Here is a 115,343-nt window from a genome sequence, read left to right on the forward strand (position 1 = left end):
AAACCCTCTTCGCTTACGCGTTGAGGGTTTTTGTTTGTCTGGGGTTCGAGAAATCTCTGCATTCTCTGTCTATTGCAATGCAGCCACATAGGCGCCGGAGACCCCCAAGGCTTAGTGAAACGCCCCCATCCCTGCCAGTCTGCTGCCAGGTCGAAGGTGGAAGCTGCGCAGCACTGGCAGGCTTCCGTCCGGCTGACGTGGCGCATCCCACCCCGTCTCCGAAACATCCTCAAAGTCTGCGTCGGTTACCGGCGTTGGCAATGTCCAGGAGTTGTGTGCCATATCCAGTCCCTCGGTGTTAACGGTCAACCGTCCCTTGTAGGCGATGTTGTTGAGCAGGTTACCGAGAGGGATCAGCGAACCATCCGGGGCGATACCTGCCATGTTGTAGTTCACGCCATTTGCAAAAGCCGTGTTGTTGATGAAGTCCAGTGCCAGGGTGTGGTGATTGGCATAGAAACCAGCGGACTTGTTGTCGAAGGCAACTGAATTACGGACGATGTGTTTCACACCGTCAGGCACATACTTGCCACCGTATCCGCCGGCCTTGATGCCATTACCATTGCCTGCTTCAAGTTTTGTTCGCGTGCCAGGCAGGTAACCCTGCTGCCATGCCCATGAGCTTTCGATGGTGACTGGCGAAAAGGCATTGATCAGGTCAAAGCCGTCGTCGGAATTGGCCCACGCTCTGCAGCCGCGGAATACATTACCTGGATGGCCCGCCTTGATATGTGCGCCGAAGCCGTCTGCACTCTGACCTGCGCCGTTTGAGGTGTAAGGATCGTAGTTGTGGTGAGAGTCGGAATTCAGCACCAGGTTATAGCCGCCGTTCTGAATGAACAGGCCGGGTCCCATGTTGTGATGCAGATTGAGTTGCTCGAAGGTATTGTGGCTGCCGCTGTTCCAGATGCCCCATGACTCGTGGTTGAGATGGTTTTCCGGCTGCTGCGGTACGCCGGTCACCTCCAGCCCCTTCAGGTGTAGCCAGCTACCGGTAACGTTGAAGCCTTTCACCCTACAATCGTCTTTCATGGCCGAGAAATCGAAAACCGGTGTTTCGCCCGGATAGGCCCAGTAGCGTATGGGTTCGTTTTCGCTGCCGCTGTTGTTCAGGGTGATGGCATTCACGGTGTCTGTGCGGGTAGCGCAGCGGTTGATGCCGGCTGTGTAGGCATAGGTGCCGCCGCGAAAGTACACCGTGTCGCCGGCCTTTGCGGCTTGCTGTGCGCGCATGATGGTGCGCAGCGGTGCGCCTTTGGTACCGGCAGCGTGATCATCGCCATTGGGGGCCACGTAGTAGTCAGTTGCATGCGCTGTTGCAGCGACGACCAGCAAGACCGTCAGCAGTATCGTTCTCATGGGATCACTCCAAGCCTGCCTGGTGTAATCGTATGCGTGTTTGCTGCACCTCATGATGAATTCGATGAATAAAGAGTCTGCTCGCCTGAGGCCCGCAACACGGCCTCACTCAATTCAAAGACGATAAAAAAGGCCGCATTTTCATGCGGCCTTCTGTTCACAGCAATCAGCCTTTAAGAGGCCAGTTCCGGAACCTCTGGTTTCACATCGTCACGACGCTGAATGTATTTCCAGTCCGCTTCATCAATGTAGATGCCATTGGGTCCGCTGCCGCCTTCCAGGTCGATGGCAACGTGAGCCGAGACCTGTGGCTTCACACTGGCCAGAATTGGAACGAAGCCCAATTGCAGGCTCGTTTCCAGCAGTGCTGCCTGATTCTTCTCGTCGATGTCTGCGGCTTCGTCGAGGTAGTAAGGCAAACGCACCCGCCCGGCCTGATCGCGATCCATCAAGTGCAACAGCAGGTACATGTTGGTCAATGCCTTGATGGTCATCGTGGTGCCGTTGGAGGCAGCCCCATCGATATCGGTGTGGATAACCGGCTGACCATTGACCTTGGTGATTTCGAATGCCAGTTCGAACAGGTCTTTCAAGCCCAATTGGTTGTGGTTGGCAGCCACAAGCCGGGCCAGATATTCCTTGGCTTCTTCGTTCTTGTTGTCCTGCTCTGCGCTCTGGCTCAGGTCGAAGACCGACAACGTCTCGCCTTCCTCGTACTGCCCGGCGCTGTGGATGATCTGGTCGATGTGCTTGAGCGCTTCCTTGTTAGGAGCGAGCACGATACGGAAGCTTGCCAGGTTCGAGACCTGACGCTTGTTGATCTCGCGGTTGAACAGCGCCAGTTGATGCTCAAGGCTGTCGTAGTCGCTACGGATGTTGCGCAGGGTACGTGCGATATCCGTGACCGCAGCGCGACGCGCTTTGCCCAGCGTAAGCGCTTCGTCGGTACGGTGCGCGTAGGCATTGATCAGTAGCTGCAGGCGACGCTCCATGTCGTCCTCGCTGTCGAACTTGGCCACACCCTTGAGGCGAACCTGTGCGTACAGCGCCTCGATCTGCCCATCGCTGCGCAACAGACCCTGCCAGCTGTCCTGATAGTCGTTGAGCAGCGGCAACAGGTTATCCATGGAGTCGTCGATCGGGTCCATGAACTGTGTGCCGAAAGGCAGGTCTGCTGGCAGTAACTGACGGCGACGTAGCGCGTCGTCCAGCGTGCGTTGCTTGGATTCCATATCGCCGATCTGACGTGCGATCAATTGCAGCTTGGCTGACAGTTGCTGCACGCGCTCGGTGAACGCGTCGCTGGAGCGTTTCAGTTCATCCTGAGCGGCTTCCATCTGCGCAAGTTCTTCCAGCTTGGTGGATTCCTCTGCGCTCAAGGTCTGGCAACGGCGGAAGTCTTCAAGCGCCTTTTGCGCATCCAGCACCTGCTGGTACAGCGCTTCGGTCTGGGTCTTGCTCGCCGAACGGTCGGCAGCGACAGCCTGCTGGGTTTTCAGTTGTTTGAGTTCTTTCTCCAGCCGCTCTTTCTGATCGCGCAACGCGGCACGATCGGCCAGCGCCTGCAGGGCAGGCGGCTCAATGCTCGACAGGTTGATGGTCAGCCCCGGTACTGCAAACTGATCGCCCTTGAAGCCATCCAGAATGGTCTCCAGCGACTTGACCCACGCATCGCCATCATCCAGCGCAATACCTTGCTCACCCAACGGCAAGCTGAACAGTGCGCTGTTGAACAGACGCATCAGACGTTCGACGTCCGGCTGGGAAAACTCTTCGCGCAGGCGGGCGTAGCTGTTGTTGTCCGCATGATCGAGCTGCTGTTTGACCGACTTGAGGCGTTTTTCCAGATCGCGCAGGCGTTCGTCCAGGTCTTCGGCGCTGAACTGCCGGGACTGGGCCAGCGCACCGGCCAGCTCATCGTGAGCATCCTTGGCGGCGAGCAGCTGTTGCTCCAGCACCTTGACGTCATCGACCAGCGCAAAACGATTCTTCAGCACCGACAGCTCGCCGACCCAGCGCTGGATGCTACTGATCTCGCGCTCCAGGCGCATCAGTTCCTGGGTGCTGCTGCGCTGATCGTTTTGCATCTCATCCTGCTGAGCACGGTAATGCTCAGCCTGGATCACCAGCTCTTCTTTGCGCGCACCGGAGTAATCCGACCAAGTGCCGAGCAGTGAATCGAGGATCGGTGACAGACGATGCAGTTTGCCGCGCAACACATCGCGCTGTTTGACGCCAGCGGCCAGCGCCTCGACCAGAGGGCCGGCCAGCACCAGCGAGTTGTAGTCCTGTTCCATACGCCGCACATCGCGGAAGGCTTCTTCACAGGCGGCAATGTAGTCGACGCTGCCCGAACGCAGGCTGTGCTCGAAGGCATCCAGAAACAGCTGCTTGAGTTTGGCAGCGGTGATTTCGCGCATGTGCAGCAGGTTGATGAACAGTGCGCGGAAGGTCTTGAGGCTCTGCTCGCTGGTGGAGCGCAGCGGGATCAAGGTCAGGTCCAGCGGAATCGACGTGTGCCCGCCGACCAGCAGACGGCGCAGTTCGTCAGGCTTCAGCTCGTAGGCTTTCAGGCCCTGGCTTTCCAGGTTGCTGAACAGCTCTTTCTGACGCAGGCAGGTGTCGTTCTTCTGGTAATGACCCAGATCCAGCTCGCCGGCATAGGCGAAGAACTGATGGCCGAAGCCGCCACCCGGACCGCGACCCACGACGCCGATGACATGCGGGCCATGAGGCAGGGAAACTTCCACCAGAATGTAGCTGGTGTCGGAGGCGAAGTAGAAGCGCCGCGATTGTTCCAGGCTGTACTTGCCGAAGCTCATGTCCGACATGCGCGCCAGAATAGGGAATTGCAGGGCGTTGATCGAGGCGCTTTTGCCGAGGTTGTTCGCACCATATACCGACAGCGGATTTTCCAGCGGGAACAGGCCGAGGCTGTAACCGGCAGTGTTCAACAGGGCAAAGCGGCGGATGCCATAACGTTCCTGGCTCATGTGTCCATCTCCTGTCGTTGCTCATCGGCGATTGCCCGGGCCAGTGCCTCTTCCTCTGTCTCTTCACCGAATTCAGCCAGGTCCAGCGGGTCATCGGTTTCCAGCAGTTTCTCGTCGCTGTCGTCATCGATGAGCACAGGCGTCGGCAGGGGCAGGGCGCTATGCAGGCTGGCGGCCAGATCACGATCCTGTTGCACCGACAGGCACACATCGAGAAAACGGTGCATCGGCGGTAGGAAGCGGTAGATACCCACTTCCTCACTGGCAAAGCCCAACTGCGTCATGCGGCGCATGATCTTTTCTTCGAGCTCTTCGGGGGTCTGCACTTCAGCCTGGAGAAACAGGTCGCGGTACTTTTCCAGCATCGAAGGCAGCTCGTCGCGGCCCAGGCTGCCACCGTCGAGCACCGACATGGGGTCACGGCCCTGATCTGCCAGATGTTCAACGAGGATGAAGGTGAACAGTGCCAGGCGCTGGGCGGTCTTGTTGACCTGCGCGGCAGCCAGTTCAGGCACGAAGTAATAAAAGCCACGCGTGTCGCAGACCAGTTCGAAGCCCAGTGCCTTGAACAGCGTGCGGTACTGGTCCTGACAATTGGAGAGCTGGGTGTACAGCTCCGGGTCGCGGCGGCTGATGTGATAGCCCTTGAACAGCTCGCGAAAGATCGGCGCGAGCTGGGACATTTCGGATAGATCAAGATGCATGAACGGTGCTCTCGGAATGCTCGGCCTGCTCGTCTTTTGCAGCGAGCAGGGCAAAGGAGCGAAGGCTGACGCGGTGCTCCCGGGTGAAATATTCGCGACGCTCGAGGCGTTCACGGGCGAAGCGCTTGTCGCGCGACAGGCGCGAGAACCAGTAGAGCAGCTCGTCGGTCTCCCCGGTCGGCTCCTGCTCCAGCAACCAGACCATCAGGTCAGGCATCGGCAAGGCGTCTTCGCAGCGTTCGAGCATCTCCTTGACCGTACGCGGTGCGCGTGGCGCCTGGCCCTTGCGGGTACCGCTGGCCTTGGGGAATCTCGCGGGTTTCGGCTCAAAACGCGCCAGGGCATACACGTAGGCCTCGACCTGACTGGCACTGCCCAGGAACGTGCTTTGCGGACGGGTGAACATCGGCATGGCAGCCTGCGGCACCGCATCCAGCCCCTTGCGGCGAATGGCGGACAAGGCCAGCGCTGCGCCACGGGTCACCGCATTATGGCGACGCGCTTCTTCGCGCAACGGCAGCAGCAGTTCGCGCGCATGGCGCAAGGTCAGCTGGGCGCTGGTCTGCATTTCCAGAATGCGCGCGTGGGTGCGCAGCAGCATGTCGTCGTCGACCAGGTGACCGAGACGTTGTTGCTCGGTCAGCAGGCGCAGCAGGACGTTCTCGACCTTGCGCACGCCCTGTTCGAACGCACCGTCTGCGTTGACCAGTTGAATCATCGGCTCGACGTATTCGTCCCACGTCGCCAAGACTTCGGCATAGCGCTGACGCAACGGGATCTGCCGGTCACTGGTCTTGGCCCGGTCGGCCACGGCGACCAGCGCCTGTTCGTCGTTGGCGAGCTTCTTGAGTACGTCGCGCACGCGCATGTCCAGCAGCCGCAGTTGTCTGGCCAAATCATTGGCGTCGCGAACCTCGAATGCATCCTGAATGTAACCGGCCAGTCGCTCCAGGTGGCGCAGGTAGGCCTCGATTTCCAGGCACAGGCCCAGACGGTGCTCGCGGCGCAGGTACGACAGGAAGTCATGGATCTGTGCGTTGAGCTCGAAACGGTTCGGGCTTTTCGCGACGGGCACCAGAATGTCCAGACGGATCCACACGTCCAGCAGGTTGGTGATGTCTTGCGGAGTGCTGTCCTGCTGCTGAGCGCCCAGTTGCAGGCGCAGCTCGCTCAGGCTCAACGTACCCTGGTCGAAATGTTCGCATAAGGGCTCAAGGAGCGCCCAGTGCTCGGCAAGGGCGCGCAGAACGCGCTTGGGTTCGATCATCGTTAGGCCGACTGTTGGCAAGTGAAAAGCGGCAATTGTACTGCATCAGCCGACTGATATTTCACCTGCGGGCGATATGCTGCAGCGCAAAAAGGCGAACAACGCTAGAATTGCGCGCTTAACTTATCCACAGGTGGCTGACCCTTGCTCAACGAGTCCCGTCGCCGCGCTTATTTGACTGCCATGCAGGTGGTCAACTGGCTGCCGCGCACAGAACTGCCATTCGCCGCGCCGTCGCGCCCGCTGCTGCTTGTGCCGTTGCCGCTGCCGGTCGAGGTGCAACGTGTCGCGCCTGCTGCTTCGCCAGCGGAGCACGCTGCACCTGCCGAAACGTCGAACGTCGAGCCGATGGCACGGCAGCCCGAACGCCCGAGGGTCGAGGTGCCGCGCCCTTCACTGGCCAGCACGCGCGCAGCCACCCCGGCCGCCGAAGAGGCCGAGCCGGCGCCGCCCAAGGCGCCGGTGGTACCGCCACCGCGCTTTGCCCTGCAATTGTTGCGCGCCGGACGCTGCCTGTTACTGGTCGAACTCACCACCGGTCAGCCGTTTCAGAGCCGTGATCCTTCCTACCTGCTGCTCAAGGACATGCTGCGCGCCGCCGGTCTGCCCGACAGCCCACAGATCATCGGCGAGCCCGTGCGCTGGCCATTGCTGGTCCGCGGCCAGATGGACCAGGGCCCGGAGGCCGCGCGTGATTTCGTGCAGGGCTTCGTCGGCGCGCGGCTCGAGGACGAGCCTTGCGCCTGCCTGTGGCTGATCGGGCTGCCGTCGATGAAGTACGCCGGTGAAGCCGATGCCGAGTCTTACCACCGTGAGCTGCAGATTGAAGGCCTGGGCACGGCCTGGGCGCTGCCAGGTCTTGAATTACTGATGGACGAGCCTGAGCGCAAGGCGGATGTCTGGAAAGCCATGCGTCGGCTGATGACGCGCTGGAAATCGATCGATGAGTGATGCCGTAACCTTCCGCCGCATGACCGAAGCCGACATGGACGCGGTGCTGAAAATCGAATACGCGGCGTTCAGTCATCCTTGGACACGCGGCATCTTTCTCGACGGGCTCAAGTCCTACGAGATCTGGCTGATGTTCGAGGGCGCGCAGCAGGTCGGGCACGGCGTCATTCAGGTCATCATCGACGAAGCGCACCTGCTTAACATCACGGTCAAACCTGAAAACCAGGGGCGGGGTCTTGGCTTGTTACTGCTCGACCATCTGATGAAACGCGCTTATCAGCTCAATGCACGGGAATGCTTTCTGGAGCTGCGTGACAGCAACCGTCCAGCCTATCGTCTGTATGAAAACTACGGTTTCAACGAGATAGGCCGGCGTCGCGATTACTACCCGGCAGTGGGCGGCCGTGAAGACGCAGTGGTCATGGCCTGCACGCTTTTCGAGTAATACTGGCTGTCAGCGCTGGGTGTTGCCGTCCAGCGGGTCGATGATTGCCAGTTCTTCTTCGTCCAGGCCGTTGCCACCGCCGATGTCGTCTTCGTCGACTACGGTCAGGTCCAGATCAGCCGGGTCGCCATCGCCCTGCTCGGACGGTGAACGAGCACCGTCTTCACGAATCAGGGTTTCCGGAGACAGATCATCGTCAGTCGAGTGATGATCATCCGTGGAAGCACCCGTGAGACCTGCCTCACGCACGCGCTGATCCGGAATTTCATGTTGTAGCTCGCCTTCAGGGATAAGATCGCCAATACGGCCCGGTTCTTCCTCGTCGAAATCGAGTGTTTCCATGGAGCCCATACGGTCTTCGTTATCGTCGATGGGTTCCGGTTCGGTAGCACCGAACGGACGGCGTGAATCGTTCATGGGAAATCCTCATGTCAGGTGGTCGTAAAAAGTGGACCGGCCATGACTTTGAAGATTCCTTTTTGTTGACCGACGAGCGTTGGTGAATTTTGCCAGTAGTGGCAAACAGGCGTGACTTGAAGGATTCGACTCCAGTCCAAGGCTGGGCATCATTATCGAGGCGTCAAAGCATGAACGAGCTACAAGACCTGATTGATAACAATGCACGCTGGGCCGATGCGATAAAGCAGGAAGACCCTGAGTTTTTCGCCAAACTGGCCCGCCAGCAAACCCCTGAGTTCCTGTGGATCGGTTGCTCCGATGCACGCGTGCCGGCCAACGAAATCGTCGGCATGCTGCCGGGTGATCTGTTCGTTCACCGCAACGTGGCCAACGTCGTGCTGCACACCGACCTGAACTGTCTGTCAGTGATTCAATACGCAGTGGACGTGTTGAAGGTCAAACACATTCTGGTCACAGGCCACTACGGTTGCGGCGGCGTGCGGGCGTCCATGCAGGACCGCCAGTTCGGCCTGATCGACGGCTGGCTGCGCACGATTCGTGATCTGTATTACGAAAACCGCGAGTTGCTGGCCAAGCTGCCGACCGAGGAAGAGCGCGTCGACCGCCTGTGTGAATTGAACGTGATCCAGCAAGTGGCCAACGTCGGTCACACCAGCATTGTGCAGAACGCCTGGCACCGTGGGCAGAGCCTGTCTGTGCATGGCTGCATCTACGGCATCAAGGATGGCCGCTGGAAAAGCCTCGACGTGACCATCAGCGGTTTCGAGCAACTGCCGCCGCAGTACCGTCTGCGTCCGCAGGACTGACAGCCGATCGTCGCCAGCCAGCCTGTTGTTGCAGGCTGGCTGGCGACGTTCAACTCATCACAGCACGAAACGCTGCACCATCAGGTTCAGGTCATTGGCCAGCATCGACAGTGCGTTACTCGCGACGGTGGTCTGCTGCGCGCCTGATGCGGTCTGGCTGGACAGGTCGCGAATACTGCTCAGGTTGCGGTCCACTTCAGTCGCCACCTGGGCCTGCTGCTCTGCGGCACTGGCAATCAGCAGGTTGCGGTCGTTGATGGTGGCGGTTGACTGGATGATCACTTGCAAGGCTTCGCCGGTCGAGGCGGCCTGTTCCATCGTCAGGTTGGCCTGCGTCGCCGTGTGGCGCAGCGAGCTGGCGGTTTGCTGGGTGCTTTGCTGCACGCCGCTGATCAGCCCCTCGATTTCCGCGGTGGAGGCACTGGTGCGCTGCGCCAGTGAGCGGACCTCATCGGCCACCACGGCAAAGCCGCGCCCGGCTTCGCCTGCCCGTGCAGCCTCGATAGCTGCGTTCAGGGCCAGCAGATTGGTCTGATTGGCAATTGCACGAATCACATCGAGGATGCTGCTGATGCTCTGGGTGCGTTCGGCCAGCCCTTCAGCCTGATGCGACGAATCCAGCACATTCCTGGTCAGTTCCTTGATCGAAAGAATGGTTGCCGACAGCTTTTCCTGCCCCTGTGCTGCCGCCTGGGTCGACGCCTCTGATTCGGTCACGGTATTGCTGGCGTTGCCTGCCACTTCGATGGCCGCCTGACTCATCTGATTGACTGCGACAGCAGCCTGCTCGATTTCAGTGTTCTGCAGCTGCAGATTGAGCGCACTGGCTTCGGCGATGCTGCCCATTTCCTGAACCGATTGCGACAACTGTGCCGCCGCCGCGTAGATCTGGTCGATCGTGCTGTGCAGGTTGGTGCGCATGCGCCCCAGGGTGATCAGCAATTGCGCGGTCTCGTCCTTGCCGTCCGGTATCGGGTGTTCGCTCAGGTCACCATCGGCAATGGTGCTGGCGATGTGTAAAGCCTGCCGCACCGGGTGGATGATGCTGACGCTCAGGCGCCAGGCCAGCAACAGGGTCAGTGCCAGAACCAGGCCGATGGCGCTCAGCGCGATGATCCGCGTTTGCTCGTAGCTGGCGCTTGCGGCCTCTACAGCGGTGGCCGCACTCTGCTTGTTCAGTTCGCGCAACAGCTGCACTTGCATGTCCATCAGGTCGCCTTGCAGCGAGAGCATGGTGTTGGCCAGCATCCTGGCCTCGTCCAGCTTGTTCTGCTCGATCAGCGCGATCTGATCCTGCAAGCCGGGCATGAAGGCCTTGTAGGCATCCTGCAACGCGACAATGGAGTCATGCTCTGTGCCCGACTGAACGCGTGCGAGGTATTCAGAGAAGCCTTTCTCTACCTCATTCCTGAGTTGTTCGACATTGATCTTGCTGTTGATGACGGCACCCGGATCATCGGCGTTGGCGATCAGACGGGTGGTTTCGCTGCGCAGTTTGACCAGGCCGATGGCGATGGCATCTGCAGTGGCGATACTGGGCAGGGCGCCGCTCTCGACCGCCTCGCCCTGGGTGCGGATAGCTTGCATCTGCAACAGGCAGAATGCGCCAAGCGCGACCATCAAGAGGGAGGTGACAGCGAAGCAGATCACCAGGCGCAGCGTGATTTTGAAGCGGCGCAAGAGTGTTGTCGTTGTGGCTTGCCGACGTAGGAAACGAGGCATAAATCTTTTCACGGCACACAACCCCTATAAACACACGGACCTTCTCGGAGAGCCGTTTATAGGGCAATTGTGTGATGTCTTTATGACATCTCTTGAAGGGTTGCCGTGTGACTGACGAATCAAGGCTGAGGAAGTGCAACTTCCTCCATCAGTTCGTTCAGAAAGCGTTTGACCCGGTGGTGCCGGACTTTCGCCATCTGTGCGCCGGTATCGGTCTGAAAACCGTCAGCCAGGTGCAGCAGCTTGGTGTGGAAGTGGTCGACGGCGAAATTCAGGTCGTCATAGGGGCGCCGGCTGGCATGCGGGTCATTCGGGTCGTAGAGCGCTTTGCCGAGCCGCCCTGATACATAGAAGGTGCGTGCCACACCAATCATGCCCAGCGAGTCCAGACGGTCGGCGTCCTGCAGTATTCTCGCCTCGAGGGTCAAGGGCGTGATCGCCGCCGAGAAACTGTGCGCTTCGATGGCGTGGGCGACGGAGGCGATGCTCTGTTCATCCCAACCCATCTCGGTCAACAATTCGCTGGCCCGCGCTGCCGCCAGTCGTGATGCGCCGGCGCGAAACGGCGAGTCTTTCTCGACTGAAACGCAGTCATGCAGCAGTGTCGCCGCAATCAGGACGCGGGCATCGCCGCCTTCACGGTCACGAATGGCGCAGACGTTTTTCCACACACGCAGCAAGTGCGAGACATCGTGCGAGCCGTCGATTTTCTCTGCGTGAGTGTGGGGTATCAGCAGGTTGGCCAGATCCTCGAAGGGGGTGAAGCTGGCGGCGGTCATGCGGTGGTCCTCGGGCGTCTGGTCAGGCATCAGCATTACAGACAATGCCGCCTGATAAAACCCTGTCACTGCTCAAGAATATGGCTGATCTGGCCGGCAAGCAGCCCTGCACCCCGGGCGTTGAGGTGGTTGAAATCCTTGTAGTACGAATGCAGGTCGCCGATCAGGCATTGCCTGTCCTTGCAGAAGGCGTCATCCAGCGTGATCAGGCTGATGTGTTGCGATTGGCTAGCGCGCAGGAACAGCTGGCGGGTGAAACGCTGCAACAGGTCGTGTTTTTCGACCGGCACCGACAGTTCGCTGACCCGCTGTAATGCCTGCGCATCGCTGTCCGAAGCATCCCGCGCCAAGCGGTAATAAAGACTTTCAGGGTTGATCATTTGCTGTGGTACCTGCGCAACGATGAACAGCTCGGCGCCGATACTGCGGTAGGCCTCGATCGTGTGTTCAAGCGCCTGGCTGAATACCCTGCGCGAGGTTTCCCGGCTTTTCTGCGGATCGGCGCGTGAGGTCAGGAAATATTTGCTCATCGTCCTCTCGCTGTAATCGTCGCCGGTATACAGCGTCCAGCGCGCCACCAGCACGACCTTCTTGATCCGCTGCTGTTTCACGTATTCGAACTCCCGATCGGCCAGCGCTTCGCAGACCCCCGCAGCATAGTTGCCGTTGGCCACGTCCACGCCGAGCAAGGGCAGGCAGCCGCCCAGGCCGATATGCGCGAGGGTTCTGCCCTGATCCCGAGCGGCGGCGTCGAACGTGGATAACAGCGCCTCGGAGTGGCTGTCGCCGAACAGCGCCATGTCAGGCACTGCCTGACTGTCAGCGAGCCCGAACAGGCAAAAATCGACGTTACCGCCTTTGCCGGCCAAGGGCGGGTCGCATTTGTCGCGTATCAACGGGTCGGCGAATGCCTGATGCAGCTCCGGGTCGACAGCGAAGCGCTGGGGAAAGCCGTTATTCACATAGCCGACCAGCCCCAGCGCGATAAACAGCGTTGAGGCAGCGCCTGCCGTGGTGAAAATCTGACGGCGAGTGAAGGTGCCCGCCTTGCGAAACGGCTGCTCGACGAAACGCCAGCTCAACCAGGCCAGCATCAGAGACACAAGGGCAAGCGCCAGCATGAGCAGCAGGCCCGGTTCATTCAGCTTGTACTGGCGGGCGAAGGCAAAAACGGGCTGATGCCACAGGTAGGCGCTGTAGCTGAGCATGCCGATCGCGACCGGCACACGTGTACTCAGCGCGCTTCCAACCCAGGTTTTGCCATGCGCGAAGACGATGACCAACACCGCACCCAGCACGGGTACCAGTGCATTAAGGCCGGGGAAGGGCGTGCTGCTGTCGAAACCGACCACGGCATAACCGATCAGCAAAATCCCCAACGCCGCTGCCGTCTGATCGATAACGCTAGAACCCCCGGTGTTGCGCGGTCGCCAGGCAAAGTAGAAGGCTATGAATGAGCCCGCCAGCAATTCCCAGGCGCGTGCCGGCAGCAGATAAAACGCGTTGCTGGTGTCTTGATGGACGCCCTGTTGCGCCAGCGTCAGGCTGGCCAGGGCGACGACCATCAGCAGCCCAATCAGCCTCCTGCGGCCTAAGCCCCAAGTCAGCATCAAGAGAATCGGGAAGAACAGGTAATACTGTTCCTCCACCGCGAGCGTCCAGGTGTGCAGCAACGGTTTGAGTTCTGCCGTGGCGTCGAAATAGCCACTTTCCAGCCAGAACAGCACGTTGGATGAGAAAGTCGGCACCGCCACCAGACTCTTGGCGAAGTATTTCAGGTCAGACGGATCGAGCGTCAACCACGCGACAGGCAGGCAGATCAGCATCATCACGAACAGCGCAGGCAGGATGCGCCGCGCGCGTCGTTCGTAGAAGTAGATCAGCGAGAAACGCCCTTTGATCTTCTCCGCGATGATGATCGACGTGATCAGATAGCCGGAAATCACGAAAAAGATATCGACGCCCACGAACCCGCCGCTGAACAGCGGCAAGCCCGCGTGGAACAGAATGACCGGGACGACCGCGAGCGCGCGCAGACCATCGATCTCGGGCCGATAGCCGAGTGCCGGGTTGTGAGGCATGCCCATGTGATGTGCTCAGTGCAGTAAGTGGCAAGAGACGGTAAGTGCACGCTGCAATAGCTACCGCCAACGCGAGGCGCAGGGGTCGTGTAGGGAGAGGTCGAAGAGGAGTTGCAGGACAGAGCGTGCTGTATTTTTTAGTTCAGGTCTTCGCTTCTGTCCAATGACTGAAGCAGGTTTATGACGACTGATCAGTCTCTTCCCACCTGAAACAGGAAAAGCCCTTTATAATGCATGGTTTTACCCTCCTCGATGCGAGAACCATTGTGAGCTTACCGTCCTGCCCGAAATGCAATTCCGAATACACCTACGAAGACGGCAGCCTGCTGATCTGCCCGGAATGCGCCCATGAATGGTCTGCCGACGCCGCTGGCGCCGATGCATCCGACGACGTGAAAGTCATCAAGGATTCAACGGGCAACGTGCTGCAGGACGGCGACACCGTCACGGTGATCAAGGACTTGAAAGTCAAAGGCTCCTCGCTGGTGGTCAAGGTCGGCACCAAGGTCAAGAACATCCGCCTGGTCGATGGCGACCACGACATCGATTGCAAGATCGACGGCATCGGCGCGATGAAACTGAAGTCGGAGTTCGTCCGCAAGGTTTGATTCTGTCGGGCAATGGCTTTAGCCTGAACGCCTCGCTGGTCCTTCGACTGGCGGGGCGTTCATGTTTCCGGGCGCGCCAGGGCTGTTTTTCCTAAACAGGTGAATACTGTGCCGAGTACCCCCGCCCCGTATCTGAAACCCGATGAATGTGTCGTGTTGTTTGATGGCGTCTGCAAATTGTGCAATGGCGTGGTGAAGTTTTTGATTCGCCATGATCCGCATCAGCGTCTGCGCTTGGCCGCCGTGCAGTCGGAGCAAGGGCAGGCATTGCTGAAGTGGGCCGGGCTGCCGCTCGACGATTTTCATACCATCGCGGTCATCGTCAACAATCGGGTGTTCGTACGCTCGGATGCCTTTCTGCACATCATGGGGCTGTTGCCTGCGCCGTGGCCGCTGCTGAAAGTGCTGGGGATTTTTCCACGCTTTCTAAGGGACTGGGCCTACAACCGTATCGCGCTCAACCGATATCGACTGTTCGGGCGCTATGATCACTGCCTGTTGCCGTTGCCTGAGGACCGGCAGCGCTTCCTCGACGGCTGACGACCGGCGGTCATTTGTAAAGTCTGTTATGAGTGCACGGGTTGTGATCCACTCTGGCGATCCGTAGAATTCGTGTCATCTGGCTTCACTCCCCATATCCACAATAATCCACTTTGCACACTGCGCCCGATTCAGAAGGTCGAGCGGAGCGTTTTTGCGTTGGTTTTTCAGTGGGGCGAGCCGCCGTTTTCCATACAGGTGTCAGGCGTGCGTGTTCACGCGTGGCGATCGGCCTTCGGGTCGGAACATTTTCAGGGCGTTGTGATTCTTGATAACTTCACCTCCAAACGAGCAGGCAGGTAGCTGGCTTGGCGTATTCGCGCTGGCCTTGGCGGCCTTCATTTTCAATACCACCGAGTTCGTGCCGATCGGTCTGCTGAGTAACATCGGCCAGAGCTTCGAAATGACCCCGGCCCAGGTCGGGTTGATGCTCACGATCTATGCCTGGGTCGTGTCGCTGATGTCGTTGCCGATGATGCTGGCGACGCGCAACATCGAGCGCCGCAAGTTGCTGATGTTCGTGTTCGGCCTGTTTGTGGTCAGCCACGTGCTCTCGGCAATCTCCCCCAGCTTCGCGATCCTGCTGGTGAGTCGGGTCGGTATCGCCTTTGCACATGCGGTGTTCTGGTCGGTCACGGCGTCGCTGGCCGTGCGCATCGCGCCGCCTGGCAAGCAGGTCCAGGCGCTGGGCCTGCTGGCGACCGGTACGTCGCTGGCGATGGTGCTGGGTATTCCGCTGGGCCGCGTGCTGGGTGAAGCACTGGGCTGGCGGACTACCTTTCTGGGCATCGCCGGCATCGCTGCGCTGGTAGTCTTCCTGTTGGCTCGCGCGCTGCCTTTGCTGCCCAGCCAGAACTCCGGCTCGTTGCGCAGCCTGCCGATCCTGTTCAAGCGCCCACGGTTGATGGCTATCTACCTGCTGACGGCGATTGTGGTGACCGCTCATTTCACCGCCTACAGCTATATCGAGCCGTTCACCCAGACTGTGTCTCGACTCAGCGGCGAAATGACCACGATCCTGCTGCTGGTCTTTGGCGGTGCCGGGATCATGGGCTCGATCATCTTCAGCCTGTTCAGCGACCGCTTCCCGAACGGACTGTTGATCACCGCCATTGGTACGCTGACCGTTTGCCTGCTGATGCTGTTGCCCCTCTCCGGTGACGCCGTGACGCTCGGTACGCTGACCATTATCTGGGGCATGGCGATCATGTGCTTCGGCCTGACCCTGCAGGCGCGCGTGCTGTCGTTGGCACCCGATGCAACCGATGTGGCGATGGCGCTGTTCTCGGGCATCTTCAATATCGGTATTGGCGGCGGCGCGCTGCTCGGCAGTGTGGTCAGCAGCCATCTCGGGGTTGCCAATGTCGGTATCGTCGGCGGCCTGCTGGCCTTCGGCGGGCTGGGGTTCTGCTGCTATACAACGCATCACTTCGGCAAGGTCCGGCCAGCTGCCGAGATGCAGGCCGAGAGCAAATAGGACGCGCATAAAAAAACTCGCTGACCGCGCAATGCGTTCAGCGAGCTTTTTGGTCTGACTTGAGTGTCAGGCTTTAAGCCGACCCAGCCACTCCAGCGACGTTCTCCAGATACAAATCCCCAGGAAATACGCCGACATCGCCAGCCACAGCCCCATGACCACCGGGCCATTGTGCGGGTGGTTGATGATCAGCAGTGCGCTGGACAGCAACCATACGGTGGTCACAGCGATATTGATCGGCATGAAGCGGCGCACGCGGAACGGGTGCAGGAACTTCATGCGGGTCAGGGTCAGCAGCGCAAGAGCGATGATGGTGATGAACGTCAGCCAGGGTGCAGGTGACAGAATGTAGAGGCACAGTGCAACGACGTTCCAGGCAGCGGGGAAGCCCTGAAAGTAGTTGTCCTTGCTTTTCATGTCGACGTTGCAGAAGCAGAACAGCGACGAAACCAGAATGACCGAGACGCTCAGCAGCAGCGTGTAATCCGGTACCGGTATATAGCGGTAGATGAACAGTGCCGGGATGAACACGTAGGTCAGGTAGTCGATGACCAGATCCAGTACCGAGCCATCGAAGTGCGGCAGAACCGACGTGGTGTTGACCTTGCGAGCCAGTGAGCCGTCGACTCCATCCACGATCAGGGCCGCGCCCAGCCACAACAGGCAGGCTTTGGGTTCATTATTGAACAAGGCAATGGTCGCCAGGAACGCAAGGACTACGCCGGTGGCGGTGAAGCCATGCGCCCCCCATGCGTTGAGTCTGGCTATGCGTTGATTGGTTATCACGGGGGCGCTCTCCAGGAAATAATGCTTGCCAGGGTGTGCCGCAACCTGACCGGTAGCAACTATCGACCCGGCAATTGCCGATAAGTTTAGCGGTGACTCTCCCTTGTTTTCCGGTTGTTTTCCATAAAACCACGCTCTGGGTCAGATCGCTGGTCTCTGTATTCTTCCGGTTCGACGAAACAGGTAGGCGGGTCACCGTTGGCATTGAGTTGGTTGATCAGGGTCGGCTGGCCCTGTTCGTTGAACAGTACCTGCCCGACACCTGCCGAGTTCCATAAGCGTTCACCGGCCTTGCTGTGCTCGGGCGTGCGCGGAACAACCTTCATCAGGCGGCGCTTGGTGAACCAGTTAAGAGGTGAGCGGGGAGAGTATAACCAGCGATTCAGCCGATCAAAAGTGTCCAGCAGACGACGGGGGAATTCATTCTTGATACCACTGCTGGTGATTTGCCAGATATGAGGCCCGCCACTGCGCTGGCGAATCAGGATTTCGTAGACGAACGAGTAATGCACATCGCCCGACAGGATCACGTAATTGCCCGGTGTTCTGGAATGGCGAAAGATGTTCAGAATGACGTTGGCGGCGCCACGGTGCGCCATCCAGTTTTCCGCATCGACCAGCAACGGATAGCCGCACCAACTGAATATCCGTTGTATGGCCTCGATCAACTTGACGCCGAACACGGGGGCAGGTGAGACGATAATCGCTGATTTATGGTCGATCAGCTCCTGTTGCAGTTCACTGAGTGCTTCCCAGTCGAGCAGGCCGGACGGGTGGTTGAAGTTCGACTCGCTGCGCCAGCGCCGGGTGCGGGTATCCAGTACCACCAGTGCCGGGCTGGTGGGTAACACGTAATGCCATTGCTGAAACTTCAACAGCTGATCAATCAGCTGGTCCTGGGCCTGGCTGTCCAGCCAGTTGTCGTTCGACACGGCCTCGGTGCTCAGTGCGTGAGCCTGCCTGACCAGCCCGTTGAGCGCATCCGGGTTATTCCCCCAGCCCTGGCAAAGCAGATAGGCGAGCAGGGCGTTACCGATGATGCGTTTGGAGAATGGGTGGCCGTAAGCCGTTTGCTCCCAGTTCGCCGACAGGTTCCAGTCATCGGTGATGTCGTGGTCGTCGAAAATCATCATGCACGGCAGATGCGCCATCGCCCGCGCTACGCCGCCCAGGCCCTCGGCAAATGCCTCGACCACTTGCTGCTCCCTGGCGTAGCGCTCGACTTCCCCGTCTTCCAGCCGCGGCCTGCCGGGTTCGATCAGGGTCCAGGGCGTGGGTGACCAGACCAGCAGGTACATCGCCATGACTTCCGCCAGGGTAACCAGATGGTTATCCGCTGTGCTGCTGGTGAATACCGGCTTGCTGGTGCCGCCAAAAAAACGCTCGCGCAGCGTGTCGTTGCTTTTCAGGGCCGGCAGCAGGTCGGCACGCTGGTAATAGCTGGCCGGATGCGCATAGAGACGAGGGCTGTCATCGACGATGGCACCGTCGAGTCGCTCGTCGAACAATCCCAGCCGCTCGATCAGCACATGGATGGCGCGCAGCATCGGCCCGGCGACATCGTCGGCGTAGATCTGATCGCCGCTCATCATCAACAGCGCAGGGCGTTGCAGCGGCTCCTTGACGTCGGCCAGCAGGCGGTCCACGCACAGCAGACCCTCGGCCGCGCTGTGGTGCGGCTTGCGGCACGAGCCATGCAAAAGGTGATCAATGCTGCTGCGCACCACGAAGTTCGGGTAGCGGTTGCCCTCGTACAGCAGGTGCGGCGCCCACTCGGCAATGCCGCCTTCGCCTTCCACCAGCAGGTCGTACTCGATCCAGGTGTCGCGGGGCAGTTCGGCTTCCAGTTGCAGATCGATCAGGTGAATGAACGCTTGGCGCCCGAATGCGATGACCTGGCATTGCCGGTCGTCGAGTACGTAATCGTTGAAGCCCGCCGTGGGGGCATCGGTAGCGGCATGGCGCAGGCGCACTGTCAGGCGCAACGGACGAGACCCTGCCAGCCACAACACCAGGCGGCCGGCTTCCTGACGGCGCAACAGCGGGCCGGCAAGGATGGACGGTAACGAAGTGAGTTGTTCGATGGAAGAAGCAGACATCCTGACTCATGACTCTGGCGGGACACAGGCGGGAATGGTAACGCAACGGGCCTGGAAAGTTCTTGTTACACCACGCGAGCGCGTGTTTCCGGACATTGCAGGCATGCGAGACGGCCCGCTCGACCATGTCCGTATGAAGACTTTGTTAACCGCCTGCAGAGTGCGCTGAAAATGCCGATACATGACTATGCAGCAGGCATCTGAATTCCATAAAGTTTTTATGGCGTTGTGCCATATTTGCTCATGAGGGTTTCAGCTATGAAATGGTTCTACAACGCGAGGCTGTCGGCCAAGCTTTTCATGTCTTTTGCGTTATGTGCGCTTTTCACCCTAGGGGTAGGCGTAATAGGCAGCCGAGGCATCAGTGCCTTGTCCGTCAGCCTGGATAACGTGTTTACCAACAGCCTGCTGTCGGTTACAAAAACCGGCGAGGTCAAGGCCTCGGTCATTGCTCAGAACCGTGATCTTTATCGTTTATTGGCCGCCATGGCAGGCAACGCCCCGCAAAGCGTCAAGGACGATATTCTCGCGAGCATGACCGTTAACAGGACTCAGGCTGAAAAAAGCTACGCCACCTACCGGGCTACGCCGCTTGAGGATGACGAGCGCGCCGCCGGTGATCAGATGGACAGAGACTGGCCTGGCTATCAGGCACTCATCGAGCAGGCCAAAGGCACTGCCCTGTCCGGTGACATTGCGGGTGCGAGAGCGATCATCGACGGTGATGTACGCAGCGGTTACCTGAAGGTCATGGATCAGCTGACCACCATCGTCAACTCCAATAATCGTCAGGCGGGGGAGGCCGCTGTCGCTTCCGACCAGACACAGGACGCTGCGCAACGAAACCTGTACATCGGCATTGGTTTGTCATTCTTGGCCGCGTTTGTGATGGGCCTGTTCATAAGTCGCGCCATCAGCACGCCAATCAATACGGCAGTGACCAATGCCCGGCGAATTGCCAGCGGTGATCTGACCCTGCCGATTACCAGCCAATATCACGACGAAGCCGGCATGATGCTGGTTGCCCTGAGCGATATGCAGGACAACCTGAAAAGCACGATCGGGCAAATATCCAGCGCTGCCGACCAGTTGGCCTCGGCCGCTGAAGAGCTGAATGCGGTGACTGAAGAAAGCAGTCGCGGTCTGATCCGTCAGAACGATGAGATTCAGCAGGCCGCTACGGCGGTGAACGAGATGACCGCTGCGGTCGAAGAGGTCGCGCGTAACGCCATGTCGACGTCGGAAGCGTCCCGACAGACCAGCACCGACGCGGCTGCCGGTCGTGATCAGGCCCGTGATGCCGTGAATGCGATCAATACCGTCAGTGCCGAGATCAGCAGTTCGACCACGATGGTCGAAGAACTCGCCGGACGCGTTCGTGAGATCGGGCAGGTGCTGGACGTGATCCGTGGGATCGCCGAGCAGACCAACCTGCTGGCCCTCAACGCCGCCATCGAGGCTGCGCGTGCAGGCGAGCAGGGGCGCGGCTTTGCTGTGGTAGCGGACGAAGTACGGGCGCTGGCCGCTCGAACCCAGGCATCCACTGGCGAAATCGAAACCATGATCGGCAGTGTCCAGGCCAGTGCCGATCAGGCCGTGCGGGCCATGGGCAACAGCCGCACGCTGGCCAGCAACACGCAAACCCTGGCTCAGGCCACGGGGCAGTCGCTGGAGCGCATTGCGCAGAGCATCGCCGAGATCAACGACCGCAACCTGTTGATTGCGACGGCCTCCGAAGAGCAGTCCCACGTTGCGCGCGAAGTGGATCGCAACCTGGTCAACATTCAGGACCTTTCCACCCAGACCGCCGCAGGTGCGCACCAGACCAGTGCTTCAAGCCAGGAGCTGTCACGTCTGGCCATTTCCTTCAACAATCTGGTAGGCAAGTTCAAGGTCTGACGCAAGCATCAGGCCGTTGTGTTCGGCAGGCGCTTCTGGAAAAAGAAGCGCTTGTTGCCAGGCGGATAGTCGTCAATCTGGCCGAACTCGGTGTAACCGTGGCGACGATAGAAGTCGGGGGCCTGGAAGTCGAAGGTGTCCAGCCAGATTCCCGTGCAGCCCTTTTCAACCGCCAGATCCTCGGCCATCTGCATCAGACGCGAGCCCATGCCTTGCCCACGGGCTTGTTCCGGCACGACCAGCAGCTCGATGAACAGCCACTCATAAAGAATACGAGCGTGCAGGCCGCCGAGGACTTCCCGGGTTTGATCATCGCGAATGAACATCGCCACTTTCCCGGACTTGCCGTCGCCCGCCTGCTCGGCGTTGAACCGTTTCAGTGGTTCCAGAATCGCCAGACGATCCTCTTCCGTAGGGTTGGTGTTGACGTCAATGTGAATACTCATGCGATGGCTCCCAGCCTGGGTGTGCGCCGAGATTAAAGTGGCAGGGGCGTGGCGTAAAGCAGGATCCTGCGGTGTTTCATTTCACGCAAAGCACACGCAATTACGTCCGGCGCGCTTGGCCGCGTAGAGGGCATTGTCAGCCGCACCAATCAGGTTCTCGGCGCTGGTCAGGGGCGCTGTCGCACACGCCACGCCGAGGCTGATGGTGACCAGCGCGTTTTCACCCAGCACCGGGTGCGGCAATTTAAGCTCGGCAACAGCGCTCTGCAGGGCCGCGGCCACTTCTCTGGCCTGCACGGCATCGCCGATCATCAGCACCAGAACCTCTTCGCCGCCGAACCGGAACGCCACAGCGCCATGCTCATGCGCGCTTTGCTGGATTTTCTGACAAAGCAATCTGAGGCAAGTATCGCCTTGCGGGTGCCCGTAGTTGTCGTTGTAGGATTTGAAGTGGTCGATGTCCAGCAGGATGATCGCCACGTTCGCCGGCGTATTGCGAGCGTGCTCCCAGACGGAGGTCATCACTTCATCCTGGTAGTGTCGATTGAACAGCCGGGTCAGCCCATCGGTACGCGCGAACTCCATCAATTGCACTTGAAGCAGGCGCCCGCGGAGCGCAAACAGGTAGCTCATGCGGCTTGCCCGCTCCAGAAAGTAGGAGGCCATCAGCAGCAGTGCTACCGTCGAGACGAACAACACGGCGTTGGCCTGCCAGATCACGAAGTCGGCGAAGTCGGCAATGTAGGTAGTCACCAACTGGATGATCAGCATGCATGACATGGCGACAGCGGCATGACGCAACGGCAATTGCTGGATCATGGTGCAGTAGACCATGATCAACAGCATGCCGAGTTGATAAAAGATCTGATAAGGGCTGTCGCTGTGAATCATGACCAGCAATGGCATGAGCGAGCACACGACCGTGGCGAATGCAGCGATGGTTTCCATCGCCCAGCGCGTGGTAACGCGTTGAGCCAGTATCAATAGCGCGATAAACATCGGCGTCATCAGGCACAGACGGCCCACGGCTACATAGAAAAACACATCCCGCAGTATCAACCAGTCACTGATCAGGAACAGGTTGTAGATCAGACTGCCGCCAATCCCTACCGCCGTCAGGAACTCGCGCCGCGGTAGCCGGGTTTCTTCCTGATAGCGTTGCTCAAGAACACGGCTGAAGCGTAACGAGCCAACACCTGAAGTGATCGTCTGCTCGACCTCGGCAAGGAGTTGCGCATCTTCAAGATTGGGACGTTCAAGGGCAGAAACAAGCATGTGACACCGGGACATTAACATCGAGAGACATAGGACATCACGAGTGATGTCTTAGTGCCATCAATGTATCGTGCCGCCAGTCCAAAGTCGACCGATGGTGGCTAACGGCGTGCCTTGGGTGACAAATGGCCGCGGGCTGTCATCGCTGAGAACATCTCGCAGCAATGCGCGAGATGGCCTTGAGACGGTCGTTTCTTCTGTCGCAAACGCCCTGTAATTCATCCTGCCACCATCAGACGAAATGCCTTAATCCCGTCTACGCTTGTGTCGATATATACGTACAACCTCACTATGGGTGCCGTCATGTTCAACGCTCGCTTGAAAAAGGAATTACAGGCACAAAAGGCCGAGTTATCCATGTACCGGCAGATGCAGAAAGGGATGGATGCGCAAATGGTCTGTCTGACTCTGGACGCCAGCCACCACATCGTCCACGCCAATGAAAACTTTCTCAATGCGCTTGGCTATTCGCTGGAGCAACTGCAGGGCAAGGATCTCGATCACTTGGTGCCTACTTACGTCAAACAGCTGGATTGCTACCGCAGTCTCAAAGTGGCGGTGCAGAAGGGCGAGTCGGTCATCGACAGGTACCGTTTTCTGCATGCCGATGGCCGGCTGGTGTGGATTCGCGCCCTCTGGCAGCCAGTGCTGGATGAGCAAGGCAGGCTGATGACGTTGCAATGCTACGGTTCGGACATCACCCAGATCGTCGAAACGGCTGCCGAGAACTCCGCGTTCATCCAGGCGCTGTTACGCTCGACCGCCGTGATCGAGTTCGACCTCAGCGGCCAGGTATTGACCGCCAACGATCAGTTCCTGCGCGGCATGGGTTATAACCTGGCGCAGATCAAGGGCAAGCATCACAGCATCTTCTGTGATCCTGCGGAAACCTCTCAGGCGTCGTACCGGGAATTCTGGGCGATGCTCAACCGTGGCGAGTTCGTGGCCGGGCGCTTCAAGCGTCTCGACAGCAACGGGCGTGAGGTCTGGCTGGAAGCGACCTACAACCCGGTCCACGATGCTCAGGGCAAACTCTACAAGGTGGTCAAGTTCGCCACGATGGTGACCGACCAGGTGGCCCGCGAAGAAGAAGTCAGTCAGGCCGCCAGCGTGGCGTTTGAAATCTCCCAGCAGACCGACGTCAGCGCCCAGCGCGGCGCGGACGTGGTGCAAAACACTGTAAAGACCATGCGCAAGATCTCCGAAGAGATGCAGTCAGCCTCCTCGGGCATCGAAGCGCTGGGCAAACAGTCATTGCTGATCAATTCCATCGTGCAGACCATTGGTGGGATTGCCCAGCAAACCAACCTGCTGGCGCTCAACGCCGCCATCGAGGCCGCACGTGCCGGTGAGCAGGGCCGGGGCTTTGCCGTGGTGGCTGACGAAGTCCGCCAACTGGCAGGCCGCACCAGCGCCGCGACCGAAGAAATCGTCAGCGTCGTGCAGCAAAACCAGTCGCTGGCCGATGAGGCAGTGCGCGGCATGGCCAACAGCCGCACCCAGGCGGAGCAGGGCCTGGTGCTGGCCAACGAGGCCGGTGCCGTGATCGTCGAGATTCAGGAAGGAGCCAAACAGGTCGTGGGCGCCGTGGGGCGGTTTGCCAATCAGTTGAAGTAGTCTTTCTGGTTTCGCGGACTCTGTGGTGTGTTGTGCGGTGTGGAAATGGCCGGTCCTTGCAGTCTGGCCATCCACCTCTACGCCGCGGCGCGCAATCAAGATCGGACGCGCGAAGCATCCTGAACGGCATGCCAACGCATGGGCACGATAGTGTTTCTTACAGACGCCTATCACCCTACTTGTCGACAGCCTCTACCGAGCAGTCAGCGCCGAATAGCTGTTCATCAGGTTGCGGTAGTTCGGGATGCGCTCGGAAAGCAGGTTACCCAGTCCTTCGATATCGTTACGCCAGTCGCCCTGCAGCTCACAGGCCACCGAGAACCAGTTCATCAGTTGCGCACCTGCCTGCGTCATGCGCGACCACGCGGCTTGTTGAACCGTGGTGTTGAAGGTGCCGGAGGCATCGGTGACCACGAATACTTCAAACCCTTCAGCCAATGCCGACAGGGTCGGAAAGGTCACGCACACATCGGTCACTACCCCGGCAATGATCAACTGTTTTCGGCCGGTCGCCTTGATGGCCTTTACAAAGTCTTCGTTATCCCAGGCGTTGATCTGACCCGGCCGGGCAATGTACGGCGCATCGGGAAACATTGCCTTGAGTTCCGGAACCAGCGGGCCGTTGGGGCCTTGTTCAAAACTGGTGGTGAGAATGGTCGGCAGTTCGAAGAAGCGGGCCAGGTCAGCCAGGGCCAGAACATTGTTCTTAAACTCGTTCGGCGAGAAGTCCTGCACCAGCGAGATCAGGCCTGTCTGATGATCAATCAGCAAAACGATGGCGTCATCTTTGTTCAGGCGGTTGTAGGTGGTGTGGGTCATGGTCAAGTCCTTTCGTTTGGGTAGGTGAGGTCTGGCGTGCAACATGGGCTCAGGTTAGTAGCTCACCGGAAAGGGAAAAAGCGTCTGAAGCGGGTTTTACTGTCTCTTCACAGTGGACAATTTTGTCCAAAATATGGCCAATCCAAACGTCACCTACCCGGCAACAGCCCCCGCCTTGCCAGCCTCCACCACAAAACGCTTCAGCGTTGACACGTTCGCCGCAGGATCCAGCACATCCGACACCACTTGAAAGCGGGTCTGCATATGCTGTTCGTTCAGGTCCACTGCCACATAGCCGCGCTGACGGCTGTCGAAGAACTTCACGTGTGGGTTGAGGCCGAGAATGCTGTTGAAGGCGTCGAACGGTGGTCCGCTGGAGGTTACCGAGGTGCCGACGAATTCGGTGGCGACGATGGCTGATTCCGGATTGCCTACGTCGGCGTGCAGGTCGGTGGTCCAGAACGAATGGATATCGCCACCCCAGAACACCGGGTTGCGGGTCTGGTGGCGTTGCAGGGATGCCAGCATGCGCTCGCGGGTCGCCGCGTAGCCGTCCCAGCCATCGGTCCAGTGGCCCAGCGCCTGGGTCTTGAGATTGCGCTGTTCCAGTGGAGCGACCAGCAAGTCCTGGGCAATGACATTCCATTGTCCAGGTGATTCAGCGAAGCTGCGGTCCAGCCAGGCTTCCTGTTCCCAGCCGAGCATGGTGCGTTTGGGGTCACTCAGATCCGGACAGTCGCTGGGCGCTACGTAGCCTCGACGGCTGCCGTTGGCCTGGATGCACGCCTGTTCGGAACGATACTGCCGACCGTCCAGCACATGAAAGCGTGCCAGGCGGCCATAGTCCAGGTTCCGGTAAATACGCATGTCCGGTCCTTTGGGCAGGCTGCTGGCGCGCAAGGGCATGTGCTCGTAAAACGCCTGATAAGCGGCGGCTCTGCGACGTAGAAAACTGTCCACCGGAACGTTCGGGTCCTGGGACCACTGCGCGGCGTAGTCATTCTGTACTTCGTGATCATCCCAGGTGGCCACGCTCGGCGCACAGGCATGCAGCGCTTGCAGGTCGGGGTCGGTCTTGTACTGAGCGTAGCGATTACGATAGCCCTCCAGGTCCATGGGATCAGGTGTAGCGTGGTGACGCGGGAACCGAGGGTTTTCCGGGGATATGTTCATCTCATAAATGTAGTCGCCAAGAAAGAACACCAGATCCGGGCGCTCTGCCGCCAAGTGTCGATAGGCGCTGAAATACCCGGCCTCCCAGTGCGAACACGACACGAAGCCGAACCGCGCCGAGACCATGGCACTTGCCAGCGGAGCAGTACAGGCCTGCCCGACAGCGCTTTGCGCCCCCAGGCTCTCGAACTGATACCAATACGGGCGTCCAGGCTGCAAGCCGCTCACTTCAACATGCACCGAATGGGCAAGGCGCGGGTGGGCGGTGGCCTGTCCTGTGCGGACTACGTGAAGCATGGCCGCATCGCTGGCGATCTTCCAGCGCACCTCGACGGGTTTGTTCAGGCCACCATCGCCCGAGGGCGTCATCACCTTGGGCGCCAGACGTGTCCATATCACGAAGCCATCCGGCAACGGATCACCAGATGCCACGCCGAGCGTGAATGGATAATCGACCCCCGCGCTGCGCGCAAATGGGCTGAGGATCGACAGCAATGTTGCACCGGCGACTCCGGTAATGATGCGTCGACGATCCGGATTGAAATCGGTCATGACGTGGCCTCCGACGATGCGTATTCCGAGCGCAACAGTCCGAACAGCAACATGTTCTTGAACACACCGTTTTTCAGAAATGCCTCTCTGGTACAGCCCTCATACGATAACCCGCACTTCTCCAGGACCCTGGCGCTGGCCTGGTTGTCGCTGAAGCACTGGCCGGCGATGCGGTTGAGGTTCATGTCCGTGAAGCCATGCCTCAGCAAGCCTTGAGCCGCTTCGCAGGCGTAACCCTGATTTTGATAGTGCGTTCCTGTCCAGTAACCCAGATGGCCGCTGCGATGCGGCATCGAAAGGCGTAGCGAGACGATCCCGGTCAGCTCTCCGGTTTCCTGAATGTGAACCCCGAGGCTCAACATCTGACCGGCGGCGTATTGGTCGTGGGTCTGTGCAATGAATGCCCGCGCATGCTCAAGGTTGTAGGGGCTGGGCAGTGTAGAAGTCATGGCCGCAATCGTCGGCTCGTCGGCCAGGCGTGACAAGGTGAGTGCCTGTTCCGGCTGCAACGCGGCGAGCAGCAGACGCGAGGTTCTGATGGTGGGCAGCGGGTGACTCATCCGTATTTTCCGTCGGGTTGAATGCTCAAACGCTGGCGCGTTGTTATGGCATTTCCGTGACGGCCTCAAGAATCATTTAAGTGCCATGAGATGTACAGGTAACAGCCATGTAACAGTCATGTATCGGTCTTGTAAAACCAACCGATCGGTCATGTTCGGTTGCTAGATTCTCGGCCTCTAACAAGAAAGCGAGAGGCTGGCATGAGAACGTGGGACGAACCTAAAAAGCGCAAGGCGCACATCGAACTGATCCCCATGATCGACGTGATGATGTTCCTGCTGGTCTTTTTCGTGTTGGTAAGCCTGAACGTGATTCCGGCGCTGGGGATGAAAACCCAGCTGCCGAGTGCCAGCAGTTCGCAGCAACTGAAACCGCAGAACAAATCGATCCTGACTCTGGGGCTCAACGGCGAATTACAGCTCGACGGCAAGGCGACCACGGTCGACGCCCTGGTGCCTGCCTTGAAAGCGCTGGAAAAGCCCGACACTAAAACCACGATCATCGTTAACAGTGACAAGGGCGTGGAAGTCGCTCGTCTGGTCGAGATCATGGACACCCTGCGTCTGGGTGGTTTCACGTCAGTCTCCATCGCCACGCGCAAATCCTGACCATGTATTTCCTGTTTCGTGTACGTCAGTGGCTTGGTGGCCTGCCTGCGTTGGTGGCGCTCATCGCAATCGTGATTGGTGTACAGACCCGTCCTCTGAAAATGGAGCCGGTCTACGACGAATCTGCCGTCGAGCTGGCGCTGGTCGAGCCCGAGCAGCCCGCCCCTGAGCCATTGACGCAGCCCGAACCGCCTCCGGTACAACCTGACGAGCCGCCACCTCCGCCGCCTGTAGTCGAAAGCGAAGAGGCCGAACCGGCGCCACCTCCACCGCCGCCCAAGCCCGTTCCCAAGCCAAAACCCAAGCCGGAGATCAAGCCAGAACCAAGGCCTAAGCCCTTGCCCAAACCGGCAGTGGCAAAACCCGTCGAGCCGGTTCAGGCACCCAGCAAGCCGACCGCCAGCGCCCCGGTTGCGCCGCCGTCACCGCCTGCGCCACCCGCACCGCCGAAGGTCGACACCCAGGGTATGGAAGGTGGCTACCTCAAAGGGCTACGCAGTGAGCTGGACGGTTACAAACAATACCCGACTGGCCGTCAGGCCTCACTGGAGCGTCCGAGTGGCGAGGTTGTGGTGTGGCTATTGGTCGACCGCCAGGGGCGAGTGCTGGACTCCGGCATTCAGACCCAGGCCTCCAGCATGCTGCTCAACCGCGCAGCCGCCAACAGTCTGCGACGCATCAAGCAGGTCAAGCCGTTTCCCGAGCAAGCCTTTGGTGGACGCAGCGAACAGCGCTTCACCGCCACCTTCAACTACAGCGTGCAATAGCACTGACAAGGAACAGAGTGATGAAGTTTTCCAGAATTCACCTTGCGTTGGTCGCCGCGGGCATGAGTCACGGCATGGTTATGGCCGACTCGAGTGGCAGTGATGTCGGCACCATTGGTGTGCAAGGCAAGGCGACGGTTGGGGGTGGCTACATGGTGCAGGAGGAGAGCATCAAGGCGCGTTCCACTGTCACCAAGGAAGCGCTCGACAAGCAGACGGCGACCGGGAATGCGATCGATAAGCTCAAGTACACACCGGGCCTGAATATCTCCAGCGAAGACGCCACAGGTCTTTCTGGTTTCAAATTCACCATGCGCGGGCTCAACTCCGATCAGGTCGGCATGTCGGTGGACGGTATGCCGATCAACGACTCCGGTAACTACGCGTTGTATTCCAATCTGCTGGGGGATCCGGAAAACATCGATCAGATTTTCGTGACTCAAGGCTCTGCCGAAAGTGACGGCCCGCACATCGGTTCCAGCGGCGGCAACATCGGTATCGTCACCATCCGGCCCACCAAGGAAACCGGCGCATTCGTCAAGCAGGTGGCGGGCAGCAATGGCACTTACAAGACCTTCGCGCGACTCAACACCGGAGAGATCAACGGGCTGAGCAACTGGCTGTCGATGTCTCACACCGAAGGTCAGAAATGGCGCGGCGATGGCGCGGTGCGTGCCGACAAGGTTGAGTGGAACAGTTTCTTCGACATGGGCTCGGGCAATACCGCCAACCTGATCCTCAAGTACCACGAGCAGGACAACAACAGCTACAGCCAGCTCACCAAGAGTCAGTTCCAGCAGAACGGGCGCAAGTTTGACCCTTATCCTTCGACGCCAGCGCTGGGCAGCAACGGTAAATTATCCAGCTACTACGAGTTGGCGCAGAACCCGTTCCAGACGTTCACCGGCGTGCTCAATACCCAATTCAAACTGGCCGACAACCTGTCTCTTTCCGTCATCCCCTATTATTTCTGGGGTAATGGCAGCGGCGTGAACAGTTCTTCCTATGCGCTCAACCGCGGTTCGAACCAGAACGGTGTGTTCGACCTGAGCAACCTGCCGACGGCGGCGGCTTATAACGCAGACGGATCATCGACCACTGGCGTTTATTACCGGCCGTCGCGCACCCAGACGTGGCGTCCGGGGATCACCACCAAGTTGAACTGGGACGTCAACGACGAACACAGCGTACAGGTCGGCTACTGGTATGAACGCGCGCGACAGTCGCAGACTCAGCCTTTCATCCGCCTGAAGAGCAATGGCAAGCCTGAAAGTATCCAGCCGGATTCGGACTACATGGTCGATGCCAACGGTAACGAGATCCAGGGCCGTGACCGTTATACCGTGACGCCTGCCCAAAAAGTCTGGGCTCAGGACACCTGGTATTTCGCCCCGGACTGGACGCTGGTCGGCGGCCTGGCCTACATGAATGTCGAGCGCGAAGGCACCAACCACGGCAGCCTGACCGAGCGGCCGGAAAAACGGGACCAGACCTACAACAAGCTGTTGCCGAACGTCGGCCTCAAATACCAGCTGGATGAGCGCGACCAGTTGTTCTACAGCCTGTCACGCAACATGCGCGTGCCGCAGAACTACGTTCTGTATGACCCGGGCACCGGCTCCATCGACAGCAAGCCAGAAACCAGCTGGAACCACGAACTGGGCTGGCGCTACACCGAACAGGACATGACGCTGGCGGCCACGCTGTTCTACCTGCAGTTCAAGGACCGGCAGGTGTCATCAAAAGATATCAACGGCGACTTTGCCGACATCAACGCCGGTGCAGTCGACAACAGCGGGCTGGAACTGGAGTGGAGTGGCTTGCTGCCGCACCATTTCAATTACTACACCTCGTACACCTACACCCGCGCCAAACAGAAAGATGACCTGACCGTCTTCAATAACGGCACCGCCATTGAGCTGCCCACCAGCGGCAAGCAATTTACCAACGTGCCGAAGAACATGCTGGCCGCCAACATCGGCTACGACGACGGCAGTTATTACGGGACCTTTGGCGCCAAGCTCACCAGCAAGCTGTATGGCGACCTGACCAACGACGAAAGCATTCCGGGGCGCACCATCTTCAATCTGGGCGCGGGGATCTACCTTCCGGTGGACAAGAAAATCGTCAAGGACGCCACTCTGCGTCTGAACGTCGACAACCTGTTCGACAAGGAATACCTGGACGGCGTGTACACCACCAAAACCAACGCGGGCACTTACAGCGGTTTCCGCGACGGCGACCCGGCCTACATCGTCGGGGTCGAGCGTACCGTTACCGTTTCTCTTGAAGCCAATTTCTAATCTTCATTGACCAGAGGTCCGTGCCATGGACATGAATCAGCTTCACTACATCACGTTCTATGTGATGTACGCCGCCATCGCGATAGCGATCTTTGTAGCGATCGAACGAGGCATCTACTTTGCTTACGTGCGTCGCCAGTCGCGGGCGTTGCAAACGGCACTCGGTGCTTCGGTGCACAGTGAAAAGGATCTGCCGGAGACGCTGACACGCCGGACCAGCCTGCCGCTGGAAATGGTCCTGCCGGTGCTGGCGCAAAAAAATGCGCAGGGCTCGCGCAGGGATCTGGATGATGTCATCGAAACCCAGTACCTGAGCACTCGCGCACCGCTGGCCCGCAGCCTCTGGCTGATCGAAACCATTACTACCGCTGCGCCGCTGTTGGGCTTGTTGGGGACGATTCTGGGTATCATCGATACCTTCAAGGCCCTGGCCAGTGCCGGTGTATCCGATCCCGGGCAGATTTCCGCCGGTATCGGTACAGCGCTGTTCGCGACCGGGCTGGGTATTGCCATTGCTTTGTTCTGCGTGGTCTTTCACAACTACTTTCAGGACAGCCTGGAACGCATCAACGACCAACTCAAGATCCTGCTGATCCGCGCTTCCAGCGGAGCACGTGTGCATGACGAAGCCGAGCATCCGGCTGCTTCGGCTCAACCGAAATACCGGACGGCCTGATCTACCTGGCGGCGCGTGCCTATGGCATGCGCCATCTTGTCTGTGTCTGGCGATGAGGTTCGCAATGCTCTATTACCCTTCGTATCGTCGACTGTCCCTGAGCTACCGCGCCGTGATCGCAGCGTTACTGCTGGGCAGTTCGTGCGCGCAGGCAGATTTCGCCATTCCGGGTTTCGAGTTGGTCCACACCGTGCCGGTCGGGTCTGACCTGCAGACGCCTGACCTGCGAGCACCCGACGAGGTCTGGCGGGAGCTGTTTGACGGGGCTCGCGAGCGTATCGACATCGAACAGTTCTATGTCGCAGACCACGCAGGCTCGGTCATGGACAAGGTGCTTGAAAGCCTGACGGCAGCCGGGCAGCGCGGAGTGAAAATCCGTTTTCTGCTGGAAGAAAAAGGCCTGAAACTTTCCGACCCGCAGACCCTTGAGCGACTGCGCGCCATTCCCAATCTCACCCTGCGCGTACTGCCCTACGCAAAGCTCACGGGCAGCGGCATCATTCACGCCAAGTTTCTGGTCGTGGATGGCCGACAGGCGTTCATCGGCAGTCAGAATTTCGATTGGCGCTCACTGGAGCACATCCACGAAACCGGCCTGCGCATTGACGAGCCGATCATCGTGGGCCAGACGCAGGCCATATTCGATCAGGACTGGCTTGCCCAGGCTGCCATTACCGAGGGCAAACCGGCTCCCGTGCCGCACCCGATCGATAGCCCATCGCCCAACGGCAACTACCTGACCGCCAGCCCGCAGCGCTATAACCCGCCAGGGGTCGTCGACTCCCAGGCCGAACTGCCGCGTTTGCTGGCGCAAGCCAAAAGCGAGGTTCGTGTCCAGTTGCTGGATTACGCGCCTCTGTCCTACGGGCCCGACAAAACCCGGCCTTACTATGCGGTCATCGATAATGCCCTGCGCAGCGCGGCCGCCCGCGGCGTGTCGATTAAGCTCATGGTGTCCGACTGGAACACCGGCATGCCCGAAGTCGCCTACCTCAAGAGTCTGGCGCTGGTGCCCAACGTGCAGGTGCGCGTCGTCACATTGCCGATGGCGGCTCAGGGTTTTATCCCCTATGCACGCGTGATCCACAGCAAGACCATGGATATTGATGATCAGGTGGCCTGGGTAGGCACCAGCAACTGGCTGGGCGGCTACCTCGACAACTCGCGCAATCTGGAAGTAGTGATACACGACGGCTCAATGGCCAAACGCATCGGCCAACTGCACGAGCAGCTTTGGGACGGGCCGTACGCCAAGCCCATCGACATCAATCGCGACTATCCGGAGCCGCATCCGGGCCAGTTGAATGCAGCTCCCCACTAGGTCTCAACGCCCGCTTCAGCCACAATGACACCTTTCACCCACCAGCCTGCTGCGGGCTGTAAAAGGATTGGTGCTACTGATGATGCTCTCTTTCAAACCATGGTTGCGGAGCCTGGCGCTGGTTTTGCCACTGGCTGCGTTGCTGACCGCGTGTGACAAGTCCGACAAGCCGGTGACGCCGCCTGCGGCGCCGCACACCACTTATAGCCAGGCCGGCTGGGACGCGTTGCCAGCGGTGTCCGACGCGGATTTGCAGGCCGGTTTTGCCTCTTGGCGCAGCGCCTGTGTTCGTTTGAAAGCCGATGCGGTGTGGGGGCCGACGTGTGCTGCGGCGGTGAGTCTCGCGGCCGCACCGGATGCGGCGCAGATCCGCACCTTTTTGCAGGAGCAGTTGCAGGTCTACAGCCTGCGCGCAGATGGAGGCAGTGCCGATGGTTTGATCACCGGCTATTACGAGCCTGTTTATCCGGGCAGCCTGACCCAGACCACCACCGCCAATGTGCCGGTTTATGGCATCCCGGACGATCTGATCGTGGTCAATCTGGACAGCATTTACCCCGAGCTCAAAGGCAAGCGGCTGCGCGGTCGGCTTGAGGGGAGGGTGCTCAAGCCTTACGACGACGCTGCGACGATCAGCGCGCAAGGCTTGAACGCGCCGGTGATTGCCTGGCTGACCGACCCGATGGATCTGCAGTTCCTGCAAATTCAGGGCTCGGGGCGCGTGAGTCTGGAGGATGGCTCGCAGCTGCGTCTGGGCTACGCCGATCAGAACGGTCGCCCGTATCGCGCGATTGGTCGCTGGCTGGTAGAGCAGGGTCAGTTGAAGAAGGAAGACGTGACCATGGGCAGTATCGCCGCCTGGGCCAAGGCGCATCCGGAGCGTATCAGCGAGCTGCTGGCGAGCAATCCCAGCTACGTGTTTTTCGCCCGTAACCCCGACAGCAACGAAGGCCCGCGCGGCTCGTTAAATGTGCCACTGACCCCCGGCTACAGCGTGGCCATCGATCGCAAGGTGATTCCGCTGGGCAGTCTGCTCTGGCTCTCCACGACGCGGCCGGATGGCAGCAGCGTGGTCCGTCCGGTCGCGGCGCAGGACACGGGCGGTGCGATTGCCGGTGAGGTACGCGCCGACCTGTTCTGGGGGACCGGCGATGAGGCGGGCAAGCTGGCTGGCGACATGAAGCAGAAAGGCAATATCTGGCTGCTGTGGCCCAAGGGCATGCCACTGCCTCAGTCCGCAGAAACAGCTCCTGCAACAACCCCAGCTCCTGCCAGCCACTGACATCCTCTCACCTCGATAGCTACCGTCCTGCTCAATGGACAGGTAGCTATCTTTTCGCACCCCGTTTTCCTTCCAAACGCATTTGAAACAGCCAAATGCACGGTTTTTCAACGCCAGAAATATGTCAAGAAAAGAACAATTTACCGTTCATCGGTAAATTGTGGACGACATATATCGGTTTCTTGACACTGTCATAATGACATTACACATTGGTATTAATGCATTCACACAGGGATCGTGCGTAGCGGCCCCTTTTGAGGTCGTTCCGGATGAATCGAGCTGACGATGTGGCCAATTTGTTTCAGCGTTTTGGCGCGAGCTCCGAGGGTTATCTGGAGATCGACGACAGCCTGGACTACCACGAAACGCCCGTAGACAGTGTCTTTCCTGCTACGCCGCCACGCGTAACCGATCAATCGGTGCCTGAGCAGACCTGTGCGGCGCAACCGGCCGAGACGCCTGACACGGCACCTGACCTTCAGATGACCCCGACAGCCAAAGGTGCAGCCTCCGGCGTCCTGGCAAATCTGCTTGCCGAGGCCGCACAGGCACGCCAGGCTGAAGCGCAGGCACGCAACAACGAAGCACTGGTCCAATCGCTGTTCAAGGGCCAGCCGCCGAGAACATCGGCGCGCGTGATTGCGGTGGTGTCAGCCAAGGGCGGTGTGGGTAAAAGTACGCTCAGCGCGGCAATGGCCAGCCTGGTCAGAGTGCCCGGCGCGCAGACACTGGCGATCGATCTCGACCCCCAAAACGCCTTGATGCACCACCTTAATGCCAGCCCGGATGTGGCCGGCCTCGGCGGTGCCAGCCTGAGCGGCGAAAACTGGCGCACGCTGTTGCTGACCGGCTCCTGCGACACGCAGGTTTTGCCATATGGCGCGCTGCCGCTCGATGAGCGTCGTTCCCTTGAGCATTTTCAGGAAAACGATCCACACTGGCTGGTCCGTCAGATCGCCCGTATGCAGCTCGATGCCCGCGACGTGGTGATTCTCGATGTGCCGTGCGGTGACCTGCGCATGTTGCAACAGGCGCTGACTGCTGCCAGCCAGGTCCTGGTGGTGCTGACCGCCGATGCGGCGTGCTACGTGACACTGGATCAGATGCAGGGCTGGCTCGAGCCGGTTCTGGCGGGGTCGCAGCCGCCGGCCTGTCATTACGTCATCAACCGGTTCGATGCTTCGCGCACCTTCAGTCGCGACATGTACGACGTACTGGCGCGACGTCTTGGCGAGCGCCTGCTGGGCGTCGTTCGCGATGATTACGCGCTCGCAGAAGCGCTGGCCTACGGCCACAACGCGGTCCAGGTTCCGAGTGCCTCTCCCGGCACCCAAGACCTTCGCGTGCTGAGTAATGTGCTGATTGCCCGACTGCTGACTCAGGATGTAGAAGAGAACCGATTGTCATGACCAACCTGTCGCTCGACGCGTCCGTACCCCGGACGCGCTCATCATTGTGGCTGCATGCTTTGCTGGCGTGGTTCGGCGGTCTGTCGACGACCCTGCGACGCACCTTGAAAAGCGTGGCGATTGTCGTCGGCCTGCTGCTGATGGCGCTGGTCGTCACCGTGCCGCTGGACCTCTATGCACAGTGCTTTTTTGCCCTGGCATGCTTCGCTGCGATGCTGGTAATTCGCCGGATACCTGGGCGTATTTCGGTACTGGCGCTGGTGACCCTGTCGTTGCTGGCTTCGTTTCGTTACATGTACTGGCGTCTGACCTCGACCCTGGATTTCGACAACTGGCTGGACAGCCTGTTGGGCTATGGGCTGATCATCGCCGAGTTCTACACGCTGATCGTCATCGTGCTGGGTTACGTGCAGACGGCCTGGCCGTTGCAGCGCAAGCCGGTGATCATGCCGAGCGATTCCAGCCAGTGGCCGACCGTCGATGTGTTTATTCCGTCGTACAACGAGGCGCTGAGCATCGTCAAACTGACCATCTTTGCCGCCCAGTCCATCGACTGGCCGCGCGACAAGCTGCGGGTCTATGTGCTCGATGATGGTCGTCGCGAGGATTTTCGCGAGTTCTGCGAACAGATCGGTGTCGGCTACCTGACCCGCGGCGACAATCGACATGCCAAGGCGGGCAATCTGAACGAAGCGCTCAAGGCCACGAATGGCGAGTACATCGCCATGTTCGACGCCGACCATGTGCCGACCCGCTCCTTTCTGCAGGTCGCCATGGGCTGGTTTCTCAAGGACCCGAAACTGGCGATGCTGCAGACGCCGCACTTTTTCTTCTCGCCCGACCCGTTCGAAAAGAACCTCGATACATTCCGCAGCGTGCCTAACGAGGGCGAGCTGTTTTACGGCTTGCTGCAGGACGGCAACGACCTGTGGAACGCGACTTTCTTCTGCGGCTCCTGTGCGGTGCTGCGGCGCTCGTCGTTGCTGGACATCGGTGGTGTGGCCACTGAAACCGTGACCGAGGATGCGCACACAGCGCTGAAGCTGAACCGGGCCGGCTACAACACGGCGTACCTTGCGATTCCCCAGGCGGCGGGGCTGGCGACGGAAAGTCTGTCACGTCACGTTGCCCAGCGTATTCGCTGGGCGCGGGGCATGGCGCAGATCTTTCGCACTGACAACCCGCTGCTGGGCAAAGGTCTGTCACTGGGCCAGCGGCTGTGCTACGCCAACTCGATGCTGCACTTCTTTTACGGCCTGCCGCGTCTGGTGTTTCTCACCGCGCCACTGGCGTACCTGCTGTTCGGCGCCGAGGTCATGCACGCCTCGGCGCTGATGATCACCGCCTATGTGTTGCCGCACCTGGCCCACGCCAGCCTGACCAATTCGCGGATTCAGGGCCGCTTCCGCCATTCGTTCTGGAACGAGGTCTACGAGGCGGTGCTGGCGTGGTACATCATGGGCCCGGTGCTGATGGCGCTGGTCAATCCGAAATTCGGTGGCTTCAACGTGACCGACAAGGGCGGAGTGGTCGAGGAGAAGTTTTTCGACTGGACGCTGGCGCGGCCTTACATCGTGCTGCTGACGCTGAACGCAGTGGTCTTCGCACTCGGTATCTATAGCCTCTACCAACTGGGCTGGAATAACGATGCGATCACCCTGACCATCGTCATCAACATGGCCTGGACGATCTACAACATCATCATCACCAGCGCTGCGATTGCGGTGGCCAGCGAGATCCGTCAGGTGCGTACCGAGCCCCGGGTCCAGGCCAGACTGCCGATTCGCGTTACCCGCGCCGATGGCGTGGTATTCGATGCCGTGACTCAGGATTTTTCCCAGACCGGCCTCGGACTGGTGATGCCCGCCGATTCGGGCATCGACAGTGGCGACAGCATCACGGTGTCGCTGTATCGCGGTACGCAGACCAGCCATTTCCCTGCCACGGTGATGTTCTGCCGCGACGGTTATCTGGGCACTCGTTTCGATGATCTGTCGCTGCGTCAGCAGAGCGAGCTGGTACGCCTGACCTTTGGCCGTGCCGACACCTGGGCGTCGACCTGGGGCCGCGGCAAGCCGGACACACCGCTGTCTGCGCTGCGCGAAGTCAGCCACATCGGTGTTCGTGGCGTCGTCGAGTTGCTCAAGGCCACTCGCAAGGATTTCAGCCGGTTACTGCCGACCCGTAAAAAAATCTCCCCACCTCCCGCAAATTGATGGATTGAGTAGTCATGACTAAACGGTATTTTCTCGGTGCCGAACGCTTCGCCGTTCGCCGCTCATGGGCCCTGTTGGCTTGTGCGTTGTCCGTGCTCTCCACCGGGATGTGGGCAAGCGCTGCTGAAACGACGGGTGCCAACGAGGGTTACAGCGTGACGCTGCAACAACTGGGGCGCAATTACCCGATGAACCTGCGCGGTGTGGAAGCCACCGACAGCGTCAACTTCAATGTGCGTGCCGATCAGGTGGTGACCGGCGCAAGCCTGTCGCTGAGCTACAGCTATTCGCCGGCGTTGCTGGCGGACCTGTCGCAGATCAACGTCATGATCAACGACGAAGTGGCCGCGACCCTTCCGTTGCCCAAGGAAGGTGCCGGCAAGCCGCAGACGCAGGTGATCGAGATTCCGCCGCAGATGATCACCGAGTTCAACCGCCTGAGCCTGCAGTTCATCGGCCATTACACGATGAGCTGCGAAGACCCGAAGCATTCCAGCCTCTGGGCACGGATCAACAATGACACCCGTCTGGACATCCGTGTCACGCCATTCGCGCTGCCCAACGACCTGGCGATTCTGCCGCTGCCGTTCTTCGACCGCCGCGATGACCGTGACGTGAATCTGCCCGTGGTGATGGGCGCGGCACCCGATAACGCGACGCTCGAAGCGGCAGGCGCGCTGGCTTCATGGATTGGCGCGGCCAAGACCCGCTCGCGCATGGCCAGCTTCCCGGCGCACTTCAATGAGCTGCCGGCCAAGGGCAACGCACTGGTATTGCTCAAGGGCGATGGTCCATTGCAGCTCGGCGCGCTGACGATGCCTGCGCCGAAAGGCCCGACCCTGACGATGGTGACCCATCCCAACGACCCGAACAGCAAGCTGTTGGTGATCACCGGGCGTGATTCGGCGGAACTCAAGCGGGCGGTCAATGCGCTGGTGGTCGGCGGTCAGAGTCTGGTCGGCAGCAGCGCATTGATCGAGCGTGTCGACCTGCTCGCGCCGCGCAAACCGTACGACGCGCCGAACTGGCTGCCCAGTGATCGGCCGATCAAACTGGGCGAGCTGATGCCTGCCAACAAACTCAACGTCTCCGGTTACGACCCGGGTGACATCACCGTGCCGTTGAACCTGCCGCCAGACCTGTTCAGCTGGCGTGAAGACGGCGTGCCGTTGAACCTCAAATACCGCTACACACCGCAGGAACGCTCGAACAATTCGTCGATCATGGTCAGCCTCAACGACACGCTGATCAAGGCCGAGCCGCTGCCGTCGATCGAGAACCTGAACAACTCGATCGTCTCGCGACTGACGGGCGGCGATGACACGATCAGCCGTGAAGCGCATGTGTACCTGCCGCTCAACTCCGTGGCCCTGCAATCGCGCCTGCAACTGCGCTACATGTTCGATTACCTCAAGCAGGGCGAATGTGGCGACATCATCATCGATAACATGCGCGGCAGCATCGATCCGGAATCGACGCTGGATTTCAGCGGTTACGACCACTTCATGGCCATGCCGAACCTGGGTGTGTTCAAGGATTCCGGGTTTCCGTTCACACGCCTGGCGGACCTGTCGCAGACCGCTGTGGTGCTGGCCGATCAGCCGAGTACTGAAGATGTCAGCGCTTACTTGAGCGTATTGGGCCGTTTCGGCGAATCGACCGGTTACCCGGCGACCGGTGTGTCGGTTATTCACGCTGCACAGATCGCCAGTGCCGCCGACAAGGACATTCTGGTCATGTCCTCGGGCAGCGATCAGCCGTTGCTCAAACAGTGGGCCGACCGTTTGCCGATTTCCGGCAATGCTCAGCAACAGGGCTTCGAGCTTTCCGATCTGGCCTTCCGTCTGCGCGACTGGATGAGCCCGGACCCGGATGAAAACCAGCGTCGGGCGCGGGTGGCCATGGCGTTTTCCAGTGACGCGCGCAGCACCTTCCTGACCGGTTTCGAATCGCCGCTGCACAAGGGGCGCAGTGTCGTGTTGATCTCCAGCGGTCAGCCCGGCGGCATGAGCGACGTTGCCCGTGCGCTGAGCAGCAGCGACAAGGTACAGGGCAGCCTGGTAGTGGTACGCGGCGATTCGGTCGAGGCGCTGGTTGCCGAGCAGAAGTACTACGTCGGTGACCTTGGGCCGATCAAATACGTGCAGTGGCTGATGTCGCGCAACGTGCTGTGGCTGCTGCTGGTGGTTGCCGTGGGTGTGGTGCTGGTGACCGGAGTTGCCTACCTGACCCTGCGCTCGCTCGCCAAGCGCCGTCTGGAGCAGGAATAAGCCATGCCGCTCCGTGCACTGAAACTGCGCCGCGCCTCGGGCTGGCTGGTCGGCCTGCTGGCGTCGGCGACCCTGACGCCGGTGTTGGCGAACAGCGCGTGCGATGCTGTGGCCTGGCCGTTCTGGCAGGACTATGCCACGCGCTATGTGCAGGCCGACGGCCGAATGCTGGAGTCGAGCCTGAAGGTCAACCACAGCACCTCCGAAGGTCAGTCCTACGGCATGCTCTTTGCGCTGGTGGCCAATGACCGCGCGCGCTTCGACGCGCTGTGGACGTGGACCGCCGCGAACATGATGGGGGCTGATGTCAAAACGCGTCTGCCGGGCTGGTTGTGGGGGCAGGGCGAGGATGGCAACTGGACGCTTCAGGACGCCAACTCCGCGTCCGATGCCGACCTGTGGATCATCTACGCGCTGCTCGAAGCGGCGCGCGTCTGGCAGCACCCGGCTTATCGAGACGATGCGCTGGCCTTGCTCAAGAACGTGGAGTCGCGGCTGGTGGTCAATCTGCCGGGGCTCGGCAAAATGCTCCTGCCCGGCCCCGAAGGTTTCGCGCAGCCCGACCATCTATGGCGCTTGAACGCCAGCTACCTGCCCATTCCGCTGCTACGGCGCCTGGCGAAAGAAGCACCCGGCGGCCCATGGAAGGAAATTGCCGACAACACCGCGAAGCTGATCGAAGCATCGAGCCCCAAGGGCTTTATCGCCGATTGGGTTGGCTACCGCGGGACCTCCCCGAAAAGCGGTCTGTTCGTGGTCGATCCGAGCACAGGCGAACTGGGCAGCTATGACGCGATTCGCGTTTACCTCTGGGTGGGCATGACACCTGCGTCCGATCCGTTGGCAGCACGCCTGCTGGCCCGTCTCGACGGGATGTCGAGCAGCACTGCCTCGAGCGGTACGCCGCCGGAAAAGGTCCAGGTGGTCAGCGGTACACGCGAGGGGCAGGGGCCTTTCGGTTATTCGGCTGCGCTATTGCCGTACTTCCACGCCAAGGGTCAGACCTGGCTGGCCGAGCAGCAACAGCGCAGGGTCGAAGCCGGGGTCAGCCAGGCGCTGGCCCGTGACCCGAAAGACCGCACTGAACCGGCCTATTACAACCTCATGCTCAGCCTGTTTGCCTTGGGCTGGGTCGAAAAACGCTATCAGTTCCGTGAAGACGGAACCCTCAAATTATCCTGGGAGACGTCATGCCCGCGCGCCGCCACACGTTAGTCATCGGGTTGGTTGCCGCGATCGCAGCCAGCGTTTCTCAGGCTCAGGCCGCCACCGCCGAGGCGCAGTTGATCGAGCAGGGCCAGTACTGGCAGGCTCGCTCGAACCCGGTGCGGGCTGCCGAGGTCTGGCAGAAGGTGCTGCAGATCGACCCCAATCAGATCGACGCGTTGTATGGCATGGGGCTGATCGGCGTCAAACAGAACAAGCCGCAGCAGGCGCAGACTTACCTGGCTCGTCTGCAGGCCCTGTCGCCAGTGCCGTGGCAGTCGGTGCAACTGGAGCAGGACATCGCCCTCGCTCAGCCGCAGAATCAGGCCTTGCTGGATGAGGCCCGACGCCTCGCCGATGCCGGTGAGCGCGACAAGGCGACCGGGGTCTTTCGCCAACTGTTCAACGGCCGTTTGCCCGAGGGCACGATCGGGCGCGAGTACTACACCAACCTGGGGTTCAACAGCGCGGACTGGCCTGAAGCGCGCAAAGGCTTCGAACGCCTGATCCGGCAGAATCCGGACGACTCGATTCTGGCGTTGTTTTTCGCCAAGCATCTGGCCCGCCGCGAAGACACCCGGGCCGAAGGGATCGCTGCGCTGGCGCGCCTGAGTACGCACACGGACATCGCCGGGGACGCCGATCAGAGCTGGCGCATGGCGCTGGTCTGGATCGGTCCGCCTACGGCGGCGCAAGTGCCGCTGTTCGAGGCGTTCCTCAAGGTCCATCCCGATGATCAGGACATTCGTGATCAACTCAACAAGGGACGTCAGCAGCACGCCGGTGGCGGCGCCTCAGGCTGGCAGCAGGATCCGCTGGTGGCGCGTGGGCTGAAGGCGCTGGAGCAAAATGATCATGCCGCTGCTGAACAAGCATTTGCCGCGCGACTGAAAATCAAGGCCGACGATGCCGATGCGCTGGGTGGGCTGGGCGTGGTCCGCCAGCAACAGAATCGACTGGCCGAAGCGGAGCAGTTGCTGACCCGCGCGACTCGCCAGCCTGGTGGCACACGCTGGAAAAGCGCCCTCGAGAGTGTTCAGCTCTGGAAATCCTTGCAACAGGCCCGCGACCTGCAGGCCAAGGGGCAGACCGGCAAGGCTCAAGAGTTGCTGGCTCAGGTGCAGCGGCAGAACCCCAGCAGTATCGATGTACGTTTGACTCAGGCCGATTTGCAGGCCCAGGCCGGTCAACTCGACGCGGCCCAGGCGGGCTATCGTCAAGTGCTGGCGACCCAGCGCGGCAATCCGCAAGCCGTGCGCGGGCTGATCAACGTATTGGCGCAAAGCGGCCAGGCCGATGAAGCGCTGCGCCTGCTCGATACCCTGTCGCCTGCCGAACAGGCAGCGCTGGGCGAAAGCGGTCGCTTCAAGGCCTTGCGCGCCACGCAGACGGCACGGCTGGCCGAGCAACGTGGCGATCTGCGTGCCGCTCAGGCGGCCCTGAAGGATGCGGTAAAAAATGATCCAGACAGTGTCTGGACGCGTTTCGACCTGGCGCGTCTGTACCTCAAGACTGACGAGGCGCCCAAGGCCCGCGTGCTGATCGACGAGTTGCTCAAGTCTCGGCCCAACGATATCGACGCGCTCTACACCAGTGCGTTGCTGTCGGTGGAAATGGGCCAGTGGCAGGACGCGCAGGCTACCTTTGCGCGCATTCCTGTCGACCAGCGCACCCCGGACATGAAGGCGCTTGCCGACGAAGTCAACATGACCGTGCAGATCAACCTGGCCATCGGTATCGCCCGGCGCGGTCAGCGTCAGGAAGCGCTGGCGCTGCTCGATCGCCTGCAACCGGTCGCCAGCGGCAGCCCGGAGCGTCAGCTCACGCTGGCCAGTGCCTACATCGACGCCGGCGAGCCGGAGCGTGGCCGGGAAATGGCCCGCGCAGCCATCGCTCAGGCACCTGCGCAGTCACCTGATCTGCTGCTGCAATACGCCAGCCTGTTGCTCGCGGCGGGGGATGACGTGCAGGTCAATGCGATCCTGCGCACAGTGCAGGGCCAGCCCATGGGTGTGCAGACCCGTAAACGCTTCGATGACTTGCTGTATCGCTACCGCATTCGTCAGGCCGATTTGCTGCGTGAGGGCGGCGATCTGGCTGGCGCGTATGACACGTTGGCCCCGGCCCTGGCCCAGCGTCCGGACGACATTCAGGCGGTGTCGGCCTTCGCCCGGATGTACACCGCCAACGGTGACAGCGCCAAGGCCTTCGAACTCTACAAGCCGTTGTTGCAGCGTAAGCCCAACGATCCGCAAGTACTCCTGGGGGCTGCTGACGCGGCCGTGAAGGCTCATGATTATGCCTTTGCCGAAAAGGCCTTGAGCCAGTTCCGCGCGTTGCAGCGCAACGACCCGCAGACCCTCACCGAGGCCGCGCGCATCTACCAGAGCATGGGCCAGACCGGCGCGGCCACCGAGTTGCTGCGCAAGGCTGTGGCCATCGAACAAAGCGAAAAACAGCGTCTGATGGCTACGCAGGGCGGGTCGGGTGTGACGTCGTCCAATCCGTTCGCGGCGGGCGGTTCACGCAGCGTGGCCGCAGCGTCTGCCATCCCGGCACCGGCACAGGTGTCGCTCAGCGGCGGGGCGGCGACGAGCTTGCCGGCCACGCGTGAAACGGCCTACCCCGGCCAGAGCGCTGCGCAGCAACCGTTGTCAGCCGGACGTGCGCAAAGCGTGCGTGGCAATCCGTTTCTGGCTGCTGGCGACCGCGATCAGGCCAGCAGCGCACAGCAGGCGCTCAATCGTATTCTCGAACAGCGCAGCGGCTTCGTCAGTCAGGGCCTCGCCGTGCGCAGCAATAACAGCGAGTCCGGCCTGAGCAAGCTCACTGTGGTCGAGACGCCGCTGGAGATCAACGTGCCGGCCGGCGATAACCGCGTGGCCGTGCGCGTCACGCCAGTGTCGCTGAATGCCGGCAGTGTGAAATCCGATGCGGGCGCTCGTTTTGGCGGTGGAACGGCCGGCGCAGCAGGTTCGCAGAGCGACAAGGGCGTCGGTCTGGCGGTCGCCTTCGAACGCCCCGAAGAGGGCCTCAAGGCTGATATCGGCACCACCCCCGTGGGTTTCAAATACAGCACGGTCGCAGGCGGCGTGAGCGTCGACCGGCCGTTGGGCAATAACCCTGATCTGCGTTACGGCCTCAACGTGTCACGGCGTCCGGTGACAGACAGCGTGACTTCGTTTGCCGGTTCCACCGACGAGCGCAGCGGTCTGTCCTGGGGCGGGGTGACCGCCAACGGCGGCCGCGGGCAGATCAGCTATGACGATCAGACCATTGGCGGCTATGGCTACGGTTCCTGGCACAAGCTGGTCGGCACCAACGTCAAATCCAACACCCGTGGCGAAGTCGGTGGTGGTGTCTACTGGTACTTGCGCAATACCGAGGACAGCAAGCTGACCGCGGGCCTGAGTCTGATGGGCATGAGTTACGCCAACGACCAGAGTTACTTCACTTACGGTCATGGTGGCTATTTCAGTCCGCAGAACTTCTACGCCATCGGCGTGCCGGTGATGTGGGCGCAGCGCACCGAGCGCTTCAGCTATCAGGTCAAGAGTTCGGTCGGCGTGCAGCACTTCAAGCAGGATGGCGCCGCATTCTTCCCCGACGACAGCACTCTGCAAGCCGCTTCCGGCCAGCGTTACTCAGGGCAGAGCAAGACCGGTGTGGGCTACAACCTGAGCGCGGCGGGTGAATACAAGCTCGATTCCAGCCTGTTCCTGGGCGCCAACCTGGGCCTGGACAATGCCCGCGACTATCGCCAGTTCAGCGGAGCGCTTTACCTGCGCTACATGTTCGAGGACATGACTGGCCCCATGGAGCTGCCGGTCAGCCCTTACCGTTCACCTTATTCCAACTGATTTCTGGAGAAATTCGATGCCTTCCGTTCTTGCCGGTATGACCCTTCTGGTCCTGGGAGAAAGCCACATGAGTCTGGCCGACCACCTGATGGAGCCGCTGCATGACAACCTGACCCGTCAGGGTGCGATCGTGCATTCGATTGGCGCCTGCGGGGCCAGTGCCGGTGACTGGCTGATCAGCAAGAAGGTCGATTGCGGTGCCGAACAGAAAGGCAACGGCAAGATCGTCATCAAGGGTCGTGACGCGACTACTACGCCGATTGGCGAACTGATCGCTGCCGACAAGCCCGACCTGGTGGTCATCGTGATCGGTGACACCATGGCTTCGTATGACAAGCCTTCGTTTCCCAAAGCCTGGGCGTGGCAGAGCGTAACCGGCCTGACCAAGGCCATTGCCGCCACCGGCACCAAATGCGCATGGGTCGGCCCGGCGTGGGGCAAGGCGGGCGGCATGTACCAGAAGAACGACGCACGGACCCAGTTGATGTCGCAGTTCCTGGCCAGCAACGTGGCACCCTGCACCTATATCGACTCGCTGAGTTTTTCCAAGCCAGGCCAGTGGATTACCACCGACGGCCAGCACTTTACCGTGGCCGGTTACAAATCCTGGGGCACTGCGATCGGTGATGCACTGGGCAAACTACCGGTCAGCAGTGTCAGCGCAGCAGGAGCCAGACAATGATCGCCTTGCGCCTGATCGCCGCCAGTGCGGTTGCCGTATTGCTGGGCGTGCAAGCGCAGGCGGCCGACATCGCCCTGTATCCCACCGGCCCTGCGCAGGATTCGGCGTTCATTCGCTTCGTCAATGCGGCCACCGCGCCGCTGCAAGTGATCGCTCGTGAAGGCCAGGCGCCGCTGCAACTGGACAGCGCAAAACCGGTTTCACTATTTTTCCCGGTGCAGGCCAGCAGTTCGATAAAGGGCACACTGGTCAGCGGCGATAAAAAACTGCCGATGGACGTCAGCGTCGAGCCCGGCGAGTTCGCCACCGTCGTACTCACCGCACAGTCCGACGGTAGCCTCCAGCCGGTGACTGTCCGTGAACAGCCCGATGACTTCAACGGTTTGAAAGCCTCGCTGGCGTTCTTCAGCCTGGATGCCGGGTGCAGTGAGGCGAGCCTGCGTCCTGCCGGTCGCAGCGCCGACCTGTTCAAGTCGGTTGCCACGGGCACCCTGCAACGCCGTTCGATCAACCCGGTCAGCCTTTCCGTGCAACTGGTCTGCGCCAACGCCACTGTCGGCGCGCCGCTGGACCTGGGCGAGCTCAAGGCCGGCGAGCGCTACAGCGTGCTGCTGGTGCCGTCCGCCACAGGCCCGCGTCTGTTGTCGGCCACGGACACATTGTCCAACTGATCAGGCTCTTTCGTCGTCATGGTATTTGCCTCGCTCGAGTTTCTGATGGTGTTCCTGCCCGCTTTTCTGCTGGCCTACACGGCGAGCCCTGCGGCGTGGCGCAATGTCGTGCTGTTGATCGGCAGCTGGTTGTTCTACGGCTGGCTGAGCCCGTTGTTTCTGGCGCTGCACATGCTGCTGACCGTGGTGGCCTGGGTCGGCGGTCTGCTGGTCGACCGGGCGCGGCAAGGCTCGAAAGGGCGAGTGCGGCTGTTGGTGGCGTTGATCGTGTTCAACACCGCCGTGCTGTGTTGGTACAAGTACGCCAACATCGTCGCCGGCACCTGGAATGCGCTGATCACCTGGTATGGCGCGATGCCGCTCGATTGGCAGCGGGTGGCGCTGCCGGCCGGGCTGTCGTTCATCGTCCTGCAGGCGATTTCCTATCTGGTGGACGTACACCGGCATACCGTGCCGGTCGAGCGCAGCTTCATCAATTATGCGACCTACATTTCGATGTTCGGCCACTCCATCGCCGGGCCGATCATTCGCTACGACTGGGTGCGCCGTGAACTGGTGCAGCGTTACTTCACCCGGCAGAACTTCGCCCTGGGCGCGCGGCGCTTCATGATCGGCATGAGCATGAAGGTGCTGGTGGCCGATACCCTGTCGCCGCTGGTCGATGTGGCCTTTCACCTGCCGGCCCCGTCGCTGATCGATGCGTGGCTTGGCTGCCTGGCGTATTCGCTGCAACTGTTCTTCGATTTCGCCGGTTACAGCGCCATGGCCATCGGCCTGGGACTGATGCTCGGCTTTCACTTTCCGGAAAACTTCAACCGGCCTTATCTGGCCCGCAGTATTCAGGACTTCTGGCGACGCTGGCACCTGTCGCTGTCCAGTTGGCTGCGCGACTACCTGTACATCGCGCTGGGCGGTAATCGGCACGGCGTCTGGAACACCTACCGCAACCTGTTCCTGACCATGGCTATCGCCGGTCTGTGGCACGGCGGTGACAGCTGGAATTACCTGCTCTGGGGCGCGGCGCATGGCGTGGCGTTGTGCGTCGATCGCGCCTGGTCGCGCTCGAATCTGCCTGCTGTTCCAAGGCCGCTGGCGCACCTGCTGACGTTGCTGTTTGTGTGCCTGGCGTGGACGCTGTTTCGCGCCCCGGACTTTGCCACCGCGATGAACATGTATGCCGGGCAGTTCGGCCTGCACGGCCTGGGCCTGGGCGATGCGCTGGCCGTGACCCTGCGCCCGGCACACGGCATGGCCGCCTTGTTGGGCGTGGCCTGCGTGCTCGCGCCGTTGCTGCAGGCTCGCTGTGAGCAGCGTTTTGGCAACCGGACGCTATTCGTCTATGGCGCCGCGCTGTGGCCGGTGGCCGGATTTCTGCTGTCGTTCGCGCTGATTGCCAGCCGCGAAACGGTTCCGTTTCTGTACTTCCAGTTCTGAGGCCGGTGCCCATGACTACTCCGTCTGCTGTACCGCCTCCACCCAGTGAACTGGCCGTGCGCACCTGTGGTGTGGCGGGCATTACCCTGGCGCTGTTCCTCGGCGTTGGCTTGCTGGCCTCGGGCATGTTGCTGGTCAGCGGCAAGGTCGAGCTGCTACCCAGGCCGCTGACCCTCGACGCAGCGCTGCACGGCGAAGTGACTCACCAACTGGCGAAACAACTGTCCGGGAGCTTTCTGAGCCAGCATGCGGCCAATATCGAGCGCGGTGCGAGCTGGCTGCTGTTCCACGACACCGGCCCGCGTGTGCGCCAGGGGTGTCCGGGTTGGTTGTTCCTGACCGATGAGTTCAGGCTCAACCGCGACGCACAGGCCAATGCGCAGCGCAAAGCCCAGGCGGTGATCGCTGTGCAGCGCAGCCTCAAAAAACGCGGTATCGAATTGTTGGTCGCCGTGGTGCCGGACAAAAGCCGCATTGCCGCAACCCGATTGTGCGGTCTCTACCGGCCTGACGTATTGCAGGCGCGTGTCGAGCAATGGACGCATGATTTGCAAGCGGCTGGCGTCGATGCTCTGGACCTGACCGCAACCCTGCAACCGCTGGGCGAAACAGCTTACCTGCGTACTGATACGCACTGGAGCGAGAGTGGCGCCAACAGCGCCGCCAGAGCCATCGGCTTGCAAGTGCAAAAAGCCGGCATTCAGGCCACTCCGCAGCGTCAATTCCAGATTCAGACGTTACCCATTGCCGAACGCCCCGGCGATCTGGTGCGCCTCGCCGGACTCGACTGGTTGCCGTCGTCATTACAACCTGCGCCGCAAAGCGTAGCCGCCACGCAGATCACCGAGCTTGCCAGCGAATCAGCGACTGGCAGCGACAACCTGGACGACCTGTTCGGCGACAGTAACCTGCCCAACGTCGCGCTGATCGGCACGTCGTTCTCGCGTAATTCGGGTTTTGTCGGGTTTCTACAGCGCGAACTCGGCGCCCCGATTGGCAACTTCGCCAGGGACGGCGGCGAGTTCTCGGGCGCTGCCAACGTCTACTTCGACAACCCGGCCTTCCGCCAGACGCCGCCCAAACTGCTCATATGGGAAATCCCCGAACGGGATCTGCAGACGCCTTATGTGGCGATCGAAAAGTTAGATATACCTGTAAAATAAACGTCGGGCATACCCTGTTAGAGCTGCTGTTACGAATATCGAACTTTAGATGGAAGAACACCCGGCCGAAGCCGGGCGCTCTTTAGGCAGGGTGGTGTTTATTCAACAGTATATTTTTTCTCAGCGATGAAAGCGGGTTCCTTCCAGTGGGGGCCTTTAGCCGTGCGACCTTTTTCATCTAAAGCCAGAATGCCTTCACGAAAAAGTCTGGTATAAGTGCCCCAGAGCTCACCGGACTGGAGAGCCTCAAATTTATAAGCGGTGTAGAGTCTGTCTATTCGTGGTTGGGACAAATTTAGAGCAAAGACTGCCAATACATCTGCCACGGTTTCATTAATGATAATGTCTTTGATATTGGTCATTTTATTGGCCTCTCAATGCGTCTGCATGATCTTGTTTGTCTCCAGCCGATAGAGCCGCTTCGGTGTAAAGAAAATCACGATTTTCGTTAATTCTATAATCCTCAAGGGCTGCCGTATGAGCGTTATTCCATACGTTACCTTGCACGCCATCAGCCACCCCCAGTGCCCTGTAACGTTATAATTCCCTGAGCTCGTGGGTGTAAAATCTTTTATCAGTATCCGTCACGGCTAACTCGCCGCGCAAAATTTTTTCCAGACGATTGATCATTATAGTATTTGCATCTGATGAGCCGAATCGGCTTGTGTGCAGCTTAACGAGATCAATGCCGTCCTGAGTGACTGAGGCGGTTGTCCAGTCGAGGTTCTGGGTGGGGCCGCCCGCTTTTTCAGGATCGTACATTCGACCGCTATGCTCTCCTTTGGTTGTTGCCCCTTCATAGGGGCTGTTGAACACCACATAGACCGGAGGCAGACCCGAATTTAGCGGGTAAACATAAATGGCATCCCGAATGTCCATCTGACTGGTGCCGGGTAAAGGTTCGGCCTTCACCTCGATAGGCTCCAGTGTAATTCCAGCGTACGCCGGAGTTTCGACTGGTTGCGCCACCGTCGTCGTTGAGCTGTTTCCAGGTGCTGCGATTGGATACGTCAAGGTGATGGGCGGGGTGTCCGAAGTGGTAAAGGTGTAGGCGTTAGCCACTGGGTCCAGTATCAGAGCCCTCACAGGCACCTTGGGAGAAAATCCGCCTTCGGCTTGTGTTGCCACGACTGAATACTTCGACTGATCGCCGTAAATTCTATAGGGCATATCGACCGTTCCACCCGTTGCCGCCACGTCATTCAAGGCGTCGGACAGATCAGGCATCAGAACTCTGGCCGGAAGGTCCAGCATTCTTTCCGGTAACTCTCCATTGCCAAGCGAAGGGGAGTACAGCAACGTGCCGATGCCTACGGCTGTGGTAGAGCTGACAGCCGTGCCTGCGAGAGCAGTTAATAGTTCGATAGCGGCTTGAATGGTAGCGTCCAGAAAGAGACCGGATCCTGCCGTAACGGAAATGACTCCTGCAACTGCACCCAACTGCGGTGTACCAGCTTCCGGGAGCCTGAGCGTCTTGCCCGCTTCTAGCGCTTGAGCTTCTGCCGTCACGCGCGCGTGCTCGTCAGCGTCACGCTGGGCCTGCGTCTCTGCCTCCATACGAGCTTGTTCAGCCGCTTCGGCAGCTACTCGGCGAGCTTCTGCTTCGGCAGCAAGAAGAGCCTGCTCATCCGCTACTCGCTTGGCTTCAGCCTCCGCTGCAACTCGGGCTTGTTCAGCGGTTTCGGCAGCAAGTCGAGCGTGCTCTGCAGCTTCAACGGCAAGCCTCGTCGACTCGGTTTCTGCCGCGATACGTGCGTCCTCCCTGGCCTGCGCTGCAGCAATAGTATGGCTCAGTGATACAGACCTCTCTGTGAGAATCCTGATTTTCTCTTCAAGAATTTTTGCTCTGTAGGCTGCTGTAACTGAGGCTTCCCAGCTTTTATAAACGTCAAGGGGAGAGCCCAGGTCTCTTCTTGTTTGAAAGATATTTAAAAAATCCACAGCGTTTTTTTTAATATCTACCGCCAATGCATGCCTGCCAAAGAAAGCATGAGCGCCTTCTTTGCTTTTGGCTAACTCAGCAGCGCGCTGTGAAATCAGGCTGTCCACCACGTTTTTTTCAATCGTAGACTTTTCTAACTCAGAGAAGGGGTAATCTCCTACACCGGCAGAAATTTCCGCGTCAACGTCAGCCGGAAGGAGGGGCAAAAAGTCTATGTAAGACTGATGGATATTTTGCTGTGTTGAAGAGGCCGTCACGATAATGGATATCGTGTACTGTTCGTTTCTTATACCCCTTTTACTGAAGAATGCATCCATCTCATGGTTTGCAGGAATACTGCCGTCCCATCGCAGCGGTCTGGCGATTACTCCGGCTCCCGATAGCGGGCCTAATGGCCTGGGCAACGGCTGGCCAGGTGTTACGATTGTGGGTGGAAGAGTAATGACGTTTTGCGGCATGTGCTTATCCTTAAGGTTTAAATCGCCGAATAATATCTCCTTGATATTAGCTAGTATTAATAGTCACGAAGTGCGGTACATAGGTATAGGTAGTTGTTTTTTTGTTCAGGCTTTCAGGCACGCAATTGAAACGCATGCTGGTGTAGGACTGGTCAGCGGCCGCACGTAGTGTTGCCGGTTTTGTAATCCATCGCAGTGTTAAGGCGTTACTTCTGGTGCTGAATGCATTGGTCGCGGCGTACGTTGCTTTGAACCCATGGGACAGCAAGAGCCCCCCATAACCGAGCTAACCGTTCGGCCAGTTCACCCCAAACGCGGATCGACCACAAACTCCAGTTCTTTGGCCGTTGCCACTACCGCCCTGAACTCCGGGTGCTGGACGTTGAGCAGGTAGTTGGACTCGCGCGGGATGATCACGCTGGGCACCGCCAGTGCCAGGCTCTGAGCGGAGGCCAGCCAGTCTTCGCCGAACGAGGCGGTTGCCGGTGGCGCGGGTTCTTCACGCCAGTCGCGGGGCAGGGTGTCCGGGCGCGCATTGAGGACGTGCTCCTCGGCAATCTGCAGCTCAAGCATCGTGTAGTGCTGAGCCACAGTGGCGTTGTTCAGGTGCACCAGCACTTCCAGCAGCGCCAGTGACTCGCTGCCCGCGCAGTACACGCAGGCGTTGCCCTTGCTGTTCCAGCGTCCGCCGTAGAGCTTGGCGCCCTCGCCATCGAATGCCTGTGCCAGCCATTTGCGCTTGACCAGTCGATAGACCGCTATCACGCCACGACCCCGTGTTCCAGGCGGCCGATCAGGTCGAGCACTGCCTGAGCCTCTGCCGAGGTCGCGAGCATTTCCAGTGGCCTGCGATTGCCCAGCCCGTAGACCGGGTTGGCCAGCCAGAGGCGAGTCGCTTCGGCGTCGTTTTCGAACAGGTCCAGTGCCGCCTTGTACACCGCTGCCAGGCGGAACAGCCGATCGCTTTCTTCGGCGTTGAAGCGGCGCACCTTCAGGCGTCGCTGCAAGGTTGCCGGCGCTATGCCCAGATGCTCGGCCAGGGTCGAGCGGTTCAGGTCGGTGTAATGCGCCAGACGTTCGAAGACTTCATACGGCAAGCCGTCATGCAGCGCCGAGTACAGCCGCGCGCCTCGTGCGGGGATACCCAGGTGTTGCCAGAAATCGTCCTGCCGGGGCAGGGCCGGATGGTAGTCGCTTATGGGCAAAGACATGGCACACCTGTCTATCGAGTGATTGCAATTGAATCTATCAATTGATAATAGGCACGTTTCAGACGTAGTGATAGTGATTCGCAGCAACTAATTGCGAATAAAACTACAGAAACTTCAAAAATCACCGACTTAGGCTATAGGTTTAGTTTGAATGTTGCTGATCTCGCGTTATAGGCTCGATGTCAGTCGCTTCCGATGGTGCCGTCTAACGAATATGTGCTGTCCGCCGTGGTCAGCCTGATTTTCCTGCAGTGAGAACCACACGATGTCCACGCTTGCGCTATTGATATGCGATGACTCGAACATGGCGCGAAAGCAGCTGTTGCGCGCGCTACCTGAAGACTGGGATGTGTCGGTCACGCTGGCCACCCAGGGGCAGGAAGGCCTGGAAGCGATTCGTAAAGGTCAGGGCCAGGTGGTCCTGCTCGACCTGACCATGCCGGTGATGGACGGTTACCAGACGCTGACGGCGATTCGTGCCGAAAACCTCGACGCCAAGGTGATTGTGGTGTCGGGCGACGTGCAGGACGAGGCCGTTCGTCGGGTCATGGAGCTGGGCGCGCTGGCGTTTTTGAAAAAACCCGCCGACCCGGACGAACTCAAAAGCACACTGGAGCGCCTTGGCCTGCTGGGCAAGCCTGCCGCGTCACCGGTTGCACTGCCGGCCCTCAACAACAAGGGCGGGGTGATCAGCTTTCAGGATGCCTTCCGCGAAACCATCAACGTCGCCATGGGCCGTGCAGCGGCGTTGTTGGCCAAAGTGCTGGGCGTGTTCGTGCAACTGCCGGTGCCCAACGTCAACATGCTTGAAGTTGGCGAGTTGCACATGGCGCTGGCCGACGCTCACAGCGACCAGCGTCTGACCGCGGTGTGTCAGGGCTACATCGGTGGCGGTATCTCTGGTGAAGCGCTGCTGATTTTTCATGATTCGGAAATCTCCGGAATTTCGCAACTGATGGGCGGCGATCACTCGGACAGTTCCGACATGGAGATGCTGCTCGATCTGTCCACGATCCTGATCGGCGCCTGCCTGAGCGGCATTGCCGAACAGATCGACATTGCCTTTTCGCAGGGCCATCCCCAGTTGCTGGGTGCACAGGGCGGCATCGACGAGCTTATCCGCATCAATCAACAGCGCTGGAAAAAGACCCTGGCGGTCGAAATCAGTTACAGCGTGGAAGGCCACAATCTGCATTTCGATCTGCTGATGCTGTTCACCGAAGATTCGGTCGAGCTGCTTACCAAAAAACTTGCCTACATGATGAGCTGACCCATGAGCAACGCTATTGAAATCAACGAGCTTCATTGGTTGCTGGCCGTTACGCAGAACATTGACGTAGGCATCGTGGTGCTGGACCTGAACTACCGCGTGACGGTCTGGAATACCTTCATGGAAAACCGCTCGGGTGTGGTGCCCTACGTGGCAGTCGACAAGACCTTTTTCGAGATTTTTCCGGAGGTCAACGCGAAGTGGTTCAGCAAGAAAATCGATAACGTCGTGACCCTCGGCACGCCGGCGTTCACCATCTGGGAGCAGCGGCCGTATCTGGTGCGTTTCAAGAATTATCAGCCGATCACCGGGCAGGAGGAGTTCATGTATCAGAACACCACACTGTTCCCGCTGCGGTCGACCACCGGGGCGATCAGCCATGTGTGTCTGGTGATCTATGACGTTACCGACGTCGCGGCCAACCGCAATCAGTTGCTGGCGGCCAACAACAAGCTGCAGCAACTGTCGGGCTCAGCGAAAAGCTGAGCCGCGCCCGGGCTTGGCGATGAATGAAACCGGCACTGCGGGCTTGATCCCGCTCGTGCTAGGATCGCGATTTTTCCGCTGACGCTCAGGGACATCATGCGACCTCAAGCCACCCTCACTGTTTTGCCTGTCGAGCGCCCGCTGGTCGGGCGTGTCAGCCCGCCGGGCTCCAAGTCGATCACCAACCGCGCATTGTTGCTGGCCGGGCTGGCCAAAGGCACCAGCCGCCTGACCGGCGCGCTGAAGAGTGACGACACGCGCGTGATGTCCGAAGCCCTGCGTCTGATGGGCGTGCAGGTCGACGAGCCGGATGACAGCACCTTCGTGGTCACCAGCAGCGGGCATTGGCAGGCGCCGCAGCAGGCGCTGTTCCTCGGCAACGCCGGGACGGCGACACGCTTTCTGACCGCGGCACTGGCCAACTTCGAAGGCGACTTCGTGGTGGATGGTGACGAATACATGCGCAAGCGTCCGATCGGGCCGCTGGTCGATGCCTTGCAGCGCATGGGCGTGGAAGTCAGCGCACCCAGCGGTTGCCCGCCGGTGGCCATCAAGGGCAAGGGCGGTCTTGAGGCCGGTCGTATCGAAATCGACGGCAACCTGTCCAGCCAGTACGTGTCGGCACTGCTGATGGCCGGTGCCTGTGGCAAGGGGCCTGTGGAAGTTGCACTGACAGGCAGCGAGATCGGTGCGCGTGGTTACCTTGACCTCACGCTAGCGGCCATGCACGCGTTCGGTGCCGAGGTTCAGGCCATCGGCGACGCCGCTTGGAAAGTCTCGGCTACCGGTTATCGCGCTACGGATTTCCACATCGAGCCGGATGCCTCGGCGGCCACTTACCTGTGGGCTGCGCAGGCCCTGACCGAGGGCGCTATCGACCTGGGCGTGGCCAGCGACGCGTTCACGCAACCCGATGCGCTGGCCAGCCAGATCATCGCCAGCTTCCCGAGCATGCCGGCCGTGATCGACGGCTCGCAGATGCAGGACGCGATTCCGACGCTGGCCGTACTGGCCGCCTTCAATCGTCAGCCGGTGCGCTTTGTCGGTATCGCCAACCTGCGGGTCAAGGAGTGCGACCGCATATCGGCACTGTCCCACGGCCTGTGCGCCATCGCACCTGGCCTGGCGGTCGAAGAGGGTGACGATCTGATCGTCAACGCCAACCCGGCGCTGGCAGGCACTACGGTCGATGCCTTGATCGACACCCACTCCGACCATCGTATCGCCATGTGCTTTGCGCTGGCGGGCCTGAAGATCGCCGGCATCCGCATTCTCGACCCTGATTGCGTCGGCAAGACCTACCCGGGCTACTGGGATGCGCTGGCCTCATTGGGCGTCACCGTCCAGCGCTGACCGCGGGCGCAGCGGCCGTTTTTCAAATCCCGAAAAACGGCTGCATCATCCGCGCCAGCAACCCGTGAAAACGCAGCTTCGATTCAGTGGCCAGTACGCAAATGCATTCCCGGTCGGGGTAGGCGATGGGCTGGTGATGGATATGGCTGTCCAGGTCGGCCACATCGTTGAGTCCGAACTCCCCCTGCACGTCGTAATACGCGCCCTTGAGGACCATGGTCATCTCGCCGCTTTCGTGGCTGTGGACCGGCATGCTCACGCCGGGGGCGATTTTCAGCAGCATCAGGTTGCCCTGTTCGATGCCTTCGGCGCGTACTCGTTGTACGCCGGGGATCAGGGTCTTCCACTTCAATGTGCTCAGGTGTCGACCAAAATGCGCCTGCATGCAGACCGGCATCAGGTCCGGGTCCTGATTGGCCGCCGGCATCGAGTGCAGGGCGGGTAAAAGCCCCGCTTGCTGCTCGTCAAGCCGCGCCAGCATGGCCGATCTGCCCTTGAGCGGCACCACACTGCTGGTGTGCTGCTGCATCAACACACCGCCAATCGCCTCGGCCTGCCTAAGCCGCGCCCTGCACTCGGCACAGCGCTCCAGGTGCGCGGCAGTGACTAACGAGATGACCTGCGACAGCGCCCCTGCGGCATAACTGACCAGCGTGGCGTCGTCCGGATGATGTTGTGGACCCATCATGATTCCTCTATCCGCGAGCGCAATTTTTGAAACGCCAGGCGCAGGCAGGACTTTACTGTGCCGAGCGGCATACCCAGGCGTTCGGAAATCTCCCGGTGGCTGAGCGCTTCGAAATACGACATTCGCAACACTCGGGCCTGATCGGCAGGCAGGTTCTGGATGGCGATGTTGAGTTGTTGTTCCTGGCGCTGGCTGTAATCGAGTGTTCGATCTACCGGAGCTTCCAGACGCTCGAGTTGTTCCAGCGAGTTTTGCACCTGCACCCAGCCACGGTCCTTGCGCACACTGTCGATGTAAAGATTGCGTGCGATGCGAAACAACCATGTCCCCAGGCTGGCCTTGGCCGGGTCGAACGAGTCAGCCTTGTGCCACAGTTTGAGCAGCACTTCCTGCACCAACTCTTCGGCCTGACCTTCCGGCACATTCAGCCCGGTGAGGTAGCGCAACAGGCGCGGAGCGAAGTGATCGTAAATGCGCATGAAGCTGTCGCGGTCCCTCTGGCGGGCCACGGCGGTGACTTCATCGATCCAAAGTCGGGTGATTGTCGATTCGCTGTGAGAGGGGGACAAGTGACAGAAGGTCCTGAGACTGGCAGTTATGCGCATGATCCACCTTCTGATCACCATTGTGTGGGTTTGGTTCGCTATGCAGAGGTGTTACGTAACGGGGTGGGGAGTGGATCACAGGATGTGATGAGTGGCGGTTTGACTTGCAGATCCGGCCATGGCAGTGGCCGCGGGCCAGATCTTGCCGTCTTTGGCCACTGTCATTTCTGACAGTAGAGTCATTAACGTTAAATGATTACTTTGTGTTCTGGATGTCATCAATGTCATGGAGACAAACATGGATACTCGCGTTGCACGCGTTTCATCTTCGCTGGCCACCCTGTTGTTGATCATCGTTTGCATGGGGCTTATTTTTGCGCCTGAGCGATCACAGGCTCAGGTTGCGAACCTGGCGACCTGTCTGACAGGGACTCACACTGCCGACTGGTCGCCGGGACTGACCAACACCGATCAGTTGGTCAATGTATCGACGACAAGCAACTGGGGGCCCTGTGTTTCTCCTTCATTTCCTCTGGCAGTCAGCGCTTCGTCCAGTCAAAACTTTCAGGCGAATTTTTCCTGTCAGTCGTTGCTGCTGCAAACGCCGACCATTACATGGGTCATCAACTGGAGCGATGGCGCCACCAGTACTTACGAGTTCAGTGCGACGCTCAATAATATCGGTAATCTGAATACGACCATTGTGGGTGTCGGAAAAATCGTCGATGGCCGGTACAAGAATGCCAAGGCGATGAGTACATTTGTACTTGGCGATATCGAGTCCACATTGAGCAACGATTGCGCCAAGACGACCGGCGTAACCAGCGTCAGGGGTCTTTCAACACTGGTGATTGCCCAATAACAGATGGCCAGGGAAGGCATGAAACAGCCTGCTACAAGGGCTTGTGATGCAGACTGACCCCTAGCCCCATCGACTCCCCCTGCCGTAACAGCTTCAACCCCGGATGCCCAGGCAAATGATGGGCATTCACCGGGTGGCTGACGGGCTCGAAACAGAAGAAATTCAGTCCCGGAGGGCAGAACACCAGAAAGTACTCGCTGCCGGTGGCGTGGCAGTGCAGTTCATAGCCCAGGTCCAGCTGGCTGATGACGCTGTGGCCGTCCCAGCCGGTGAAGCCGTTGTCCAGCCGTGCTTCGGGCAGCCTGTTGCTGTGCTGGAAGTCCCATTCGGTGGGCAGATCCTGCAACTCATTCGGCAAACCTGCCTCGTCGCACAGCCAGACCTGCGCAGCTTTGGCCTGCAAGCGTGTGTGAGGCGTGCGTGGCAGGTAAGGGTGCAAGCCCAGGCCGTGCCACATGGCGCGGCTGTCCAGATGAGTGGTGGTCAGTTCGATACTCAGTTTGCCGTCGTGCAGGGTGTAGCGCAGGTGCGCGCGGTAGGCGAATGGCGTCTGGCTGTCTAGTTGCAGAAAGACCTGATCTAAAGTGTGCTCAATGACCGTCCATGACTGCTGCCAGGCGCTGCCATGAATCGGCAGCGGGTCGTTGGCGCTGTTCGGCTCCAGGGCCAGCCAGCCGTCTGGTGTCTCGAAACCGCCGTTGCCGATCCGGTTCGACCACGGTGCCAGCGGGTAGCAGGCCAGCCGACGAGGCGTCCCGGCCGCCAGAGCCTGTTCGTCGCTGGGGCGCAGCAGGGGTTGCCCACTGGCCAGGACGATCCAGTTGACGATACTGCCGCCGATGTCGGGGGCCAGGGTCAGACGGGTCAGGCCATCTTCAAGGGTCAGTACGTTCGTGGACATGCTTCAAAGCCTTTCTGGATGATTGAGAGTCAGGCGATTGGGCGCGACGCCAGGTCAGCAGCACGATGCCGCTGACGACGATCAGCCCGCCGACCACCTGACCGCTGCTGAGCAATTGATCGAGAATCAGCCAGCCAAACAGCAGGCTGGCCACCGGTTCGATGTTCATCACTGGCGCGTTGCGGGCGATGTCCAGCCGTGCCATGCAGATGAACAGCAGCGAGAAACCCAGCCCGTACAAAACCACCAGACTGGCCAGTGCGGTCCAGCCGACAGAACTCTTTGGCAGACCCACGCCGCCGGGCAGCACGCCGCTGCTGCCGGCGATGGCTGCGACGACAAACACCACGGCCATGGTCAGCATGCTGCGTACGCTGCCGCGCATGCCCGCCAGTTTGTTATCGGTAATCCACAGCGCAAAGGCGAACACCACCGCCGCGGTCGACGCGTAGGCGACACCCTCCAGCCATCGCGGCTCGCTGCTGCCGGGGTTCGACAGGCGCTGTGGCACATCCAGCGCCAGCGTCAGGCCAAACAGAATCAGGCCCATCAGGCCGGCTGCGCGCCGCGTTGGCCGGGCACCGCCCAATGCCCAGGTCAGCAACGCCAGCAGGATCGGCGAGACATTGACCACCAGCAAGGCCAGGGCCACCGGAATACGCGCTACCGCCGAGTAGATGCAAAAGCTCTGCGTGGCGATCAGCAGCCCCAGAAGCAGCTGCCAGCGCCAGGTGCTGGCGGGCAGACTGAGCCTTTCGCGCTGCCAGAGCACCAGACTGGTCAATACCAGCAAGGTCACGCCGGAGCGACAGAGAATGGCCAGCAGTAGGCCGGTGTCATGATCGAAGGCAATGCGCGCCGCGATGTGGTTGCCGGCAAACGAGCAGGCCAGCAGCGCCAGGATCAGCACGGCAATGTGGCGCGGAAACAGGGCAGGGGCAGACATACGCAAACCAGCCTCCTTGGCTGGACAACAGAGGTGCATGCCGGAGCGCTTTCAAGCGCTCCGGCAGCCTTGCAACTGGAGACGTCAGAGCACGACGCTCGGCAGCCACAACGAGATGGCAGGAACATAGGTCACCAGCATCAGCACCAGGAACAGCGCAACATAGAACGGCACCAGTGCTTTTACCGTCGCTTCGATGGTGACTTTACCCACAGCGGCACCGACAAACAGCACCGCGCCCACCGGCGGGGTAATCAGCCCGATACCCAGATTGACCAGCATGATCATGCCGAAGTGCACCGGATCGATACCAACGCCGACGATGACCGGCAACAGAATCGGGGTCAGGATCAGAATCAGCGGCGCCATGTCCATGACCGTACCGAGCAGCAGCAACATCACGTTGATGCACATCAGGATCACATAGCGGTTGTCCGACAGGGTCAGGAACGCGGTGGTGATCTTCATCGGGATTTCCATCAGCGTCAGGATGTAACCGAAGCTGGCGGCAAAACCGATCAGGATCATCACGATGGAAATGGTGCGTGCCGCCCGGTGCATCAGTTTGGGCAGGTCGCGCCATTTGTAGTCGCGGTAGATGAACATGGTAACGAAGAACGACCAGAGCACGGCAATGGCTGCCGACTCGGTGGCCGTGAAAATCCCCGACAGAATGCCGCCGAGAATAATGACCATGGCCATCATGCCCCAAAGCGCTTCACCGGCAATTTTCAGTGCCTGGCGCAGCGGGATCACTTCACCCTTGGGGTAGTTGCGCTTGCGCGCGAAGATCATGCACAGGCCCATCATCACTGCGCTGAGCAGTAGACCCGGGAGGATCCCGGCCATGAACAGCGACGCAATCGACACCGTGCCGCCTGCCGCCAGCGAATAGAGCACCGAGTTGTGGCTGGGGGGGGTCAGCAGCGCCTGCACCGAGCCGCTGACGGTCACTGCCGTCGAGAAGTCTCGCGGGTAGCCATTGCGTTCCATTTCCGGGATCAGCACCGAACCCACCGAGGCCGTGTCGGCCACCGAGGAACCCGAGATCGCGCCGAAGAAGGTCGAAGCCACGATATTGACCAGCGACAGGCCGCCGCGCACGAAGCCCACCAGCACTGCGGCAAACGCGACCAGACGTCGCGACATGCCGCCTTCGGCCATGATTGCTCCGGCCAGCACGAAGAACGGAATCGCCAACAGCGAGAATTTGTTCACGCCGCCTGCAATCTGGATCATCAGTGCATCGGCCGGGATGTCGATCCACCAGGCGCCGATCAGGGCTGAAAGGCCCAGGGCGTAGGCCACCGGCATGCCAATCAGGATCAGCGCGATAAAGCTGCCCAACAGTATAAAAGCGTCCATTTATGCGGCACCTTCGCTTTCTTCAACGACGTCGAAATGCATGACCGCGCGATGACTCTGGTCACCCAGCAACAGCCTTTCCAGAACGAAGACCAGCGTCACGAGGCCGCCGAGAGGAATCGGCAGATAAGAGATACCGACGCGCAGAAACGGCAGTTCGCCGACGAATTGATTCCAGGTGGTGGCGCACAGCTTGAAGCCTTTGAAAATCATGAACAGGGCCACGATCCCCATCAGAATCTGCACCACCACGCTGGCGGCTCTGCGCACCTGCTGCGGCATGCGCTCCACAGCCATTGACACGGCCATGTGCGCACCGGCCCGGTAACTGGCGGCGGCGCCGAAGAAGGTAAATACCACCATCAGCAGGATGGCGGTGGGTTCAGGCCAACTGGAACCGCTGCCGAGGATGTAGCGGGCAAAGATGCCCCAGGGGATGATCAGGGTCATGATCAGCACCGACAGGCCGGCAATGCCGATGCAGACCCGATAAAGCGTGTCGTTGATGCGCAAAAGCGTATTTTTCATAAGGCTCACCACTGCGGCGGCGAACGAGCTGGTGCTCGTCCCCGCTGCGTAATCGGACAGGCTTATTGGGCCGCTGGGGTACTGGGTGCAGCCAGTGCCGGATTGGTCTGGACCGCTTCGATGCGGCTGATCAGATCCTTGTAAGGCGCGCCGAATTTGTCGCGGACCGGTTGAGTCGCGTCGTAGAAGGCTTTCTTCTGCTCAGGCGTCAGCGTGATGAATTCCACGCCTGCGGCCTTGAGCTTGGTCTCGGCATCGGCTGACGACTTGTCCCACAGCGCTCGCTCCTCCATCTGCGCTTCACGCGCCAGCTTTTTCACCAGTGCTTGCTGCTCGGGGTTGAGCTTGTTCCATGTGGTTTTCGCCATCACGATGGGCTCGGGCAGGATCAGGTGTTCGGTGATGGTGAAGAACTTGGCGTTCTGGTAGTGGTTGTGCTGGAAATACGTCGGCGGGTTGTTTTCCGCACCGTCAATGACGCCGGTCTGCAGCGCGCTGAAGATTTCGCCGGTGGCCATGGCGATGCCGTTGCCGCCCATGTCGTTGATGGTTTCGATAAACACCGGGTTGCCCTGGACACGGATTTTCATGCCTTTGAGGTCGGAAATCTGCCGTACGGGCTTTTTGGTGTACAGGTTGCGGGTGCCGCCATCCATCCAGGCCAGGGCGACCATGTTGAATTGCGAGTTGGTGATCTTGTCGAGAATTTCCTGGCCGATCTCGCCATCGATGATGGTGCGCATATGCGCCTGGTCACGGAATACGAACGGCAGGTTGAAGACGTTGACGTCCGGCACTACCGGGCCGACGATGCCGAGGCTGACGCGGGTCATCTGCACGGCGCCGCTCTGCACCTGCTCAACGACCTCCTTCTCGGAGCCGAGTACGCCACCCGCGTACATCTTGAAACTGATCTCGCCCTTGGACTGTTCTTCGAGTTTCTTGCCCATGTTCTGTTCTGCCACGACCGGCGCATAGCCAGCAGGGTGAACCTCGGCGAACTTGATTTTGACGTCAGCGTGGGCCATGCCTGACACACAGAAGGCCAGCGGAAGTGCTGCGATGAGAAGCTTGCGTTTGAAGTCCATGGATATCTCCGATTTTGTTATTTTTGGTAGAGCTACGGGATTTTCGGCAGGGCGCTGTCAGCCCTGAAACGTGGGTTCCTCCAAGCCCTGAAACCCAGGTCGCAGGGCGAACAGGCCGCCAGCCAGTGGCTGATCGCTAATATCGCCACCCGGGCGAATGGACGTTACGAACAGCGTGTCCAGATTGGGGCCGCCAAAGGCACACATGGCTGGCTTTTTCACCGGCACGACCAGTGAACGGTCGAGTTTGCCGGTGGGGGTGAAGCGGTGAACCAGGCCTGCGTCGTTGCCACAGATCCAGTAGCAGCCGTCGGTGTCGATCGCCGCACCGTCGGGACGACCCAGGTGATGGTTCATGTCAACGAACAGGCGGCGATTGCGCGGCGTGCCGCTGTCGGTGTCGTAATCGAAGGCCCAGATCTGCTGCACGCCGGGGTGCGAGTCGGACAGGTACATGACCTTGCCGTCGGGGCTGAACGCCAGGCCGTTGGGGACGATGAAGTCCTTGAGTTGTGCATTCAGCGTGGTCTGGCCTGCGCTGTAGCGATACAACGCCCCCACCGTCGCCCCTGCGGCCATGTCCATAAACATGGTGCCTGCCCAGAAACGACCCTGTCGGTCGCAGCGGCCGTCATTGAAGCGCATGCCTGCCTGCGCGTGTTCGACGCTGGCCAGAAGCGTGCTGATCAGGCTGCCGTCTTCGCAGGGCTGCAAATGAAAGATTCCGTTCTCCATCCCCGCCACCCAGCCACCCCGATTGTCGGCGGCGATACAGGCCAGCATCTGCGGCGCTTTCCAGCTGCGCGTGCTGTCCTGATTGAAATCCCAGCGATGCAACTCGCCCTTGGGAATATCCACCCAGTACAACGCTTGATCACGCACGCTCCAGACCGGGCTTTCGCCGGTGGCGTTCTGTGCATCGACAATCAGTTCGGCATCCATGACGGTTCGTGTCTCCAGAGTGCTGCGAGGGGAAAGCGCTGCTTATTGGTCGCCGAACGGTCCTGAAGCCACAAAGGCACCGCCCTGGTAAAGCATTGCCGGGTCATCGGCTGCCGGCAGCGGCTGGGCGTCGACCTTCTCGCGGAACACTTCCGAGCTGTCCTTCGGTTTGTAATCCAGTTTGCTGGCCAGGCGGTTGTCCCACCAGACGGTCTTGTTGTCCGAGACGCCGTAGACCACGGTGTGGCCCACGTCTGGCGTGTACAGCGAGCGTTCGATCAACTGAGTCAGGTCAGCAAAGCTCAGCCAGGTACTCATCATTCGGCGGTTTTGCGGTTCGGAAAACGATGAGCCGATACGGATGCTGACGGTTTCGATGCCGTAGCGATCGAAGTAAAAGCTGGCCATGTCCTCGCCGTAGGACTTGGATAGACCGTAGTAACTGTCCGGGCGGCGAGGGGAGTGCGCGTCGATGGTCTCGGTCTGCTTGTAGAAACCGATCACGTGGTTGGAGCTGGCAAAGATCACGCGTTTCACGCCGTGCCGGCGGGCGGCTTCGTAGATGTGGAACACGCCGCAGATATTGGCGCCGAGGATTTCCTCGAACGGGCGTTCGACCGACACACCGCCGAAATGCACGATCGCGTCGACGCCTTCGACCAGTTGGTGCACGGCGTTCTTGTCGGCCAGATCGCAGACCTGAACTTCCTCACTGCCGTCGACAGCGGGCGCCATCTCGGCAATGTCGGAAAGCCGCAGCACTTTTGTGTAAGGGCGCAGAGTTTCGCGCAATACCTTGCCCAGGCCACCTGCCGCGCCGGTCAGCAGGAGGCGATTGAAGGGAGTTTGAGTGGTATGAGCCGATGCCATGAGAGAAGTCCCGATTGTTATTTTTGTCATCTGTTGTCGTATGACTTGCCGGATTATCGGCACCGCATACGCTGATTGTCAACGCGGCCAAGGTCTAAAAACGGGCTGTGCACGCACTTGGCCGGATACATTTGTAACAAGGCAAAACCTGCCGTGGCCAACAGGCTCTGCCACGCTTTCAGAGCAACGAAATAGGGTAGCTGACGAACACGCGATTTTCGTCGAATTCGTTGGTGCTGAAATCACGACGCAGGCTGGAGTTGCGCCATTTGACGTTCAGATTCTTCAGCGCACCGCTTTGGACGGTGTAGGCCAGTTCAGACTCCCGGCCCCATTCCTTGCCGTCAGTGATGTTGCCGGTGTGCACATTGTCGCCGCTGATATAGCGGTTCATCAGGGTCAGGCCGGGTACGCCCAGCGTCGCGAAGTTGTAGTCATGGCGCAGCTGCCAGGATTTCTCTTTGGCGTTGTCGTAGCTGGAGTTGTAACTGTCGTTGGCCAGGGTGCCGCCGCTGGTGCCGTTGACGCGCATCCACGCGGTATCGCCCGTCAGCTTCTGCAGACCGACATAGAAGGTGCTGCCGCCATAGCGGGCCGAGAGCAGCGCGTAGGCCGTCTTGTTATCCAGGTCGCCGGCCAGTTTGTTGCCGTCTTCCTTGCCGATGAAGTAACCCAGGTTCGCGCCCAGGGTCCAGTCGCCGAGCGGCTGACTGTGCAGCAGGTTGAAGAATTGCTGCTGATAGATGTCCTGCAGTTCCGAGTACCAGACGCCTACCTGGGTGCGCTTGTCGTTGAAGACATACTCGCCGCCGCCGAAGTTGAAGCGGTCCGAGGTGAATGCGCCTCGCCCGTTCAGCGACATGTCTTCCATGCTCGCATCGTTGCGTGGGCTGTTGCCGCGGAACTGGCCGCCATACAGCGTCAGGCCGTCGATCTCCTTGGACGTGACCTGACCACCGCGAAACGTCTGCGGCAACGAACGACCGTCATCGGAGCGCAGGATCGGCAGCACCGGCATCCATTCGCCGACCTTCAGTTCGGTCTTGGAAACCCGCGCCTTGCCCGCCACGCCCAGGCGCCCGAAATCATCGGCCGGACGCCCGTCGCTGTGGATCGGTAGCAGCTGAGTGCCGCCCGTACCCTTGCCGCCATCGAGCTTGAGCGAATACAGGCCCAGCACATCAACCCCGAAACCCACCACACCCTGAGTAAAGCCCGACTTGGCGTCGAGAATGAAGCTTTGTGTCCATTCCTCGGCCTTGCTCTGTGGCGCGGCACTGCTCGGGTATGCAGGATTGGTGAAATTACGGTTGAAGTAGGCGTTACGCAGGGTAAGTGTGGCCTTGGTGTCGTCGACGAAACCTTCGGCCATGCCGAGCATCGGGAAAATCAGCGTCATACCGCCGAAGCCCAGCAGGATGCGTGAGCGGGTAGTGTTAGATGTCATTATTGTTGTGCTCCCTTGTTTAGTGAAACCGTCCCCTTTCCTGGCCGCGCGCAAGCGGCGGCCNTACGTGATGCCTGTCGCCAGGCATGGCCTCGACCTGCAGGCGGCCGAGTACCGTTCGCTGTGTTTCAGCGAATGTTGTGAATCGAGAAGGGTGTCTGGTAGTGCGAGTTTTCAGTAAACAAGGCGTCACTGATCAGGGCTTCAATGATTGAGCCCTTGCTGATCGAGCGAGCAGGCGCGGCGAGAGTGTTCATGATGGACTGGCCTCGGTGTTGTTTTTATTTTTGGCGTTATAGGTTGTCGTACAACTGTGGGGATTATTTGCAGACCGCTGCGGCGTTGTCAACGCACCCATGGTCGAGGTTTAACGATTCACCGGTCATTTACAGAGCCATTGACACCAAAATCAAATGCGAGTGAACGCTGCGGCCGGGTGTGCAGTCCACCCGATAATCCCATTCATTTTTTTGGAGACTGCCGAATGAATCGTTTCACCCAGAAAGTCGTCGTCGTAACAGGTGCCGGTTCCGGAATCGGCGCAGCGACCGCCAAACGTTTTGCCGAGGAAGGCGCAAGCGTCGTGCTGGTCGGCCGCAATCACGACAAGCTGGCCAAAGTAGCCGCCCAACTGAAGGGCGAAGGGCACCTGGTCAGAGCCGCGGACGTGGCCGACCCGAGCGACGTGGAAGCGCTGTTCAAGGAAGTGGCGACGCGCTTCGGGCGCCTGGATGTGCTGGTCAACAATGCTGGTATCGTCAAGTCCGGCAAAGTGACCGAGCTGGGCATAGAGGATTGGAAAGAGTTGATGTCCGTGGACCTGGACGGCGTGTTCTATTGCACCCGCACCGCCATGCCTGCACTGATCGCCAGCAAAGGCAACATCATCAACGTCTCGTCGGTGTCCGGTCTGGGCGGCGACTGGGGCATGAGTTTCTATAACGCGGCCAAGGGCGCGATCACCAACTTCACTCGTTCGCTGGCCATGGACCATGGTGCTGACGGCGTGCGCGTGAATGCCGTCTGCCCCTCACTGACCCGCAGCGAGCTGACCGAAGATATGCTCGGTGACAAAGCGTTGATGGCCAAGTTCATGGAGCGCATCCCACTGGGTCGCCCGGGTGAAGCCGAAGACGTCGGCGATGTGATCGCTTTCCTGGCCAGTGACGACGCGCGCTTCGTGACCGGCGTCAACCTCCCGGTCGATGGCGGCCTGTCGGCGTCCAACGGGCAGCCGCCACAGGCGTGACGGTCAGGAGTGCAGAAACAATCAAGCCCGGTAAAGACCGGGCTTGATGTCAACGCCGGGTGATTAGATCCGGAAGTGGCTGACCATCGTTTGCAACTGCCCGCCCAGGCGCGCCAGTTCGACGCTGGACGCAGCGGTTTCTTCGCTGGCCGAAGCGGTCTGCTCGGAGACATCGCGCACGTTGACGATGCTGCGGCTGATTTCCTCGGCAACCGCGCTTTGCTCTTCAGCGGCGGCGGCAATCTGCTGGTTCATCGCCTGAATGCTCGACACCGTCTGCGTGATGCTGCCCAGCGACGTGCCAGCCTTACGGCTGAGGGTCACGCTGCTGACGGTCAGTTCGCGGCTGTTGAGCATGATGCTGGACACCTGGCGCGTACCACTCTGCAACGCAGCGACCAGTGTTTCGATCTCCACGGTGGATTGCTGCGTACGTTGTGCCAGGCCGCGGACTTCGTCGGCAACCACCGCAAATCCACGTCCGGCTTCACCCGCACGCGCTGCTTCGATAGCAGCGTTGAGCGCCAGCAGGTTGGTCTGTTCGGCCACCGCCTTGATGACGTCCATCACCTTGCCGATCTTGTCGCTTTCCTGCTCCAACTGAGTCATGGCGTCGGCCGAGCGACCCACTTCGTTGGCCAGTCGCTCGATCTGGGCGATCGCCTCACCCACCACCTTGTCACCGTCACGCGCTTCGCGGTCGGCGTTGGAAGCGGCTTGCGAGGCCTGTTCGGCGTTACGCGCCACTTCTGCAACCGTCGCCGACATCTCGTGCATGGCGGTAGCGACCTGGTCGGTTTCGACTTTCTGGCTGTTGACGCCAGCGCTGGTCTGTTCGGTAACCGCCGACAGTTCTTCGGCGGCACTGGCGATCTGTACGACGCTGTCGCGAATACCGCCAATCAGCTCGCGCAGCGTGGTGCCCATGCGCTGGATGCCTTGCTGCAGAACGCCGAGCTCATCGCGACGTGTCACGGCCAAGGTCTGGGTCAGGTCACCGGATGCGATACGGTCGACCACCGCCAGGGTTTCCTGCAGCGGACGGGTAATCTGCCGGGTGATGATCACTGCGGCGATGATGCCCAGAATGATCGCCAGCAGTGTGCAGACAATCTGCGTAGTACGCGCCTGTGCGCTTTCCTGATCGCGGCGATCCAATTGCAGCTTGTACATGTCCTCGCTGATCTTGACGATATCCTGGCCTTGCGTGGTCATTTCCTTGCGCGCCTGGACAATCGTGCCCGTGGCGGCCTTGAAGTTCTGCAAGGTCGCCCGGTACGCCATCAACGAGGCTTCCAGCTGCCTGAGCTGATCGGCCTGAGTGCCGCTGAAGGTTGCCTTGAGCGCATCCAGATCCTTGATGGCCGCATCCAGTTTCGAGACGGCTGCCTGCTCGGTCTCAGGTGTGGCATTGGTGGTGTAACCGCGCACTTCATAGCGTGCGAGTCTCAAGTCATCTTTTGCGTCGGTGACAAGTCGGTACTGCTCGAAGCGGTTGGCGTCAGCCGGGTCCATATTTTTGACTTCAGTCACAAGCTGCTCGAACACCGCGAGGCTTTTGACAGCATGGGTCGTCAGCTCATCACGAGCCGCAGTGCTGGCCTTGTAGCCACTGCGCATGTTGTTGAGGGACTTCTGGTAGTCAGCGATCACGATGCCCAACTGATCGAGCATTTTCACGTTTTCGGGACTTTTGAACGAGGCCCGAAGTTTTTCCTGATACGCCTTGAAGCTGTCCAGCGAAGTCTGCACGGTTTCGGCAACCTTCTCGTCGCCGTCGGCCACCATGTACTGGAGGCGTGTCACGCGCAGTTTGGTCAACTGGGCATTGAGTGAAGTAATGTCACTCATCCAGTTGCTGCGATTGATCAGCCCGCTCATGCTGGTCCAGCCAGTCAATGCAAGAATGGCTGTAAAAACAAGTACTAGACCGAACCCAAGGGCCAGTTTCATATTCACGCTGATGTTTGCAAACCAGCTACTCATTGAATTCTCCAACAACTGCCATTGAAACGGTGTTATCCCTGAAAGGTATGGCATACAGGTCAGGGCAGGGTGAGGTATACAGACGCTATCGGCAGGGACCGGCCAAGCTGAAATAAAAAATAAAGAAAGTTCCAAAACGCGCCGAGTATTTTTTTCAGGCATATCAATTGCGTCGGCACACCGTTATAAAGCACTGCCAACGTCATTGGAGTACAGCGCAGCATTTCACGGGAAAGGCACGCTATTGGCTGTGTTTACGCGATTAAAACCCTATTCGTTGTAGGTTCATTGTGTGTGCAGGGCATGACATTTTTTGTGTCGCAAGTTGCTCTGGCATCTGAGCCTTCTTCTAGCAGTCCTTTTGAGATGCCTTGTCATGAATTTGAAGTTTCGTCATAAGATCCTGTTGGCCGCGGCCGGTGTAGTGGTGCTGGCGTTCGCCTTGTTCACCTTTTACAACGATTACCTGCAACGTAAGACGATCAACCAGAACCTTGAGTCCTCCGTGGGCCAAGCGGGTCAGCTGACTGCCAGCAGCGTCCAGAACTGGCTGAGCGGACGCATTCTGGTGTTGGAAAATCTCACCCAGAACGTAGCCTTTCAGGGGGTCAATTCCGATCTCAGCGGGCTGGTATCGCAGTCTGCGCTGGTATCGACCTTCCAGTTCACCTATGTCGGTGACAGCAAAGGCACGTTCACTCAGCGGCCCAACGTGGACATGCCTGCGGGCTACGACCCTCGCCAGCGGCCCTGGTACAAGTCCACTGTCGACGCGGGCAAAACCATTCTCAGCGCGCCTTATCAGGCTTCCGTGGGTGGCCTGGTGGTAACGATCGCCAGCCCGGTCAAGGCGGCAGGTCAGGTCACCGGTGTCGTCGGTGGCGATCTGAGCCTCGACACGCTGGTCAAGATCATCAACTCGGTCGAATTCGGTGGGCTGGGTTACGCCTTTCTGGTCAGTGGCGACGGGCAGATCATCGTCAGTCCGGACAAGGAACAGGTGATGAAAAACCTCAAGGACATCTACCCCGGACAGACCATCAGCCTGGACGCGCGCCTGCGTGAGGTGACCCTCAATGGTCAGCAACGGCTGCTGTCATTCACCCCGATTACCGGGCTGCCCTCGGCTGACTGGTACATCGGTCTGTCGATCGACAAGGACAAGGCCTATGCGCCCTTGAGCCAGTTTCGCAGCTCGGCGATGGTTGCCGTGCTGATTGCCGTTGCCGTGATTGCGTTGCTGTTGAGCCTGCTCATTCGCGCGCTGATGCGCCCGCTGACCGATATGGGCCGTGCGATGCAGGACATCGCCCAAGGCGAGGGTGACCTGACCCGGCGTCTGAGCATTCAGGGCAAGGACGAGTTCGCCGCACTGGGTGGTTCGTTCAATCAGTTCGTGGAGCGCGTGCATGCGTCCATCGCTGAGGTCTCCTCCGCAACGCTTCAGGTGCATGACCTGTCGCAGCGGGTGGTCAACTCCTCCAACTCGTCCATCGTCGGTTTCGATGAGCAGAGCGCCCGGACCAACAGCGTCGCTGCAGCGATCAACGAGCTGGGGGCTGCAACCCAGGAGATTGCCCGCAACGCATCGGACGCCTCGATCCAGGCCAGTGAGGCCCGCAATCAGGCAGAAGACGGTCAGGTAGTGGTCGAGAAGACCATCCACGCCATGAGCGCGTTGTCGGCCAAGATCAGTGATTCCTGCACGCAGATCGAGCAACTCAACGCCAGCACCGAAAACATCGGCCACATTCTTGATGTCATCAAAGGCATCTCGCAGCAGACCAACCTGCTGGCCCTCAACGCCGCTATCGAAGCTGCCCGCGCGGGTGAAGCCGGACGCGGTTTTGCGGTAGTGGCCGACGAGGTGCGCAACCTTGCGCATCGCACCCAGACATCTGCCGACGAGATCCACAAGATGATTGGCGGCCTGCAGACCGGCTCTCAGCACGCCGTACTCAACATGAATGAAAGTCAGACGTCGAGTCAGGAAAGTGTCGAAGTTGCCAATCAGGCCGGTAGTCGTCTACGCGATGTAACGCGGCGCATTGGCGATATCGACGGCATGAATCAATCCGTCGCTGCGGCGACAGAAGAGCAGACCGCTGTTGTCGAAACACTCAATATCGATATCAATCAGATCAACACGCTCAATCAACAAGGCGTGGCCAACCTTAATGAAACGCTCAAGGATTGTGCTGCGCTTTCGCAACAGGCCGGACGTTTGAAACAACTGGTCGACAGTTTCAAGATTTGACCGTACATCCAGTGACAGAGGCCGGGCCACTTGCCCTGAGTAGATGGCCCGGTCTGTAAGGGTGAGGGCTAGAAGCACCTGTGCGTAGGTGTTTTATCAAACCCGCCGGACGTTACAGCGTCATCCGCCCATAAAAAAGCCTGCTCAATGGCAGGCTTTTTGGTCAGAGATCTTTTTTAACTTCTTTATCGATATGCTTGTCAGCCTTGTGACGCTCTTTGTCGTCATGCCTCGCACCTTTGTCGACCTCGTCGGCGTCGTGCTTCACACCTTTGTCCACTTCCTTGGCGTCATGATCGATACCTTTATCCAGCTCACGGTTATCGTGTCGGACACCCTTTTCGAGCTCACTCTCTGCTAAGGCCACGGGCGCTACAGCACCCGCCAGGAAGAGGGCGGCAGTCATTGAGAGTACGAGTTTACGCATGCTTCGCTCCTTCAAGAGAAATGCTGGCTCGTCTTGAGCCAGCATTTTCGAGCATAGACCAGGCATTCAAAGTGAAAAATGCAGTTCGTCGAAAGGCCGACTTGAGTAACGATCCAGTCCCGGCCTTCAAGCAACTGCTTTAACAAGAATGCTTTCGTCGATCTGCTCAATCGATGTCACCCCGGTCAACGTCGTCGCCACATGCATTTCCCTGGCAAAAATATCCAGCATATTCTCGACGCCACGCTGCCCATCGGCGCCCAGCGCATAGGCCATCGAGCGTCCGAGCAATATGCCTTTGGCGCCAAGAGCGAGCATGCGCACCACATCAAGACCCGAGCGAATGCCGGAGTCGGCCAGCACCGTCAGGTCACTGCCGACCGCCTGAACAATAGGCGGCAAGGCCTTGGCGGTGGACAGCACGCCATCCAGCTGACGTCCGCCGTGGTTGGATACCACAATGCCGTCCGCGCCAAAACTCAGCGCATCCCTGGCATCCTGCGGATCGAGAATACCCTTGATGATCATCGGGCCTTCCCAGAACTCACGAATCCACTCCAGAGCCTTCCAGCTGATGGACGGGTCGAAGTTGTTCGCCAGCCAGCCCACATAATCTTCCAGCGTGGTGGCCTTGCCCAGGTATCTGGAGATATTGCCCAGATCATGAGGGCGACCGAGCAGGCCGACATTCAGCGCCCAGTCCGGCTTGGTCATGGCTTGCAGAATGCGTCGAGGCGCGGCATAAGGCCCGGACATGCCCGAGTGCGCATCGCGATAACGCGCGCCGGGCGTTGGCATGTCGACGGTGAAGACCAGCGTCGTGACGCCCGCCGCCCTGGCACGCTCCAGAGCGTTTTTCATAAAGCCACGGTCTTTGAGCACGTACAGCTGAAACCAGATCGCCTGCTTGCTCTGCGACGCTACCTCTTCAATCGAACACACCGACACCGTCGACAGGCAGAATGGAATCCGCTTGTTCGCCGCGGCCTTGGCTGCCTGCACTTCACCCCGGCGCGCATACATTCCGCTCAAGCCCACGGGGCTGAGGACAATCGGCATGGCCAGGGATTCGCCAAACAGCCTGGTTTCAAGACTCACGTTATCGACATTTTTCAGGACCCGCTGGCGCAGGCTTATATCGGCCAGGTCCGAACCATTGGTACACAGCGTGTGCTCTGCATACGCACCGCCGTCAATGTAATCAAACAGAAAACGCGGGAGTTTGCGTTTGGCCGCTGCACGGTAATCGGATGCCGAAGAAATAATCATGACGTTTTCCTGAGCGAATAAATCTACGAACCAAGGCCGCCAGGGGTGAGCGGCAGATTCAGATTACGGAAAAACCGACTATGATCAAAACAACTAATACAACTTGAATTCAGTCGGAAATCGAATACTTGTGAACCTTCGAACATTACGCACTTTTGTCGAAGTGGTGCGTCAGGGTAGCTTCTCCCAGGCCGCTGACGTGGTATCGCTCACTCAGTCCACCGTCAGCAAGGCCGTCAAGACCCTTGAAGACGAATTGGGCGCGCCGCTGTTGAGCCGCATTGGCCACCGCAGCGAACTGACCGCCGCCGGTGAAATCGTCTACCGCCGCGCCTTGACCCTGTTGGCCGAGCGCAACGATCTGCTGACCGAGCTCAACGACCTGCGTGGTTTGAAGGGCGGCGTGTTGCGCATCGGTCTGCCACCCGTGGGCAGTGGTGCGCTTTTCGCCGCCATGTTCACTCAATACCGCGCCCGCTATCCGGATATCGATATTCAGCTCACCGAACACGGCGCGAGCAAACTGCATGAGTGCCTGGCGTCGGGAGAAGTCGAGCTGGCAGCACTGCTGAAGATGAACTCGTTCAGTGAAGAGTTCGATTACCAGGATGTGCGTATCGAGCCGGTGGTGGTGGTCATGGCAGAGAACCATCCATTGGCCAAGCGCAAACGAGTCGTCATTGAAGACCTGGCCGAAACGCCATTTATCCTCTTCGAGGTGGGGTTTGCACTGAACACCATGATCAAACTGACCTGCGACCGCAAGGGCGTTACGCCCAAAGTGACTGCACGCAGTGGTCAGGTCGACTTTATTGTGGATCTGGTCTCGGCAGGACTGGGTGTCGCATTTTTGCCGAGGATGCTGGCGCAAAAGCACTATCACGACGGGATTCGATTGGTTGCGCTGGACGAGCCGGATACGGATTGGCATATGGTGTTGGCATGGCGCAAGAACGCGCACTTGTCACCTGCGGCCGAGGCCTGGTTGGCGCTCGCTAGGGAAACCCGTCTCCCGACGACGTCCTGAAATCCCGGAGGCGTGCTTTAAGCACACGCAGGGGGGGCTGGGAGGCATAAGAGGTGTGACAAAACGGGAAGTCCAGAAACAAGAAAGCCCGCACGAGGCGGGCTTCTTGTTGATTCACAGTGATCAGAAGAAAACTGTGAATCGGTACTTGGTGGCTACACAGGGACTTGAACCCCGGACCCCAGCATTATGAATGCTATGCTCTAACCAACTGAGCTATGTAGCCAAGTGGCGCGCATTATTCTCGGAGAACGCATATGTGTCAAGCGTTGTTGTGAAAAATAATTGCGTGCGATCAACCGGTTAGGTGGCAGCGCTTGTCGGAACGTCTTTCCGGGCGCTTACCGGAACAGGGTGTCGAGTATCTTCAGGTCATCGAATAGCACTCGGCCATCTCCCTTCGCTCCCTGAGCCAGGCCTTGGCGCCGTTGTCCGTTCGCGCTCATCGGCATCCTGTTCACGGTCCGGGTGCAGCGCGCTGGCCAGCTTGCGGCTTTTTTTGGCTTCTGTGAGCCTTGCGCCTGCTAGGCCTGCTTACCGAGCATCGGAATCAACTCTTCGATCCACATCTTTTCGCGGCTTGCTGAAATCGCGAGCCACTGCTGCAAAAGCTTGCACCTGGTTTCGAGCTTTTACGGGATAAGAAAATGGCTGCCGTAAAGCGCTTTTCCCGTCGGCTGGGCGGTCCGGTTCTTGCTTGGTTGTGCCTGATAGCTCGTTTGAGAAGCTTTTTGACGCCAAGAACAACGAATGGCGACACTTTGCGTACCAATCTGAGGCGACGCGTATCGTCATTGAAACAATAACATGGCATTTTGCTGCTAGTGTTTTTCCAACAAAAGGCATCGCCTCTGTTTGTGCAGATCTGGCAGGTGTTCACGGGGAGTCGCAGGACATGAACAGTCTTTTGTCACCAGGCATGCGCCTGATGGGACATTTTGGTTTTGCTCGCAAGTTTCAGGTCTTGTTCCTGCTGTTCATGTTGCCGCTGGCGGGCAGCGCGTGGGTCATCACCAAGGAGTACAGCAACAAGCTCGATGTCATTTCCGGGGAGCAATCCGGCGTGCGTCAGTTGCTGGCGCTCGACGATCTGAACATCGAGCTGTCCGCCCAGCGCGATCATGCCGCACGCTGGAAAGCCGCCGATATCCTGCGCGAGCCGACCCCGGCAGCGAAGGCGGCGATGGCCAACGTCGATGCGGGGATCCCTCGCATTGCCAAGGCGCTGGAAGGCGTTCAGGCCGCATTGGTCGAGGAAAAGGCGCCTGTCGATACCATGAACCGGTTCAAGACGCTTCAAGCCGCTGTCACCGGTCTGGACACGGCATCATTGCGCACAGTGGGCTGGTGGCCTGATGGCTATGACCGATTCACTACGGTGCTGAATCTGGTCCAGGCGCTGCGCGAGCAGATCGCGATGGACAGCGGTTTGATTCTCGACCCCTGGCTTGAAACCTACATGCTCATGCAGCTCTCCACCCAGCAAGTGCCGGACCTGATCGAGCGTATCGGCCGTCTGTCGAGTGTCGGGCAGACGTCGGTGGCATCGGGTCAGTTCAGTCTGCAGAGCCGTCTGCAAATGCGCGATCTGCGCGGTCGCATCGATGACTCCAGGGATCAGATGCAAAAGGCTGCCGGCCTGCTGCTGTCCAAGCTTCCCGAGCAGTTGCAGCCTTGGGCGGACAAGTACGCTGCAGTAATACAAGTGCTGGAGACACAGCTTAAGGTCATTGATGACGGTGTTTTCGGCGGCAGCATCAAGCTCAAGCCTGAAGAGTTCGAAAAGAGCATCGACACCCTGACCGGCAGCACGGCAGATTTGCGCAGGCAATCGCTTGACGCGCTCAATGGACGTCTCGATTACTACCACGAGAGCTCCAACACCGAGTTCATCCCGATGGCAGTGATCTTCTGTGTCCTGGTGATCATGGCAATCTATCTGTTCGCCTGTCTGCAATCCTCGATCCGCAATAGCGCCAAAGGCATCACCACGCTGGCTGAGTCCCTGCGTGACGGTAATCTGTGTGTGGAAGTGGCTGTGCAGGGCCGTGACGAGCTTGCTGCCATCAGTCGCGCGCTGAACGTCGCGGTGGTGCAACTGCGTACCAGCCTGCTGGGCGTCAATCAGGAAACGGTTCGCGTCGGCGATGCGGTGCTGACGCTGAATGCCCAGTCCAGCGGAACGCTGAGCGAGGTCGAAGACCAGCAGCAACAGATCAGTCAGATCGCCGCAGCAGCCACCGAGCTGGCCGCCACCTCCCAGGGCGTGGCCAGAAGCTGTGAACAGGCATCGGAAAGCGCTCGGCAGACGCGTCAGATTGCTCAGCAAAGCAGTCAGGACAGCCAGCGCACCACTGACAGTATCCAGCAGCTCAATCAGCGTCTGACCGAGACTGCCGCCGCGCTGGGTCGGGTCAGCGAGCAGGGGCAGCAGATTCAATCGGTGGTGGATGCCATTCGCGGCATCGCCGAACAGACTAACCTGCTGGCCCTCAACGCAGCCATCGAGGCGGCACGCGCCGGTGAACAAGGGCGCGGGTTCGCGGTGGTTGCCGATGAAGTGCGCAGCCTGTCCCAGCGTACCCAGGCCTCGACCGCCCAGATCGCCGGCACGGTCGACAGCTTGCGCTCCACCGTGACGCAGGCGGTCAACCTGATGGAAGCGGCCTGCGGGCAAGCCGTCAACGATGCGCAGTCGGTGACCGGGCTGGGCGTCCGCCTGGGCGAAATCGCCACGGCAGTGCAGGGTGTGACCGATACGCTGGCGCAGATATCGACCGCCGTGGAAGAACAGGCGTCGACCGCTGATGAAGTGAGCAGCAACATCCAGCAGGTCGATCAGGCCGCAGGGCGTTTGCTGCAAGGTGCCCGCGCAGTCAATCAGGCGGCGGATACCTTGAGTCAGGGCAGTCGGGCGTTGAATGATAATACGGCGCGGTTTCGGTTGGGGTGATACGCCAAATAGTCAGTAAAAAGCCCCAGTGATGGGGCTTTTTTATTCATCGAGAGATGACATTCATTTCAGCAGGCTTTGATAGGCCTGCACAGTCGACGCGCACATCTTTTCGGCGGTGAACACCTCATGGAAGCGTGCCAGCGCGTTCTCGCCGAAGCGGGCCGCTTGCTGCGGGTCTTCCCACAAGCGGCGCATCGCTTCGCGCAACGCCAGCGGATTTTCCGGTGGTACTGCCAGGCCGGTTTCTTCGTCGATATTCACGTAGGTCGTGCCGGTGCCGATCTCGCAGGAGATCATCGGCTTGCCGTACATCGAGGCTTCAAGCAGCGAGATGCCGAATGCTTCCGAGCGTAGGTGGGAAGGAAAGACCAGGGCGTAACACATCTGCAGCAGGCACGCCTTGTCTTCATCGTCCAGTCGACCGAGAAACAGCACGTTGCGCAGTTGCAGTTTCTCGGCCTGTTCCTTGAGCTCGGCCTCCTGAGGTCCGCCACCGAGGATCACCACCGGGTAATCAACGCCCTCCAAGGCACTGAGTAGTGTGTGCAGGCCCTTGTAATAGCGCAGCACGCCGACGAACAGAAAGAACTTGCCCGGCACGCGCTGTTGCCATTCTGAACGTTTCTGCGCCGGGACCACCGGATAGGCCGACTGATCCAGCCCGTAGGGCACGACCACGGTCCTGTCGGCGAAGGGTTTCAGGGTATCGCTGGTCTGCAGGTAATTAGGCGAGGCCACCAGAATGCGGTCCATGCGTTTGAGAAACTGGTTCATCAACGGGCTGTACAGCTTCAGCAGTGTGCGCTGCTTGATGATGTCCGAGTGATAACTGAGCACCGTTGGCCGGCCATGGCGGGTGGCGAAATGCACCAGATCCATCAGCGGCCAGGGGAAATGAAAATGAACCAGATCGGCTTCCGCGGCCATTTCCCTGAACTGACTGAAGACGCTTGCAGAAAAGCCCGTGGACGCCAGATTGAAGTTTTCCTTCACGCGCGTGACCTGGTGGTCTGCGACCTGCAGGCGAGCGGGGGAGGGGGATGGGCTCAGCGTCAGCACCTGGCTTTCTACATCCAACACACGGCAGCCCTGAGCGAGCTGGAAAATGACCTGCTCTATCCCGCCGGTGGTGTCCGGGTAGTAGGTTTTGAAGAAGTGAAGAACCTTGATCATCGTCTGCCTGATTCAGCCATGCGTGCTGAGTCGTTCACCACGGGCTTTAAGGGTGTTTAAAAAGGAAAGGCCTGTCTACCAGGTAGACAGGCCTTATTTTGTAACTGCCCACCAATCAAGCGGAGGGCAACATCCAGCTCAGGGTTTCCCGAAGCGGCGGGGTCTCCCAGTCGTGGACCAACGCGCGCAGGCGAGCGTTGCTGCCGCACAAGGTCTTGACCTCATTGGCCCGGACAAACGCAGGGTTGACCTGAACGTCGATATCCTGGCCAGTGATTTCCCGGCACATGTCGATCACTTCGCGCAGCGAGTGCGTCACGCCGGAGCTGACGTTGATCGTCTGTCCGACCGGGCAGGCTTCCAGCAGACCACGGTAGGCGCTGACAACAGCGCGCACATCACTGAAATCACGCCACACATCAAGGTTGCCCAGTTCGATGGTGCTGGCCTTGCGTGCGAAGTGCGAAACGATCTTGGGCAGCAGAAAGTTCTCTGCCTGCCCGACGCCGGTGTAGTTGAACGGCCTGGCGATGACAATGGGCAACCTGGCGTGCCAGAGGCTCGCCATGTATTCCATCGCCAGTTTGCTCACGGCATAGTCGTTGGCCGGTGCGGGCGGAGTCGTTTCATCCAGCATGCCGGATGAAGCATTGCCGTAGACATTGGCGCTGCTCGCCAGCAACACACAGTCAGGCACCTTGCCGCAGGCATCGATCGCTTCGAGCAGGTTGCGGGTGCCGATCAGGTTGACCTGATAGAAAGCATCCGCTGCCCCATGCCCGACGAACGCCAATGCTGCGAGGTGCACGACGATATCCGGCTGAGTGTCTGCCAGCAGCTTGCGAAGACCTGCCACGTCTGCCAGATCCACCTGGTAGTAGCCTGGACTGTCCGAAGGCTGACTGCCGACGCCAAGGACTTCACAGCCCTGGGCGGCAAGCTCGTTCGCCATGAAACGGCCTGTAAAGCCGTTGATTCCGGTGATCAGTGCGCGCTTGCCGGCAATACTCATCAGAACGAAAAGCCTTTTTCATTACGACGCAGATCCGCTTCGACCATCATGCGGCACAGCTCTTCCAGATTGGTCTTCGGTTCCCAGCCCAGGACTTCCTTGGCTTTTGCAGGGTTACCGATCAGCAGCTCGACTTCGGTTGGGCGGTAGAACTTCGGATTGACCGAAACCAGTACCTTGCCAGTGTCTGCGCAAATGCCTTTTTCCGACTCGGCTTCGCCTTCCCACTTGATGGTCACGCCAGTGGCCTTGAATGCCATGCTCACGAAGTCGCGTACGGTTTCAGTGCGGTTTGTGGCCAGGACAAAGGTGTCCGGCTCATCAGCCTGCAGCATGCGCCACATGCCTTCGACGTATTCCTTGGCAAAACCCCAGTCGCGCTTGGCGTCCATGTTGCCCAGTTCGAACGACTCGATCAGGCCCAGTTTGATCTTGGCAACCGAATCGGTGATTTTGCGGGTTACGAACTCACGGCCACGCAGCGGCGACTCGTGGTTGAACAGGATGCCGCTGGTGGCGAAGATGTCGTACGACTCACGGTAGTTGATGGTCATCCAGTGAGCGTAGAGCTTGGCGACGCCATACGGGCTGCGCGGGTAGAACGGAGTGCTTTCTACTTGCGGGATGGCCTGGACCTTGCCGAACATCTCGGAAGTCGATGCCTGGTAGAAACGGATCTTGGTGTTGACGATGCGAATGGCTTCCAGCAGGTTGACTGCGCCGATGCCGGTGATTTCGGCAGTGGTCAACGGCTGTTCGAACGACACGCCCACGAAGCTTTGTGCCGCGAGGTTGTAGACCTCGGTAGCGCCCGTGGTTTGCAGCAAGCGAATGCTGGCAGACAGGTCAGTCAGGTCATACTCGACGAGATGCAGATTAGGGTTGTTCTGGATCCCGAGCTCTTCTATACGCCAGAAATTGACGGAGCTGGTACGGCGATAGGTGCCGTAAACGGTATAGCCTTTTTCGAGCAGCAGCTCAGCCAGGTAAGCGCCGTCTTGACCAGTAATGCCGGTAATGATTGCTTTCATGCTAGATTTTTTAACTCCATCAAAGATCGGGTGCCCCAGCTTGCTCACGGGGGGGCTTGTGCTGTATTCGAGGCGGGTCATGATACAGGTTAGCAAGCGTGTAGACGACTGTTGCACCTTGTTGTGTGGCATTTATTATGCCCGTTCAGCGACTCGCCGGCTCTGTTCTTGAGTGACTACCGTGATAGCAGAGGTGGCGAAAGGGTATCATTGCACGTGAGCCGTTCGTAGACATCCATGACATAGCCATTGATCACAGGTTCTGCAATTGCCTGATTTTCAGAAGAATTCCATGATTTTCCGTCTGCTGGACTCATGAATAATTCGTTTTGAACGTGCCGATTTAAAGACTAAACGGTGACTATTCCAGCGAAGGCGATATAGTGCGCCCCCAGAAACCTTTTTCTGTTTTTTTGCGTTTCGTCGCTCGGTGAAACCAGCCTTACGCGCACTGCGGTCGGGGCTTGTGTACTAACTGCACGAAACAGGAACACTCAGGGTAAGCACGACTTCACCCTCTTCAGGAGTCACCAATGTTGGAGCTGTTCAGAAGCCTTTGGGGTTACCGGGGATTCGTTTTTTCATCTATACGCAATGAGTTTTCCGCACGATTCGCCCGCAGCCGCCTGGGTGGCCTGTGGATGATCATCAACCCGCTGGCACAGGTTGCGATCTACGCGCTGGTTCTCTCCAACGTTCTGGCTGCCAAACTACCAGGCATCGACAACAAGTATGCGTATGCGGTCTACCTGATGGCCGGTATGCTGGCCTGGAGCTACTTTTCAGAGATCATCGGTCGCTGTCTGACGCTGTTCATTGATCAGGGCAACCTGATGAAAAAGATGCGTTTTCCACGCATCACTTTGCCCGTGATTGTCACAGGTTCATGCCTGCTCAATTATGTTCTGCTGTTTGCCGCGATACTGCTTGTCTTCGCTGCACTGGGCCTTTGGCCGCACTGGCAAATGCTCTGGCTGATTCCTCTGACCCTCGTAGTGACCGCGTTGGCCGTCGGTCTGGGTCTCATTCTGGGTGTATTGAACGTATTTGTGCGCGATGTCGGTCAGGTCATTCCGATTCTGCTGCAGGTGTGGTTCTGGTTCACGCCGATCGTGTACCCGGTCAATATCATTCCCGAGCAATTCAAAAGCGTCATGGGCATCAACCCCATGTTTCCGATCGTCAGTGCTTACCACGACGTTCTGGTTTATGGGCGAGCGCCTGATCTGCAAAGTATGGCCATCACCGCCGCTGTCGCTGCAGGTCTGATGCTGCTGGGCCTATTCATGTTTCGCCGGGCGGCGCCGGAGATGGTGGACGTACTATGAGTCTGTTGAGCGTTAGTAATCTGGGCAAGGCCTATCGTGTCTATGCTTCCGAGTTTCAGCGTATTGGTCGGTGGTTCGGCATACCTACCAAGCCAAGCGAAGAGCACTGGGTCCTTAAACACATCAGTTTTTCAATCGAGCCAGGTGAGGCGATAGGAATTGTTGGGCAGAACGGGGCGGGTAAGTCGACGCTGCTCAAGATGATAACCGGGACTTTGCAGCCTACTGAAGGGCATGTTCAGGTCAACGGCCGTATCGCCGCTATTCTCGAGCTGGGGATGGGCTTTACTCCCGACTTGACCGGGCGTCAGAATGTCTATCACGCCGCCGGCCTGATGGGGTTCAGTGCTGATCAGATCAACGGTGTTATTGATGAAATCGAGGCATTCGCAGAGATCGGCGAGTATTTCGACGAACCGGTGAGAATGTATTCGAGTGGCATGCAGATGCGTGTTGCGTTTGCGGTTGCCACAGCGATCAGGCCTGAAATACTTATTGTTGATGAAGCGTTATCTGTCGGCGACAGCTACTTCCAGCATAAAAGCTTCGAGCGCATACGTCAGTTCCAGGCTCAGGGAACAACATTACTCATCGTGTCTCACGACCGAGGTTCCATTCAGGCGCTTTGCAGCCGAGCGATATTGCTTGAAAAAGGCACGGTGATAAAAGATGGCAAGCCTGAAGAAGTCATGGATTTCTATAATGCGTTGATTGCCGAAAAGGAAAACGCAACGGTACAGCTCCGAGAGCTCGAGGATGGTTCGGTACAGACTCGCTCAGGAAGCGGAGAAGCCACCATCGGCGCTGTCAGTCTGCACAATGCTGCCGGTGAGCGTATTGAGTACGTTTCCGTCGGCGAGCCAGTGTCCTTGCGCATCAATGCTCAGGTCAACAGTGCAATTCCCGAGCTGGTAGTGGGGTATCTCATCAAGGATCGCCTGGGACAGCCTGTTTACGGCACCAACACGCATCATATGGGCTGCAAGGTCGTTGATCTGCAGGCAGGAGAGTCTCTGGATTACTCCTTCAACTTTCCAGCCAACCTGGGGGTGGGCTCGTATTCAGTTGCGGTGGCACTCCACACAACAGATAGTCATTTATCACGCAATTATGAATGGGTGGATTTAACGCTCGTGTTCAATGTAGTCAATATTTCGCAAAGCGAGTTTGTTGGGTTGGCATGGCTGCCGCCTGTTGTGGAGTTCAGTCGATGACCGTTCCCTTCTACCGTGCCTTTGAAGATCGTTATCGCGGCTCACGTGAGTTGATCCATGAGCGTCAGCAGGTTTACATTCCTTTCCTGGAACCTTTAAAGCAGATTTATCCGGAATCTCAGGCACTGGACTTGGGGTGTGGCCGCGGTGAGTGGCTGGAAATTCTTATTCAAAAGGGCTTTCAGGCGCTTGGTATCGATCTTGATGTGGGTATGCTTGAGGCCTGTACGGCATTGGGATTGCCGGTCGAAAACGTTGATGCGCTGGAAAAGTTGAGAAGCTTGCCAGATGAAAGCATGACGGTCATCTCAGGTTTTCACATCGCCGAGCATATTCCGTTTGGCGATCTCAAAGTGCTGGTTGCCGAGGCGCTAAGAGTACTAAAACCTGCCGGTCTGCTTATTCTGGAAACGCCCAACTCGGAAAATCTTGTGGTGGGCACGCAGACATTTTATCTGGACCCTACCCATACTTGCCCCATACCGCATTTGCTGTTGAGCTTTCTGACTGAATACTCTCGGTTTAGTCGCTCTCAGCTGCTGCGTCTTCAAGAGCCCATCGCGCTTTCCGAAGGCGGGCCTGTCGATTTATTCAGCGTGCTGCACGGCGTCAGTCCGGATTACGCGATCGTCGCGCAAAAAGCGGCTGCTCCCGAACAACTGGAGATATTCGACGCCGTTTTCGGTAAAGAGTACGGCATGTCGCTGGAATCACTTTCGCGTCGCTATGACTCCCAGGTGGCAGGCTGGGTTGAAAAGAGTGACGCTACATGCGCTGAGCTGCGTGAGCAGTTGAGTCAGGTTCAGCAACGCGGTCAGGAACTTGACCAAATTGTGCGTGCGCTTGAAGAGTCAGGTATTGCGACTGAGACTGAACTGCGTGAGCAGTTGAATCAGGTTCAGCAACGCGGCCAGGAAATTGAGCAAATTGCGCGTACGCTGGAAGAATCGGGTGCTGCGACCCATGCGGAACTGCGTGATCAGCTCTCTCATGTTCAGGAACAAGGCAAGCGCCTCGAGAGCAGTGTGCACGCGCTGCAAAATAACGACGAAGTTGAAGCCAGGATACGTGAGGTGACACTGCGTGCCGAACTTGCTGAGTCGCGTGTTCATAGTGTTCAGCTGGGTCAAGAAGCTGCACAGTTGCGTATGAATGAATCGGAATCGCGCTTGAATGAAGCGTTTTCTCACCTGAAAGAGCTTCAGGCGCAGGTTACGCAACTGCAGCAGGATACCGGCGTTACTAAAGTGACAGACGCAGTCTCTGCGCAGGCACGGGTCGATGAGCTCCAGGCCCGTCTCAAGGAATCGTTAGATAATGCGCATCACTGGTGGCTGAAAGCCAACGAGAACCAGGTCGAACAAGCGCAGATGCATGAGATTCAAGCTCAACTGGATCAATCGCTGAACAATGCGCATCATTGGTGGCTTACGGCGACCGCTTATGAGGCGCGCATTGCACAGTTTGAAAATAGTAAATCCTGGCGGATAACTCGGCCGCTTCGCACGTCGGCCAGTCTATCCAGCAAAGCGACCAGGCTACCTTCGAGTCTCTTCAAGCGAGTTGTACGCTCTGTTCTGGCCCGCTCGATACGCTTTGTTTTGAATAGGCCGCGCTTACGCACGCGTCTTCTCAATAAGGCGCAGGCATACCCCAATTTTTTGAATAGCGTCAGGCAATTTGCCCTGCGCCACGGAATTATTCAGCCTCGGCCTCATGAAGTGACTCCTGTTACGGCTGCAACAGAGGCGACTGACGATGGTTTTCCGACAGCAAGCCCAAGGGTGGCGCGTGTTTATTCTGATTTGAAGCTGGCTTTTGAGCGCAAGGAAAACCGTTAATGCGTATTGTCATTGATCTACAGGGCGCTCAGTCCGAAAGTCGTTTTCGCGGTATTGGTCGCTATTCTCTGTCATTGGCTCAGGCCATCGCACGAAATGCCGGGAGCCATGAGATATGGCTGGCTCTGAACAACTGCATGTCGGAAAGCATTCCTGACATAAGGGTTGCCTTTTCTGGTCTTATTCCCGAGAACCGCATCCGTATATTTGACGTGCCGGGTGATGCGAATCCGACTCCTTGGGTGGCGAGAGCATCTGAAGTCATCAGAGAGTCCTTCTTATCCACGCTGAAACCCGATGCGGTAGTGGTCAGCAGTCTTTTTGAAGGCTATTGGGCCAACGCAGTGACGTCCGTCGGTGCTGTGCCGGCAACCCATCAAACCGCAGTAATCCTCTATGACCTGATTCCGTTTATGAATGAGGATGTCTATCTTCCTACCGCAGAGCTGAAAGACTATTACCACCGTAAAATAGACTGGCTGAAAAAAGCCGATACTTTGCTGGCCATTTCCGATTCCTCGCGTCAGGAGGCGGTGACGCACCTAGGCATTGACCAAGCAAAGATAGCCAATATTTCCGCGGCTATTGGTGAGCAGTTTATTCCCGATGAAGTGAATCTGAGCAAAAGCTCGGCGATACTTGAGCGTCTGGGCGTGAAAAGCGAGTTCATTCTTTATGCGCCGGGCGGCTTTGACCCCAGGAAGAATTTCGCTCGCTTGCTTGAAGCCTATAGCACGTTGCCCAGCGCGCTTAAAGCCAGGCACCAGCTGGTTATCGCGAGCAAGCTGCATGCTCAGCAGCGAATGGAACTGCTCGCCTTCGCAGAGCAATATGGCGTCAAGGCCTCGGAGTTGGTACTGACTGGCTACGTCAATGATGCAGACCTGATTGCCCTCTATTCGTTGACCAAGTTGTTTGTCTTCCCGTCGACCCATGAAGGCTTTGGTCTTCCGGTGCTGGAAGCCATGGCATGCGGTGCTGCGGTGATCGGTTCTAACTGCAGCAGTGTTCCGGAAGTCATCGGGTTCGACGAAGCGCTGTTCGACCCTTTCTCGGTCGGCTCCATCGCTGAGAAAATGCTAGAAGGTCTAGAAAGCGATGGCTTCCGCTCAAGATTGCTTACCAATGCAGGGGAGCAGTGCAAGAAGTTTTCGTGGGATGAGTCTGCGAAAAAAGCCATCGAAGCTTTGGAGTCGAGGCATTCGTCGGTTGCTGCTGATCAGCCTGACCTGCCTGATCCTGGAGCTGCATTGCTGGAGCGACTGATTTCACTCTCGGACACTGCGCCTACTGACATCGAGCTTTTCCAGGTTGCGAAAAGTATCGCATTTGACTTTGCAGGTGCTGATCACAGGCAGTTGTTGCTTGATGTATCCAGCATCGTTCACAGTGATGCCAAATCAGGTATTCAGCGTGTTGTACGCAGTCTGCTCCACGAGTTCTTGAATGACCAACCAGCAGGCCTGACTGTTCGTCCGATCTACTTCGCGGATGGCCAGTATTATTATGCTAATGCCTTTGCCTCGCGCATCTATGATCAGTTTTCCGAGACGACAGACGCCATTGTCGACTTCGCCCAAGACGACATCTATCTGTCTCTGGACTTGAACATGCACTTGGCAAGTCAACTCTATCCGCTGCACAATCAGATGCGGCAGATGGGTGTACAGGTCAGTTACATCGTGTACGACTTGCTGCTGTTCCACCGCCCTGACTGGTGGGTGGCGCCGAATGCTGAGTTGTTCAACGACTGGCTGCAGAAAATCAGCATGGTCGCCAGCAGTCTGATTTGCATATCGGGCGCAGTTGCGGATGAGTTGAAGCAATGGCTTGCTGACAACGTGGACAAGTGCGCAGGCAACAAGCCAAGTGTAAAAAGCTTCCACCTGGGGGCCGATATCGACAACAGCCTGCCTTCTGCAGGTCTGCCCGATGATGCAGGGGAGCTGTTGGCACGTCTGGTGCAGAAGCCAAGCTTTCTGATGGTCAGTACCGTGGAGCCGCGCAAAGGGCATGCGCAAACTCTCTCTGCTTTTGAAAGTCTATGGGAGCAGGGGCAGGACATCAATCTTGTCATCGTCGGGAAACGGGGCTGGCTTGTGGACGAGCTGGTCGCACGCCTTGAAAACCATCCCGAGAAAGGCAATAGGCTTTTCTGGCTGGAAGGCATCAGTGATGAGTACCTCGAAAAGATTTACTCGGCGTCGACGTGTCTGATAGCAGCATCGGAAGGCGAGGGGTTCGGCCTGCCATTGATCGAAGCAGCTCAATATAATCTTCCAATGATTATTCGTGATCTGCCTGTGTTCAAGGAAATCGCAGGTACCCACGCATTTTATTTCAGCGGCTTGCACCCTACTGACATTAGTGAAGCAATCGCGGCCTGGTTAGAGTTACACAAGGACTCAATGCATCCAGATTCAAGTGACATGCCTTGGCTGACGTGGGAACAGAGCGCCAGACAGCTGCAGGCAGCACTCATATTGAGCAACTGATTACTGCCGAGTCGCAGAGCCATTATCAGAAGATTTGGACCAACAGGTAATTTTATATATGACAATCGGTCAGCAACACCAGGTCAAGCCAGACGTGATCCCTACCGTCGATGTTGAGGGACGTAGCAAGATCGCTGTCTTGATCCCTTCCTATAAAGTGGTCGCGCACATACTGGGTGTGATCGCAGACATTGGACCAGAAGTCGACAGAATTTACGTCGTTGACGACTGCTGCCCGGATCATTCCGGTGCTTACGTCGAACAACACTGTACCGACCCGCGTGTGGTTGTTCTGCGTAACCCTCAGAATCAGGGCGTTGGTGGCGCGGTCATGACCGGCTACAAAGCGGCGATTGAAGAAAACATGGACGTTATTGTAAAGATTGATGGCGACGGTCAGATGGACCCTGCGTTGATCATGAACTTCATTAATCCCATCCTTGCCGGTGAAGCGGATTACACGAAAGGCAATCGCTTTTTTGATCTCGAGGAGATCCGGGCAATGCCGCGCGTTCGCCTGTTTGGGAACGCTGTACTGTCTTTCATGACGAAATTTTCGTCAGGCTATTGGGATTTGTTTGATCCCACCAATGGCTATACAGCGATTCATCGAGATGTTGCGAAACATCTGCCTCTGGATAAAATAAGCAGGCGCTATTTTTTTGAGACCGACATTCTTTTTCGACTCAACACGTTGCGTGCTGTCGTTGTAGATATTCCCATGCATGCCAAATACGGTGATGAAGTCAGTAACCTGAAGGTATCCAAGGTCGTTGGCGAGTTCTTCGTCAAGCACGTTAGAAATTTCGGCAAACGAATCTTCTATAACTACTACCTGAGGGACATGTCGCTTGCGTCTATTGAGCTTCCTGTAGGCCTGACGCTGCTGTTGTGCGGTAGTGTGTTCGGTATTTCTCATTGGATCAGCTCAATTTATACTGGTGTCCCTAACTCGGCAGGCACTGTCATGCTTTCCGCATTGCCTATTATATTGGGCATTCAACTGATATTGGCATTTTTGGGGCAGGATATTGCGTCGGTTCCCAGAAGGCCTTTTCACCTAGCTAAGACCAAAGTCAAGTCCAAGGCAGGGGCAGTGTAATGGTATATGCGATTGCTGTCCTTTGCGTGCTGGGAATTGCTGCTGGACAGATCATGTTCAAATTAAGCGCTATTTCCTTGCAGCGGGCGGGCACTTTTTTTGACATCAAAACTATCATGATACTGGGCTCTGCTTTTGCCCTCTATGGGCTGACTACTATCGCATGGGTATGGGTACTTCAGAAAATAGAGCTTGGTAAAGCTTACCCCTTGATGGCAATGGCATTTGTATTAGTGCCGATTGGTAGCCATTTTATTTTGGGCGAACGCTTTCAGGTTCAGTATTTCGTAGGCGTTTTGTTCATCATGTTTGGTATTGTATTGGCCGTCAAGTCATAGCTGTTTTGCGTATGGCATATGGCATTAAATTTGTAGAGTGGGAAGCGGCATGCAATTTAAAAATGGAATAAAGTTAGGCGCTCCAGCAGCGGTGGCGGGTATCATGGTCGTGACCTTGATCGTGCTGCTGGTCCGATCCATTGGGCTGTACCCAGGCGTTCTGGGTGATGAGTATACGTACAGCTCGATGGCGAGATTGATGCCTCTGTCTGCCGCCTATATTCCGGATTATCTCTACCTTGCCATCTATAAGTCCACCAACCTGTGCGGCCGCGGGTTTATGGAGTGTTCGAAGCTTTTCAATACGGTGTTTTTCGTCGCTGCTGCGCCGTTTATATACATGACCGCTAGACGCTTTTGTGGCAGTCGGTTGTCCGTGTTGATTGTATTTCTCAGTATGCTGGGGCCGATAAATAGTTACACTGCTTACTTCATGCCTGAACCGTTGTTTTTCCTATCTTTCTGGATCGGAATTTCTTACTTCTTGAGTCTAAATGCTCAAGCCTCCTTGAAAGAGTGGGCTTTGTTTGGCTTTATCATGGGTTGTTCATCGCTCGTTAAGCCACATGCGATGTTTATGATTCCCGCATTTTGCCTGTGCATAGTTTTCTTTGCGTATAAAAGCATGAACACGTGGCTAGTCACAGGACTCAAAAGCAGTGCTGTGTTTGTAGCGGTGATGCTGGCAACCAAGTTTGTCGTGAGCTTCATCATTGCCGGCACTTCAGGGTTAACGCTTTTTGGTAATTTTTATACCTCGACGTTCGAGTCAAGCGCTTCATCTCTGCAACGATACCTCGATATCTTTTCGACGGCACCACGTATTATTGAAGGTCATCTATTAGCCATTGTTATGATGTTTGGCACCTCAGTGGCAATTATCATATTTGGCTCTATAAAGGCTCTGGTAAAAAAGTCTATTTCGTCGGAAGATAAAGTTGTTTTTTGTGCCTTGGCTTTGTTGCTCAATCTGATTGTGATCGTTGGTTTGTTTTCAGCATCGGTTGCAGGCACGAACGTGGTCGAGACGGCGTTCAGGCTTCACATGCGGTATTATGATTTCATGCTGCCGCTTTTATTCATTGCTGCGGCGACTCAAATTAACGCTGTGCACACCGCTTCTTTAAAGTACTGCCGATTTATTATTGCAATTCTTGTATTGGCCATGATCGGCTATGCCGCGATGACACTGATGCATCCATTCACACCAAGCTACGTTGACAGTGCTGAGTTGCGTGGCTATACGCTAAATGTAAACTGGTTTATTGCGCTGGCCGTTTTCTCAGCAATCGCAGTTGTCGTGTGGTGTTTGTCGGCCAGTTCTGGGACTATCGTATTCCTGCTTTTCTACTTGCCGCTTTCTGTGGGAGTTACTGCTGTCCACAGCAATGCAGAGGTCAGACAGAGAATGGTGATCGATGCATACGATAGAGCAGGGCTCTTTGCAAAAAGCTACGTCCCTGCGAATGAGCTGTCTAGTCTTGTTGTGGTTGGCAATAGCGTTGCGGCAACGCTAAGGTCCCTGGTCTACATCGACGACTTGGGCGCTTCACGCGATCTTTCTTTTGTCGAGGGTGTTCCTTACACCGCAGCCCAGACTCCGTCTGATAAAAAGTGGATTTTGGCCATTGGGGACATAGAATTCGCAAAAGATGAGTTTGATGTGATGAGGTTCAATGGTTTCTCCTTGGCAAAAAAGATGACCAGTGCTTATCCATTGAATATCAACTTCAGACATTCCTCATTACCTGATACGGTAATAAAAGCGTCAGGGCTTTCGCATCCTGAAAGCTGGGGCGCCTGGTCGGATCGTGGCGATATTGTATTCAGGTTCGCCAAATCTTTACCGTCCAAGTTTCAACTTGTGCTGACGGCCAAGGCATTTGGTCCTAATGTCGATAAGCCGTTTGAGGTGTTGGTAGGTCACCGAAGTTATCCGGTCAAGCTGACTGCAGACAACGCCTCCTACACACTGGATATCGTCAATGTTGATAGCGCCGACGTATTAACCATCAAGGTGCCCCTGCCTACGTCACCTAAGCAGCTCGGTATGAGTAAGGATGATCGCACCCTTGGCATTGGCCTGGATCAGCTTGAGATTCGTAAGGTCGAGTAATGTCTATTGGCTGGCGGGAACTAAAACACCCGCCAGAACGTCTGGAATGCTCACTCATTGAGTTGACGGAGCGTAGCTTGAAAAAAAGGATGCCATGAGCGAACAGATCGGCCAGTCAGAACGTATTTACACGCTGGATGTGCTACGTGGTATCGCAGCCTTGTCAGTGGTGTTCTGGCATTGGCAGCATTTTTTTTACGTAGGGGATCAGCCGGCTCTTTTCGAGGCGGCTCGGCAACCCTTTTTCGCTTACCTGACTATTTTATATAAGTACGGTGCGCTGGCAGTCGAGCTTTTTTTCTGTATATCAGGATTTGTATTTTTCTATCTTTTTTTTAATGACATCGCATCGCGTAGGGTCAGTGCCTCTCGATTCTTCATGAATAGGTTCAGTCGATTATACCCTCTGCATATTTTCAGTTTTGCCGTTGTAGCGCTATTTCAATTCATCTATTTTCAGCAGAACGCTGTTTATTTCATATATCAGTTCAATGACGTTTATCACGCAATTCTGAATGTTCTGATGATTCCAGCCTGGGGGTTGGAGAAAGGCTGGTCCTTCAACGGCCCAGTGTGGTCGGTGTCGGTTGAAATCTTTTTGTACGGACTGTTTTTTACAGTATGTCTGATGGGACGGGGCCGCTACTTTCTCGTTCCCTTTTTGATCTTCATATCTTGGCTGACCTACCCCGAATATCATAAACTTTCAGCCGGTGTTTTTTCTTTCTTCAGTGGCGGGTTAGCATATTTAATCTTTGCCCGTGTCAGCAGCCTGACAGGTCGCAACACAAGCTGCATCGCCGCACTGATCGCAATGCTGGCGGCATGGAGTGCGGTCTGGCTATCGCCGACATTGAATATCTATCTTCTGATGGGAGTCGCTTTCCCTGCGTCTGTGATGTTTATTGCATCCGTCTCTTATGTGCAACCAACGCTGATGAACCGGTTTGGGGTTATCGGTGACGTCAGCTATTCGTCCTACCTGCTGCACTTCCCGCTGCAGATACTATTTGCAATGGCTTTCGATGCGCTGGGCTATAACCGTGAGATCTTCTATAACACATGGATGCTGTTATTGTTCATGGTCGTGCTTATTCCGTTAAGCTTTGCAAGTCACCGATGGTTCGAAGTTCCTTTGCAGCATTGGTTACGTCGTCGCTTTAACGTCTGGAGCACTAATCGTCGAGCAATTAATTAACGCTTGAAAGGAGGCGCTACAGTAAACATTGGTATCGCATCCTTTCACACGTAGTTAGTCGAGATCCATGGCGCGTATCAGAAAATCTTTTCCTTAAGCACGTTCTTCAAGTACTGGCCGTAGCCATTTTTGATCAACGGCTGTGCGAGCTTTTCAAGCTGCGCGGCATCAATCCAGCCCGCGCGGTAGCAGATCTCTTCCGGACAGGCGACTTTCAAGCCCTGGCGCCTTTCCAGCGTGGCGATGTACTGGCCGGCTTCCAGCAGGCTGTCATGCGTGCCGGTGTCCAGCCAGGCATAGCCACGGCCCATGATCTCGACGTGCAGTTGCTTCTGCTCCAGGTACAGCGTGTTGAGATCCGTGATCTCCAGCTCGCCGCGTGGGGAGGGCTTCAACTGGCGGGCCAGATCGACCACCTGATTGTCGTAGAAGTACAAGCCGGTGACGGCGTAGTTCGACTTGGCAACCTTGGGCTTCTCTTCCAGCGACAGCACTCGGCCGCTGTCATCGAATTCGGCTACGCCATAACGCTCGGGGTCCTGCACGTGGTACGCGAAGACCGAGGCGCCCGACTCACGGTTGCTGGCATTGAGCAGCAGCGACTGGAAGTCATGGCCGTAGAAAATGTTGTCGCCCAGTACCAGTGCCGATGCATCGTTGCCGATGAAGTCTGCGCCGATGGTGAACGCCTGAGCCAGGCCATCCGGGCTGGGCTGAACGGCGTAGCTGAGGTTCAGGCCCCACTGGCTGCCGTCGCCCAGCAACTGCGAGAAACGTGGTGTGTCCTGCGGTGTGGAGATGATCAGAATGTCGCGGATCCCGGCCAGCAACAGCGTGCACAGTGGGTAGTAGATCATCGGCTTGTCGTACACCGGCAGCAACTGTTTGGAGACAGATAGCGTGGCCGGGTGCAAACGGGTACCCGATCCACCAGCCAGAATGATTCCTTTACGAGCCATGAGAGTCCTTAGCGCTGGATTTCGTCCAGCATGCGTTGTGCGCCTTGTTGCCAAGACGGCATCTTCAATTGAAAAGCAGTTTCTAGTTTACTCAAAGCCAGCCGCGAATTGCGCGGGCGCGGTGCCGGCACTGGATACGCTTCTGTGGGGATGGCGCCGATCTGGTCGGGCGCTACCTTCAATGCCACGCCATTACGTGCGGCGTGTTCCAGAACGAACTGTGCAAAGCCGTGCCATGACGTCTCACCGGCAGCAGCCAGGTGATAGATGCCTGCCAATGCTGCCGGGTTCTGATCAGCGCGCACTCGATGCAGAATCTGCGCAGTGACGTCGGCGATCAGTTCGGCACCGGTGGGGGCGCCGTATTGGTCCGCTACCACGTTCAGCGAGTCGCGTTCGGCGGCCAGACGCAGCATGGTCTTGGCAAAGTTGTGGCCGCGCGCCGCATACACCCAACTGGTGCGCAGTATCAATGCCTGGGCACCACTGGCCTGAATCGCCTGCTCGCCCATCAGCTTGCTACGGCCATAGACCGACAACGGACCGGTTGGCGCGCTTTCCTGCCATTGTTCTTCACCACTGCCATCAAACACATAATCAGTGGAGTAGTGAATCAGCCATGCGCCCAGTGCCGCAGCCTCTCTAGCCAAAACGCCCGGAGCTTCGCCATTGATCAACATCGCCAGGTCCGGCTCGCTCTCTGCCTTGTCCACAGCTGTATAGGCCGCTGCGTTGACGATCACATCAGGCGCCAGCGCACGAACCGTGGCGGCCAGGCGTTCCAGATCGGCCAGATCACCGCACAGGCCATCGGCACCCTGACGATCCAGCGCAATCACCTCGCCCAGCGGTGCCAGAGCGCGCTGCAGCTCCCAGCCAACCTGACCATTCTTGCCCAGCAGCAAAATCTTCATGCGTCGCTGACCTCATACTGTTGCACGATCCAGTCACGGTAACTTCCATCCATGACACCACTCACCCATTTCTGATTGGCCAGATACCATTCCACGGTCTTGCGAATGCCGGTCTCAAAGGTTTCCGCAGGCTTCCAGCCCAGTTCGCGTTCAATCTTGCGCGCATCGATCGCATAGCGACGGTCATGGCCCGGGCGATCAGTGACATAAGCGATCAGCTCTGCATAAGTGCTGACCGGCTGACCGGTCTTCTGATTGATGACCTGACGTGCGGCGGCCGGAGCCAGTTCATCGAGCAGGGCACACAGGGTCTGCACGATATCGATATTGGCCTTCTCGTTCCAGCCGCCAATATTGTAAGTCTCGCCCAGCGCACCGGCTTCCAGAACACGGCGAATACCGGAGCAATGATCTTCGACGTACAACCAGTCGCGGATCTGCTGGCCATCACCGTAGACCGGCAGCGCCTTGCCAGCCAATGCGTTGACGATCATCAGCGGGATCAGCTTTTCCGGAAAGTGGAAAGGCCCATAGTTGTTCGAACAGTTGGTGGTCAGTACCGGCATGCCGTAGGTGTGATGGTAAGAACGCACCAGGTGATCACTGGCAGCCTTGCTGGCCGAATAGGGGCTGTTCGGCTGATACGGCGTGGTCTCGGTAAAAGCCGGATCGTTCGCGCCCAGCGTGCCATAGACCTCGTCTGTAGACACATGCAGGAAACGGAAGGCAGTTTTGTCAGCCGTCTCCAGACCGTTCCAGTACGCACGAGCCGCTTCAAGCAAACGGAACGTACCCATCACGTTGGTCTCGACGAATGCCTCGGGGCCGGTAATCGAACGATCCACATGCGATTCCGCAGCGAAATGCACCACCGCGCGCGGACGATGTTCGGTAAACAGCCTGTCCAGCAATGCCGCATCACCAATATTGCCGTGGACAAAACGATGCAGTTCGTTGCCTTCCAGCGACTGCAGGTTGGCCAGATTACCAGCGTAGGTCAGCGCGTCGAGGTTCAATACGTGCTCGCCATTGCGAGCGCACCACTGCAGAACGAAATTCGAGCCGATGAAGCCGGCTCCGCCTGTGACTAGGATCATAGTGTAGGTCTCAGTCTATAAAGTAGACGTAAATATTATGTACCTAAATCTAGAAATAAAATACGTGGATCTAAGTACGGTATACCCGGTTTGCCGAAAAATGAGAATACTAAAAGTATCCGATATTCAGTGGTCGCAAAACGTGTTGCTGCTTAAAAAAGTTAGCCATTTTTGGGCTGAGCTTCGTTAAGCAATCGTTTGAGCTCCGATATTTCTATAGTCAAGCTCGTGATTTTCTTGTCTTTTTCACTTTCAAGATTCGATGAAGCCTGAACGAGAGATTGTTGAGGCTCTGGAACCAAGAATCCACCATTCGCGAACTTGTTTTTCGCAACCAATTCTTGAGAGCCGACCACATGGCGCACACCAAGAGCATTGTTCTGAGCTTGATTTTTAGTAATGATACACATGGAGTTGATAAATTCAATAGAATGAATTTCCGATAGAAGACTCTCGGTTTCCACGTCGGCCGGAATGTTGAACTCAGCTAACAGCTGGGATTTATTTATGGGCACTCCCCAATGCTCATAATTAATGATGTCTGTCAGTGATTTTAAAAAATTCATTGACGAGCTTTTGTTGAACAGCCCGCCCTCAAATGATTGCCAGTAGCTGCAGTGGAGGTCTTCAATGATATAAATTCCACCGGTATTCAGTTTAGGAAAAAGCAGGAAGAACGAAGTTATTATGTCGCTGCTGGTGTGCGAACCGTCGTCAATAATGATGTCGAAGTCATTTGACAGCGCGTCAAGCTCTCGTTGAATGTTCGAATCATTTATGTTGCCGATGAGAAGCTGTATTTTTTCACTGTCGTACTTAAGTTGCGCACAGTCAGGGTTTATGTCGCAACCCACTATTATTTTGGAGTGAGGGAATAATTTGCTCCAGATTTCAAGTGAGCCTCCATTTTGAATGCCTATTTCGAGCAGGCTTACCGCTGAGGTTTCAAGATTTTTAAATAGGCGATCGTACGTGTTTAAGTAGATATCCCATTTATCAGATACATAGCCCTCATGCTCTGCGTAGATGTCCATTAAAGAGTGTCTGGTTTTCATGAGGGCCTCTGTGTTTAAAAATGGTCCTGAAGCTTTTGCATCTACAATGCGCTTTCAGACACTGAGTGTGTGACGTCGAAGGCACGTTTGCAATTTTCGGAATCCATAAAACGGAAAAAAGCTTTGGTTGACAATTTGTGATTTTTGTACTGCTCTGGGCGGAGCGACTTGATCACTGATTTTATATCAAGGCATTTAGGCCCTGGTATGATTTTCTCGAAAAGGCTGGTGGGCACGTAATGGCCTTTGATAAATTTCTCTGGCATGAAAAATATAGGTGCTCTTTTTTTGTAGTAAGCAAAGTCATAGCCCACGGAGCTGTAATCAGTAATGAGATATTGTGACGTGTTGAAAATATGGTTGAACGTATTCGTGTCATTGTTGTTCACAAAGCGAATGTTGCTACTGTGTGCTCTGAGAATAGCTGCCAGGCACTCTACGTGTTGAGCAGGGATAGAGTTGTGAATGAAATAGTATAGCTCCAGCTTGGGCCGGCTCTTGGCGATCGCTCTTACAAGTTCTACAATGGTGGTGACATAATCAGAGCTCAAGAACTCTGCAAGCGTCGCTTCGTAAAGATTTCGCCGCCACGTGAAAAATATGACCGCATCGTTAACATTCAGCGGTGTGTCATTGCACCACTTATCCATTCTGGGGTATCCGCCGAGATAGATAGTGTCATGACCAAGAAGCTTAAAGTTTTTTTCTTCATGGGTGGAACAGGCGAAAATTCCATCATTGCGGTTGCCGTTGTAGGACGCTATTTCATAAGAGTCTTTATCGCCGGCGGAAACGCCGTGCCACATAAGGTAGAGTTTATACTTGAGCGCGCTGATATGTATGTCTTTGAGTCCGGGAAAAATAATGCCTGGAAAGCCAAAGGAGCAGAAAAGAGATTTTGCATTCAAGAAAAGCTCCTTATGCTGCGCTGAACCTAGAATGGCTAAGTGTTTTTTGATGTGCTCATCCTTTTCACGATCAACCACTTCTTTGCTTGTAATATAAAAACAAGAATCGTCCGACTTCAGTGCGTATTTAAACGCTTCATAGGCATTGTCGCCTGTCAGTGACGCTCGCTCTGAATAAAGGCTGTACTTGGCTTGTATTTCGTTGTTAATGATCGAGGCGTACAAGGATTTGTCAGCCTGGCTGTAGTTGTTTGAGAGCATTATTGAAATAATGGATTGCTCTTTGTTTTGCAGGTGTAAAGTGTTTTTTTCGATGCGCGGGTAGAGTCCTGAGTTTTTATGATTTAATAGGTTGTAGCACGGGATATCTCCGTAGACGTATTGTAAGTCTACGGGTTTGCCTCGCTCGCTGAATGTCAATTCAGCATTTTTTTCAATATGTTTTTTATCGAATTCAAATATGAATAGGTGAAGGCCCTGGGTAAGGTAGCTGTCAGCAAGGCCAGTGTAAGTATCTTTGCCTGCTTCTGTACGGCTCGTAGCGGAGGTAGATGTAAACTCCGAATCGTTTGATATTATGAGTTCCAGGTTTGCATAGCTGTGTTCGGATACAGTCAGCAGGCTAACCATGTTGCCGGACGTAGCGCAGTCTACAATTCTTAGTTTTTTGCTCTTGATGATTGGAGTGTGAGTATTCTGATTGTCGTTTGAAACAATCTTGTTATCTTTTAGCTGGAATGGAAAGTTTTTGGATTTGAATATTCCATTCACAATGCCTGCCCTTTCTGGTGACAAACCAGGCAGCATGCTTTTTTTGATAAATAATGCAGTGTTCAATACGTCCAGGCATTCACGGGCTGCAGGGTTCAGTCCCGCAATGGATTTGTACATTGAATGAGGTGGGTAGCCATGTGAGCTTAATAGCTTGGACATGCCCATTTCATAGTTGATAATGATATCTGTTTTGTGCTCCTCATGTTTTACAGAGTAGATAAAGTCTCGCCAGAATGTAGTATTGAAAATGCTTTTTGCTATAGAAAGAAAGTAGCTTTGTATGTGAGGGGAATACAATGAATTTCCATGCGACTGGGTATTACGGAAGCCAAAATTGTTAATGGTTGTTCCATAGAACTCAGGATTGCCGTCCTCCTCCCTACATTTGAAAAAGTCATTAATGTCTCCGCATGGACCAACGACAGAATCATTGCATATGAGGATTTCATCAGCATTTTTAAGCAGTCCATTTTTGTCTGCGTACGCGAAAGCTCGTTTGTAAGATCCAAAGTCGTATTCGCGATGGCGCACGAAATATGCGTAACATACAAGGTGTTCTATCTTCCGGAACTCATCGGGCTGGATGCCGCAATCACCAATCAATACAATCGCATCACACACGGATCTTACTTTTTCCAACAAGAATATAGTCTCATCAGGTATTGCTCCGTCACCCATGTAACACGCGAATAAACACACGCGTTTGGTGGCGTGGGAAATATTTGAATTGTTTTCATACGTCAAGAATTTTGCAAGCGGATTGCTCAGGCCGGCTGTTCTGTTCTCTTTCTTTCCGTGGAGTTCAAAGTGCAAAAGTGGCATGACGCCATCTTCTTTGACGTCGGGATAACTCTCTAAGTAAGCATCAGCATCGAAGTGCTCGGATGGATTGCGAAGACTATCTTTGCAGGTAATGTAATCTAAGGCAGAGGCAAGCCTGGAGGTGCTTTTACCATTGTAGTTTTTTTGATAATAGGCGTCGTCGAAATACGTTGAGTTGTAGATTGCTTCAACAGCATAGGGGAGTACATACCTCTTCTCTTTTTTACCATAGGTCTCATAGTGAAGAAGTGGATTCATATCTATTGTTTTTACATCAGGGTAGGCCGCTAGATACATATCTCCGCTAAAGCCAAAGGAAGGAGATTTTCCTTGCCGCCACCCGTAGTTAAAATAATGTAATGCAAAATCTATGTTGAGGTTTTTTAAGTCTCTGTGGTTGCTTTTGTACCAGGCTTCATCATAGAAAACTGAGTTTCTTATCTTTTCTAAAGCGTCCAGATCGACATCATTTTTTTCGGCGCTAGCCATTTTAACAGTCGTTGAGCTGGTCGCTGATTCATCAAGGGCTTCGTGTTTTTTTATGCTGTTTTTCTTTATTTTAGGTTTGGTCACAGTATCTTTCTCATAATTTAAATCAAACTGGGGCGTCACCTAATGGCTACGCCTACAAATACTGACTGAAGCCTTGGGCTAGGTGCCTACGCGTCGTAACTGCCTATGTCTTGGCGGAATCGCCAAGCCCCCGTAAGGCCCGCTCAAATAATCCAGGCTCAGAGCCGGGTGATAGTACGGGTCGCTTTGGCCTGATTGGGACCAGCGCTCGATAAAGCCTTGTTGTTCGCGTTGACCACGGGCTTGCTTTTCCGGAGTCAGGTCTTTGCCGCGGCTGGCCGATTCGGCGTGGATGAGTTCGGCAAATGGCGTCCATATGATGTTCAAGCCTTGTTGTCGAATACGCAGGCACAGATCCACGTCATTGAAGGCCACCGGGAAAGCCTGTTCATCCAGGCCGTGCAAAACATCGAAGACCGATTTGCGCAACAGCAGGCATGCGGCCGTGACCGCGCTTTGGCGTCGTGTGATCTGATTCATCCCCAGGTAGCCGGGGTCGCGTTGTTCCAGGTGGTTGCCAGTGTGCGCGGCCAGTCCATTGACACCGACCACCACGCCGCCGTGCTGCACCATGCGGTTGGGCCACAGCAGTTTGGCTCCCACTGCGCCGACGTTCGGACGCAGCAGTTGGGTGACCATTTCCTTTAGCCAGTCGGCCGCTATGATTTCGATGTCGTTGTTGACCAGCCCGATCAGTTCACCGGAGGCGTGGGTGGCGGCGTAATTGTTGATGGCCGAATAATTGAAAGGGTGAGGGTAGGGCAGAACCTTCACACCGCGCCCAGACAACTCTTGCAGATAAATCAGGGTTTGCGGGTCGCTGGACTGGTTATCGACAACGATGATTTCCAGGTCAGGATAATCAGTCGCGGTCAGCAGGCCTTCGATACAGGTGCGCAGCAACCCGAGTTGGTCGCGGGTTGGAACGATCAGGCTGACGCGGGGCAGGGTGGCCGGCAAGGGCCACTGCGTACGCAACAGCGCCGGGAAGTTCGGCAGTTGTGTGACGCTGGCACCTGATGCGAGGCTTTCGCTCAACCAGGCGATGGCGTTCAGACGCTGGGCTGATGGCTCGACCTGCTCGGGGCTGGCCGGGGCGAATTGGCTGCGGTGGTAGAGCACCTGCGGCAGATGCGCCACCATAGCCTGACCGGTTTCGCTGGCCAGAGCGATGGCCGCGCTCAACTGATGCCAATCAAGAGTTCGCTGGCCATCAGTGGCGGCTATCAGCGCCAGTGCCTTATCGATGATCGCAGCGCCGAAGATCGCACCGGGGGTGAAGATATCGGCCCCCATAAACAGGTCGATGTCCCATACCGGTTTCAACCACGGCAGGCTACGCTCGCCTTGCGGACCATCGCGATCACAATCTGCATAACCCCACGCACAGCCATCGTCGAGCAGAGCACTCAGGTGTTCCAGTGCGTGCATTCCCAGACGATCGCCGGCCATCAGCGGGACCACTGCATCGCAGCCGGCTTCAAGTAACTGCTTGAGTGCGGGCAGCAGGTCTGCGGCGTCTGCTTTGACCAACTGATGAGGCGCTGTGGGCTGGGCGTTCAGGCTCGCGAGGCTGATGGCTTCAAGCGTGCTGTTGCCATCACTTATTAACAGCAAACCGATCCTGCATTGCTGCGGTTGATCGTCTTTTGGCGCAGCAGGACGGAAGCGTTCAAACCACTCGGGGTAATGATGAAAGCCTGCACTTTTCGGCAGGCGCATTGCCTGGTCCGCTGCAATCCGGGTCAGCAATGCCAGATTTTGCTCGGTGGGTGCGCGCTCATGCTGCTTGAGCAGACCTTCCAGCCCGTCGTGCCAGCAGCACAGGGTTATTGGGCTGCCGGATAGCGTATGGCCGAGGTCATTTTCGATGTCCAGTTTATGTGGCTTACCATCAGCCAGTTCCCAAGGCAGATCAAAACTGAAACCGTGATCGCTCGTTGCTCGATAGACCAGCGCCTGGTGATGAACATTGCACGTAGCTTGACCAAGTACCCGACTGCCCTCTCGCACGGTGATTTGCACATGCCGCTGCGGTGCATCCGGGTCCCAAGACCAGCCGCCAAGCCTCAGGCCACCGCTGTGCCAGACCTGAGACGCGATGGGCGCCGGCTCTGCGCTGGGCGTGGTCGGTAATTGCAGGTCGCCCGCAAGCCAGTAGTCACTGTTGGCCACCCGGGCGCTGATGTGCTTTGCATTATCCAGCCAGCCTTGGCGCAGCTGTACACCAAAGCCATGGAATGGATCATCCGCACCGGCGCGGGGATGAAACTGGTCGGCCCGGACCAGTGAAACGCAGGCGCCGTCGATGTAGACCTCGACAACCAGATGTTCATCCGCATGCAGGGTATCGAGCGCCCAGCCTTGCACTACATCGCCATACAGGCCGGTGATGGCACCATTGAATCGTGTATTACCGGAGGGCTGGGCGGTCGGGTCGGAGTTGACCGGTGTGTGTTCTGAGATCATGTCCGACTCAATGAAATAGGCAGTGTGTTGATCGGTAATGCTCCGGCTTCCTGGGCGAGCGGCCCTGGCATGGCGTACAGCGGCAGACCCAGTTCGACGGCAAGGTCCGCAGCGCGCCAGGATGCGCTTGGGCTGCGCTCCAGGCTCAATGCAGCGGTGCATCCGGCAAGCAGGACGGAGTCGGCCTGGCTCAGGCCTTGCGCGATGGGCAATGCATGAATTGCGCCAGTGGCGAGCAAGGGTTTGACCCACGGGCCGTCCTCTGCAACGAGCAAAACCAGAGATTGGTTTTCGTGCGTGATGCGTCTGCCCAGTTCCAGCCACTGTTTGGCGATGTCAGGGTTTGAAAGGCGGTCGGCAATCAGCAGGGTGGTTGGCACAGAATCGTTGTTCGGCAGCGCTTGAGGGGCTGACCGGATCAGAATATCGGCCTGTGGCAGAGCGGCGGCGTAACGCTCGCGCAGGGCATGCCACGGCAACTCGATGCTCTGCGCCTTGCGTGCGAAATGCGGCCAGTCGAAGCGGCTGTCTGGCATAAGCAACGCGTCGTCGCGGCAAACGATTCGGTAAGGTTTATCCAGTTGTTCGGCCAGTGCGCAAAGCGCTTCGGGGCAATTGGCGAGATTCTGATAGATCAGTTCGTCCAGTGGCAGGCTGCGCAGGTCGTGCAGCAGTTGCTCGGTGCCGGCAGGCAGTTCGTAATCAAGGCTGAACGCCAGCGGCAGCACGTTGGCCTGCAGCGTTGCCTGCGCATGCTGGCCCTTGTTGCGCCAGGTGAGGCTTAAGGGCGCTTGCGACGCTGCGCTGTTGGCGATATGCAACTGCCGTAATGCCGGTGTCGACAACTGCTCGGCCAGTTGCACAAGGCGCGCGCGTTGCAGGGCCTGACGGGCAGGCCTGATGGGGTCGCGCAAGCAGAAGTTTTCATAGCGCGATGACGCGTCCGGGTAGCGACGCTTGAGGATGGCGTTATTGTGCGCCACCCGCAGCGCCTTTTCGGCGCCGAATGAAATGCCACCCTGGTGCGCAACAAACACATTCGGTGCTCCGACATGACGCCAACCCAGGCCGCGCGCTCTCAGGCACCAGTCAGTTTCCTCACCATAACCGCGCAGCAGTTCGACTTCATCCAGATAACCCACACTGTCCAGAGCGCTGCGTTTGATGTACAGGCAAAAGCCGCAGCCGGTTTCGAGCTCCATGGCCGGACTGCCAGTCATTCGCGCCAGATCGTCCAGGCGGGCCTGTTCTGCTGCGCTGGGCATCGGATGGCTGAATCGGCTTTCAGGAAAGCTCATCAACTCGCCGTTATTAGTGAACGGGGTGACCGAGGCAATGGTCTCGTCGGCATAGGCAGTCGTGCGCAGCCGGTCCAGCCAGTCACCCTGCACACGGGTGTCGGCATTCAACCAGACCACATCCTGCTTGGGGCTTAACGCCATCGCGCGGTTCATGCTGCGGATGAAGCCCAGGTTGATGGGGTTCTGCACCAGAGTAATTTTGCCCTTGCCCGCGAGAACCTTGAGGGTTTTGCGCAGCGCGGGAACCGGTGTTGTGTCTTCGATCACCACCAGGCGATGAGGTGTGCGATTGCGTTTGCGCGCTTCCAGTGCACTGTTGATGCACTCGAGGGTTTCTTCCAGCCCGTCGTAAACAGGAATGAGTACATCCACCGGCTGCTTGTCACCAACCTTCAACGCCGCAGGCGGAGCAACGAAGGCTGGCATCGCTGAGACCGGGCTGCCCAGCAGTGCCGCGCCGTTATCGAAGCGCACATGCACGGCAGGGGTGGCGTTGGGCACCTTGATGCGAATACCACCGTGAGCCGCAGGCAATCCTGCCGCGGTCAGTAACGGGTGCGGTGCGCTGGCAACCATGCTGATCAGGTGACCGTTGGCCTCCAGCTGCAGCGAAACAGGCGTCTGCACGTTGTGCACGTCGATGGCCCAGCCGTGGATCTCCTGCACATCAGGCAGGTAACGAACCACGCCCAGCGTGCCTGGCAATCCGGTCTGCGCAGCCAGCAGTTTGAGTACCAGAGTGAGTTCGTTGGCAGCGGTAATATCAGGGAGGTGCGCGAGAATGATGCGGCGCAAGTCTTCGGGGGTTTCCGACAGGCTGCGTGCCTGCCACAGCATCATGCGTAGCGATGCGTCGGCAGGCAGTTTTTGCCAGGCATTACTCATGTAACGGTTGGCCAGTAACGGCTGACCCTGGGCAATGATGCTGCGCCCGAGCAGGGCGTGAATGTCCGCACGCAGAGGAAACGCGTGCGCGGCGTTGAGCAAATAAATAAAGGCAAGCTTTGGGTTTTGCGGCAGGGCCTCGATACCTTTCCAGACCAGTGCTTCCGGACGGTATTCAGGGATCTGCAGCGCACACTCGAGTGCCACGGTGGCAAGGTCGTGCTCATCGGCCTGGCGGTGGCGATGAAACATATCCATGAGCGTTTCTCGCCCACGGTCGAGGTGTCTGGACATAAGCTGGCGTGTTCACTTTAAAAATAAAAGAGGGGCGACCCGAAAGTCGCCCCTTTTTGCATACGACCCNGTATTTGTTACAACGACGGGGCTAGTTACACCGCGCCGTGCAGCACGATAACGTTGTCGTTATGTGCTATTGCTTCCTGCGAACCAACGATGCCGATAGCGACGTCAGCGTGGGTGCCGCCGTTAGCCAGGATGTTGGTAAAGGTTGCCTTGCCAGCAGTATCAGAAGCACGGCCGGTGGCGGTCAGGTACAGGTTGTCGATGAAATCGCTATCTGCTTTGAGTGCAGCCTCATCGGAGTTCACGATTGCCTTGGCTACGTCTGCACGGGTAGAGCCGTTGAACAGGTTATTCACCCAGTTATCCAGACCAGCCTGATCGGCATTACGACCCAGAGCAGCGGCGTAAAGATCCTGCACGAACTCAGCGTTTGACTGGTCAAAGCTTTGTGCTTCGGCAGAACCAGCGATGCCTGCAGCCACGTCGCCAAGCGTACCGCCATTAGCCAACAGTGTTTGCCACGTTTGCAAACCGCCGCTATCTGCGCCAGTAGTACGACCCAACAACTCGTTGTAGAGAGTGTTAATAGGAGCCAAAGTCGAGGTATTGACGAATTCGTCAGAATTCAAGAACTCGTTGGCGATATCGGTCAGCGAAGTTCCGGCATTGACTTGGCTGGCGAAGTTTTGAGCGCCACCCAGGTCCACATCGCGACCGAGCAGTCCGTCATAAAGACGCAGGGCAGAGGCTTCAGCTTCGCTTTGTGCCAATACGACCGTTTCAGTGCCGGCAGTACCAACGAACGTCAGGAACTCAGCGCCAGTGATCGATGCAGTTTGTGCACCTGTCAGGTTGACGTTGAAGTTGTTGCCAGTAGCAAAGGCGTAGTCCGAAACCGAACCATCCAGTTGGACGACATCGTAGCCAGCGCCTGCATTGACGATATCTGCGTGGTTAACGCCACTCAGAACGATGGTGTCGTTACCGCTGCCGGTGATGACGGTATTGTTGCCAGCGCCAGCGATAACAGTGTTGTTGCCATTGCCAGTGATGATGGTGTCGTTGCCAGCGCCAGCGTCGATGAAGTTGTTCTGATCGCCATTAGCGATGATCAGGTCATCGCCTGAGCCAGTCGTCAGCAGGAACTGGGTGGCGGAAGTGTCAGCCGAAACAGCGATGCGAGCCGACGAGGAGACGTCGGTAGCAGAGTCGGTAGCAACAGTTGGAGTGATATTGACGTACAGGTTGGCCAAGCTGTCCAGAATTATTGCCTTGGCACCAGCCACTTCGGAAGTCACATCCAGGGTGACCAGATCGTTGCGTGCACCAGCAATAGTGCCAGTGATAACGTCAGTAGTACCGGTTTGACCAGTAGGGACTTCCAGGCGGTTTACGCCATCCCAGCTAGCCAGGTTTACAGTGGAAGCGCTGTCCAGAGCCAGCAGAGTGCTAATTGCGGCAGTGGTGCTATCGGTCAGGCTGGTAGCGGTCAAGAACGAGCTGAACTCGGTTGCTGTTACCGGGGCATCATATTGCATGGGAAATTCCTGTTACTTCAAGCCATCTGGCCTGTGCTGCTAATTTTCTGCGTCAATGCAGAGTTTTCCCACGGAGACTTATAGCGGGCAGCGTTCATCTTCGTAGCGGGTGCGATGCAAATGTGTAACGCCACCAGGGGCTCTGTGCCGGTGGGGCCGTACATCATCTGGTTGGCGACAATGACCTGCGGCGCAGCGCCGCGAAAGACAAGGTGGCCAGACAATTCGTAAAAATGCCGATCAGGTCCGACCAGGCTGAAACCTGCTGAAACCAGAGGCAAAGACTTGCCACGGGTACCGGTAAAGGCTCCCGTAGCGACATTAGGGCTGGGGCCGGAGCCTGCGACAGTGGAGGTGTAAACCAGGTCCACGCCTGCCGGTTTGTCGTCCCACAGGATGGAAAATCCTTCAAGGCGACGGGTGCCGTCAGGTTCGCCGGCCCAGCCTTCCGTAGACATCACATCACCTTCGCCTTGCAGATGCGCGACCAGCTTCAGCGCAACGGGCGTGAGAGTCGACGAGATTGCAGCGCTTGGTTCGGCAGTCGCAGCGATCGTGAAATTACGCATGATGGCGGTGGAGGTGTCGATTCGGTCGATGCGCAAGTCGATGGGGTCGATGACTGCGTCGAACATGTGGTATTCGGTGATCAGAACCGTGGTGATGCCACCCTTGACGCGAGCAACGATGGTGTCGCCCAGTCGGGTCAGCATGTTCTTGCTGACGCCTTCGGCTGGGAAGAAATCAATGGCGCCTTTACCAAGTGGGGCTTGCTGCAGTGCGATGCACACAGGCTTGTCTGCAGGCGGCTGCGAGGCATAACGGAATATGTACATTCCTGGCTCGAGCAGCGTCACGCGAGAGCTGATTTTTAATCCATCAAGTTCTGGAGACTGCACCCAACAAGCTTCCTTCTTATCCTGAGCGGCTATGTCGTTAGTCCATTAAAGGGCTGTAACACATTGCTCGGGTACTGCTACCTATGGTCTGTGGCTGTGTTGGCCAGACTGCGAGACTAGTCCATCTGTAGGAAAAGTCAATTTTAATGAGAGTGATTTTAGTCGTCTCCCGTAGGAATTTTCCGAGAGGTCAATTTCCCTCTAGAACGTGCTTCTCAGCCCTAAGCTGGCAGATTGCTATAGATTTTTTTGGTCTTTGCTTATGGCCTGTTTGATTGATACAAGATGTTTCGTAGTTGATTGAGCGATGTAGTGAGGCCTGTCAGCGGTATGCCGTTCAAAATCGCTTCTGAGTAATGTAGAAGTTCTGTGGGCTGCGATATTTAGGAGCGTTAATCGTTTCAGCATACAAACGCACCGCATCGGTGCGTTTGTATGCCGTTCATCTGTAACCCAGCAACGCTTGTCAGGTGCCGCCGCTCAAATTACTTTTCTGTATTGCGCGCCTTTATGTGTTTTACTTTTTAAAACGTTGAACTTTAGGCCATTACGTGAGTACTTGGCAGTCGAGCTTCCGTCACCGTTTCCCCCCTTTGGTTGCATAAAAAATATTCACTTGTATGCGTCTATATTCTGCGTGTCTTGAGCGCGCTTTGATGCTGCGGTGGGCCAAAAGCAGGTGCTACACTGCCGCGCGTTCACCGATTTCTCATCAGTACGGATTCTATGAGTCGTTCACACGAAAATAATTTGCAGGTAGCCCTCAAGGCTTGCAAAGGCAGCTTTATCTCAGTCGGTTTCTTCAGTCTGTTTGTAAACGCCTTGATGCTGGTCCCCACCCTCTACATGATCCAGGTTTCAGGGCGGGTGGTGCCCAGTAGCAGCACTCCAACACTGATCATGCTCACCCTGATAATGACAGTTCTCATGATTACCATGGGCTCCCTGGAGTGGGTCCGATCCAGAATCATGGTCCGTATCAGTAACAAGCTCGACGTTTTGCTCAGTCGCGATGTCTACCAGGCCAGCTTCAGGAAAGCGTTGAGAAGTGGTGGCATGGATGCATCGGCCCAATCACTCAATGATCTGACTTCACTGCGGCAATTTCTCACGGGCAATGGCCTGTTCGCATTTTTTGACGCACCATGGCTGCCGATTTACACAGCGGTCATGTTCATATTCCACCCCTGGTTTGGCTGGATGACGGTGGGTTCTGCCATTGTTCTGGTGGTACTGGCTTACTTGAACCACCGTTTTACTGGCAAGGCACTGACCGAGGCTAACCAGCAAAGCCTGACTGCAAACCTTCTGACTACCAAAAACCTGCGCAATGCAGAAGTCATTGAGTCGATGGGCATGCTTGACACCTTGATGGGCCGTTGGGGCAAGCGGCAGCGCAGGGTGCTGGTTCTGCAGTCTGATGCCAGCGACAAAAGCGGGACGATCAGCTCTATTTCAAGAACCTTCAGGAACTGGGCTCAGTCAATCATGCTGGCGCTGGGGGCTTATCTGGTCATTACTCATCAGATCAATCCGGGCTTGATGATGGCCGGTTCGCTTTTGTTAGGACGCGCTCTTTCGCCCGTTGACCAGATTATCAACACCTGGAAAGGCTTTGTGGCTGCGCGCGTTCAGTACACTCGTCTGAGTGAGACGCTTGAAAAGCTGCATAACGAACCGGATCGTATGGCTTTGCCTGATCCCGAAGGGCATGTGCAGGTCGAAAACCTGGTAGTTACCCCGCCGGGTGGCAAGAACCCGGTCATTCGCAACATCAGTTTCGTAACGCCGGCTGGCACCATTGTGGGTATTGTCGGGCCGAGCGCGGCAGGCAAATCGACGCTGGTAAGAGCTCTGTTGGGCATCTGGCCTGCGCAGCACGGCACGGTGCGTCTGGACGGTGCCGACATCAGTGCCTGGGATAAACAGAAGCTTGGCCCGCACCTTGGCTATCTGCCACAGGATATCGAACTGTTTGAGGGCAGCATCAGCGATAACATCGCCCGGTTTACCAAGGTCGACCCCGAGAAAGTGGTTCTGGCGGCGCGCACCGCAGGTGTGCATGAAATGATCCTGCAGTTGCCCGACGGCTACGACACGGTGATCGGCAGTGAAGGCGTCAACCTGTCCGGTGGACAGCGGCAGCGCATCGGTCTGGCCAGGGCTATTTACGGCAGCCCACGATTGATTGTGCTGGATGAGCCCAACTCCAATCTCGATGAAGTCGGCGAGCGCGCTCTGAGCGTTGCCCTGCAACTGATCAAGGAGTCAGGTGCCACGGTATTCATCGTCTCTCACCGCCCCAATATTCTGTCGCGGCTTGATCGGGTCATGGTCATGAACGCTGGCACCATCACCCTGTACGGCGCGCGGGATCAGGTCATTGCCGAGCTGGCACAGCAACAGGCCAAAGCGCAGCAGGCTCAACAGCGGGTGGCTCCGGCAGCCACTGGTGTTGCACCGGCGCAACCTGCGCAACCTGGCGCGTGAAAGGAATTCATGAATGAGCATTAAGACAATATCCACGCTCGAGGCGGACGCAGATGACATGCCCACCTCTGATCGTGGGGTTCGCCGGATCGGTGTGGCGATCGTACTGGTTACCTTCGGTCTGTTCGGCACCTGGGCGGCATTCGCTCCACTGGGCAGTGCGGTGTACGGCTCAGGTGTGGTGATGGTGCAGAGTTATCGCAAGACGGTTCAGCATCTTGAAGGCGGGATCGTCAAGGAACTGCTGGCCCGCGATGGGGATACCGTGCATAAGGGTGATCCGCTGATCGTATTGGACGACTCGCAATTGCGCTCTCAATACGAGTCGACCCGTAATCAGTTGATTTCTACCCAGGCCAGGGAGGCGCGACTGCGCGCCGAGCGCGACGAACTGCCCTCGATTCCGCCACTGACCATCAGTGGTACGGACAGTGTGCGGGCCAAAGAGGCCATAGCAGGCGAGCAACAGGTATTCAGCACCCGGAAAAACTCCCGCCTGACCGAGATATCGGTACAACGCGAACGCATCGGGCAATTGAAGCAGCAGATCAGTGGTCTGCGAGACATGATCCGCACCAAGATCAGCCTTGAAAAATCCTACAGCAGTGAGATTACCGAGCTGAAGGATCTGCTGTCTCAGGGCTTTGTCGACAAGCAACGCTTGCTTGAGCAGGAACGCAAGCTGGACATGCTCAAGTCCGAAGTAGCCGATCACGAGTCCACGATCACCAAGACTCAGCTACAGATCAGCGAGACTGAACTGCAGATCATTCAGTTGAACAAAAACTTCAGCTCCGACGTCGCGAAAGAACTGAGCGATGTGCAGGCCAAGGTATTCGATTTGCAAGAGACCGCTAACGCGCTGCAGGACCGTCTGTCTCGTGTGGTCATTCGGGCTCCTGAGGACGGCATGGTACTGGACATGAAAGTTCATACCGTGGGCGGCGTAGTCAGCGCCGGTACGCCATTGCTGGATATCGTGCCGGAATCTTCCGAGCTGGTCGTTGAGGCTCATGTCGCTATCACCGATATTGACCGGATTTCCATCGGTAAGCTGACAGACGTTCGCTTCAGTGCCTTCAACAGTGCTACCACTCCGGTCATCGAGGGGGAGGTGACGCGTATATCCGCTGACCGTTTGAAAGACGATGCCGGCGAGCCGTATTACCTGGTTCGGGTAAAGCTGACTGAGAAAGGCATGAAACGTCTTGGCGACCACAAGCTGCAGCCGGGCATGCCCGCTGAGGTGCTGATCAATGCTGGCGAACGGACCATGCTTCAATACCTGTTGAAGCCGGCGTCCAATGTGTTTATCAAATCGATGATCGAGGAATGATCGTGCTGCGCTTCGTTCCTGTGTTCCTTTCCCTCGGGCTGGCCAGCGTTCAGGTCCATGCAGATCCTACACAGCCCGCTGCGCCTCAGGTCACCAGTGCTTCGGCATACTCCGTGGATCTGATGAAGCTGTATCGCGAGGCGCGTCTGGAAGACCCGCGAGTGTTGTCAGCCTATCTGCGTGCCCAGTCGGCAGTCGACAGCGAGCGCGATGCGTTCGGCGGTCTGTTGCCGCAGGTGACTGCCAACGGCAGTTACAACCGGATCCTGCGCAAGGACGACACGCAGCGCGAGATCTATAACAACTCCAGCTATTCGCTCAACCTGACCCAGTACCTGTACAACAAGCAGGCTTGGGAAGCCTACCAGAAGGCCAAGAGCACGACGGAGCAGAAAGGTCATCAGGCCGAAGATGCCCAGGCTGAGGCCACGGTGGACCTGGCCAAGCGGTATTTCCAGGCGCTGTCTGCCGACGATGAACTCGAGCTGATCATGGCTGAGCGCCGGGCGACGCAAAAGAGCCTGGATCGGGTCAGTGCGATGTACGACAAGAAGATGGCCGTGGTCACTGATCTGCTGGATCTGAAGGCGCGTGTCGATTTGCTGGCCGCGCAGGAGGTTGATGCCCGCAACCAGATCAGGCTCAGCCGTGCTGCGCTCTCTGAAATTGTCGGGCGGCCGATCACCGAGCCCTTGAGCCGGATCAGAAACGACATTGCGCTGCAGGCGCCGTCCAAATCGATGGACACTTGGGTGGCCCAGGCCATCGACAGCAACCCTTTGCTCAAGGCGCGGGAAAGCAGCCTCGACGTCGCCAACGCGGCGGTACGAGAAGGCAAGGGCGGGCATTATCCGACCCTGACCTTCACCCTTGGTGCGCAGCAAAGTGACGTGGGCTATGACAACACCCTGTCACCGCGCAGCGACAGCTATGTCGCTACCATCGGCGTGCGTGTGCCTATTTACAGTGGCGGCTCGACCTCTGCGCGGGTGCGTGGGCTGTACAACGAGCAGCTGGCTACCGAGCAGGATGTGGAAAGCGTGCGCCGTCAGGTGGTCAAGGAAACCACCAACGCCTACCTGACGGCGTTTTCCAGTGTCGAGAAGATCCGCGCCAACAAGAACGCGCTGGGATCGGCAGAGCAATCGAGTATTGCGGCGCAGAAAGCCTTTTCCTATGGCGTCGTGAACGCGGTCGATGTACTGACCAGCGTGCAGAACGAGTTCAAGGCGCGGCGTGACTTGCTCAGGGCGCAGTACGACTTCATCACCAACCTGTTCATCCTCAATCGATGGGCAGGCCGTCCGCCACAGGAAAGTGTCGACAGCGTCAATGTCTGGCTGGGTGGTACCAATCCGGCAGTCGAGAAGGCTGCGGACTCGGCCTTGAAGAAGACGCCCTGATCGCACCTGCAGCGCGCTTCAAGGCTTGTGCCTGGCGGCTCTTCTAGCGACGAGCCGCCAGCACCTTGCGGTAGATATCCAGCGTGCTCTGCGCGCAGGCATCCCAACTGAAATGACGCGCACGCCCCAGCCCTGACTGAACTTTGCGCTCACGCTCTTCTGGCTGTTCCAGTACGGCGAGCATTGCAGTGCTGATGCTCTCCGCACTGTTCGGGTCGACAGCCCATGCTGCATCCCCCGTCACTTCCGGCAGTGAAGAATTGTTGGACGCGATCAGTGGACACTGCGCCGCGAATGCCTCGATGGCCGGCAGACCGAACCCTTCATACAGCGAAGCAAACACCAGCGCTCCGGCACTTTGCAGCAGCGCCAGCACCTCATTCTGTGGCAGGTAACTCAGCCAGCGACCTTCGCCACGTTGCTGCAACGCCTCAAGCTGCGGTAGCAGTTCTTCGTTGCTCCAACCGTCACGACCGACGATCACAAGCGGGTGCTCTTTGCGCACCTGCGCGGGCAGTTGCTGGAAGGCTTCAAGCACGCGTTGCAGGTTCTTGCGAGGTTGCAGGGTGCCCACCACGAGAAAGAAGCCAGGTTTGAGGCCGTGTGTAGCCAGCACTCTGTCACGCTCGGCAGTGTTGATGCGCTCGAAATACACAGGGTCCACGCCAAGTGGCGTGACACTGATGCGTTCTGGCGCAATGCCCAGGTGACGAACCATGTCCTGCTTGCTGTATTCGGAGATGGTGATGATGTGCTCGGCGCGCTCGATGCTGGTGGTGAACAGCCAGCTTTTCAGGCGCTTGAGGTCTTGCTTGATCCATTCCGGGTGCAGCACCGGAATCATGTCCATGATCGTAGCGACGACAGGTACGCCTTTGATCCGCGGGATATGGTGATCCGTGGCATGGAACAGTTGTACGTCTTTGGCGATGCTTGCCGAGCTACCCAATGGCAGTTTGAGGACGCCACTGAGCACGGCATGAATACGGTAGTCGCTGGACAACTGTTGCGGCTGACCACAGGCCAGGACTGGCAGGTGCTTGCCGAATGCGTAAGGTTTGACGTGGATATCTTCAGCCTGACTCAGCTTGGTCAGACTGTGCCAAAGCGCCCTGGAATATATGCCGATACCGTCCAGATGGCCGGCACGTTCGCCTTTCGCCCAGACCGTACAACTCAAGCCTATATCCATGTTCTGTCGTTCTCAATGTCGATCAATTACATTACTTCTCAATGGTGTACCAAGGCAGCGTATTACGCTTGCGTGTGGCGGATATGCGGAATCAGGCGCGGAATCGGGCGCGAAGACTAACATGCGGCGGCTTGGCTCGCACGGGGTGGCGAGCAGTTGCGGCGACGGAGTTACTGAATGGCAGGCATATTGTAGTGGCCTTCATGTTGCATAGCGGCTGGGGCACCCGGATAATACGGGCTTTGCTACGCCTTAGTGGCCCAAGAATGGAGCGTCTATGTTCACCCCTGTAATTCTGGCTGGCGGTAGTGGTTCGCGGTTGTGGCCTTTGTCGCGGCAGAGTTTCCCGAAGCAGTTTCTTGCCCTTGATGGCCAGGATCAGGGAACCATGTTTCAACGCACACTGGGCCGCCTGAAAGGCCTTGAGCACGCGCCTGCGGTTGTTGTGAGCAACGAAAATCACCGCTTCATTGTCGCCGAGCAGCTGCGTGTGGCGAAGATGGGCAGTCGCCGTGTCATCCTTGAACCGCTCGCCCGCAACACGGCGCCGGCCATAGCCTTGGCTGCGCTTGAAGCGATGGCTGATGGCGCCGACCCGATCCTGCTGGTGCTGGCTGCCGACCACCATATCCATGATGAAGAAGCTTTCCGACAAGCGGTAGAGGTTGCACAGACGCACGCCGAGGCAGGTCGTCTGGTGACGTTCGGTATCACCCCGACTCACGCTGAGACCGGTTTTGGCTACATCCACTGTGGTGAATCCATTGCTCAGGGTGGCTTCGCGATCGAGGCCTTCAAGGAAAAGCCTTCCCCGGAGATGGCTGCCGAATACCTATCCTCAGGTGCTTACCTGTGGAACAGCGGTATGTTCATGTTCCGTGCCTCGGTGTTCCTGGCTGAGCTGAAAAAGCATCGCTCCGACATATTGTCTGCCTGCCGCATAGCCTTGGCTGACTCCGATGCCGACAACTACTTCCTGCATGTCTCGGCCGAGAAGTTTGCCTTGTGCGCCGATGAGTCCGTGGACTACGCGGTCATGGAGCACACCGACCTTGGTCTGGTCGTGCCACTGGATGCAGGCTGGAACGATTTGGGCAGCTGGGCAGCGATCTGGGACGTGGGCCCGCACGACGAAAATGCCAACCGCCTGGAAGGCGATGTGATGGCAATCGACACGCGCAACTGCCTGGTGCAGTCGCACCATCGACTGGTTGCCACTGTTGGCGTCGAGGACCTGATCGTTATCGAAACCAAGGACGCCGTTCTGGTTGCCAACAAGCACAACAGCCAGCAGGTCAAGGACGTGGTCAAGCGTCTGCAGGCAGAAGAGCGTCCCGAGTTCGTCACTCATCCACTGGTCAACCGCCCGTGGGGCCACTACGACACGATCGATCTCGGCGAGCGTTATCAGGTCAAGCGCATCAGCGTACTGCCAGGTGAGTGCCTGTCGCTGCAGATGCACTACCACCGCGCCGAGCACTGGATCGTTGTATCCGGTACCGCCAAGGTTATCTGCGACGATAAGGAACTGATCCTGTCCGAGAATCAGTCCACTTACATCCCGCTGGGCGTCAAGCACTCGCTGGCCAACCCTGGCAAGGTGCCGTTGGAGCTGATCGAAGTGCAGTCCGGCTCTTACCTGGGCGAAGACGACATCGTGCGCTTTGAAGACCGTTACGGTCGTCTGAAGAAGTAATCCGGCATCCGCTGAATGTTGGTCCGAACGCCCCGCAAACCTGTTTGCGGGGCGTTTTTCGTTGGGAAAGGGTGGTTGTTCTGTCCATGTATTTGCCGCCTGATCGCTCAGGACAGTGACAGGTCCTTGGATAAGCCTCGTCTAGCGGTTCTGAGTGAACTCCAGGATGACGTTGCCGGCGGCTTGCGGTGCGACGTAAATGCGCCCCGAGGCTTCTCGATGCGCAACCTTGTTGTCTTCGAGGATCGCGCGCAGCGCATCGAGGCGTTTGGTGTGCAGCCGGATGGCAATCGCGTGGGGACGCTCTTCAACGCTGCCGGGCAGTTCGATGCCTGCAAACTCTCGGGCTGCCGTGGCTGCGTCTATGGCCCTGAGCAGGCCGCATCGTGTATCTGCTTCCAGTACCTCGCCGTTGTACTTCACCGCATCGCCATAGATCGCTCTCCAGCGGGTCTCCAGTAACCGGGGTTCTGCAAGGTAGGTGATCGCCAGGATTGCGTCCGCGCCATTGGGATGGTTTTGCCAGTCTGGAACCCATATCAGCTCTGGCCTGTGTTGATG

At 57.8% G+C, this 115,343-nt stretch carries 89 protein-coding genes, 1 tRNA gene and 5 pseudogenes (1 of these 95 running past the window's edge); 45 read left to right on the plus strand and 50 right to left on the minus strand.

What is annotated here, in order from left to right:
* Positions 1 to 111 precede the first annotated feature (111 nt).
* The 4 genes from AO388_RS08945 to mksB all read right to left on the minus strand — a co-directional run bounded on the left by AO388_RS08945 (position 112) and on the right by mksB (position 6,323).
* Positions 112 to 1,359 carry a right-handed parallel beta-helix repeat-containing protein gene (locus AO388_RS08945; protein ID WP_058416319.1) on the minus strand — a complete coding sequence of 416 codons (1,248 nt, stop codon included), beginning with the start codon at positions 1,357 to 1,359 and terminating at the stop codon, positions 112 to 114.
* Positions 1,360 to 1,532: 173 nt separating this feature from the next.
* Positions 1,533 to 4,352 carry an Mks condensin complex protein MksF gene (mksF, locus tag AO388_RS08950; RefSeq protein WP_058416320.1) on the minus strand — a complete coding sequence of 940 codons (2,820 nt, stop codon included), beginning with the start codon at positions 4,350 to 4,352 and terminating at the stop codon, positions 1,533 to 1,535.
* Entirely contained in the window at positions 4,349 to 5,056 is a 708-nt protein-coding gene (gene mksE / locus AO388_RS08955) for an Mks condensin complex protein MksE (protein WP_003365786.1), read from the minus strand. The genes mksF and mksE overlap by 4 nt, the downstream gene beginning before the upstream one ends.
* The gene (mksB, locus tag AO388_RS08960) at positions 5,046 to 6,323 is read right to left on the minus strand and encodes an Mks condensin complex protein MksB (RefSeq protein ID WP_003404706.1); all 1,278 of its coding nucleotides are present in this window, start codon (positions 6,321 to 6,323) and stop codon (positions 5,046 to 5,048) included. The genes mksE and mksB overlap by 11 nt, the downstream gene beginning before the upstream one ends.
* Positions 6,324 to 6,467: 144 nt before the next feature.
* On the opposite strand from mksB, the gene AO388_RS08965 reads away from it, so the two are divergent.
* Positions 6,468 to 7,274: a hypothetical protein gene (locus tag AO388_RS08965; RefSeq protein ID WP_058416321.1), complete on the plus strand. Its 807-nt coding sequence runs from the start codon at positions 6,468 to 6,470 to the stop codon at positions 7,272 to 7,274.
* The gene (gene rimI / locus AO388_RS08970) at positions 7,267 to 7,719 is read left to right on the plus strand and encodes a ribosomal protein S18-alanine N-acetyltransferase (RefSeq protein WP_003365779.1); all 453 of its coding nucleotides are present in this window, start codon (positions 7,267 to 7,269) and stop codon (positions 7,717 to 7,719) included. The genes AO388_RS08965 and rimI overlap by 8 nt, the downstream gene beginning before the upstream one ends.
* A 9-nt stretch (positions 7,720 to 7,728) precedes the next feature.
* Here rimI and AO388_RS08975 read toward each other — a convergent pair whose 3' ends face one another.
* Positions 7,729 to 8,136 (minus strand): hypothetical protein, encoded by a 408-nt coding sequence (locus tag AO388_RS08975; protein WP_003365778.1) that lies wholly within the window; start codon positions 8,134 to 8,136, stop codon positions 7,729 to 7,731.
* A 170-nt stretch (positions 8,137 to 8,306) separates the two neighbouring features.
* Between AO388_RS08975 and can the strand changes: the two genes are divergently transcribed.
* Positions 8,307 to 8,945: a carbonate dehydratase gene (gene can / locus AO388_RS08980; protein WP_003345939.1), complete on the plus strand. Its 639-nt coding sequence runs from the start codon at positions 8,307 to 8,309 to the stop codon at positions 8,943 to 8,945.
* Positions 8,946 to 9,002: 57 nt separating this feature from the next.
* On the opposite strand, the gene AO388_RS30220 is transcribed toward can, so the two are convergent.
* The 4 genes and pseudogenes from AO388_RS30220 to AO388_RS08995 form a co-directional block, all read right to left on the minus strand.
* Entirely contained in the window at positions 9,003 to 9,866 is an 864-nt protein-coding gene (locus AO388_RS30220) for a methyl-accepting chemotaxis protein (RefSeq protein WP_430313142.1), read from the minus strand.
* A pseudogene (locus tag AO388_RS30225) lies at positions 9,861 to 10,667 on the minus strand (MCP four helix bundle domain-containing protein); the annotation flags it as partial. The gene AO388_RS30220 and the pseudogene AO388_RS30225, both read right to left, overlap by 6 nt.
* 119 nt (positions 10,668 to 10,786) lie before the next feature.
* Positions 10,787 to 11,446: an HD domain-containing protein gene (locus AO388_RS08990; RefSeq protein WP_058416416.1), complete on the minus strand. Its 660-nt coding sequence runs from the start codon at positions 11,444 to 11,446 to the stop codon at positions 10,787 to 10,789.
* A 65-nt stretch (positions 11,447 to 11,511) separates the two neighbouring features.
* Positions 11,512 to 13,533, minus strand: coding sequence for an acyltransferase family protein (locus AO388_RS08995; protein ID WP_058416322.1), 2,022 nt, complete (start codon positions 13,531 to 13,533; stop codon positions 11,512 to 11,514).
* Between the two features lie 257 nt (positions 13,534 to 13,790).
* On the opposite strand from AO388_RS08995, the gene AO388_RS09000 reads away from it, so the two are divergent.
* The 3 genes from AO388_RS09000 to AO388_RS09010 all read left to right on the plus strand — a co-directional run bounded on the left by AO388_RS09000 (position 13,791) and on the right by AO388_RS09010 (position 16,152).
* Entirely contained in the window at positions 13,791 to 14,135 is a 345-nt protein-coding gene (locus tag AO388_RS09000) for a zinc ribbon domain-containing protein YjdM (protein ID WP_032609549.1), read from the plus strand.
* Positions 14,136 to 14,243: 108 nt separating this feature from the next.
* A complete protein-coding gene (locus AO388_RS09005) occupies positions 14,244 to 14,675 on the plus strand; it encodes a thiol-disulfide oxidoreductase DCC family protein (RefSeq protein WP_032609522.1) in 432 nt (143 codons plus the stop codon).
* A gap of 268 nt (positions 14,676 to 14,943) precedes the next feature.
* Positions 14,944 to 16,152, plus strand: a complete 1,209-nt coding sequence (locus AO388_RS09010; protein ID WP_003433810.1) for a sugar transporter — start codon at positions 14,944 to 14,946, stop codon at positions 16,150 to 16,152.
* Between the two features lie 66 nt (positions 16,153 to 16,218).
* Here AO388_RS09010 and pcsA read toward each other — a convergent pair whose 3' ends face one another.
* Positions 16,219 to 16,938 carry a phosphatidylcholine synthase gene (pcsA, locus tag AO388_RS09015; protein ID WP_003433808.1) on the minus strand — a complete coding sequence of 240 codons (720 nt, stop codon included), beginning with the start codon at positions 16,936 to 16,938 and terminating at the stop codon, positions 16,219 to 16,221.
* A gap of 86 nt (positions 16,939 to 17,024) precedes the next feature.
* Positions 17,025 to 19,037: an alkaline phosphatase D family protein gene (locus AO388_RS09020; protein WP_058416323.1), complete on the minus strand. Its 2,013-nt coding sequence runs from the start codon at positions 19,035 to 19,037 to the stop codon at positions 17,025 to 17,027.
* A gap of 258 nt (positions 19,038 to 19,295) precedes the next feature.
* Between AO388_RS09020 and AO388_RS30230 the strand changes: the two are divergent.
* Both AO388_RS30230 and AO388_RS30235 read left to right on the plus strand, forming a co-directional pair.
* Positions 19,296 to 20,078: pseudogene (locus AO388_RS30230) on the plus strand (MCP four helix bundle domain-containing protein); the annotation flags it as partial.
* Positions 20,073 to 20,936, plus strand: a complete 864-nt coding sequence (locus tag AO388_RS30235) for a methyl-accepting chemotaxis protein (protein WP_442963819.1) — start codon at positions 20,073 to 20,075, stop codon at positions 20,934 to 20,936. The pseudogene AO388_RS30230 and the gene AO388_RS30235, both read left to right, overlap by 6 nt.
* A gap of 8 nt (positions 20,937 to 20,944) precedes the next feature.
* Here the strand turns inward: AO388_RS30235 and AO388_RS09030 are convergent, their stop codons facing one another.
* Positions 20,945 to 21,382 (minus strand): GNAT family N-acetyltransferase, encoded by a 438-nt coding sequence (locus AO388_RS09030; RefSeq protein ID WP_054080612.1) that lies wholly within the window; start codon positions 21,380 to 21,382, stop codon positions 20,945 to 20,947.
* Positions 21,383 to 21,463: 81 nt separating this feature from the next.
* Positions 21,464 to 22,657 carry a GGDEF domain-containing protein gene (locus tag AO388_RS09035; protein ID WP_003433802.1) on the minus strand — a complete coding sequence of 398 codons (1,194 nt, stop codon included), beginning with the start codon at positions 22,655 to 22,657 and terminating at the stop codon, positions 21,464 to 21,466.
* Between the two features lie 303 nt (positions 22,658 to 22,960).
* On the opposite strand from AO388_RS09035, the gene AO388_RS09040 reads away from it, so the two are divergent.
* Positions 22,961 to 24,274 carry a methyl-accepting chemotaxis protein gene (locus tag AO388_RS09040; protein WP_058416417.1) on the plus strand — a complete coding sequence of 438 codons (1,314 nt, stop codon included), beginning with the start codon at positions 22,961 to 22,963 and terminating at the stop codon, positions 24,272 to 24,274.
* A 192-nt stretch (positions 24,275 to 24,466) separates the two neighbouring features.
* Here the strand turns inward: AO388_RS09040 and ycaC are convergent, their stop codons facing one another.
* From ycaC to AO388_RS09055, 3 genes are all read right to left on the minus strand, one after another.
* Positions 24,467 to 25,093 carry an isochorismate family cysteine hydrolase YcaC gene (gene ycaC / locus AO388_RS09045; RefSeq protein ID WP_058416325.1) on the minus strand — a complete coding sequence of 209 codons (627 nt, stop codon included), beginning with the start codon at positions 25,091 to 25,093 and terminating at the stop codon, positions 24,467 to 24,469.
* 153 nt (positions 25,094 to 25,246) lie between these two features.
* Complete coding sequence (locus AO388_RS09050) at positions 25,247 to 26,818, minus strand: alkaline phosphatase D family protein (protein WP_003365746.1); 1,572 nt, start codon at positions 26,816 to 26,818, stop codon at positions 25,247 to 25,249.
* Entirely contained in the window at positions 26,815 to 27,378 is a 564-nt protein-coding gene (locus AO388_RS09055; protein ID WP_058416326.1) for a GNAT family N-acetyltransferase, read from the minus strand. The genes AO388_RS09050 and AO388_RS09055 overlap by 4 nt, the downstream gene beginning before the upstream one ends.
* A gap of 201 nt (positions 27,379 to 27,579) precedes the next feature.
* On the opposite strand from AO388_RS09055, the gene AO388_RS09060 reads away from it, so the two are divergent.
* From AO388_RS09060 to AO388_RS09130, 15 genes are all read left to right on the plus strand, one after another.
* Positions 27,580 to 27,987, plus strand: a complete 408-nt coding sequence (locus AO388_RS09060) for an ExbD/TolR family protein (RefSeq protein ID WP_003380333.1) — start codon at positions 27,580 to 27,582, stop codon at positions 27,985 to 27,987.
* 2 nt (positions 27,988 to 27,989) lie between these two features.
* Positions 27,990 to 28,754 (plus strand): energy transducer TonB family protein, encoded by a 765-nt coding sequence (locus AO388_RS09065; protein ID WP_058416327.1) that lies wholly within the window; start codon positions 27,990 to 27,992, stop codon positions 28,752 to 28,754.
* A gap of 20 nt (positions 28,755 to 28,774) precedes the next feature.
* Complete coding sequence (locus AO388_RS09070; RefSeq protein WP_003433789.1) at positions 28,775 to 31,057, plus strand: TonB-dependent receptor; 2,283 nt, start codon at positions 28,775 to 28,777, stop codon at positions 31,055 to 31,057.
* A 25-nt stretch (positions 31,058 to 31,082) separates the two neighbouring features.
* On the plus strand, positions 31,083 to 31,733 hold the full coding sequence (locus tag AO388_RS09075; RefSeq protein WP_058416328.1) for a MotA/TolQ/ExbB proton channel family protein: 651 nt from the start codon (positions 31,083 to 31,085) through the stop codon (positions 31,731 to 31,733).
* 64 nt (positions 31,734 to 31,797) lie between these two features.
* A complete protein-coding gene (locus AO388_RS09080) occupies positions 31,798 to 33,054 on the plus strand; it encodes a phospholipase D-like domain-containing protein (protein WP_058416329.1) in 1,257 nt (418 codons plus the stop codon).
* Positions 33,055 to 33,133: 79 nt separating this feature from the next.
* Positions 33,134 to 34,336: a murein transglycosylase A gene (gene mltA / locus AO388_RS09085; RefSeq protein WP_003365736.1), complete on the plus strand. Its 1,203-nt coding sequence runs from the start codon at positions 33,134 to 33,136 to the stop codon at positions 34,334 to 34,336.
* A gap of 269 nt (positions 34,337 to 34,605) precedes the next feature.
* Positions 34,606 to 35,745 (plus strand): cellulose biosynthesis protein BcsQ, encoded by a 1,140-nt coding sequence (gene bcsQ / locus AO388_RS09090; protein WP_054080615.1) that lies wholly within the window; start codon positions 34,606 to 34,608, stop codon positions 35,743 to 35,745.
* Positions 35,742 to 37,961, plus strand: a complete 2,220-nt coding sequence (bcsA, locus tag AO388_RS09095; protein WP_003365732.1) for a UDP-forming cellulose synthase catalytic subunit — start codon at positions 35,742 to 35,744, stop codon at positions 37,959 to 37,961. The genes bcsQ and bcsA overlap by 4 nt, the downstream gene beginning before the upstream one ends.
* A 14-nt stretch (positions 37,962 to 37,975) precedes the next feature.
* Positions 37,976 to 40,231 carry a cellulose biosynthesis cyclic di-GMP-binding regulatory protein BcsB gene (gene bcsB / locus AO388_RS09100; RefSeq protein WP_002556134.1) on the plus strand — a complete coding sequence of 752 codons (2,256 nt, stop codon included), beginning with the start codon at positions 37,976 to 37,978 and terminating at the stop codon, positions 40,229 to 40,231.
* A 3-nt stretch (positions 40,232 to 40,234) separates the two neighbouring features.
* Entirely contained in the window at positions 40,235 to 41,446 is a 1,212-nt protein-coding gene (gene bcsZ / locus AO388_RS09105; RefSeq protein WP_058416330.1) for a cellulose synthase complex periplasmic endoglucanase BcsZ, read from the plus strand.
* Complete coding sequence (locus AO388_RS09110) at positions 41,422 to 45,297, plus strand: cellulose biosynthesis protein BcsC (protein WP_058416331.1); 3,876 nt, start codon at positions 41,422 to 41,424, stop codon at positions 45,295 to 45,297. Before bcsZ ends, AO388_RS09110 begins: the two co-directional genes overlap by 25 nt.
* Before the next feature lie 16 nt (positions 45,298 to 45,313).
* The gene (locus tag AO388_RS09115; RefSeq protein ID WP_003433776.1) at positions 45,314 to 45,979 is read left to right on the plus strand and encodes an SGNH/GDSL hydrolase family protein; all 666 of its coding nucleotides are present in this window, start codon (positions 45,314 to 45,316) and stop codon (positions 45,977 to 45,979) included.
* Positions 45,976 to 46,650: an alginate O-acetyltransferase AlgF gene (locus tag AO388_RS09120; protein ID WP_058396856.1), complete on the plus strand. Its 675-nt coding sequence runs from the start codon at positions 45,976 to 45,978 to the stop codon at positions 46,648 to 46,650. The genes AO388_RS09115 and AO388_RS09120 overlap by 4 nt, the downstream gene beginning before the upstream one ends.
* A gap of 18 nt (positions 46,651 to 46,668) precedes the next feature.
* On the plus strand, positions 46,669 to 48,084 hold the full coding sequence (locus tag AO388_RS09125) for an MBOAT family O-acyltransferase (protein ID WP_058416332.1): 1,416 nt from the start codon (positions 46,669 to 46,671) through the stop codon (positions 48,082 to 48,084).
* A gap of 11 nt (positions 48,085 to 48,095) precedes the next feature.
* On the plus strand, positions 48,096 to 49,247 hold the full coding sequence (locus AO388_RS09130) for an alginate O-acetyltransferase AlgX-related protein (RefSeq protein WP_032609520.1): 1,152 nt from the start codon (positions 48,096 to 48,098) through the stop codon (positions 49,245 to 49,247).
* Between the two features lie 98 nt (positions 49,248 to 49,345).
* Here AO388_RS09130 and AO388_RS09135 read toward each other — a convergent pair whose 3' ends face one another.
* The 4 genes and pseudogenes from AO388_RS09135 to AO388_RS09150 form a co-directional block, all read right to left on the minus strand.
* Entirely contained in the window at positions 49,346 to 49,609 is a 264-nt protein-coding gene (locus AO388_RS09135) for a hypothetical protein (RefSeq protein WP_003433769.1), read from the minus strand.
* A gap of 1 nt (position 49,610) precedes the next feature.
* A pseudogene (locus AO388_RS09140) lies at positions 49,611 to 51,647 on the minus strand (S-type pyocin domain-containing protein).
* Between the two features lie 303 nt (positions 51,648 to 51,950).
* Positions 51,951 to 52,412 carry an RES family NAD+ phosphorylase gene (locus AO388_RS09145; protein WP_058416333.1) on the minus strand — a complete coding sequence of 154 codons (462 nt, stop codon included), beginning with the start codon at positions 52,410 to 52,412 and terminating at the stop codon, positions 51,951 to 51,953.
* A complete protein-coding gene (locus tag AO388_RS09150) occupies positions 52,409 to 52,858 on the minus strand; it encodes a DUF2384 domain-containing protein (protein ID WP_003408523.1) in 450 nt (149 codons plus the stop codon). The genes AO388_RS09145 and AO388_RS09150 overlap by 4 nt, the downstream gene beginning before the upstream one ends.
* 265 nt (positions 52,859 to 53,123) lie before the next feature.
* On the opposite strand from AO388_RS09150, the gene AO388_RS09155 reads away from it, so the two are divergent.
* The 3 genes from AO388_RS09155 (at position 53,124) to aroA (ending at position 55,967) form a co-directional block, all read left to right on the plus strand.
* Positions 53,124 to 54,128 carry a response regulator gene (locus AO388_RS09155; protein ID WP_003433765.1) on the plus strand — a complete coding sequence of 335 codons (1,005 nt, stop codon included), beginning with the start codon at positions 53,124 to 53,126 and terminating at the stop codon, positions 54,126 to 54,128.
* A 3-nt stretch (positions 54,129 to 54,131) separates the two neighbouring features.
* The gene (locus AO388_RS09160) at positions 54,132 to 54,614 is read left to right on the plus strand and encodes a PAS domain-containing protein (protein ID WP_003365711.1); all 483 of its coding nucleotides are present in this window, start codon (positions 54,132 to 54,134) and stop codon (positions 54,612 to 54,614) included.
* A 96-nt stretch (positions 54,615 to 54,710) separates the two neighbouring features.
* On the plus strand, positions 54,711 to 55,967 hold the full coding sequence (gene aroA, locus AO388_RS09165) for a 3-phosphoshikimate 1-carboxyvinyltransferase (protein WP_058416334.1): 1,257 nt from the start codon (positions 54,711 to 54,713) through the stop codon (positions 55,965 to 55,967).
* A 22-nt stretch (positions 55,968 to 55,989) separates the two neighbouring features.
* Here the strand turns inward: aroA and AO388_RS09170 are convergent, their stop codons facing one another.
* Positions 55,990 to 56,652: a ChrR family anti-sigma-E factor gene (locus AO388_RS09170; RefSeq protein WP_058396851.1), complete on the minus strand. Its 663-nt coding sequence runs from the start codon at positions 56,650 to 56,652 to the stop codon at positions 55,990 to 55,992.
* Positions 56,652 to 57,164, minus strand: coding sequence for a sigma-70 family RNA polymerase sigma factor (locus tag AO388_RS09175; protein WP_003345995.1), 513 nt, complete (start codon positions 57,162 to 57,164; stop codon positions 56,652 to 56,654). The genes AO388_RS09170 and AO388_RS09175 overlap by 1 nt, the downstream gene beginning before the upstream one ends.
* A gap of 334 nt (positions 57,165 to 57,498) precedes the next feature.
* Between AO388_RS09175 and AO388_RS09180 the strand changes: the two genes are divergently transcribed.
* Positions 57,499 to 58,062 (plus strand): hypothetical protein, encoded by a 564-nt coding sequence (locus AO388_RS09180; RefSeq protein WP_003365706.1) that lies wholly within the window; start codon positions 57,499 to 57,501, stop codon positions 58,060 to 58,062.
* A gap of 31 nt (positions 58,063 to 58,093) precedes the next feature.
* Here AO388_RS09180 and AO388_RS09185 read toward each other — a convergent pair whose 3' ends face one another.
* From AO388_RS09185 to AO388_RS29915, 9 genes are all read right to left on the minus strand, one after another.
* Positions 58,094 to 58,963, minus strand: coding sequence for an aldose 1-epimerase (locus tag AO388_RS09185; RefSeq protein WP_058416335.1), 870 nt, complete (start codon positions 58,961 to 58,963; stop codon positions 58,094 to 58,096).
* Positions 58,938 to 59,909 (minus strand): EamA family transporter, encoded by a 972-nt coding sequence (locus tag AO388_RS09190; RefSeq protein ID WP_054080628.1) that lies wholly within the window; start codon positions 59,907 to 59,909, stop codon positions 58,938 to 58,940. Before AO388_RS09190 ends, AO388_RS09185 begins: the two co-directional genes overlap by 26 nt.
* Before the next feature lie 84 nt (positions 59,910 to 59,993).
* Positions 59,994 to 61,274 (minus strand): TRAP transporter large permease, encoded by a 1,281-nt coding sequence (locus AO388_RS09195; RefSeq protein ID WP_003433753.1) that lies wholly within the window; start codon positions 61,272 to 61,274, stop codon positions 59,994 to 59,996.
* A complete protein-coding gene (locus AO388_RS09200; RefSeq protein ID WP_003365702.1) occupies positions 61,275 to 61,802 on the minus strand; it encodes a TRAP transporter small permease in 528 nt (175 codons plus the stop codon).
* A 62-nt stretch (positions 61,803 to 61,864) separates the two neighbouring features.
* Positions 61,865 to 62,890 carry a TRAP transporter substrate-binding protein gene (locus AO388_RS09205; protein ID WP_003433751.1) on the minus strand — a complete coding sequence of 342 codons (1,026 nt, stop codon included), beginning with the start codon at positions 62,888 to 62,890 and terminating at the stop codon, positions 61,865 to 61,867.
* Positions 62,891 to 62,947: 57 nt separating this feature from the next.
* Positions 62,948 to 63,832 carry a glucurono-1,5-lactonase gene (locus AO388_RS09210; RefSeq protein ID WP_058416336.1) on the minus strand — a complete coding sequence of 295 codons (885 nt, stop codon included), beginning with the start codon at positions 63,830 to 63,832 and terminating at the stop codon, positions 62,948 to 62,950.
* Between the two features lie 42 nt (positions 63,833 to 63,874).
* Positions 63,875 to 64,702 (minus strand): NAD-dependent epimerase/dehydratase family protein, encoded by an 828-nt coding sequence (locus tag AO388_RS09215; protein ID WP_054080629.1) that lies wholly within the window; start codon positions 64,700 to 64,702, stop codon positions 63,875 to 63,877.
* A 178-nt stretch (positions 64,703 to 64,880) separates the two neighbouring features.
* Complete coding sequence (locus AO388_RS09220) at positions 64,881 to 66,149, minus strand: OprD family porin (protein WP_058416337.1); 1,269 nt, start codon at positions 66,147 to 66,149, stop codon at positions 64,881 to 64,883.
* A 128-nt stretch (positions 66,150 to 66,277) separates the two neighbouring features.
* Positions 66,278 to 66,406, minus strand: coding sequence for a hypothetical protein (locus AO388_RS29915; protein WP_003365695.1), 129 nt, complete (start codon positions 66,404 to 66,406; stop codon positions 66,278 to 66,280).
* Positions 66,407 to 66,633: 227 nt separating this feature from the next.
* On the opposite strand from AO388_RS29915, the gene AO388_RS09225 reads away from it, so the two are divergent.
* The gene (locus tag AO388_RS09225; protein ID WP_003433744.1) at positions 66,634 to 67,398 is read left to right on the plus strand and encodes an SDR family NAD(P)-dependent oxidoreductase; all 765 of its coding nucleotides are present in this window, start codon (positions 66,634 to 66,636) and stop codon (positions 67,396 to 67,398) included.
* 63 nt (positions 67,399 to 67,461) lie between these two features.
* Here AO388_RS09225 and AO388_RS30240 read toward each other — a convergent pair whose 3' ends face one another.
* Both AO388_RS30240 and AO388_RS30245 read right to left on the minus strand, forming a co-directional pair.
* Entirely contained in the window at positions 67,462 to 68,325 is an 864-nt protein-coding gene (locus AO388_RS30240) for a methyl-accepting chemotaxis protein (RefSeq protein WP_371124103.1), read from the minus strand.
* Between the two features lie 39 nt (positions 68,326 to 68,364).
* A pseudogene (locus AO388_RS30245) lies at positions 68,365 to 69,546 on the minus strand (methyl-accepting chemotaxis protein); the annotation flags it as partial.
* A gap of 214 nt (positions 69,547 to 69,760) precedes the next feature.
* Between AO388_RS30245 and AO388_RS30250 the strand changes: the two are divergent.
* Positions 69,761 to 70,735, plus strand: a pseudogene (locus AO388_RS30250) (cache domain-containing protein); the annotation flags it as partial.
* Between the two features lie 117 nt (positions 70,736 to 70,852).
* The gene (locus AO388_RS30255) at positions 70,853 to 71,641 is read left to right on the plus strand and encodes a methyl-accepting chemotaxis protein (protein ID WP_371124105.1); all 789 of its coding nucleotides are present in this window, start codon (positions 70,853 to 70,855) and stop codon (positions 71,639 to 71,641) included.
* A 163-nt stretch (positions 71,642 to 71,804) separates the two neighbouring features.
* Here AO388_RS30255 and AO388_RS09240 read toward each other — a convergent pair whose 3' ends face one another.
* A complete protein-coding gene (locus AO388_RS09240; RefSeq protein WP_058396846.1) occupies positions 71,805 to 72,068 on the minus strand; it encodes a hypothetical protein in 264 nt (87 codons plus the stop codon).
* A gap of 126 nt (positions 72,069 to 72,194) precedes the next feature.
* Positions 72,195 to 73,337: an FMN-dependent L-lactate dehydrogenase LldD gene (gene lldD / locus AO388_RS09245; RefSeq protein WP_058416338.1), complete on the minus strand. Its 1,143-nt coding sequence runs from the start codon at positions 73,335 to 73,337 to the stop codon at positions 72,195 to 72,197.
* Positions 73,338 to 73,467: 130 nt separating this feature from the next.
* Here lldD and AO388_RS09250 point away from each other — a divergent pair, with 130 nt between their 5' ends.
* Positions 73,468 to 74,364 (plus strand): LysR family transcriptional regulator, encoded by an 897-nt coding sequence (locus tag AO388_RS09250; RefSeq protein WP_058416339.1) that lies wholly within the window; start codon positions 73,468 to 73,470, stop codon positions 74,362 to 74,364.
* Between the two features lie 149 nt (positions 74,365 to 74,513).
* On the opposite strand, the gene AO388_RS09255 is transcribed toward AO388_RS09250, so the two are convergent.
* Positions 74,514 to 74,590: transfer RNA gene (locus AO388_RS09255), tRNA-Met, on the minus strand.
* Positions 74,591 to 76,291: 1,701 nt separating this feature from the next.
* Here AO388_RS09255 and AO388_RS30260 point away from each other — a divergent pair.
* Positions 76,292 to 77,317 carry a methyl-accepting chemotaxis protein gene (locus AO388_RS30260; protein ID WP_371124107.1) on the plus strand — a complete coding sequence of 342 codons (1,026 nt, stop codon included), beginning with the start codon at positions 76,292 to 76,294 and terminating at the stop codon, positions 77,315 to 77,317.
* Positions 77,318 to 77,380: 63 nt separating this feature from the next.
* Here the strand turns inward: AO388_RS30260 and AO388_RS09265 are convergent, their stop codons facing one another.
* The 3 genes from AO388_RS09265 to gmd form a co-directional block, all read right to left on the minus strand.
* Positions 77,381 to 78,493: a glycosyltransferase family 4 protein gene (locus AO388_RS09265; protein WP_083515787.1), complete on the minus strand. Its 1,113-nt coding sequence runs from the start codon at positions 78,491 to 78,493 to the stop codon at positions 77,381 to 77,383.
* Positions 78,494 to 78,608: 115 nt separating this feature from the next.
* The gene (locus tag AO388_RS09270; RefSeq protein WP_058416341.1) at positions 78,609 to 79,505 is read right to left on the minus strand and encodes a GDP-mannose 4,6-dehydratase; all 897 of its coding nucleotides are present in this window, start codon (positions 79,503 to 79,505) and stop codon (positions 78,609 to 78,611) included.
* Positions 79,505 to 80,536: a GDP-mannose 4,6-dehydratase gene (gmd, locus tag AO388_RS09275; protein WP_003414986.1), complete on the minus strand. Its 1,032-nt coding sequence runs from the start codon at positions 80,534 to 80,536 to the stop codon at positions 79,505 to 79,507. Before gmd ends, AO388_RS09270 begins: the two co-directional genes overlap by 1 nt.
* Positions 80,537 to 81,069: 533 nt before the next feature.
* Here gmd and AO388_RS09280 point away from each other — a divergent pair.
* The 8 genes from AO388_RS09280 to AO388_RS09315 all read left to right on the plus strand — a co-directional run bounded on the left by AO388_RS09280 (position 81,070) and on the right by AO388_RS09315 (position 92,168).
* Entirely contained in the window at positions 81,070 to 81,864 is a 795-nt protein-coding gene (locus tag AO388_RS09280; RefSeq protein ID WP_058416342.1) for an ABC transporter permease, read from the plus strand.
* On the plus strand, positions 81,861 to 83,078 hold the full coding sequence (locus tag AO388_RS09285) for an ABC transporter ATP-binding protein (protein ID WP_003345312.1): 1,218 nt from the start codon (positions 81,861 to 81,863) through the stop codon (positions 83,076 to 83,078). The genes AO388_RS09280 and AO388_RS09285 overlap by 4 nt, the downstream gene beginning before the upstream one ends.
* Positions 83,075 to 84,919, plus strand: coding sequence for a class I SAM-dependent methyltransferase (locus tag AO388_RS09290; RefSeq protein ID WP_058416343.1), 1,845 nt, complete (start codon positions 83,075 to 83,077; stop codon positions 84,917 to 84,919). The genes AO388_RS09285 and AO388_RS09290 overlap by 4 nt, the downstream gene beginning before the upstream one ends.
* Entirely contained in the window at positions 84,919 to 87,414 is a 2,496-nt protein-coding gene (locus AO388_RS09295; RefSeq protein ID WP_058416344.1) for a glycosyltransferase family 4 protein, read from the plus strand. Before AO388_RS09290 ends, AO388_RS09295 begins: the two co-directional genes overlap by 1 nt.
* A 58-nt stretch (positions 87,415 to 87,472) precedes the next feature.
* Positions 87,473 to 88,516: a glycosyltransferase family 2 protein gene (locus tag AO388_RS09300; protein WP_083515788.1), complete on the plus strand. Its 1,044-nt coding sequence runs from the start codon at positions 87,473 to 87,475 to the stop codon at positions 88,514 to 88,516.
* Positions 88,516 to 88,854, plus strand: a complete 339-nt coding sequence (locus AO388_RS09305; RefSeq protein WP_003317156.1) for a hypothetical protein — start codon at positions 88,516 to 88,518, stop codon at positions 88,852 to 88,854. The genes AO388_RS09300 and AO388_RS09305 overlap by 1 nt, the downstream gene beginning before the upstream one ends.
* A 49-nt stretch (positions 88,855 to 88,903) precedes the next feature.
* A complete protein-coding gene (locus AO388_RS09310; protein ID WP_058416345.1) occupies positions 88,904 to 90,970 on the plus strand; it encodes an ArnT family glycosyltransferase in 2,067 nt (688 codons plus the stop codon).
* A gap of 94 nt (positions 90,971 to 91,064) precedes the next feature.
* Positions 91,065 to 92,168, plus strand: a complete 1,104-nt coding sequence (locus AO388_RS09315; RefSeq protein ID WP_058416346.1) for an acyltransferase family protein — start codon at positions 91,065 to 91,067, stop codon at positions 92,166 to 92,168.
* A gap of 77 nt (positions 92,169 to 92,245) precedes the next feature.
* Here the strand turns inward: AO388_RS09315 and rfbA are convergent, their stop codons facing one another.
* From rfbA to AO388_RS09360, 9 genes are all read right to left on the minus strand, one after another.
* Positions 92,246 to 93,127 (minus strand): glucose-1-phosphate thymidylyltransferase RfbA, encoded by an 882-nt coding sequence (gene rfbA / locus AO388_RS09320; protein WP_058416347.1) that lies wholly within the window; start codon positions 93,125 to 93,127, stop codon positions 92,246 to 92,248.
* A gap of 8 nt (positions 93,128 to 93,135) precedes the next feature.
* Positions 93,136 to 94,041, minus strand: a complete 906-nt coding sequence (rfbD, locus tag AO388_RS09325; protein ID WP_058416348.1) for a dTDP-4-dehydrorhamnose reductase — start codon at positions 94,039 to 94,041, stop codon at positions 93,136 to 93,138.
* Complete coding sequence (rfbB, locus tag AO388_RS09330) at positions 94,038 to 95,138, minus strand: dTDP-glucose 4,6-dehydratase (RefSeq protein WP_058416349.1); 1,101 nt, start codon at positions 95,136 to 95,138, stop codon at positions 94,038 to 94,040. Before rfbB ends, rfbD begins: the two co-directional genes overlap by 4 nt.
* A 161-nt stretch (positions 95,139 to 95,299) precedes the next feature.
* Positions 95,300 to 96,193, minus strand: coding sequence for a class I SAM-dependent methyltransferase (locus AO388_RS09335; RefSeq protein ID WP_058416350.1), 894 nt, complete (start codon positions 96,191 to 96,193; stop codon positions 95,300 to 95,302).
* Positions 96,194 to 96,234: 41 nt separating this feature from the next.
* Complete coding sequence (locus AO388_RS09340) at positions 96,235 to 99,270, minus strand: rhamnan synthesis F family protein (RefSeq protein WP_153003982.1); 3,036 nt, start codon at positions 99,268 to 99,270, stop codon at positions 96,235 to 96,237.
* A 78-nt stretch (positions 99,271 to 99,348) separates the two neighbouring features.
* Positions 99,349 to 101,739, minus strand: a complete 2,391-nt coding sequence (locus AO388_RS09345) for a glycosyltransferase family 2 protein (RefSeq protein ID WP_058416352.1) — start codon at positions 101,737 to 101,739, stop codon at positions 99,349 to 99,351.
* Positions 101,736 to 104,183 (minus strand): glycosyltransferase family 2 protein, encoded by a 2,448-nt coding sequence (locus AO388_RS09350; RefSeq protein ID WP_058416353.1) that lies wholly within the window; start codon positions 104,181 to 104,183, stop codon positions 101,736 to 101,738. The genes AO388_RS09345 and AO388_RS09350 overlap by 4 nt, the downstream gene beginning before the upstream one ends.
* Before the next feature lie 131 nt (positions 104,184 to 104,314).
* Positions 104,315 to 105,766 carry a DUF4214 domain-containing protein gene (locus tag AO388_RS09355; RefSeq protein WP_058416354.1) on the minus strand — a complete coding sequence of 484 codons (1,452 nt, stop codon included), beginning with the start codon at positions 105,764 to 105,766 and terminating at the stop codon, positions 104,315 to 104,317.
* Positions 105,767 to 105,783: 17 nt separating this feature from the next.
* A complete protein-coding gene (locus AO388_RS09360) occupies positions 105,784 to 106,602 on the minus strand; it encodes a hypothetical protein (RefSeq protein ID WP_058416355.1) in 819 nt (272 codons plus the stop codon).
* Positions 106,603 to 107,391: 789 nt separating this feature from the next.
* On the opposite strand from AO388_RS09360, the gene AO388_RS09365 reads away from it, so the two are divergent.
* From AO388_RS09365 to AO388_RS09375, 3 genes are read left to right on the plus strand one after another with little or no spacing between them, the layout of a single operon-like run.
* On the plus strand, positions 107,392 to 109,155 hold the full coding sequence (locus AO388_RS09365) for a type I secretion system permease/ATPase (RefSeq protein ID WP_058416356.1): 1,764 nt from the start codon (positions 107,392 to 107,394) through the stop codon (positions 109,153 to 109,155).
* Between the two features lie 13 nt (positions 109,156 to 109,168).
* The gene (locus AO388_RS09370; RefSeq protein ID WP_058416357.1) at positions 109,169 to 110,491 is read left to right on the plus strand and encodes an HlyD family type I secretion periplasmic adaptor subunit; all 1,323 of its coding nucleotides are present in this window, start codon (positions 109,169 to 109,171) and stop codon (positions 110,489 to 110,491) included.
* On the plus strand, positions 110,488 to 111,894 hold the full coding sequence (locus tag AO388_RS09375; protein ID WP_058416358.1) for a TolC family outer membrane protein: 1,407 nt from the start codon (positions 110,488 to 110,490) through the stop codon (positions 111,892 to 111,894). Before AO388_RS09370 ends, AO388_RS09375 begins: the two co-directional genes overlap by 4 nt.
* 43 nt (positions 111,895 to 111,937) lie before the next feature.
* Here AO388_RS09375 and AO388_RS09380 read toward each other — a convergent pair whose 3' ends face one another.
* Positions 111,938 to 113,086, minus strand: coding sequence for a glycosyltransferase family 4 protein (locus AO388_RS09380; RefSeq protein ID WP_058416359.1), 1,149 nt, complete (start codon positions 113,084 to 113,086; stop codon positions 111,938 to 111,940).
* Positions 113,087 to 113,363: 277 nt separating this feature from the next.
* Between AO388_RS09380 and AO388_RS09385 the strand changes: the two genes are divergently transcribed.
* Positions 113,364 to 114,782 carry a mannose-1-phosphate guanylyltransferase/mannose-6-phosphate isomerase gene (locus tag AO388_RS09385; protein ID WP_058416360.1) on the plus strand — a complete coding sequence of 473 codons (1,419 nt, stop codon included), beginning with the start codon at positions 113,364 to 113,366 and terminating at the stop codon, positions 114,780 to 114,782.
* Positions 114,783 to 114,923: 141 nt separating this feature from the next.
* On the opposite strand, the gene AO388_RS09390 is transcribed toward AO388_RS09385, so the two are convergent.
* Positions 114,924 to 115,343, minus strand: partial view of a VOC family protein gene (locus AO388_RS09390; protein WP_058416361.1) — the end only. The gene runs 471 nt beyond the window's last position; only the last 420 of its 891 coding nucleotides appear in the window; its start codon lies beyond the right edge, outside the window; its stop codon occupies positions 114,924 to 114,926.

Origin of the sequence: Pseudomonas sp. ICMP 10191, from assembly GCF_001467335.1 — a bacterium.
Classification (GTDB): domain Bacteria; phylum Pseudomonadota; class Gammaproteobacteria; order Pseudomonadales; family Pseudomonadaceae; genus Aquipseudomonas; species Aquipseudomonas cerasi.

Bases quoted from the DNA above. Each gene is read 5' to 3' on its own strand.
- AO388_RS08945 (WP_058416319.1), bottom strand. From the start codon at position 1,359: ATGAGAACGATACTGCTGACGGTCTTGCTGGTCGTCGCTGCAACAGCG.
- mksF (WP_058416320.1), bottom strand. From the start codon at position 4,352: ATGAGCCAGGAACGTTATGGCATCCGCCGCTTTGCCCTGTTGAACACT.
- mksE (WP_003365786.1), bottom strand. From the start codon at position 5,056: ATGCATCTTGATCTATCCGAAATGTCCCAGCTCGCGCCGATCTTTCGC.
- mksB (WP_003404706.1), bottom strand. From the start codon at position 6,323: ATGATCGAACCCAAGCGCGTTCTGCGCGCCCTTGCCGAGCACTGGGCG.
- rimI (WP_003365779.1), top strand. From the start codon at position 7,267: ATGAGTGATGCCGTAACCTTCCGCCGCATGACCGAAGCCGACATGGAC.
- AO388_RS08975 (WP_003365778.1), bottom strand. From the start codon at position 8,136: ATGAACGATTCACGCCGTCCGTTCGGTGCTACCGAACCGGAACCCATC.
- can (WP_003345939.1), top strand. From the start codon at position 8,307: ATGAACGAGCTACAAGACCTGATTGATAACAATGCACGCTGGGCCGAT.
- AO388_RS30220 (WP_430313142.1), bottom strand. From the start codon at position 9,866: ATGCGCACCAACCTGCACAGCACGATCGACCAGATCTACGCGGCGGCG.
- AO388_RS08990 (WP_058416416.1), bottom strand. From the start codon at position 11,446: ATGACCGCCGCCAGCTTCACCCCCTTCGAGGATCTGGCCAACCTGCTG.
- AO388_RS08995 (WP_058416322.1), bottom strand. From the start codon at position 13,533: ATGGGCATGCCTCACAACCCGGCACTCGGCTATCGGCCCGAGATCGAT.
- AO388_RS09020 (WP_058416323.1), bottom strand. From the start codon at position 19,037: ATGTCTGCTTCTTCCATCGAACAACTCACTTCGTTACCGTCCATCCTT.
- AO388_RS30235 (WP_442963819.1), top strand. From the start codon at position 20,073: ATGCAGGACAACCTGAAAAGCACGATCGGGCAAATATCCAGCGCTGCC.
- AO388_RS09030 (WP_054080612.1), bottom strand. From the start codon at position 21,382: ATGAGTATTCACATTGACGTCAACACCAACCCTACGGAAGAGGATCGT.
- AO388_RS09035 (WP_003433802.1), bottom strand. From the start codon at position 22,657: ATGCTTGTTTCTGCCCTTGAACGTCCCAATCTTGAAGATGCGCAACTC.
- AO388_RS09040 (WP_058416417.1), top strand. From the start codon at position 22,961: ATGTTCAACGCTCGCTTGAAAAAGGAATTACAGGCACAAAAGGCCGAG.
- ycaC (WP_058416325.1), bottom strand. From the start codon at position 25,093: ATGACCCACACCACCTACAACCGCCTGAACAAAGATGACGCCATCGTT.
- AO388_RS09050 (WP_003365746.1), bottom strand. From the start codon at position 26,818: ATGACCGATTTCAATCCGGATCGTCGACGCATCATTACCGGAGTCGCC.
- AO388_RS09055 (WP_058416326.1), bottom strand. From the start codon at position 27,378: ATGAGTCACCCGCTGCCCACCATCAGAACCTCGCGTCTGCTGCTCGCC.
- AO388_RS09060 (WP_003380333.1), top strand. From the start codon at position 27,580: ATGAGAACGTGGGACGAACCTAAAAAGCGCAAGGCGCACATCGAACTG.
- AO388_RS09065 (WP_058416327.1), top strand. From the start codon at position 27,990: ATGTATTTCCTGTTTCGTGTACGTCAGTGGCTTGGTGGCCTGCCTGCG.
- AO388_RS09070 (WP_003433789.1), top strand. From the start codon at position 28,775: ATGAAGTTTTCCAGAATTCACCTTGCGTTGGTCGCCGCGGGCATGAGT.
- AO388_RS09075 (WP_058416328.1), top strand. From the start codon at position 31,083: ATGGACATGAATCAGCTTCACTACATCACGTTCTATGTGATGTACGCC.
- AO388_RS09080 (WP_058416329.1), top strand. From the start codon at position 31,798: ATGCTCTATTACCCTTCGTATCGTCGACTGTCCCTGAGCTACCGCGCC.
- mltA (WP_003365736.1), top strand. From the start codon at position 33,134: ATGATGCTCTCTTTCAAACCATGGTTGCGGAGCCTGGCGCTGGTTTTG.
- bcsQ (WP_054080615.1), top strand. From the start codon at position 34,606: ATGAATCGAGCTGACGATGTGGCCAATTTGTTTCAGCGTTTTGGCGCG.
- bcsA (WP_003365732.1), top strand. From the start codon at position 35,742: ATGACCAACCTGTCGCTCGACGCGTCCGTACCCCGGACGCGCTCATCA.
- bcsB (WP_002556134.1), top strand. From the start codon at position 37,976: ATGACTAAACGGTATTTTCTCGGTGCCGAACGCTTCGCCGTTCGCCGC.
- bcsZ (WP_058416330.1), top strand. From the start codon at position 40,235: ATGCCGCTCCGTGCACTGAAACTGCGCCGCGCCTCGGGCTGGCTGGTC.
- AO388_RS09110 (WP_058416331.1), top strand. From the start codon at position 41,422: ATGCCCGCGCGCCGCCACACGTTAGTCATCGGGTTGGTTGCCGCGATC.
- AO388_RS09115 (WP_003433776.1), top strand. From the start codon at position 45,314: ATGCCTTCCGTTCTTGCCGGTATGACCCTTCTGGTCCTGGGAGAAAGC.
- AO388_RS09120 (WP_058396856.1), top strand. From the start codon at position 45,976: ATGATCGCCTTGCGCCTGATCGCCGCCAGTGCGGTTGCCGTATTGCTG.
- AO388_RS09125 (WP_058416332.1), top strand. From the start codon at position 46,669: ATGGTATTTGCCTCGCTCGAGTTTCTGATGGTGTTCCTGCCCGCTTTT.
- AO388_RS09130 (WP_032609520.1), top strand. From the start codon at position 48,096: ATGACTACTCCGTCTGCTGTACCGCCTCCACCCAGTGAACTGGCCGTG.
- AO388_RS09135 (WP_003433769.1), bottom strand. From the start codon at position 49,609: ATGACCAATATCAAAGACATTATCATTAATGAAACCGTGGCAGATGTA.
- AO388_RS09150 (WP_003408523.1), bottom strand. From the start codon at position 52,858: ATGTCTTTGCCCATAAGCGACTACCATCCGGCCCTGCCCCGGCAGGAC.
- AO388_RS09155 (WP_003433765.1), top strand. From the start codon at position 53,124: ATGTCCACGCTTGCGCTATTGATATGCGATGACTCGAACATGGCGCGA.
- AO388_RS09160 (WP_003365711.1), top strand. From the start codon at position 54,132: ATGAGCAACGCTATTGAAATCAACGAGCTTCATTGGTTGCTGGCCGTT.
- aroA (WP_058416334.1), top strand. From the start codon at position 54,711: ATGCGACCTCAAGCCACCCTCACTGTTTTGCCTGTCGAGCGCCCGCTG.
- AO388_RS09170 (WP_058396851.1), bottom strand. From the start codon at position 56,652: ATGGGTCCACAACATCATCCGGACGACGCCACGCTGGTCAGTTATGCC.
- AO388_RS09180 (WP_003365706.1), top strand. From the start codon at position 57,499: ATGGATACTCGCGTTGCACGCGTTTCATCTTCGCTGGCCACCCTGTTG.
- AO388_RS09185 (WP_058416335.1), bottom strand. From the start codon at position 58,963: ATGTCCACGAACGTACTGACCCTTGAAGATGGCCTGACCCGTCTGACC.
- AO388_RS09190 (WP_054080628.1), bottom strand. From the start codon at position 59,909: ATGTCTGCCCCTGCCCTGTTTCCGCGCCACATTGCCGTGCTGATCCTG.
- AO388_RS09195 (WP_003433753.1), bottom strand. From the start codon at position 61,274: ATGGACGCTTTTATACTGTTGGGCAGCTTTATCGCGCTGATCCTGATT.
- AO388_RS09200 (WP_003365702.1), bottom strand. From the start codon at position 61,802: ATGAAAAATACGCTTTTGCGCATCAACGACACGCTTTATCGGGTCTGC.
- AO388_RS09205 (WP_003433751.1), bottom strand. From the start codon at position 62,890: ATGGACTTCAAACGCAAGCTTCTCATCGCAGCACTTCCGCTGGCCTTC.
- AO388_RS09210 (WP_058416336.1), bottom strand. From the start codon at position 63,832: ATGGATGCCGAACTGATTGTCGATGCACAGAACGCCACCGGCGAAAGC.
- AO388_RS09215 (WP_054080629.1), bottom strand. From the start codon at position 64,702: ATGGCATCGGCTCATACCACTCAAACTCCCTTCAATCGCCTCCTGCTG.
- AO388_RS09220 (WP_058416337.1), bottom strand. From the start codon at position 66,149: ATGACATCTAACACTACCCGCTCACGCATCCTGCTGGGCTTCGGCGGT.
- AO388_RS29915 (WP_003365695.1), bottom strand. From the start codon at position 66,406: ATGAACACTCTCGCCGCGCCTGCTCGCTCGATCAGCAAGGGCTCAATC.
- AO388_RS09225 (WP_003433744.1), top strand. From the start codon at position 66,634: ATGAATCGTTTCACCCAGAAAGTCGTCGTCGTAACAGGTGCCGGTTCC.
- AO388_RS30240 (WP_371124103.1), bottom strand. From the start codon at position 68,325: ATGGGCACCACGCTGCGCGAGCTGATTGGCGGTATTCGCGACAGCGTC.
- AO388_RS09240 (WP_058396846.1), bottom strand. From the start codon at position 72,068: ATGCGTAAACTCGTACTCTCAATGACTGCCGCCCTCTTCCTGGCGGGT.
- lldD (WP_058416338.1), bottom strand. From the start codon at position 73,337: ATGATTATTTCTTCGGCATCCGATTACCGTGCAGCGGCCAAACGCAAA.
- AO388_RS30260 (WP_371124107.1), top strand. From the start codon at position 76,292: ATGGCAATCTATCTGTTCGCCTGTCTGCAATCCTCGATCCGCAATAGC.
- AO388_RS09265 (WP_083515787.1), bottom strand. From the start codon at position 78,493: ATGATCAAGGTTCTTCACTTCTTCAAAACCTACTACCCGGACACCACC.
- AO388_RS09270 (WP_058416341.1), bottom strand. From the start codon at position 79,505: ATGAGTATTGCCGGCAAGCGCGCACTGATCACCGGAATCAACGGCTTT.
- gmd (WP_003414986.1), bottom strand. From the start codon at position 80,536: ATGAAAGCAATCATTACCGGCATTACTGGTCAAGACGGCGCTTACCTG.
- AO388_RS09280 (WP_058416342.1), top strand. From the start codon at position 81,070: ATGTTGGAGCTGTTCAGAAGCCTTTGGGGTTACCGGGGATTCGTTTTT.
- AO388_RS09285 (WP_003345312.1), top strand. From the start codon at position 81,861: ATGAGTCTGTTGAGCGTTAGTAATCTGGGCAAGGCCTATCGTGTCTAT.
- AO388_RS09290 (WP_058416343.1), top strand. From the start codon at position 83,075: ATGACCGTTCCCTTCTACCGTGCCTTTGAAGATCGTTATCGCGGCTCA.
- AO388_RS09295 (WP_058416344.1), top strand. From the start codon at position 84,919: ATGCGTATTGTCATTGATCTACAGGGCGCTCAGTCCGAAAGTCGTTTT.
- AO388_RS09300 (WP_083515788.1), top strand. From the start codon at position 87,473: ATGACAATCGGTCAGCAACACCAGGTCAAGCCAGACGTGATCCCTACC.
- AO388_RS09305 (WP_003317156.1), top strand. From the start codon at position 88,516: ATGGTATATGCGATTGCTGTCCTTTGCGTGCTGGGAATTGCTGCTGGA.
- AO388_RS09310 (WP_058416345.1), top strand. From the start codon at position 88,904: ATGCAATTTAAAAATGGAATAAAGTTAGGCGCTCCAGCAGCGGTGGCG.
- AO388_RS09315 (WP_058416346.1), top strand. From the start codon at position 91,065: ATGAGCGAACAGATCGGCCAGTCAGAACGTATTTACACGCTGGATGTG.
- rfbA (WP_058416347.1), bottom strand. From the start codon at position 93,127: ATGGCTCGTAAAGGAATCATTCTGGCTGGTGGATCGGGTACCCGTTTG.
- rfbD (WP_058416348.1), bottom strand. From the start codon at position 94,041: ATGAAGATTTTGCTGCTGGGCAAGAATGGTCAGGTTGGCTGGGAGCTG.
- rfbB (WP_058416349.1), bottom strand. From the start codon at position 95,138: ATGATCCTAGTCACAGGCGGAGCCGGCTTCATCGGCTCGAATTTCGTT.
- AO388_RS09335 (WP_058416350.1), bottom strand. From the start codon at position 96,193: ATGAAAACCAGACACTCTTTAATGGACATCTACGCAGAGCATGAGGGC.
- AO388_RS09345 (WP_058416352.1), bottom strand. From the start codon at position 101,739: ATGATCTCAGAACACACACCGGTCAACTCCGACCCGACCGCCCAGCCC.
- AO388_RS09350 (WP_058416353.1), bottom strand. From the start codon at position 104,183: ATGGATATGTTTCATCGCCACCGCCAGGCCGATGAGCACGACCTTGCC.
- AO388_RS09355 (WP_058416354.1), bottom strand. From the start codon at position 105,766: ATGCAATATGATGCCCCGGTAACAGCAACCGAGTTCAGCTCGTTCTTG.
- AO388_RS09360 (WP_058416355.1), bottom strand. From the start codon at position 106,602: ATGTACATATTCCGTTATGCCTCGCAGCCGCCTGCAGACAAGCCTGTG.
- AO388_RS09365 (WP_058416356.1), top strand. From the start codon at position 107,392: ATGAGTCGTTCACACGAAAATAATTTGCAGGTAGCCCTCAAGGCTTGC.
- AO388_RS09370 (WP_058416357.1), top strand. From the start codon at position 109,169: ATGAGCATTAAGACAATATCCACGCTCGAGGCGGACGCAGATGACATG.
- AO388_RS09375 (WP_058416358.1), top strand. From the start codon at position 110,488: ATGATCGTGCTGCGCTTCGTTCCTGTGTTCCTTTCCCTCGGGCTGGCC.
- AO388_RS09380 (WP_058416359.1), bottom strand. From the start codon at position 113,086: ATGGATATAGGCTTGAGTTGTACGGTCTGGGCGAAAGGCGAACGTGCC.
- AO388_RS09385 (WP_058416360.1), top strand. From the start codon at position 113,364: ATGTTCACCCCTGTAATTCTGGCTGGCGGTAGTGGTTCGCGGTTGTGG.